The organism is Vreelandella venusta (assembly GCF_007989605.1).
In the GTDB taxonomy this organism is placed as follows: domain Bacteria; phylum Pseudomonadota; class Gammaproteobacteria; order Pseudomonadales; family Halomonadaceae; genus Vreelandella; species Vreelandella venusta.
The window spans coordinates 1-115072 of record NZ_BJUL01000002.1 but is presented as its reverse complement, the minus strand read 5'-3'; the positions used below and the strand labels follow the sequence as shown (position 1 = coordinate 115072).

At 52.1% G+C, this 115072-nt stretch carries 110 protein-coding genes and 1 other RNA gene (1 of these 111 cut by a window edge); 49 read left to right on the top strand and 62 right to left on the bottom strand.

What is annotated here, in order from left to right; all coding sequences use genetic code 11:
* On the bottom strand, nucleotides 1-1804 hold the 5' portion of the coding sequence (gene recG / locus HVE01_RS02725; RefSeq protein ID WP_146942248.1) for an ATP-dependent DNA helicase RecG. Its footprint begins 275 nt before the window's first position; the window shows 1804 of its 2079 coding nt (coding positions 1-1804); the start codon lies at nucleotides 1802-1804; its stop codon lies off the left edge, out of view.
* On the bottom strand, nucleotides 1801-2730 hold the full coding sequence (locus HVE01_RS02720) for a hydrogen peroxide-inducible genes activator (protein ID WP_146942246.1): 930 nt from the start codon (nucleotides 2728-2730) through the stop codon (nucleotides 1801-1803). Before HVE01_RS02720 ends, recG begins: the two co-directional genes overlap by 4 nt.
* A 148-nt stretch (nucleotides 2731-2878) precedes the next feature.
* Between HVE01_RS02720 and HVE01_RS02715 the strand changes: the two genes are divergently transcribed.
* The gene (locus tag HVE01_RS02715) at nucleotides 2879-3760 is read left to right on the top strand and encodes an SDR family oxidoreductase (RefSeq protein ID WP_125753182.1); all 882 of its coding nucleotides are present in this window, start codon (nucleotides 2879-2881) and stop codon (nucleotides 3758-3760) included.
* Between the two features lie 134 nt (nucleotides 3761-3894).
* Here HVE01_RS02715 and HVE01_RS02710 read toward each other — a convergent pair whose 3' ends face one another.
* The 4 genes from HVE01_RS02710 to gmk form a co-directional block, all read right to left on the bottom strand.
* A complete protein-coding gene (locus HVE01_RS02710) occupies nucleotides 3895-4284 on the bottom strand; it encodes a RidA family protein (protein WP_125753185.1) in 390 nt (129 codons plus the stop codon).
* Between the two features lie 137 nt (nucleotides 4285-4421).
* The gene (locus HVE01_RS02705) at nucleotides 4422-6554 is read right to left on the bottom strand and encodes a RelA/SpoT family protein (RefSeq protein ID WP_125753188.1); all 2133 of its coding nucleotides are present in this window, start codon (nucleotides 6552-6554) and stop codon (nucleotides 4422-4424) included.
* 44 nt (nucleotides 6555-6598) lie between these two features.
* Complete coding sequence (gene rpoZ, locus HVE01_RS02700) at nucleotides 6599-6859, bottom strand: DNA-directed RNA polymerase subunit omega (RefSeq protein WP_125753191.1); 261 nt, start codon at nucleotides 6857-6859, stop codon at nucleotides 6599-6601.
* An 89-nt stretch (nucleotides 6860-6948) separates the two neighbouring features.
* Entirely contained in the window at nucleotides 6949-7581 is a 633-nt protein-coding gene (gmk, locus tag HVE01_RS02695) for a guanylate kinase (RefSeq protein WP_125753194.1), read from the bottom strand.
* A 216-nt stretch (nucleotides 7582-7797) separates the two neighbouring features.
* On the opposite strand from gmk, the gene HVE01_RS02690 reads away from it, so the two are divergent.
* Nucleotides 7798-8493: an extensin-like domain-containing protein gene (locus tag HVE01_RS02690; protein WP_146942244.1), complete on the top strand. Its 696-nt coding sequence runs from the start codon at nucleotides 7798-7800 to the stop codon at nucleotides 8491-8493.
* Nucleotides 8494-8500: 7 nt separating this feature from the next.
* Here the strand turns inward: HVE01_RS02690 and HVE01_RS02685 are convergent, their stop codons facing one another.
* Nucleotides 8501-9700, bottom strand: a complete 1200-nt coding sequence (locus HVE01_RS02685; protein ID WP_125753200.1) for an MFS transporter — start codon at nucleotides 9698-9700, stop codon at nucleotides 8501-8503.
* 200 nt (nucleotides 9701-9900) lie between these two features.
* On the opposite strand from HVE01_RS02685, the gene HVE01_RS02680 reads away from it, so the two are divergent.
* A complete protein-coding gene (locus HVE01_RS02680) occupies nucleotides 9901-10512 on the top strand; it encodes a DNA-3-methyladenine glycosylase family protein (RefSeq protein ID WP_146942242.1) in 612 nt (203 codons plus the stop codon).
* Here the strand turns inward: HVE01_RS02680 and aqpZ are convergent.
* Nucleotides 10509-11258, bottom strand: a complete 750-nt coding sequence (gene aqpZ, locus HVE01_RS02675) for an aquaporin Z (protein ID WP_146942240.1) — start codon at nucleotides 11256-11258, stop codon at nucleotides 10509-10511. The genes HVE01_RS02680 and aqpZ overlap by 4 nt on opposite strands.
* Nucleotides 11259-11996: 738 nt before the next feature.
* Nucleotides 11997-13037, bottom strand: coding sequence for a zinc-dependent alcohol dehydrogenase family protein (locus HVE01_RS02670; protein ID WP_146942238.1), 1041 nt, complete (start codon nucleotides 13035-13037; stop codon nucleotides 11997-11999).
* A gap of 147 nt (nucleotides 13038-13184) precedes the next feature.
* Here HVE01_RS02670 and HVE01_RS02665 point away from each other — a divergent pair, with 147 nt between their 5' ends.
* Both HVE01_RS02665 and HVE01_RS19790 read left to right on the top strand, forming a co-directional pair.
* Nucleotides 13185-13664 carry an Lrp/AsnC family transcriptional regulator gene (locus tag HVE01_RS02665; RefSeq protein ID WP_146942236.1) on the top strand — a complete coding sequence of 160 codons (480 nt, stop codon included), beginning with the start codon at nucleotides 13185-13187 and terminating at the stop codon, nucleotides 13662-13664.
* Nucleotides 13665-13753: 89 nt separating this feature from the next.
* Nucleotides 13754-13921, top strand: coding sequence for a hypothetical protein (locus tag HVE01_RS19790; RefSeq protein WP_164517049.1), 168 nt, complete (start codon nucleotides 13754-13756; stop codon nucleotides 13919-13921).
* A 241-nt stretch (nucleotides 13922-14162) separates the two neighbouring features.
* Here the strand turns inward: HVE01_RS19790 and HVE01_RS02660 are convergent, their stop codons facing one another.
* Both HVE01_RS02660 and HVE01_RS02655 read right to left on the bottom strand, forming a co-directional pair.
* Entirely contained in the window at nucleotides 14163-15041 is an 879-nt protein-coding gene (locus tag HVE01_RS02660) for a YicC/YloC family endoribonuclease (protein WP_125753214.1), read from the bottom strand.
* Nucleotides 15042-15135: 94 nt separating this feature from the next.
* Nucleotides 15136-16152 (bottom strand): substrate-binding domain-containing protein, encoded by a 1017-nt coding sequence (locus tag HVE01_RS02655; protein ID WP_146942234.1) that lies wholly within the window; start codon nucleotides 16150-16152, stop codon nucleotides 15136-15138.
* 309 nt (nucleotides 16153-16461) lie between these two features.
* Here HVE01_RS02655 and HVE01_RS02650 point away from each other — a divergent pair, with 309 nt between their 5' ends.
* From HVE01_RS02650 to rph, 6 genes are all read left to right on the top strand, one after another.
* Nucleotides 16462-17445, top strand: a complete 984-nt coding sequence (locus HVE01_RS02650) for a substrate-binding domain-containing protein (RefSeq protein WP_038486436.1) — start codon at nucleotides 16462-16464, stop codon at nucleotides 17443-17445.
* A 76-nt stretch (nucleotides 17446-17521) separates the two neighbouring features.
* Nucleotides 17522-19009 carry a sugar ABC transporter ATP-binding protein gene (locus HVE01_RS02645; protein ID WP_198350371.1) on the top strand — a complete coding sequence of 496 codons (1488 nt, stop codon included), beginning with the start codon at nucleotides 17522-17524 and terminating at the stop codon, nucleotides 19007-19009.
* Nucleotides 19002-20000 carry an ABC transporter permease gene (locus HVE01_RS02640; RefSeq protein WP_125753224.1) on the top strand — a complete coding sequence of 333 codons (999 nt, stop codon included), beginning with the start codon at nucleotides 19002-19004 and terminating at the stop codon, nucleotides 19998-20000. Before HVE01_RS02645 ends, HVE01_RS02640 begins: the two co-directional genes overlap by 8 nt.
* On the top strand, nucleotides 19997-20989 hold the full coding sequence (locus tag HVE01_RS02635) for an ABC transporter permease (protein WP_125753227.1): 993 nt from the start codon (nucleotides 19997-19999) through the stop codon (nucleotides 20987-20989). The genes HVE01_RS02640 and HVE01_RS02635 overlap by 4 nt, the downstream gene beginning before the upstream one ends.
* A gap of 13 nt (nucleotides 20990-21002) precedes the next feature.
* Nucleotides 21003-22559, top strand: a complete 1557-nt coding sequence (locus HVE01_RS02630; RefSeq protein WP_146942232.1) for an FGGY family pentulose kinase — start codon at nucleotides 21003-21005, stop codon at nucleotides 22557-22559.
* 81 nt (nucleotides 22560-22640) lie between these two features.
* Complete coding sequence (rph, locus tag HVE01_RS02625; RefSeq protein WP_038479800.1) at nucleotides 22641-23378, top strand: ribonuclease PH; 738 nt, start codon at nucleotides 22641-22643, stop codon at nucleotides 23376-23378.
* Nucleotides 23379-23477: 99 nt separating this feature from the next.
* On the opposite strand, the gene HVE01_RS02620 is transcribed toward rph, so the two are convergent.
* The gene (locus HVE01_RS02620) at nucleotides 23478-24245 is read right to left on the bottom strand and encodes an exodeoxyribonuclease III (protein ID WP_125753236.1); all 768 of its coding nucleotides are present in this window, start codon (nucleotides 24243-24245) and stop codon (nucleotides 23478-23480) included.
* 152 nt (nucleotides 24246-24397) lie between these two features.
* Between HVE01_RS02620 and pyrE the strand changes: the two genes are divergently transcribed.
* Nucleotides 24398-25063: an orotate phosphoribosyltransferase gene (gene pyrE, locus HVE01_RS02615; RefSeq protein ID WP_083007769.1), complete on the top strand. Its 666-nt coding sequence runs from the start codon at nucleotides 24398-24400 to the stop codon at nucleotides 25061-25063.
* A 9-nt stretch (nucleotides 25064-25072) separates the two neighbouring features.
* Here the strand turns inward: pyrE and HVE01_RS02610 are convergent, their stop codons facing one another.
* Nucleotides 25073-25549 (bottom strand): tRNA (cytidine(34)-2'-O)-methyltransferase, encoded by a 477-nt coding sequence (locus HVE01_RS02610; protein WP_146942230.1) that lies wholly within the window; start codon nucleotides 25547-25549, stop codon nucleotides 25073-25075.
* A 256-nt stretch (nucleotides 25550-25805) separates the two neighbouring features.
* On the opposite strand from HVE01_RS02610, the gene rep reads away from it, so the two are divergent.
* Complete coding sequence (gene rep / locus HVE01_RS02605; RefSeq protein ID WP_146942228.1) at nucleotides 25806-27875, top strand: DNA helicase Rep; 2070 nt, start codon at nucleotides 25806-25808, stop codon at nucleotides 27873-27875.
* Between the two features lie 95 nt (nucleotides 27876-27970).
* On the opposite strand, the gene HVE01_RS02600 is transcribed toward rep, so the two are convergent.
* Both HVE01_RS02600 and HVE01_RS02595 read right to left on the bottom strand, forming a co-directional pair.
* Entirely contained in the window at nucleotides 27971-28834 is an 864-nt protein-coding gene (locus tag HVE01_RS02600; protein WP_125753247.1) for a c-type cytochrome, read from the bottom strand.
* 223 nt (nucleotides 28835-29057) lie between these two features.
* On the bottom strand, nucleotides 29058-29972 hold the full coding sequence (locus HVE01_RS02595) for a GNAT family N-acetyltransferase (RefSeq protein WP_125753249.1): 915 nt from the start codon (nucleotides 29970-29972) through the stop codon (nucleotides 29058-29060).
* Between the two features lie 49 nt (nucleotides 29973-30021).
* Between HVE01_RS02595 and HVE01_RS02590 the strand changes: the two genes are divergently transcribed.
* From HVE01_RS02590 to HVE01_RS02580, 3 genes are all read left to right on the top strand, one after another.
* Nucleotides 30022-30681 carry a response regulator transcription factor gene (locus tag HVE01_RS02590; protein WP_125753252.1) on the top strand — a complete coding sequence of 220 codons (660 nt, stop codon included), beginning with the start codon at nucleotides 30022-30024 and terminating at the stop codon, nucleotides 30679-30681.
* Between the two features lie 25 nt (nucleotides 30682-30706).
* Complete coding sequence (locus tag HVE01_RS02585) at nucleotides 30707-32119, top strand: ATP-binding protein (RefSeq protein WP_146942226.1); 1413 nt, start codon at nucleotides 30707-30709, stop codon at nucleotides 32117-32119.
* 102 nt (nucleotides 32120-32221) lie between these two features.
* The gene (locus tag HVE01_RS02580; RefSeq protein WP_125753258.1) at nucleotides 32222-32839 is read left to right on the top strand and encodes a CBS domain-containing protein; all 618 of its coding nucleotides are present in this window, start codon (nucleotides 32222-32224) and stop codon (nucleotides 32837-32839) included.
* A gap of 102 nt (nucleotides 32840-32941) precedes the next feature.
* Here the strand turns inward: HVE01_RS02580 and nhaD are convergent, their stop codons facing one another.
* The 4 genes from nhaD to HVE01_RS02560 all read right to left on the bottom strand — a co-directional run bounded on the left by nhaD (nucleotide 32942) and on the right by HVE01_RS02560 (nucleotide 37911).
* A complete protein-coding gene (nhaD, locus tag HVE01_RS02575; protein ID WP_125753261.1) occupies nucleotides 32942-34408 on the bottom strand; it encodes a sodium:proton antiporter NhaD in 1467 nt (488 codons plus the stop codon).
* Between the two features lie 155 nt (nucleotides 34409-34563).
* Complete coding sequence (glmU, locus tag HVE01_RS02570; protein WP_146942225.1) at nucleotides 34564-35928, bottom strand: bifunctional UDP-N-acetylglucosamine diphosphorylase/glucosamine-1-phosphate N-acetyltransferase GlmU; 1365 nt, start codon at nucleotides 35926-35928, stop codon at nucleotides 34564-34566.
* A 19-nt stretch (nucleotides 35929-35947) separates the two neighbouring features.
* Nucleotides 35948-37048, bottom strand: coding sequence for an FAD:protein FMN transferase (locus HVE01_RS02565; RefSeq protein ID WP_146942223.1), 1101 nt, complete (start codon nucleotides 37046-37048; stop codon nucleotides 35948-35950).
* 62 nt (nucleotides 37049-37110) lie between these two features.
* Entirely contained in the window at nucleotides 37111-37911 is an 801-nt protein-coding gene (locus HVE01_RS02560) for an undecaprenyl-diphosphate phosphatase (protein WP_125753270.1), read from the bottom strand.
* Between the two features lie 199 nt (nucleotides 37912-38110).
* Here HVE01_RS02560 and HVE01_RS02555 point away from each other — a divergent pair, with 199 nt between their 5' ends.
* Nucleotides 38111-39304 (top strand): cation diffusion facilitator family transporter, encoded by a 1194-nt coding sequence (locus HVE01_RS02555; protein ID WP_146942221.1) that lies wholly within the window; start codon nucleotides 38111-38113, stop codon nucleotides 39302-39304.
* A gap of 10 nt (nucleotides 39305-39314) precedes the next feature.
* Here the strand turns inward: HVE01_RS02555 and mgtE are convergent, their stop codons facing one another.
* From mgtE to argC, 19 genes are all read right to left on the bottom strand, one after another.
* On the bottom strand, nucleotides 39315-40697 hold the full coding sequence (gene mgtE / locus HVE01_RS02550) for a magnesium transporter (protein ID WP_125753276.1): 1383 nt from the start codon (nucleotides 40695-40697) through the stop codon (nucleotides 39315-39317).
* 155 nt (nucleotides 40698-40852) lie between these two features.
* Nucleotides 40853-41281 (bottom strand): F0F1 ATP synthase subunit epsilon, encoded by a 429-nt coding sequence (locus tag HVE01_RS02545; protein ID WP_125753279.1) that lies wholly within the window; start codon nucleotides 41279-41281, stop codon nucleotides 40853-40855.
* 24 nt (nucleotides 41282-41305) lie between these two features.
* Nucleotides 41306-42685, bottom strand: a complete 1380-nt coding sequence (gene atpD, locus HVE01_RS02540; protein ID WP_038479845.1) for a F0F1 ATP synthase subunit beta — start codon at nucleotides 42683-42685, stop codon at nucleotides 41306-41308.
* Between the two features lie 76 nt (nucleotides 42686-42761).
* Nucleotides 42762-43649, bottom strand: a complete 888-nt coding sequence (gene atpG, locus HVE01_RS02535; protein ID WP_125753281.1) for a F0F1 ATP synthase subunit gamma — start codon at nucleotides 43647-43649, stop codon at nucleotides 42762-42764.
* Nucleotides 43650-43714: 65 nt separating this feature from the next.
* The gene (atpA, locus tag HVE01_RS02530; RefSeq protein WP_125753284.1) at nucleotides 43715-45259 is read right to left on the bottom strand and encodes a F0F1 ATP synthase subunit alpha; all 1545 of its coding nucleotides are present in this window, start codon (nucleotides 45257-45259) and stop codon (nucleotides 43715-43717) included.
* A 16-nt stretch (nucleotides 45260-45275) separates the two neighbouring features.
* The gene (locus HVE01_RS02525; RefSeq protein ID WP_125753288.1) at nucleotides 45276-45809 is read right to left on the bottom strand and encodes a F0F1 ATP synthase subunit delta; all 534 of its coding nucleotides are present in this window, start codon (nucleotides 45807-45809) and stop codon (nucleotides 45276-45278) included.
* An 11-nt stretch (nucleotides 45810-45820) separates the two neighbouring features.
* Entirely contained in the window at nucleotides 45821-46291 is a 471-nt protein-coding gene (locus HVE01_RS02520; protein ID WP_038479857.1) for a F0F1 ATP synthase subunit B, read from the bottom strand.
* Between the two features lie 78 nt (nucleotides 46292-46369).
* The gene (atpE, locus tag HVE01_RS02515) at nucleotides 46370-46597 is read right to left on the bottom strand and encodes a F0F1 ATP synthase subunit C (protein ID WP_038479860.1); all 228 of its coding nucleotides are present in this window, start codon (nucleotides 46595-46597) and stop codon (nucleotides 46370-46372) included.
* A gap of 80 nt (nucleotides 46598-46677) precedes the next feature.
* A complete protein-coding gene (gene atpB, locus HVE01_RS02510) occupies nucleotides 46678-47505 on the bottom strand; it encodes a F0F1 ATP synthase subunit A (RefSeq protein WP_038479865.1) in 828 nt (275 codons plus the stop codon).
* A 12-nt stretch (nucleotides 47506-47517) separates the two neighbouring features.
* Nucleotides 47518-47913 carry an ATP synthase subunit I gene (locus HVE01_RS02505; RefSeq protein WP_125753292.1) on the bottom strand — a complete coding sequence of 132 codons (396 nt, stop codon included), beginning with the start codon at nucleotides 47911-47913 and terminating at the stop codon, nucleotides 47518-47520.
* A gap of 217 nt (nucleotides 47914-48130) precedes the next feature.
* On the bottom strand, nucleotides 48131-49060 hold the full coding sequence (locus tag HVE01_RS02500; protein WP_146942219.1) for a ParB/RepB/Spo0J family partition protein: 930 nt from the start codon (nucleotides 49058-49060) through the stop codon (nucleotides 48131-48133).
* A gap of 24 nt (nucleotides 49061-49084) precedes the next feature.
* Entirely contained in the window at nucleotides 49085-49852 is a 768-nt protein-coding gene (locus HVE01_RS02495; RefSeq protein WP_125753298.1) for a ParA family protein, read from the bottom strand.
* Nucleotides 49852-50517, bottom strand: coding sequence for a 16S rRNA (guanine(527)-N(7))-methyltransferase RsmG (gene rsmG / locus HVE01_RS02490; protein WP_125753301.1), 666 nt, complete (start codon nucleotides 50515-50517; stop codon nucleotides 49852-49854). Before rsmG ends, HVE01_RS02495 begins: the two co-directional genes overlap by 1 nt.
* Complete coding sequence (gene mnmG, locus HVE01_RS02485; protein WP_146942217.1) at nucleotides 50514-52418, bottom strand: tRNA uridine-5-carboxymethylaminomethyl(34) synthesis enzyme MnmG; 1905 nt, start codon at nucleotides 52416-52418, stop codon at nucleotides 50514-50516. The genes rsmG and mnmG overlap by 4 nt, the downstream gene beginning before the upstream one ends.
* A gap of 566 nt (nucleotides 52419-52984) precedes the next feature.
* Nucleotides 52985-53743, bottom strand: coding sequence for an amino acid ABC transporter ATP-binding protein (locus HVE01_RS02480; protein WP_125753307.1), 759 nt, complete (start codon nucleotides 53741-53743; stop codon nucleotides 52985-52987).
* A gap of 10 nt (nucleotides 53744-53753) precedes the next feature.
* Nucleotides 53754-54425 (bottom strand): amino acid ABC transporter permease, encoded by a 672-nt coding sequence (locus tag HVE01_RS02475; RefSeq protein WP_120386006.1) that lies wholly within the window; start codon nucleotides 54423-54425, stop codon nucleotides 53754-53756.
* 99 nt (nucleotides 54426-54524) lie between these two features.
* On the bottom strand, nucleotides 54525-55295 hold the full coding sequence (locus HVE01_RS02470; RefSeq protein WP_125753310.1) for a transporter substrate-binding domain-containing protein: 771 nt from the start codon (nucleotides 55293-55295) through the stop codon (nucleotides 54525-54527).
* Nucleotides 55296-55444: 149 nt separating this feature from the next.
* Nucleotides 55445-55798, bottom strand: a complete 354-nt coding sequence (erpA, locus tag HVE01_RS02465) for an iron-sulfur cluster insertion protein ErpA (RefSeq protein ID WP_083007796.1) — start codon at nucleotides 55796-55798, stop codon at nucleotides 55445-55447.
* 215 nt (nucleotides 55799-56013) lie between these two features.
* Nucleotides 56014-57048, bottom strand: coding sequence for an N-acetyl-gamma-glutamyl-phosphate reductase (argC, locus tag HVE01_RS02460; protein WP_125753313.1), 1035 nt, complete (start codon nucleotides 57046-57048; stop codon nucleotides 56014-56016).
* Nucleotides 57049-57246: 198 nt separating this feature from the next.
* Between argC and HVE01_RS02455 the strand changes: the two genes are divergently transcribed.
* The 5 genes from HVE01_RS02455 (at nucleotide 57247) to HVE01_RS02435 (ending at nucleotide 62071) form a co-directional block, all read left to right on the top strand.
* Nucleotides 57247-59034: a chloride channel protein gene (locus HVE01_RS02455; RefSeq protein WP_125753316.1), complete on the top strand. Its 1788-nt coding sequence runs from the start codon at nucleotides 57247-57249 to the stop codon at nucleotides 59032-59034.
* 25 nt (nucleotides 59035-59059) lie between these two features.
* The gene (gene hemJ / locus HVE01_RS02450; RefSeq protein WP_125753319.1) at nucleotides 59060-59491 is read left to right on the top strand and encodes a protoporphyrinogen oxidase HemJ; all 432 of its coding nucleotides are present in this window, start codon (nucleotides 59060-59062) and stop codon (nucleotides 59489-59491) included.
* Nucleotides 59491-60300: a bifunctional hydroxymethylpyrimidine kinase/phosphomethylpyrimidine kinase gene (thiD, locus tag HVE01_RS02445; protein WP_125753322.1), complete on the top strand. Its 810-nt coding sequence runs from the start codon at nucleotides 59491-59493 to the stop codon at nucleotides 60298-60300. Before hemJ ends, thiD begins: the two co-directional genes overlap by 1 nt.
* A gap of 36 nt (nucleotides 60301-60336) precedes the next feature.
* Nucleotides 60337-61617, top strand: a complete 1281-nt coding sequence (gene hemL / locus HVE01_RS02440; protein WP_146942215.1) for a glutamate-1-semialdehyde 2,1-aminomutase — start codon at nucleotides 60337-60339, stop codon at nucleotides 61615-61617.
* 76 nt (nucleotides 61618-61693) lie between these two features.
* Complete coding sequence (locus HVE01_RS02435; RefSeq protein WP_146942213.1) at nucleotides 61694-62071, top strand: hypothetical protein; 378 nt, start codon at nucleotides 61694-61696, stop codon at nucleotides 62069-62071.
* Nucleotides 62072-62154: 83 nt separating this feature from the next.
* On the opposite strand, the gene HVE01_RS02430 is transcribed toward HVE01_RS02435, so the two are convergent.
* The 6 genes from HVE01_RS02430 to HVE01_RS02405 form a co-directional block, all read right to left on the bottom strand.
* Nucleotides 62155-62916, bottom strand: coding sequence for a hypothetical protein (locus HVE01_RS02430; protein WP_125753331.1), 762 nt, complete (start codon nucleotides 62914-62916; stop codon nucleotides 62155-62157).
* Between the two features lie 61 nt (nucleotides 62917-62977).
* The gene (locus HVE01_RS02425) at nucleotides 62978-63526 is read right to left on the bottom strand and encodes a hypothetical protein (protein WP_146942211.1); all 549 of its coding nucleotides are present in this window, start codon (nucleotides 63524-63526) and stop codon (nucleotides 62978-62980) included.
* A 267-nt stretch (nucleotides 63527-63793) separates the two neighbouring features.
* Nucleotides 63794-64624 (bottom strand): CsgG/HfaB family protein, encoded by an 831-nt coding sequence (locus HVE01_RS02420; protein WP_125753337.1) that lies wholly within the window; start codon nucleotides 64622-64624, stop codon nucleotides 63794-63796.
* A 73-nt stretch (nucleotides 64625-64697) separates the two neighbouring features.
* Nucleotides 64698-65114, bottom strand: a complete 417-nt coding sequence (locus tag HVE01_RS02415; protein WP_125753340.1) for a curli assembly protein CsgF — start codon at nucleotides 65112-65114, stop codon at nucleotides 64698-64700.
* Nucleotides 65114-65629, bottom strand: coding sequence for a CsgE family curli-type amyloid fiber assembly protein (locus HVE01_RS02410; RefSeq protein ID WP_146942209.1), 516 nt, complete (start codon nucleotides 65627-65629; stop codon nucleotides 65114-65116). The genes HVE01_RS02415 and HVE01_RS02410 overlap by 1 nt, the downstream gene beginning before the upstream one ends.
* Nucleotides 65630-65651: 22 nt before the next feature.
* Nucleotides 65652-66344, bottom strand: a complete 693-nt coding sequence (locus HVE01_RS02405; RefSeq protein WP_125753346.1) for a response regulator transcription factor — start codon at nucleotides 66342-66344, stop codon at nucleotides 65652-65654.
* A 284-nt stretch (nucleotides 66345-66628) separates the two neighbouring features.
* On the opposite strand from HVE01_RS02405, the gene rdgB reads away from it, so the two are divergent.
* From rdgB to HVE01_RS02385, 4 genes are all read left to right on the top strand, one after another.
* Nucleotides 66629-67237 (top strand): RdgB/HAM1 family non-canonical purine NTP pyrophosphatase, encoded by a 609-nt coding sequence (gene rdgB, locus HVE01_RS02400; RefSeq protein ID WP_146942207.1) that lies wholly within the window; start codon nucleotides 66629-66631, stop codon nucleotides 67235-67237.
* The gene (hemW, locus tag HVE01_RS02395; protein WP_125753352.1) at nucleotides 67230-68399 is read left to right on the top strand and encodes a radical SAM family heme chaperone HemW; all 1170 of its coding nucleotides are present in this window, start codon (nucleotides 67230-67232) and stop codon (nucleotides 68397-68399) included. The genes rdgB and hemW overlap by 8 nt, the downstream gene beginning before the upstream one ends.
* A gap of 48 nt (nucleotides 68400-68447) precedes the next feature.
* Entirely contained in the window at nucleotides 68448-69122 is a 675-nt protein-coding gene (locus HVE01_RS02390) for a YiaD family glycine zipper/OmpA-like lipoprotein (RefSeq protein WP_089040124.1), read from the top strand.
* A gap of 94 nt (nucleotides 69123-69216) precedes the next feature.
* Nucleotides 69217-70062 carry a 23S rRNA (adenine(2030)-N(6))-methyltransferase RlmJ gene (locus HVE01_RS02385; RefSeq protein WP_146942205.1) on the top strand — a complete coding sequence of 282 codons (846 nt, stop codon included), beginning with the start codon at nucleotides 69217-69219 and terminating at the stop codon, nucleotides 70060-70062.
* 15 nt (nucleotides 70063-70077) lie between these two features.
* Here HVE01_RS02385 and mnmE read toward each other — a convergent pair whose 3' ends face one another.
* The 4 genes from mnmE to rpmH all read right to left on the bottom strand — a co-directional run bounded on the left by mnmE (nucleotide 70078) and on the right by rpmH (nucleotide 73900).
* The gene (gene mnmE, locus HVE01_RS02380) at nucleotides 70078-71448 is read right to left on the bottom strand and encodes a tRNA uridine-5-carboxymethylaminomethyl(34) synthesis GTPase MnmE (protein WP_125753358.1); all 1371 of its coding nucleotides are present in this window, start codon (nucleotides 71446-71448) and stop codon (nucleotides 70078-70080) included.
* A 101-nt stretch (nucleotides 71449-71549) separates the two neighbouring features.
* Entirely contained in the window at nucleotides 71550-73235 is a 1686-nt protein-coding gene (gene yidC, locus HVE01_RS02375) for a membrane protein insertase YidC (RefSeq protein WP_125753361.1), read from the bottom strand.
* A 115-nt stretch (nucleotides 73236-73350) separates the two neighbouring features.
* Nucleotides 73351-73752 carry a ribonuclease P protein component gene (gene rnpA, locus HVE01_RS02370; protein WP_125753364.1) on the bottom strand — a complete coding sequence of 134 codons (402 nt, stop codon included), beginning with the start codon at nucleotides 73750-73752 and terminating at the stop codon, nucleotides 73351-73353.
* A gap of 13 nt (nucleotides 73753-73765) precedes the next feature.
* A complete protein-coding gene (rpmH, locus tag HVE01_RS02365) occupies nucleotides 73766-73900 on the bottom strand; it encodes a 50S ribosomal protein L34 (protein WP_009723348.1) in 135 nt (44 codons plus the stop codon).
* A gap of 535 nt (nucleotides 73901-74435) precedes the next feature.
* On the opposite strand from rpmH, the gene dnaA reads away from it, so the two are divergent.
* The 4 genes from dnaA (at nucleotide 74436) to gyrB (ending at nucleotide 80729) form a co-directional block, all read left to right on the top strand.
* Nucleotides 74436-75902, top strand: coding sequence for a chromosomal replication initiator protein DnaA (dnaA, locus tag HVE01_RS02360; RefSeq protein WP_146942203.1), 1467 nt, complete (start codon nucleotides 74436-74438; stop codon nucleotides 75900-75902).
* Between the two features lie 55 nt (nucleotides 75903-75957).
* Nucleotides 75958-77061 (top strand): DNA polymerase III subunit beta, encoded by a 1104-nt coding sequence (dnaN, locus tag HVE01_RS02355; RefSeq protein ID WP_125744654.1) that lies wholly within the window; start codon nucleotides 75958-75960, stop codon nucleotides 77059-77061.
* A gap of 104 nt (nucleotides 77062-77165) precedes the next feature.
* Nucleotides 77166-78269, top strand: coding sequence for a DNA replication/repair protein RecF (gene recF / locus HVE01_RS02350; protein ID WP_146942201.1), 1104 nt, complete (start codon nucleotides 77166-77168; stop codon nucleotides 78267-78269).
* Between the two features lie 39 nt (nucleotides 78270-78308).
* Nucleotides 78309-80729 (top strand): DNA topoisomerase (ATP-hydrolyzing) subunit B, encoded by a 2421-nt coding sequence (gyrB, locus tag HVE01_RS02345; protein WP_125744658.1) that lies wholly within the window; start codon nucleotides 78309-78311, stop codon nucleotides 80727-80729.
* Nucleotides 80730-80909: 180 nt separating this feature from the next.
* Here the strand turns inward: gyrB and gmhB are convergent, their stop codons facing one another.
* The 3 genes from gmhB to glyQ form a co-directional block, all read right to left on the bottom strand.
* Nucleotides 80910-81464 carry a D-glycero-beta-D-manno-heptose 1,7-bisphosphate 7-phosphatase gene (gene gmhB, locus HVE01_RS02340; RefSeq protein ID WP_146942199.1) on the bottom strand — a complete coding sequence of 185 codons (555 nt, stop codon included), beginning with the start codon at nucleotides 81462-81464 and terminating at the stop codon, nucleotides 80910-80912.
* Between the two features lie 206 nt (nucleotides 81465-81670).
* The gene (gene glyS, locus HVE01_RS02335; protein WP_146942197.1) at nucleotides 81671-83737 is read right to left on the bottom strand and encodes a glycine--tRNA ligase subunit beta; all 2067 of its coding nucleotides are present in this window, start codon (nucleotides 83735-83737) and stop codon (nucleotides 81671-81673) included.
* Nucleotides 83737-84708: a glycine--tRNA ligase subunit alpha gene (glyQ, locus tag HVE01_RS02330; RefSeq protein ID WP_125744664.1), complete on the bottom strand. Its 972-nt coding sequence runs from the start codon at nucleotides 84706-84708 to the stop codon at nucleotides 83737-83739. The genes glyS and glyQ overlap by 1 nt, the downstream gene beginning before the upstream one ends.
* Nucleotides 84709-84818: 110 nt before the next feature.
* Between glyQ and rfaD the strand changes: the two genes are divergently transcribed.
* A complete protein-coding gene (gene rfaD / locus HVE01_RS02325) occupies nucleotides 84819-85775 on the top strand; it encodes an ADP-glyceromanno-heptose 6-epimerase (protein WP_146942195.1) in 957 nt (318 codons plus the stop codon).
* Nucleotides 85768-86814, top strand: coding sequence for a lipopolysaccharide heptosyltransferase II (gene waaF, locus HVE01_RS02320; RefSeq protein ID WP_125744668.1), 1047 nt, complete (start codon nucleotides 85768-85770; stop codon nucleotides 86812-86814). Before rfaD ends, waaF begins: the two co-directional genes overlap by 8 nt.
* Here the strand turns inward: waaF and HVE01_RS02315 are convergent.
* Together HVE01_RS02315 and HVE01_RS02310 are read right to left on the bottom strand one after the other, a co-directional pair.
* Nucleotides 86804-88462: a sulfatase-like hydrolase/transferase gene (locus tag HVE01_RS02315; RefSeq protein ID WP_146942193.1), complete on the bottom strand. Its 1659-nt coding sequence runs from the start codon at nucleotides 88460-88462 to the stop codon at nucleotides 86804-86806. The genes waaF and HVE01_RS02315 overlap by 11 nt on opposite strands.
* A gap of 135 nt (nucleotides 88463-88597) precedes the next feature.
* Nucleotides 88598-89350 (bottom strand): glycosyltransferase family 2 protein, encoded by a 753-nt coding sequence (locus HVE01_RS02310; protein WP_146942191.1) that lies wholly within the window; start codon nucleotides 89348-89350, stop codon nucleotides 88598-88600.
* Between the two features lie 23 nt (nucleotides 89351-89373).
* Between HVE01_RS02310 and HVE01_RS02305 the strand changes: the two genes are divergently transcribed.
* Nucleotides 89374-90459 (top strand): glycosyltransferase family 4 protein, encoded by a 1086-nt coding sequence (locus HVE01_RS02305; protein WP_340162391.1) that lies wholly within the window; start codon nucleotides 89374-89376, stop codon nucleotides 90457-90459.
* Nucleotides 90456-91370, top strand: coding sequence for a glycosyltransferase family 9 protein (locus HVE01_RS02300; RefSeq protein WP_146942187.1), 915 nt, complete (start codon nucleotides 90456-90458; stop codon nucleotides 91368-91370). Before HVE01_RS02305 ends, HVE01_RS02300 begins: the two co-directional genes overlap by 4 nt.
* Nucleotides 91371-91373: 3 nt before the next feature.
* Here HVE01_RS02300 and HVE01_RS02295 read toward each other — a convergent pair whose 3' ends face one another.
* Complete coding sequence (locus HVE01_RS02295) at nucleotides 91374-92153, bottom strand: 3-deoxy-D-manno-octulosonic acid kinase (RefSeq protein WP_146942185.1); 780 nt, start codon at nucleotides 92151-92153, stop codon at nucleotides 91374-91376.
* Between HVE01_RS02295 and HVE01_RS02290 the strand changes: the two genes are divergently transcribed.
* Genes HVE01_RS02290 through waaA form a run of 3 tightly spaced genes read left to right on the top strand, consistent with a single transcriptional unit; the run spans nucleotide 92152 to nucleotide 95958 of the window.
* Nucleotides 92152-93249, top strand: coding sequence for a glycosyltransferase family 9 protein (locus tag HVE01_RS02290; protein ID WP_146942183.1), 1098 nt, complete (start codon nucleotides 92152-92154; stop codon nucleotides 93247-93249). The genes HVE01_RS02295 and HVE01_RS02290 overlap by 2 nt on opposite strands.
* A complete protein-coding gene (gene hldE / locus HVE01_RS02285; protein ID WP_146942181.1) occupies nucleotides 93239-94669 on the top strand; it encodes a bifunctional D-glycero-beta-D-manno-heptose-7-phosphate kinase/D-glycero-beta-D-manno-heptose 1-phosphate adenylyltransferase HldE in 1431 nt (476 codons plus the stop codon). Before HVE01_RS02290 ends, hldE begins: the two co-directional genes overlap by 11 nt.
* Nucleotides 94669-95958 carry a lipid IV(A) 3-deoxy-D-manno-octulosonic acid transferase gene (gene waaA, locus HVE01_RS02280; RefSeq protein ID WP_146942179.1) on the top strand — a complete coding sequence of 430 codons (1290 nt, stop codon included), beginning with the start codon at nucleotides 94669-94671 and terminating at the stop codon, nucleotides 95956-95958. Before hldE ends, waaA begins: the two co-directional genes overlap by 1 nt.
* On the opposite strand, the gene rpiA is transcribed toward waaA, so the two are convergent.
* On the bottom strand, nucleotides 95950-96624 hold the full coding sequence (rpiA, locus tag HVE01_RS02275; RefSeq protein WP_146942177.1) for a ribose-5-phosphate isomerase RpiA: 675 nt from the start codon (nucleotides 96622-96624) through the stop codon (nucleotides 95950-95952). The two genes, waaA and rpiA, sit on opposite strands and share 9 nt — an antisense overlap.
* Nucleotides 96625-96784: 160 nt before the next feature.
* On the opposite strand from rpiA, the gene ilvA reads away from it, so the two are divergent.
* Nucleotides 96785-98299: a threonine ammonia-lyase, biosynthetic gene (gene ilvA, locus HVE01_RS02270; protein ID WP_125744689.1), complete on the top strand. Its 1515-nt coding sequence runs from the start codon at nucleotides 96785-96787 to the stop codon at nucleotides 98297-98299.
* Nucleotides 98300-98711: 412 nt separating this feature from the next.
* On the opposite strand, the gene HVE01_RS02265 is transcribed toward ilvA, so the two are convergent.
* The 3 genes from HVE01_RS02265 to HVE01_RS02255 all read right to left on the bottom strand — a co-directional run bounded on the left by HVE01_RS02265 (nucleotide 98712) and on the right by HVE01_RS02255 (nucleotide 99921).
* Entirely contained in the window at nucleotides 98712-99344 is a 633-nt protein-coding gene (locus HVE01_RS02265) for a 5-formyltetrahydrofolate cyclo-ligase (protein WP_125744691.1), read from the bottom strand.
* 34 nt (nucleotides 99345-99378) lie between these two features.
* A non-coding RNA gene (gene ssrS / locus HVE01_RS02260) (6S RNA) lies at nucleotides 99379-99561 on the bottom strand.
* A 51-nt stretch (nucleotides 99562-99612) separates the two neighbouring features.
* Entirely contained in the window at nucleotides 99613-99921 is a 309-nt protein-coding gene (locus HVE01_RS02255) for a cell division protein ZapA (protein ID WP_089040104.1), read from the bottom strand.
* Nucleotides 99922-100125: 204 nt separating this feature from the next.
* On the opposite strand from HVE01_RS02255, the gene HVE01_RS02250 reads away from it, so the two are divergent.
* The 4 genes from HVE01_RS02250 to HVE01_RS02235 all read left to right on the top strand — a co-directional run bounded on the left by HVE01_RS02250 (nucleotide 100126) and on the right by HVE01_RS02235 (nucleotide 104667).
* Entirely contained in the window at nucleotides 100126-100704 is a 579-nt protein-coding gene (locus HVE01_RS02250; protein ID WP_125744693.1) for a UPF0149 family protein, read from the top strand.
* A gap of 14 nt (nucleotides 100705-100718) precedes the next feature.
* Entirely contained in the window at nucleotides 100719-102059 is a 1341-nt protein-coding gene (gene pepP / locus HVE01_RS02245) for a Xaa-Pro aminopeptidase (RefSeq protein ID WP_146942175.1), read from the top strand.
* Nucleotides 102060-102146: 87 nt separating this feature from the next.
* Complete coding sequence (ubiH, locus tag HVE01_RS02240; RefSeq protein WP_125744697.1) at nucleotides 102147-103385, top strand: 2-octaprenyl-6-methoxyphenyl hydroxylase; 1239 nt, start codon at nucleotides 102147-102149, stop codon at nucleotides 103383-103385.
* 25 nt (nucleotides 103386-103410) lie between these two features.
* Nucleotides 103411-104667: a UbiH/UbiF/VisC/COQ6 family ubiquinone biosynthesis hydroxylase gene (locus tag HVE01_RS02235; protein WP_146942173.1), complete on the top strand. Its 1257-nt coding sequence runs from the start codon at nucleotides 103411-103413 to the stop codon at nucleotides 104665-104667.
* Here HVE01_RS02235 and HVE01_RS02230 read toward each other — a convergent pair.
* The 3 genes from HVE01_RS02230 to gpmI all read right to left on the bottom strand — a co-directional run bounded on the left by HVE01_RS02230 (nucleotide 104664) and on the right by gpmI (nucleotide 108757).
* Nucleotides 104664-105965: a S41 family peptidase gene (locus HVE01_RS02230; protein ID WP_125744701.1), complete on the bottom strand. Its 1302-nt coding sequence runs from the start codon at nucleotides 105963-105965 to the stop codon at nucleotides 104664-104666. The two genes, HVE01_RS02235 and HVE01_RS02230, sit on opposite strands and share 4 nt — an antisense overlap.
* Nucleotides 105966-106052: 87 nt before the next feature.
* Nucleotides 106053-107189, bottom strand: coding sequence for a murein hydrolase activator EnvC family protein (locus HVE01_RS02225; RefSeq protein WP_146942170.1), 1137 nt, complete (start codon nucleotides 107187-107189; stop codon nucleotides 106053-106055).
* A gap of 5 nt (nucleotides 107190-107194) precedes the next feature.
* A complete protein-coding gene (gene gpmI, locus HVE01_RS02220) occupies nucleotides 107195-108757 on the bottom strand; it encodes a 2,3-bisphosphoglycerate-independent phosphoglycerate mutase (protein ID WP_146942168.1) in 1563 nt (520 codons plus the stop codon).
* A 251-nt stretch (nucleotides 108758-109008) separates the two neighbouring features.
* Here gpmI and HVE01_RS02215 point away from each other — a divergent pair, with 251 nt between their 5' ends.
* The 7 genes from HVE01_RS02215 to ruvX all read left to right on the top strand — a co-directional run bounded on the left by HVE01_RS02215 (nucleotide 109009) and on the right by ruvX (nucleotide 113876).
* Nucleotides 109009-109431, top strand: a complete 423-nt coding sequence (locus tag HVE01_RS02215; RefSeq protein WP_030071716.1) for a rhodanese-like domain-containing protein — start codon at nucleotides 109009-109011, stop codon at nucleotides 109429-109431.
* 70 nt (nucleotides 109432-109501) lie between these two features.
* Complete coding sequence (secB, locus tag HVE01_RS02210; protein ID WP_083000211.1) at nucleotides 109502-110011, top strand: protein-export chaperone SecB; 510 nt, start codon at nucleotides 109502-109504, stop codon at nucleotides 110009-110011.
* Nucleotides 110012-110013: 2 nt separating this feature from the next.
* Nucleotides 110014-110769: a 16S rRNA (uracil(1498)-N(3))-methyltransferase gene (locus HVE01_RS02205; RefSeq protein ID WP_125744707.1), complete on the top strand. Its 756-nt coding sequence runs from the start codon at nucleotides 110014-110016 to the stop codon at nucleotides 110767-110769.
* A 270-nt stretch (nucleotides 110770-111039) separates the two neighbouring features.
* A complete protein-coding gene (locus HVE01_RS02200; protein ID WP_038480019.1) occupies nucleotides 111040-111744 on the top strand; it encodes a CvfB family protein in 705 nt (234 codons plus the stop codon).
* A 76-nt stretch (nucleotides 111745-111820) separates the two neighbouring features.
* Nucleotides 111821-112777 (top strand): glutathione synthase, encoded by a 957-nt coding sequence (gene gshB / locus HVE01_RS02195; protein ID WP_146942166.1) that lies wholly within the window; start codon nucleotides 111821-111823, stop codon nucleotides 112775-112777.
* Nucleotides 112778-112850: 73 nt separating this feature from the next.
* Nucleotides 112851-113408, top strand: a complete 558-nt coding sequence (locus HVE01_RS02190; RefSeq protein WP_125744713.1) for a YqgE/AlgH family protein — start codon at nucleotides 112851-112853, stop codon at nucleotides 113406-113408.
* A gap of 12 nt (nucleotides 113409-113420) precedes the next feature.
* Nucleotides 113421-113876 (top strand): Holliday junction resolvase RuvX, encoded by a 456-nt coding sequence (gene ruvX, locus HVE01_RS02185; RefSeq protein WP_125744715.1) that lies wholly within the window; start codon nucleotides 113421-113423, stop codon nucleotides 113874-113876.
* 15 nt (nucleotides 113877-113891) lie between these two features.
* Here the strand turns inward: ruvX and pyrB are convergent, their stop codons facing one another.
* Nucleotides 113892-114917, bottom strand: a complete 1026-nt coding sequence (gene pyrB, locus HVE01_RS02180; protein ID WP_146942164.1) for an aspartate carbamoyltransferase — start codon at nucleotides 114915-114917, stop codon at nucleotides 113892-113894.
* Nucleotides 114918-115072 lie beyond the last annotated feature (155 nt).

Here is a 115072-nt window from a genome sequence, read left to right as displayed (position 1 = left end):
AAAGCGGCGGGTGATAAAGCAACACACAGAAGCTTTCCGTGCTGCCACGCCCAACTCGGCCACGCAGTTGATGCAGCTGAGAAAGCCCCAGACGCTCCGGGTTTTCGATAATCATCAGGCTGGCATTGGGGACATCTACGCCCACTTCAATAACAGTGGTGGCCACCAGCAAGTCGAGTTCGCCCGTTTTGAAGGCCTCCATCACCGCGACTTTTTCGCTGGCCTTCATACGCCCGTGAATCAGACCAATAGCGAGCTCAGGCAGCGCCTGGGTTAGTTCATCGCGAGTGACTTCGGCGGCCTGACACTGCAGCACCTCAGACTCTTCAATCAGCGTGCACACCCAGTAGGCCTGGCGCCCATCACTGCAGGCGTTGCGAATGCGTTCGACCACTTCAGGCCGCCGCTCATCAGACACCACTACGGTTTTAACCGGCGTACGCCCTGGCGGCAACTCATCAATTACCGAGACATCCAAATCCGCGTAAGCACTCATGGCCAACGTGCGAGGAATTGGTGTCGCGGTCATGATCAGTTGGTGGGGTGTTAGCCCGCCTGCTTCGCCTTTCTCACGCAGCGCCAAACGTTGATGAACGCCAAAGCGGTGCTGCTCATCAATAATTGCCAACCCCAAACACTGAAAGTGTACGTCGCTCTGAAACAACGCATGGGTGCCCACCACCATACGGGCACGGCCATCGGCAATAGCGGCTTTAGCATCTAACCGCGCTTTACCTTTGAGCTTGCCTGCCAACCAAGCCACTTCGATGCCCAGCGGCTCAAACCAGGCTTTAAATGCCCGGTAGTGCTGTTCAGCAAGAATTTCCGTGGGAGCCATCATCGCTGCCTGGCAATTGCCCGCCAGCGCCGAGAGTGCCGCCATCGCCGCAACGACCGTCTTGCCTGAGCCGACGTCGCCCTGCACGAGCCGTAGCATCGGGGCGGGCCGCGCAAGGTCTAGGCTAATCTCTTCCAGTACACGGCGCTGCGCACCGGTAAGAGCAAACGGTAACTGGGCTAAAAAGCGGGTTTGCAGGCTGCGCCCCGAAGGCAGCGATGGCGCACCATCCGCTTGAATACGTAACCGTACTTCACGCAGGCTGAGTTGGTGGGCCAGTAGCTCTTCCAGCGCCAGTCTACGCGTGGCGGGGTGATGGCCGTGGGCAAGCTGCTCTAAGTCCACATCCGGCGGCGGTTGATGTAGCAGCTGCAAGCTTGCGTGCAATCCCGGCAGGCGGAAGCGCTGACGTAGGGCATCTGGAATGACGTCCGGCAACAACTCAGGAGAGCGCTGCAGTAGCGTAAGCGCTTGCTGGGTAAGTGCGCGCAAACGCGTTTGATGCAGCCCTTCAGTGGTCGGGTAAATCGGCGTGAAATACTCCTCAACTGGTGTATCGTTACCCCCGCTTAACCGATACTCAGGATGGTAAATTTCCAGCCCTGTTGCTCCCGCGCGCGCCTCCCCAAACGCACGCACCGTAACACCAGGGCGCATCTGTTGCTGCTGGGCAGGCGAAAAATGAAAAAAACGCAGGCTTAAAATACCGCTTTCATCACGCACCCGGACTAACAAACTACGCCGACGCCCCTTAACAACATCGCACGCGGTGACTTCGCCTTCTATCACCGCCTCACTCCCTGCACGCAGCAGGCCAATGGGCGTTAGCCGTGTACGGTCCTGGTAGCGCAACGGCAGGTGAAATAGCAGGTCGCTTACGCAGTCTATTCCCAATCGCGCCAACTTTAACGCGAGCGCCTCACCAACCCCTTTCAGCGACGAAACCGGTGCAGAAAGGTCACTCATGAGGACGGACTAGCAGTGTGTACAGGTTGCTGACATTGGCTAATCGCCTTGGCTAATGCATCAATTGCTTTTGGGCGAGGAAAGCTTGCCCGCCACGCAATGGCAACGGTGCGCGAAGGCGCAGGCTCAACGAATGGCCGGCTCACTAACATGGCATTTTCATACTGATCAGTGCCCAGCGCCGACTGTGGCAGTACCGTAATGCCTAATTTAGATGCCACCATATGGCGAATGGTTTCCAATGATCCCCCCTCTGCTATCAACGTATTATTTGGGCTGTTAAGCTTTTGGGTAATCGCCGGACAGGCTTCTAAAATTTGATCACGGAAGCAGTGCCCTTCCCCCAGCAACAACAAGCGCTCTTCTAACAAATCTTCTTTGTGAATCGCGTTACGACTTACCCAGCGATGGCTGGCTGGCATCAATACCTCAAAATGCTCATCGTAAATCGGCTTGGTAACCACGTCGGTCTCTGTGAAAGGCAGCGCCACAATAATCACATCCAGCTCGCCACTGCGTAACTTTGTCCGCAGAGAACCGGTCATACCTTCTTCGATATACAACGGCATTTGCGGCGCAGCGCTAGCCAGTGCTGGCACTAGGTGGGGAAATAAGTAGGGGCCTATCGTATAAATAGCACCAATGCGCAGCGGGTTAGCCAACTGGTCTTTTCCAGCATTCGCCATTTCGTAGATAAGTCGGCTCTGTTCCAGCACGCGCTGGGCTTGAGCAACGATTTTGTCTCCCAGCGGGGTGACCTGCACCGTTGATTTGGAACGTTCAAACAGCGGTGTACCAAGCTCGTCCTCAAGCTTTTTTACCGCCACCGAGAGCGTTGGCTGTGAAACATGACAGCGTTCGGCGGCGCGACCAAAGTGACGTTCTTGGGCAAGGGTTACGATGTAGCGTAGTTCTGTTAAAGTCATAGCGGTGCCAGTGGCATCCTCTCGTTGCAGCTCGTTACAGTCATCGTGATAGCGAGATGGAAAAGGACAAACAAACCCTATTGAAGATGGCACATCTCATAGGGACTTTGTATCTGATAGGGAATATTAATCAAGAGGAGTGACCAAGGTGAAGCAAACGGTACTGATTATTGGCTGCGGAGATATCGGCATAACGCTCGGACGCGAGCTACTCAGTGAGGGTCATCATGTTATCGGCGTACGCCGTCACACCGAGGCATTAAAAGACACCGGCATTGAGCCGTTGGCGCTTGATCTTAACGACCTTGAAGGCGCTGGTGCTGACGCTCTGCCTCACGCTGACTACGTTATTTATACGGTCAGCGCTGACCGTTTTGAGGAGAGTGCCTACCAAAGCGCCTATCCGGATGGCCTCAATCGTGTGCTTGGCGTGCTGGAGCAACATAAAACGCCGCCAAAACGTATCTTTTTTGTGTCGTCGACCAGTGTCTATGGCCAGCAGGAAGGCGAAGTCGTAAATGAAGACAGCCCAACCGGTTCGACCAGTTTTTCTGGCAAGCTGATGTGCAATGCTGAACAAGCGCTGATTAATCATCCGATTCCCGGCACAGTTGTGCGCTTTTCGGGTATTTACGGCCCTGGCCGTGATCGTTTGATTCACCAGGTCGCGGAAGGCCGTATTGCCGCGGTGACCCCCGTCAGCTACTCCAACCGTATTCACCGTGATGACTGCACCGGTATTTTGGCGCACTTAATTCGTTGTCAGGAAAAAGGCGCGCCACTCGCCGACCTTTACCTAGCTAGCGACTGCGAGCCTGTCACCCTACATAACGTGATGGCGTGGTTAGCCAAACAGCTCAAGGTTGAATCTACCGAGACCATGCAGTCACCCCTACGCCGTCGCACCAGTAAACGCTGCGATAATAGCCGCATCCGTGAAACAGGTTATGAATTTCGCTATCCGACCTACAAAGAAGGCTACGCACAGGTGCTAAAAGAGGGCGGTTTCTTAACGCCACAAAAAGCCTAACCGTCGCGCTATTCCTCTGCACGATCCTCAAAAAAAGCGAGCACTTGATGATAGAGTGCTCGCCCGTTATTACTGGAGACTGTTACTGAAAATAGTTACTGGAAACAGTTACTAAAGACAGTCGGCTCAGTGGCTTAGTCGCCAATGACCATCACAGCTTCTGCTTCCACTTGACTACCTTTGGGTAACGCTTTGACGCCGACCGCTGCACGAGCAGGGAAAGGCGACGAGAAGAACTCTTCCATCACCTTGTTCACGATCGCAAAGTTATCCAAATCAACTAGGTATAAGTTGAGTTTGACGATATCGCCCAGCGTACCGGCAGCCTCTTCACACACCGCCTGAAGATTGGTAAATACTTGACGCGCTTGTGCTTCAAAGTCGTCAGAGACAATTTCCATTGTCTCGGGATTCAGCGGGATCTGACCCGACAGATACACTGTGTTGCCAGCCTTAATCGCTTGAGAGTAAGGGCCGATGGCAGCGGGGGCTTTTTCAGTATTAATAACTGCTTTGTTGCTCATGAGATAGCACTCTCCTGTCGTGTTTAATATATTTTTAGAGGTAAGTGATAAATAAGGTGATAGCGTTAACCATTAATTGTAATGGCCCGCCATAGCCGTTGCCGCCAGCCCATTGCCAGCAGCCTACTAACGGGCGATTAATTGGTCATTCTAGTTATTTTGCCGACATTAGGCAGATTGCGAATACGCTTAATAATACGCGCAAGATGCACCCGGCCTTTCACCGATAAGGTTAAATTAACAATTGAAAGCCGCGCATCACGCTCTTCAATGCCGATACGCTCGATATTGGCATCGGCATCGGTCACCACGCCCGCCAGCTCGGCTACCAGCCCACGACGGCTCTCAATTTCGATGCGCAGCGCGACCGGGAAGTCTTCATCTATACTGTCTGACCACTCAAGAGCAAACAGCTTCTCTGGATCGTTTTTACGATCACCTAGGTTTTTGCACTCACTGCGATGCACCACCAGTCCCTTGCCAACCGATAAGTGGCCGACAACAGGGTCGCCCGGCAACGGATGACAGCAGCGGGCAAAATTAATCACCATGCCTTCGCTACCGCTAATCACGACGGCTTTTTCGCTATCCCCACTGAGAACGTAGTCAGCATTGCCGCCATTGGAAACATCAACCAAGCGCCGCGCCACCACATGGGCCATGCGATTGCCTAAGCCCAGAGACTCTAACAAAGCATCTAGCGAAGCGACATCCAGCTCTTTAAATGCTTTAGCAAAAACACTTTCATCCAGTTCTTCCAAGCTGGTTTCAAACGGCGCCAGCGCCTTATTCAACAGCCGCCGCCCTAAGATAACCGCTTCTGCCTGCTGCTGGTGCTTCAATGCATGCCGTATTGCAGAACGCGCTTTTGCTGTCGTGACGAAGTTGAGCCATGCCAAGTTAGGCCGTGCCCCAGGAGCAGTAATAATTTCCAGGGTTTGACCACTTTCAAGACGCGTTGAGAGCGGGGCTAAATGGCGATCAATACGACAAGCAATGCAGTTATTGCCAATATCGGTGTGTACGCTGTAAGCAAAGTCGATCACCGTTGCGCCCTGAGGCAACTCCATGATGTCGCCTTTGGGGGTAAATACGTAGATATCGTCTGGGAAAAGGTCGTTCTTGACGTGCTCAATAAACTCTAGCGAGTCACCCGCATGGCGCTGCATTTCGAGCAGCCCTTTTACCCAAGCGCGGGCACGGGCATGGCTACCTTCGGCAATGGGGTGGGTTGTTTGCCCTGCTTTATAGAGCCAGTGGGCAGCGATGCCATTATTAGCCATCGCTTCCATTTCACGGGTGCGGATCTGCACTTCAATGGGCATCCCACCCTGACCAAACAGCGTAGTATGAAGGCTTTGATAGCCGTTGGCTTTCGGGATGGCGATATAATCTTTAAATCGCCCTGGCACGGGCTTATAGAGATTATGCACCACACCTAAAATGCGATAGCAGCTAGCAACATCTTCGGTAATGATGCGGAAGCCGAAGACATCCATAATTTCCGCGAACGGCTTACGCTGGTCGCGCATCTTTTTATAAATCGACAGCAGATGCTTCTGTCTACCGATCACGGTGCCTTTAAGCCCTTCATCGTCCAGGCTCTGCTGTAGCGATGACTGAATTTCTCGCATCGCGCTACGGCGGTTCCCCCGCGCGCTAGCTACCGCGCGCTTGATGCGCTCTGAACGCATTGGGTGAATAGCCTGGAAAGAGAGGTCTTCAAGTTCAACACGAATCGTATTGATACCTAAGCGTCCCGCAATACGGGCATAAATTTCCAGCGTTTCTCGGGCAATACGACGCTTTTTATCTGGGCGCAATGCTCCCAGCGTGCGCATGTTATGCAGACGGTCAGCTAATTTGACGATGATGACGCGGATATCTCGCGACATCGCTAACACCATCTTCTGGAAATTTTCCGCCTGGGCGACGGCTTTGTCTTCAAAGGTGATCTGAGTCAGCTTGGAAACACCATCCACCAGTTCGGCGACCGGTTTGCCAAACTGCGCAGACAGCGCCTTTTTCGAGACACCCGTATCTTCAATGACATCGTGCAGCATGGCCGCCATCAAACTTTGATGGTCCATGTGCATATTAGCCAATATGTTAGCGACCGCTAATGGGTGGGTCACATAAGGCTCACCAGAGCGACGGCGCTGGCCATCGTGAGCCTGCTCAGCATAATAGAAAGCGCGCTTGACCTGCTGTATTTCGTCTGGAGGTAAATAGCCGCCAAGTCGATCGGCCAGGTCATCAATGGTGAACATTTACCGCGCCCCTAGTCGCTTCTAAGTCCAGTCTTTAGTAAACCTTAGTCGTCGATATGTGTCGTAGGCGTCATTGCTGGGCGCGTACGAACCGGGGCTTCAACCGGCTCATCTAGCACGCTGTGATCGACCAGGCCGGCGGCTATTTCACGCAGAGCCATAACGGTAGGTTTATCGTTCTCCCAGGGCAGCTGCGCTTCACGGGAGCCACGGGCAAGCTGGCGCGCGCGCTGGGTAGAAATCATCACCAGCTTGAAGCGGTTCTCAACATTTTCTAGACAATCTTCAACGGTTACGCGAGCCATGGGGGCCTTCCTGTAATGACAACGCTGGGCCAGCGTTGTGGTGAAACGCCGCTGGCCCAGCAAAAAAAGTGGTAATGGAATCTGCTAGATTACTCGACGCTAGGCGCTTGTGACAAGAGCGCATCGAGTAGTGGCGCATGACGCACCTGCATCGCCTCACGTGTTAGGCGGCGACTGATCACCAGCGACTGCAACTCTTGTAGTGCTGTGGTGAAATCATCGTTGATGACTAAGTAGTCATATTCATCAAAATGGGACATTTCGCTAACGGCATCACGCATACGCCGAGCAATCACTGCGTGCTCATCGGTTCCGCGGCTAGAAAGGCGCCGTTCTAGTTCGCTACGCGAGGGTGGCAAGATAAAAATCGACACTGCCGAGGGCATTTGCGCGCGTACCTGCTGAGCGCCCTGCCAGTCGATCTCTAAAATAACGTCTTGCCCCGCATCCAGAACAGCTTGCGCCGCACAGCGAGACGTACCGTAGTAATTATCAAAGACTTTGGCATACTCAAAGAACTCACCGCGCTCAATCATCGCTTCAAAGTCGGCTACGTGAGTAAAGTGATAGTTCACACCATCCACTTCCCCCTCGCGTTTAGCTCGCGTGGTATGTGATACCGAGACCTGAATGCCATCCAGGCTCTCGATCAGCTCGCGAACCAAGCTGGTTTTACCAGCACCCGACGGGGCAGAAATAATAAAAAGCGTACCCTGGGACATGAAGCGCTTCCCTAATTAGCGAAAGATAGTTAGCAAAAGATAGATAGCGAAATGATAGTCAGCGAAAGATCGTTGATGAAGATAAACAGCATAACGACAATACGTTGTACTGTTTATCAAGCACTGCGAATAAGGTTCTGCAAATAAAGTAGCGCGCAGTATCGCACACCTATGCTATGGACTGTAGCGTTTCGGCGCAGTCCCAAGGAGGTCGTTATGCGCAGCACGATCATTATTTTATGCTTAATTGCCCTGGGCGTAGCCTTGCAAAAAGGCTTGATTGAGATTCCCCGCCATTGGGCCCCCTGGGCGCCACTCTCTATCGATGATCCAATAACGCCCATCACCCAGCTAAAGCTCAAACGTCTAAACGATGACCGGGAGGCCTGTTTAGTCGCACTGGACACCGTGCCAAAAAGCGAACTTAGCTACACACCTTTAGCCGATTATTCCCCAACCGCTAGTTGCCCACTGACGAATATCGTGCGTATGCAATCTACCAGCGTTCGTTTTAGCCAAAGCTTTGTCGCTAGCTGCCCAATGGCGCTTGCCTGGGTAATGTACGAACGCCATGCCCTTCAACCTGCTGCCCTGGAAATCATGGGTAGCCGTGTGGCCCAAGTCGATCACGTAGGCAGCTTTGCCTGCCGTAATATTTATGGCCGCGAAACGGGTAGGCGCAGTGAACATGCCACCGCTGAGGCCCTCGATGTGGTGGGGTTTCAGTTTGAAAATGGCCAACGCGCTACGCTGAGCAACCACTGGGATAACGGAGGCAAAACCGGAGCGTTTTTAACAGCAGCGAGAGATGGCGCCTGCGACACCTTTGGCAACGTATTGGGGCCAGACTACAACGCCGCACATGCTGATCATTTTCACCTAGGCATGCGCGGCTTTCGGATATGTCGTTAGTAAACACTCACTGATAACGTTCAGCCGTAGCGAAAGTACGCTTCTCAAGCCAGCGTCCCCAAGCAAAAATCACTAGCCCACAAAGCGCTAAACCGGTACCGACTAACCCCGTGCTCGACCAACTAAAACCTGCGCTAATCACCAACCCCGCTAACCACGCCCCTAACGCATTGGCTCCATTAAAAGCGGCATGGTTTAGCGAAGCCGCCATCGTTTGGGCATCTTCTGCCACATCCATTAAACGAGTCTGCAGCGCTGGCGCTAGCGCCATGCTGGAACCGACTAATCCTACAAATAACAGCCCCGTCCAAACATTATTGGCAGCAAAATAGAACAATCCTTGAATTACAGCGCACCACACCAGGGTAGCGGGAATCGCGCGCATCAGGTTCTTGTCCGCTGCACGACCACCGATCAAATTCCCAGCGATAGAGCCAAGACCAAAGATGACCAGCACTAGCGGCCCCAGCGCTTCACTCATACCCGCTTGCTGCGTAAGCGTAGGCATCACATAACTAAAAATAGCGAACATACCGCCACAACCAATACAGGCAATAGCCACCGTCACCAGCACACGCTGCTTTATCAATGCCGACAGTTCACGTAGCGGGCTTGCCAAAGCATCGAACGGCTGTACAGGTACCCACAGACGAATCAATAGCGCGGTCAACAGGGCAATAATGCCTACGGCTGCAAAGGCAATTTGCCAGCCAAATAAATTGCCTGTCCACGTGCCTAACGGCGCGCCAATCAGAATCGCCAACGTCAAGCCCATCATTACCCGAGAAATAGCCCGTGCCCGCTGATCAACCGGCACTGCGCCAGCCGCTACCAAAGCGGCTACGCCAAAGTAAGCACCGTGGGGTAACCCGGCAATAAAGCGCAGTCCAACGAATGACCAAAACCCCGGCGCCATGGCACTGGCGATATTACCGATAGCAAATACCAGCATCAGCACAATCAGCAACGCACGCTTTGGTACCCGCGCTGCAAAGGCAGATATCAGCGGCGCGCCCACAACTACGCCCAGGGCATAACTACTGATGGCATAGCCCACCTGCGGCACCGTAACGGCGAGATCTTCCGCGACACGGTTCATTAACCCCATAATGACGAATTCGCTGGTGCCAATACCAAACCCGCCTAACGCCAACACGACTTCTGCCAGCCGCGGGTTACGTGCCAATCCCGATGACGACGCCTGCATACTTTTCTCCCCCAGGCGCATTCAACACCTGCTTAACAAAACGGTCTTGTATAGCTGCAAATGATCGCAGGATTAGACAAAAGTAGAAATACGCAACACCAAAAAAGTTAGCCAGCGAACGAGACAATTCCGACGGATTACAACGCTAATATCCTAATTTTGTTAGTGTGTTTTTAAACTTATAAGCAGGTGAAATGGTCATGACACTAGAGACTATCGAGTACGCCATGGAGGCACTGGCTAAAGCAGACTCCGATATTGCCCGTGCTTATCCACTGGTGGGAGCACCCGCGCCGCGCCAACGCGATCAAGGCTTCGCAACGTTTTTTAATACGATTGTTAGCCAGCAGATTTCGACGGAAGCAGCGCGCGCAATTATGGGCCGTGTCACTTCATTGCTACCGGAATTGCACGCGCAAGCAGTGATGGACGTTGAAGACCAAGCGCTGCGTGATGCAGGGCTTTCCTGGCGCAAAGTAGCCTATGCCAAAGGGCTAGCGGAGGCAGAGCTTGCCGGCACATTCAGCGCCGATGGGCTAGCCACGCTGAGCGATGACGAGGCGATTGCCGCTATTACTCAACTGCGTGGTTTTGGACGTTGGAGCGCCGAAATTTACTTGATGTTTTCGCTCCAACGCGCGGATATATTTCCCGCCGACGATCTTGCCTTACGTGTAGCGCTTGGCCGTCTTAAAAAACTGGAAGACAAACCCACGCCTAAACAGGCTCGCCAGTTAGTCGAACACTGGGCCCCCTGGCGTAGCGTGGGTTCGCTATTTTTATGGCACTACTATCGTGGAGAACCGCTTTAGGGAACGATCTTACCCGTTAGATCATCGTCATGATCAGAAGGCGCTGGCGGCGCTATGAGTGCCTCAGGCTGAGCAATAAAGCGATACGCTAGTGCCCCTAACGCTGCGCCGATCATTGGTGCTATCCAGAACAGCCACAGCTGAGCCGTCGCCCAATCTCCTACATATAGAGCAACGCCCGTACTACGCGCTGGATTCACCGAAGTATTGGTCACCGGAATACTGATCAGGTGAATTAGCGTTAAGCCCAAGCCAATCGCCAACGGTGCAAATCCTGCAGGTGCGCGACCATCGGTTGCCCCCATAATGATGAAGATAAACATCATGGTCATTACGACTTCCGTTAGTAACGCCGCCGTCATGCTATAACCGCCGGGTGAATGCTCTCCGTACCCATTCGATGCAAACCCAGCCGACACATCAAATCCTGCTTGGCCATTCGCAATCAGATACAGCACGCCACCAGCAACAACGGCACCCAGTACTTGCGCACCAATATAGTAAGGCAACTCTTTAGCAGGAAAGCGCCCACCCACCCAAAGCCCAATCGACACCGCAGGATTTAAATGGCACCCCGAAATATGCCCAATCGCATACGCCATCGTAACAACCGTTAAACCAAAGGCCAGCGACACCCCTAATAGGCCAATGCCGACTTCTGGAAAAGCCGCTGCTAACACCGCGCTGCCACAACCGCCCAATACTAGCCAGAACGTACCAATTAACTCCGCTACGTACTTTTTCATATCCCTACTCCTCTAATGACCAAGCATCATTGGGAATACTGCGCCAGCGAGTTAAGCACCCATAAAGACGCTTATTGATGTGTACGCAGTAATGCGTGCACTCAGTGCACGCCATTTTTTTAATTAACTTAAAGGGAGAAACTAGTTCTTAAACACTAGGTCTTAAAAACCAGGCCTTAAACACTAGGCGCATTGTTAATTTCTCTTACAGCAAATTAGCGTAAAAAATCATTCAAACAAGCACCTAAAGAAAAGACAGGCTTTTATATAACAGCCTCTAAAAATGGGCAATCAAATATAACCGCCGATATTAAAATAAACAATAAGAAACAATCATCACATCAGTCATTATGTGCTAAAAAATCATGAACCAATTAAATAGATAAAAAGTGTTTCTTTAATGCTTAACGTTTAACCGGACAGTATTCATCATTCACAGAGCGCCACGCGCGAGTGATTAGCAGAAGTAAGAATACAAAAAAGAGCGTTAAGGTTGCGCTGGAATTGATCCGTTTGGGTAAGCAGTGATAGGCAATATGCCGAGAATACCAGCGAGAGACGTGCAACTGAGAGTTCGCAAGATGCGCATGGGGGTGTCCAACCAAACTGGAAGCAATAGTGAACCTGTCGCCCACCCCACATCGTGAGTAGCGCAAATGCAACGCTTTCGATACTAGAAGCATCAGTGTTACCTAACCCTTCAATTTATAATCGGCAACAACGCTGCAGCCCGCTTTATCAAAATTCCGTCACCACCGTCACGCCTGCCCCTTCGAACTTATCCATGTTCATCAGCGCGCCAATCGATTGCTCAAGAGTAATACGCTTGCCGATCAGCCTTTCAGGCGCCAACTTTCCAGACTGGATCATCGCCAGCATGGCGTCATAACGGTGCGCCTGCATACCATGGCTGCCCAGTATTTCAAGCTCGTGGGCAATAACCTTACTCATGGGAATAGCAGGTGTGCTGTTCTCAGCCAACATCAACCCAACCTGAATATGCTTGCCGCGTTTGCGCAGATTGCTGATGGAGTTAAAACAGGTCGTCGGGTGGCCTAACGCATCCAAAGAGACATGGGCACCTCCCTGGGTTATTTCTGCCACTGCCTCAACCACATCGGCAACCTTGGCAGCATTGACAGTGGCAACGGCGCCCAATTGACGAGCTAGGTGAAGCGCCTCTTCCGAAATATCGATGGCCACCACATTGGCGCCAACGGCGTTGGCAATCATCACAGCGGATAGACCAACCCCACCGCAACCGTGGACGGCCACCCACTGCCCTGCGGAGGTTTGGCCCTGATCGACAACCGCCCGAAAAGAGGTAACGAACCGGCAACCCAAACTCGCCGCCGTTGCAAAATCCAATGTCTCTGGCAGCGCGACCAAATTGACGTCTGCATAGTGAATACTCACATACTCAGCAAAGGAGCCCCAGTGCGTGAAACCCGGTTGAAACTGGCTATCGCACACCTGGTGGTTGCCTGAGTGGCACTCAGGGCAAGTGCCGCATCCGCCAACGAAGGGAACCGTGACGCGGTCGCCAATGCGCCATTTTTTTACATCTTTACCAACGGCCTCGACAACACCGGAAAGCTCATGCCCCGGCACATGGGGAAGTTGAATATCAGTGTCATGTCCTACCCAGCCATGCCAGTCACTACGGCAAACGCCTGTCGCCATCACTTTCACCACAACCCCATGCGGCTCGGGGGTGGGATCAGGCAGTTGTAGGATCTGTGGTGGGGCGGAAAATTGCTCAAAAACAACGGCTTTCATGGGCCACTCCTGAACGTCTAGGTGGATGATTCGCTAAAGTGACTATAACGAGTCTGGCCAGAAATGAGCTTTCCATATCATGGACAACGCTGATCAATATGAAGCACTCTTTCTCTTTATAGTGATGATGAGAAAGAGACTTTCAGCATGAGCGCATTGGATAAAAAGGATGCCAAACTAGCAGAGTTACTCCAGTCCGACGGCAGAATGCCTAACGCGCGACTGGCCGAGCAGCTGCACCTGAGCGAAGCCACCTGCTGGCGACGCCACAAACGTCTGGAAGAACTAGGAGTGATCGAAGGCTACCAGGCCATCCTCAATCGCCGCAAAATCGGCGCCAGCGTGATGGCGTTCGTGCAGATCACCTGCACCCAGCACAGCGAAGCCGCGACGGCAGAGTTCGAGCGTATTATCCAGGCCAGCTCCCAGGTACTGAGCTGCCATAACACCACCGGCGAAGCCGATTTCTTACTGCAAGTGGTGGCCAAAGACCTGGACGACTACAGCCACTTCGTCGAAACGGTGCTGCGTAAACTGCCCGGCGTGTCGAGTATCCGCTCCAACCTCTCGCTGCGCGAAATGAAAGCGACCAGTCACTTGCCAGTTGGAGAATTGCTAGGCCTGTAAGCGAGCCAATGGAGAAGAGAGCTAGAGAAAGGCGTGCTCAGATAGCCATAAAACAGACACAGTAGTATCCACATTAGGGATATGAGCTCGTGCCCCGTTTTCAGTTGTTAGACGTTACCGATGCGCAACAAGCCTTTGCAGCCCACCTAAGCAGGCCACGCTCGCAGGTCATACAGCAGGCACGCCTTCCTCCGATGGCGGACAACGACGATAGCGTTATTGATGACCCACAGAAAGGTTTACTAGGAGATGATTAACCGTGTTAAGGAGCTAAATGGATCAATTGAGTATTCTGCAGCTCTCTTTGCATACCCTGGCGTTTAATCAAGCCCCACCTAGCTGGCACTCTTGATGAAGCCCAAACCCTTAGGCCTCAAGTGCTGACGGAATTACCAATGCATGAGCCTCATAAGCAGGCGTTTAGAGAACATTGGAAGCGCCTACATACTGATTTTCGCCTACCCGCCTATCAGCAGCGATGGTAAATAGCGTGTTCCATCACTCAATATTCTGAATCTGCTCCCGCATCTGCTCAATCAGCACCTTTAACTCCACCGCACAACGCGTCGTCTCAGCCACCACGGATTTTGACGACAGTGTATTGGCTTCGCGGTTAAGTTCCTGCATTAGAAAGTCTAACCGACGGCCTTTGGGGCCTTTTTGGGCGAGCTGGCGGCTGACTTCTTGCACATGCGCTGTTAGGCGGTCCAGTTCTTCATCCACGTCGGCTTTTTGTGCCACCAGTACTAGCTCGGCTTCCAGGCGTTGCGGGTCGAGTTCAGTTTTGGCGACTTCTAAGCGTTCCAATAGTTGGGCGCGCTGGCGCTCTAAAATTTGCGGCAGCAGGCTGCGCACGGTGGCCACTTGCTCGCTCACAGCCGTTAGGCGAGTGGTGATCATCTCAGCGAGTTTTTCGCCTTCCCGGGCGCGGGCGTCGATCAACTCGTTCAGTGCTTGATCAAATAGCGTTTTGGCGGCGGCTTTGATGGCGTCTTGGTCGAGGTGCTGGGTTTCCATAACGCCGGGTTGGTTAAGCAACGCCAGCGTGGTGGGCGGCACGGCACTGGGTACCTGTTGCTGAATAGCGGCCAGGGCATCGGCTATTTCTTTTAAGCGCTGGGCGTTAACCGCAGGGGCTTGGTTGGCTTCGGCGGCTTCAAAACGCAGGCTGCACTCTACCTTGCCCCGCGCTAGGCGCGTGCGTAAGGCATCGCGTAGCACTGGCTCCAGCTCGCGTAGAGCGTCGGGCAGGCGAAAGTGCGGTTCCAGGTAGCGCTGATTCACCGAGCGGATTTCTACCTGCAGAGTGCCAAACGGGGCGGCCTGCTCGGTGCGGGCAAAGGCGGTCATGCTGTGTACGTGGCTGGAAATGGCCATGTTTCATCCTGGTAGTGAATAATGGTGTATAAAGCTTCGCCCTAAATGGCTAGCCTATTCATTTGATTAAGTAAATGCTGTGCGAGGGCGCGCATCAAACACCTATTATTTCTGGCTGAACCTCTATGAGCAGACTGGGGTCCTGCGGCGGGGTATCAATCAGTTCGAAGACGCAGTCAATCATCTCAATTACATTTTGCCGAACCATCATCAAGCGCGGATGAAAGGCAGCGGCAAGCGGATCCCAGTCAAAACATCCAAAAATAATGTCATCTAGATAATAGCCATTTAGCTGCAACCCACGAACGACGCCCTCAAGAGAAATCGTCGAGTTGACGAACATAGCACTGGGCAGAGTAGAACAATTACGCATGTATGTTTCCAGCGCAGCCTGGGACTTATCGGCAGCATAATCGCAGGGGAGGATATTCTTTTCCGCCGTCGCCAGCCCCATTTCCGCTCTGGCTTGCTTGAAGCCGGCAATACGCTCGCGGGTATTGTGATCCTCATCACGACCGCCAATAAATAGCACAGGGTCATCACTGCGCTTCTCTTTGGCAAGGCGGTTGAGGATGGCGTGGGTAAGCTGTCGCGCGCCTTCACGGTTATTGGAAATAACCGATGGTGCTTTACTGCCTGGAAGGTCGAGATTAATGCTTTGCACGCCGCTCTCGGCACACATCTGCGCAATCGTATCTGGATCCGTTGCCCCGGTGCATACCAGGCACTCGACACGGTAAGCAAGCATCATACGGGCGGCTTCACACTCTTGCTTGGGATCTCGATTCGTACACGAAACAATCGCAAACAGCCCCCGCCGACGCGCTTCCGATTCGAAGTGTTGGGCTATCGAACTGAAATAGCGGTTGTCGTACAGCGGCAGGATCATGCCAATGATACCTGAGCGCTCGCGCCGCAAAGCACGGGCCTGCATGTTGGCCGAGTAGCCCTCCGACTGGGCGAGCGAAAGAATTTTGCTGGCAAGCTTCTTACTGATACGTCGGCGCTGCCATGTGCCGTTGAGCACGGCACTGACAGTACTGGGCGATGTTTCTGCCAACCTCGCCAGGTCGTAAATAGTCAGCCGCTTGGATGAAGAATTGCTAACCACGTGGCAGCTCCTTGCAATTAGATAAAAGTAGCATTGACGTGATGATGCATTAGATCAATCCTACGCTATGCACAACCGATTGTGCATTGTTGATTAAATGACAATAGCGATGACGCATCGCTTAGGTACCACTCAACGTATCCAGCACTGTGTAACGTTTTTATGCATTAAATCCCTATGTATTGTGACGCTATGAAGAGCCTGCGCCGTTTCATTTGACCATGGCGCAACGTACAGCAGCATTATTAAAGCGCTTCAATGCACTCTATTCCACTGATTGGGTCAGCCAACAGCAAGCAGGAAATCACAATGAAATACAAAGCACTTCTTACCGCAGCTACGCTAACAGGCATTATCGGCAGCACCGGCGCAATGGCTCAGGAGTCTCCTACAATTGCCGTGGTCGCCAAGGTCGGTGGCATCCCTTGGTTCAATGCTATGGAAATGGGCATTGAACAAATGGGTGAAGAGCTTGGCGTAGAAGCCTATATGGTGGGTCCCACCAGTGCTGACCCCGCCCTGCAGGTACGCGCAATAGAAGATCTAATCAGCCGTGGCGTTGATGTCATCGGTGTTGTCCCGAATGATCGTGAGGTTCTTGAGCCGGTATTGGAACGGGCACGTGATCAGGGAATTATCGTCCTGACTCATGAAAGCCCTGAATCGATCAACATCGACTACGACTTTGAAATGATTTCAGCGCAGCAGTTAGGTGAAGAGCACGCCAAGCTATTGGCTGACACTACCGGCTGCGAAGGCTCTTATGCTGTTTACGTCGGCGGCCTCAGCGTGCCCGCGCACAACGCCTGGGCCGATGCGGCCGTGAACTGGCTTGATGATAACTGCTCGGGCTTGACCCAAGCTGCTGATCGTTTCGGCGTTGCCGAAAGCGTCGACGATAGCCGCAACACCACCCTGGACTTACTGCGTGCCCACGAAGACTTAGCCGGAATCATGTCGTTTGGCAGCCAGGGAACCATCGGCGCGGCGCGGGCCGTGAAAGAGCGTGGTCTGGAAGGGGACGTAGCGGTCATGGGCCTTTTCTCTCCAGGTCAGGGCCGTCGCTTAGTGCATGAAGGCGTGATTACTGGTGGTTTCCAGTGGAGTCCCTTGGAGGCAGGCAAAGCATTCGTTGCCCTGGGCGAGATGCTCTATAACGGCGAAGAGATTACCGATGGTGCCGACTTGCCGGTACTGGGTGAAGTTACCCTGGACGGCAAAACCATCTTTGCCTCACAGCCACTCAAGCTGAGCAAAGATAGCGTAGATGAGTTGGCAGAACTCGGCCTGTAAAACCGCCCTGCTTGATCGTGTAGAGACTGCCGCGCTCCTGAAGAGCGCGGCAGTGATGTTAAGAAAGGAGCCTCCAATGGGCGATATCGCGATTCGAGCACGCCACGTCAGCAAAGTTTTCGGACAAAGCCGCGTCCTCAACGATGTCGAATTCGAACTTCGCCGGGGTGAGGTGCTTTGCCTTGCGGGTGAAAACGGTTGTGGCAAAAGTACGCTCATTAAAATTATCAACGGTGTTTACAAGCCTGAACCCGGCATAGAGTTCACGTTTGGCGATGAAACTCTCTCTGCCATTAGTCCGAAAGAGGCACGCAGCCGGGGTATTCATGTTATCTGGCAAGACCTTGCGCTGTTTCCGCACTTAACCGTCGCTGAAAATATCGTCTTTGATGATTACGTTGCTAAGCCTTGGCGACCTATTTCCTATAAAGCTGCACTGACCCAATCCCGTGAGATCATTCAGCAGTTTGGCCTCGACCTGGATCCCATGGCCCGTGTTGAAGATCTCTCAATTGCCCATCGTCAACTGGTGGCGATTTGTCGCGTGTTGCGTGCTGGGGCCAGTATTATTTTTATGGATGAGCCCACTGCCTCGCTTACCTATAAAGAGGTGCAGACGCTGCTGGGCATTACCCGCTCGCTGGCGGCGAAAGGCATTTCCATTGTATTGGTCAGCCACCGGCTGGTGGAAGTGTTGGAGGTATGCCAACGCGTCACTGTGCTCCGCAACGGGGAGCTGGTCGGCACCTACCCCACCGAAGGGATGACCCAAGCACGGCTTTCAACCTTGATGACCGGGCTTGAACTTGAACAGACCCCTCGTGCTGAAACACACAAAGGCGCCCCGGTACTGGAGCTTAAAAACTTAAGTCGTGAAGGGGAGTTTGAAAACATCTCTTTCACCCTGCATCGCGGTGAAATTCTCGGTCTGACGGGTTTGCTGGGTGCAGGGCGTACCGAAATAGCTCATACAATTTTCGGGATGACACAACCCACTTCAGGGCAGTTGCTAAAAGAGGGGCAGCCGCTGACACTACACTCCAACCGCGATGCCGTGCGCCATCGAATTGCCTATCTCTCTGAAGATCGACTCAATCTTGGCTTGGTGCAAAACCAGTCCATCGCTATGAACACCGCAGTGACCGTACTACCAAGTCTGGAAAAACCGCGCTTTTTTCTTTCCCCTCAACGTATCAAGGCGCTGACCGCTCACTGGATAGAACAGCTTAAAACCAAGGTGAGTGACGCCGAGCTGGCGGTCTCTTCACTTTCCGGTGGCAACCAACAACGCATCGCGCTCGCTAAATGGCTGGCCACTGAACCCGACGTTCTCATTCTTGATTGCCCCACTATCGGCGTCGATGTCGGCGCTAAAGCCGGTATTTTCGACATCATTAGGGATCTTGCCGATCAGGGCATGGCCATCATTCTGATTTCGGATGAGGCGGGGGAAATCTGGATGAACGCTGACCGGGCGCTTGTACTGCGCGAGGGGCGCATCTACTCCGAGGTCATACCTGCGGAGACTACGGAAGAAGCGCTGGAGGCGATCATCAATGCATAAACGACTGCTAAACAGAAGGCTCAGCACAGAGGGGACGCTCTTTTGTATTCTCATGTTGCTGTGCGTGGTGTTGGCACTAGCCACTGACAGCTTTCTCAGCTTTCAAAACCTGTTCGACCTGCTTAACAATCAGTCAGTCAATATCATCTTTGCGGTTGGTCTGGTCGTCGTTCTGATTGCGGGGGGGATAGATATTTCCTTCGCAGTGGCGGCATCCGTGGTGCAGTACGTGGTGTTGTCACTGCTGATGAATTACCTGGGTGGGGGTAACTGGTTACTTGGCATCCTACTTTCGATGTTGGTTGGCATGCTGCTGGGACTCTTCAATGCACTGCTGATCCATCGCTTCCGAATCGTGTCGATCATCGTCACCATCGGCACCTTTAACCTGTTTTTCGGCCTTTTGATGTACTTCACCAGCGGAGTCTCCATCTACGATATTCCCGATTGGCTCTACTACTCCGTTCCGCTGCTTGATCTACCTGCCGAACGCGGATCAGCCACACTCTACTTACCTGCAGCAGTGATGGTGGTGATGGTGATCTTTACTTGGTTCATGTTGGCCCGTACCGGTTTTGGGCGTGCTCTCTACGGTTTCGGTTCAAGCCCTGAGTCAGCTCGCCGCTCTGGGGTTAGCGCCTGGAAAATTCATGCCTTTGCCTACGGCTGGCTGGGGCTATGCGCGGGAATGGCGGGTCTGATGCAAGCGCATATCGTACAAGAGGTTGTGCCCAACGCCTTAATCGGCCAGGAGTTACCGATTTTAGCGGCGGTCGTACTCGGCGGCGCGACCCTGGGTGGCGGGCGCGGCTCAGTGCTCGGTGCCGTGCTCGGGGTACTGCTTCTCGCCGTTGTCCAAAACGGCTTAAACCTGCTGGGTGTTACTCCCTATGCCTTCCGTATGATTGTCGGGCTGATCATCTTGATTGCGATCACCACCAGCAACCTTGGCAACCTGTTGCCCCGCACTACCAAGGCGAGGAACGTATGAATAAGCGCCTGAATAAGCAACACTCCATGGCCGGGCTCCGCCTGGGAGGCGATACCATCGAAGTCATCGCCATGACGGCTCTGCTCATCGGCAGTATTGGGCTCTTCTCGCTACTGGCACCGGGTTTTCTGACCGCCACCAATTTTGGCTCGATGTCGATGCAGTTACCCGAGCTGGGGCTACTTTCACTGGCAATGCTACTGCCGATTATTTCTGGCGGCTTGAATCTCTCAGTGACCTTTACCGCCAATATCGCAGGGTTGATGACTGCCTGGCTGGTACAGGGGTTACTGGCGGGCATGGGCATACTAAGCGTTCCCATGGCGATTATCGCCGGGCTTGCCGTTGGCGCGGCAGCAGGCTTTTTGATTGGCGTTATCGTTGCCTATGTTGGCGCACATCCTATTTTAGTCTCGCTAGGCGCGATGATTTTTCTCCAAGGGGTAGGTGAGTTTTTAACCCGCGGTGGCGGTATTTCAGGCATGCCAGAGGTATTTCAAACCATCGGCAGCGGCAGCTTTTTAGGCATTCCCATCCCCATGCTGATCTTTCTCGCCGCTGCCGCAGGATTGATCTACATCATGCATTTCACCCGCACTGGCTTTTCAATTTATATGCTGGGCTCCAACCCTCGCGCGACGGAGTACTCAGGCATTAACGTCAAGCGTGTGCTGATCACCGTCTACACGATTTCCGGCATTCTGGCAGGGTTAGCAGGCATGGTGATGCTCGCCCGCTTTAACTCTGTACGTGTCGGCCATGGCGAGAGTTATCTCCTGATTACGGTGCTGGCCTGTTTCCTGGCTGGGGCGAACCCCTTTGGTGGTTTTGGCCGCGTACTGCCACTGGTGTTGGGCTTGATGAGCCTGCAGGTAATCGCCTCGGGAATGAACCTGATGGGCGCCAGCCAGCATCTGGCCACCGCAGTATGGGGGGCTTTTCTAATTATTGTAATGGCACTGCGTATGCCATTTATCAAACAGTCTTGAGTAAGGTTTTCCCATGAGTCATCAAGAACACGTTCTAGGCATCGATATTGGTACTGGCAGCGCCCGGGCGGGCATTTTCACCTCGGATGGTGTGATGCTAGCCGAAGCAAAAACATCGATTGCAATGCATCGCCCTGTCGAGCATCACGTGGAGCAGAGTTCAACGGATATCTGGCGCGCGGTATGCAGTGCAACCCAGCGCGCCCGCGAGTCAGCCGGTGTGACGTCCGATTCCATCACCAGTATGTCAGTAAGCGCCACCTGTTCGTTGGTGCTCCTTGATAAGCAGGATAAGCCGCTAGCGCTCTCTCCAGGTGATGAAGCATGGAATATCATTGTATGGATGGATCACCGAGCCACCGCAGAAGCCGCTGAGTGCACGGCTACCCACGCAGCGCCGCTACGTAACCTGGGTGGCGTCATGTCTCCCGAGATGCAGATGCCTAAACTCATGTGGTTGAAGCGGCACCGGCCCGAGCTTTACGCCCAGATTGGCTACGCGGGTGATCTAGGCGACTGGCTTGGCTTTAAGTGCACCGGTTCTGTTGAGCGCTCAGTCTGCATGCTCTCCTGCAAGTGGACGTTTGACCCTCGCCCTGGTCATGGCTGGGACCACGACTTTCTAAAACAGATTGATATGCAGGATGTAATCGAGTGCGCTCGCCTGCCTGAACAAGCCCTTCCGGTGGGCGTAGCACTTGGGCAGTTGACCGAAGAAGCCGCCAATGACTTGGGGCTAACGACTCAATGTACCTTCGCAGTGGGCATGATTGATGCCTATGCCGGTGCGCTTGGCACACTAGGCAGAAGCCTCACGGATGCTCCCGAACGCCGCCTTGCCGTGATTGGCGGCACCTCCACCTGTCATATCGGCGCCCTGCCAGAACGCCGCGAGGTACCCGGTGTGTGGGGTCCCTATCCGGGGGCGCTATGCGATGGTTTTGTCGCCAACGAAGGGGGGCAAAGCATTACCGGTGCTCTTCTGGATCACCTCGCAGCACTATTTTCAGCCAGCAGTGAATTTGGCGACGACCTTCACGGCGCGTTATCGGCAACGCTGCTCGAGCGCTTGGCATCCGGCGACCCAGCTCCTGATACCCATGTTTGCCCTGACTTTATTGGCAACCGCTCGCCCTTGGCGGATCCAGACATTCGCGGCACCATCACGGGGTTGACCCTTGATACGCCTCGCGAGAGCTTCATCAAGGTCTATTGGGCGGCAGCCACCTCACTGGTTTACGGCACCCGCGCCATCATAGAACGTATGAATGCCCATGGTTATGCCATCGATACCCTGCACCTCAGCGGTGGCCATGGACGTTCACCACTGCTGCGCAAGCTCTATGCCGACGGTACCGGTTGTCGGGTTGTACTCGCGGATGCGCCGGAACCCGTACTCCTTGGGGTAGCCGTGGCGGCCCTGGCTGCCCAGGCCAATGGTGAGGTTCTTAGCGTTGCCAATGGCCTCACCCCAGGTGAACACGTATTAGAGCCTGATATAGCAATGCACGAGCTGCACACGTCGCGTTATGCCGCTTTCAAGAAGCTATACGCAGGACGTCTCGACTAACGCTAGATGTTAAGCGAATCAGCGTACTCACAGACGTGTACAATAGTGGGCTTTCCCACTGTTAAATTGATGTGAGGTGCTATGCGTCCTGATGTTGTTCGCCCTAGCGGTCGTGAAGCCGACCAGCTTCGTGAAATTCGCATAACCCGCGATTACACTCGCCATGCAGAAGGTTCGGTACTGGTCGAGTTTGGCGATACCAAGGTGCTGTGTAATGCGAGCGTAGAAGCGGGCGTACCGCGCTGGCTGCGTGGTAAAAATCAGGGTTGGATCACCGCTGAGTACGGCATGCTGCCCCGTGCCACTCATACCCGCAGTGGCCGTGAAGCGACGCGCGGTAAACAGGGTGGCCGGACGCTAGAAATTCAGCGCTTGATCGGCCGTAGCCTGCGCGCGTCAGTGAACTTGAAGAAGTTGGGTGAATTCACCATTACCGTGGATTGCGATGTGATCCAGGCCGACGGTGGCACCCGTACCGCGTCGATTACCGGTGGCTGCGTGGCGCTGGTGGATGCCATTCGCTATCTGCAGCGTGAGAAGAAGATTAAAGGTGACCCCTTTAAACAGCTGGTTAGCGCGATTTCGGTGGGTATTTATAAAGGCGTGCCGGTACTAGATCTGGACTACCCGGAAGATAGCAAAGCCGACACCGATCTGAACGTGGTGATGACTGAAAGCGGCGAGCTGATCGAGGTGCAGGGTACTGCAGAGTCGGGCGCGTTCAACCGTACTGAACTGAATGCGATGCTTGATCTGGCGGAGAAAGCGGGCTCCGAGCTACGCGAAAAACAGCGCGAAGCACTGGGTATTCGTGGCTAAGGCGTTACTTGGCGAATAACTTACGCGCTTACGCAAACAGGCCAGCTTTTAAGCTGGCCTGTTGCTGAGACGGGTAACGCGACGCGGGAAAGTGAGCGCTTACAGCGCTAAGTCATACTCAACGATCAGCGGTGCGAACTCAGAGAAGGTCGCATCGTAATCAATCCACGCGTCGACCACATGGCGACGGAAGTTGGGGCCGACTAGTTGGTAGTCGATCCGCCAGCCTTCTTGGCGCTCACGGGGCACGTCTTGGTCGAGCTTTGGCCACCAGGTGTATTCACCCGCGTCGCGATTAATTTCGCGGAAGGTGTCGATAAAGCCGGTTGGGCCAAGCACCTGATCCATCCAGGCACGCTCTTCAGGGCGGAAACCAGAGGTAAGCTGATTGTCCGACCAGTTGGCCAAATCAATGGTCTTATGGGCAATATGCCAAGTACCACAGATGATGTATTCACGGCGTTTGCGCGACATCTTCGTCAGATACTCTTGATACTGCTCCATAAACGCCTGTTTGGCTTTTTGATCACTTCCATCAGGCATCAAGAAAGTGGCGATACTGAAGCGGTCATAATCCGCCTGCAGAAAGCGCCCTTCGTGATCGCACTGAGGGAACCCAAGGCCGTACATAATCGCCTTGGGAATTTTGCGGCAATAAAGTGCCACACCGGAGAAACCATCTTCTTCTGCATCCAGAAAGTAGCCTTCGTAGCCTTCCGGATAGAGAATATAGTCGTCCAGTTCAAAACTTTTTGCCTTGATGTTCTGCACGCAGATCACGTCGGCATCCTGCTGAGCCAGCCAGTCCAGGAAGCCACGGTCGACGGCATCACGTATACCATTGACATTGATGCTGGCAATTTTCATAAATCGTCCCTTTTGCGTCGCTGCTGTATGATACCCGACGTTTAGACGTTTGGGTAAATAGACAAACCAAATCTTGCTATTTAACCCCGTTTTATTGTTGCGTTTACTTAGATTCCTATTACTTTCATTCCTATCGACAAGAGAAAAACACCGTGGCCACCACTCTACAACCCTATCAGCGCGATTTCATTGCCTTCGCTATTGAGCAGGGCGTGCTCAAGTTTGGCGAGTTCACGCTAAAGTCGGGGCGAGTAAGCCCTTACTTTTTTAATGCCGGCCTGTTTCAAACCGGCCGTGCCTTGGCCAAGTTAGGCCGATTTTACGCCCAGGCGATTGTCGATAGTGGCCTGCAGGCGGATGTGCTGTTTGGCCCAGCCTATAAAGGGATTCCCTTGGCGGCGGTCACCGCCGCGGCCTTAGCCGACCACCACGACCGCGATATGCCCTACGCGTTTAATCGTAAAGAAGCCAAAACCCACGGTGAAGGCGGCAATATTGTCGGCGCGCCACTGGCCGGCGATATTTTGATCATTGATGACGTCATTACGGCCGGTACGGCGATCCGTGAAGTGATGAGCCTGATTGAGCAAAGCGGTGCCCGCGCGGGCGGCGTCATTATCGCGCTAGATCGCCAAGAGCGCGGCCAGGGTGAGCAAAGCGCTATCCAGGAGGTCCAGGCTCAGTACGGCATGCCGGTTGTCAGTATTGTCACCTTAGAGCAAGTGCTTACTTACCTTGAAGAGCATGCTGGCGGCGAAATGCTGGCTTACGCCGAGGCCGTGCGCGCTTATCGCGACCGCTACGGCATCACGGGCTAGTCGCTGAACCTATTGTTCACTGCCTAATGCGCCAGCATAGCCTTGCTGGCGCCACGCTTCATAGCTAACGATGGCCACCGCATTGGAAAGGTTCAAACTACGGTTATTGGGCTGCATGGGGATGCGCAGCTTGTGCTCTTCTGGCAGCGCAGCGTGTACCTGGGGTGAAAGCCCCGCGGTTTCTGAACCGAACAGCAATACGTCGCCCGGAGCGAAGGTCGCGTCACTGTGAGCACGGCTACCTTTGGTAGTAATCGCCCATAGTGTGCGCCCCTGCATCGCCGCTTGAAACGCCGTAAAATCGGCATGGCGGGTAACATTGTTGAGATCGCGGTAATCTAGCCCGGCGCGCCGCAGCTTTTTCTCTTCGAGATCAAAGCCCAGCGGTTCAATTAAATGTAATCGGCAGCCATTGTTAGCCACCAGGCGCATAATGTTACCCGTGTTGGGTGCCATACGCGGTTCAAATAGCGCTACTTCAAACATTACCACCTGCCTATTACTAACTCATTGTGCGTTCGCCCAGCGCCGCTGATTGTAATGGAATTTGCCTAGGAAGCCTTTGATTAATGTGATGAGCGCAGGCCAGACAAGGCAAAAATCAACAAAAAAGCGGAGTTTACGGGTTGTAAATGAGCATTTTGATCGGACTCGCGCACGAGGCGATTTTTAACGCAGTATGGCAAAGCGTAATAGTTAATCAAAGGTTTTCCAGAAACACTTGTAGAGGTCACCCTTAACCATGACGCCCCAACCGCCAAAGAGCATTCTTAGCCGCATTAAAGGGCTAAACCCGCGCCAGCAGGAAGCGGTGCGCTATATCGATGGCCCCTGTTTGGTCTTGGCGGGCGCCGGGTCTGGTAAAACCAGCGTTATTACCACCAAAATTGCCTATCTGGTGCAAGAGTGCGGCATGAGCGCGCGCAAAATAGCGGCGGTTACCTTTACCAATAAGGCCGCCCGGGAGATGAAAGAGCGCGTTGGGCAAATGCTGAAGGGCAAAGAGGGCCACGGGCTAACGGTATCGACGTTTCACAATCTGGGCCTGAATATTATCCGCGGCGAGCTGAAAACGCTGGGCTACAAGCCGGGCTTTTCGTTGTTCGACCCGGAAGATGCCAAAGCACTGCTGCGCGATTTGATGAACAAAGATGCTCAGGTAGACGCTGAGCAGATCAATGCCGTGCAAGCCAAAATATCCACGTGGAAGAACGATTTAGTGCTGCCCAGTGATGCGCTTTCGTTTGCCGCGGATGATGACGAGCACTTTGCCGCACGGGTTTATGAAGCTTACGTTCGCCACTTGAAAGCCTATAACGCGGTGGATTTCGACGACCTAATTCTGCTACCGGTGGTGCTCCTGCAACGCGATCCAGAAGCACTGGCCCGCTGGCGGAACAAAATCCACTACATGCTAGTGGATGAGTACCAGGACACTAACGTTTCCCAGTACCTGTTGGTGAAACTGCTGATGGCGGAGCGGGCTACCTTTACCGTGGTCGGTGACGACGATCAGTCGATCTACGCGTGGCGCGGCGCACGGCCCGAAAACCTAGTGACCCTTGGCGAAGACTTTCCACGCCTGAAAGTGGTTAAGCTGGAGCAGAATTACCGCTCGACCGGCACTATTCTGCGCGCGGCCAACACGTTAATTGCCAATAACCCGCACGTTTACGATAAAACCCTATGGTCGGATATGGGCGATGGCGCACCTATCCGAGTCATCGTCAACCGCCATGAAGAGGCGGAGTCTGAGCGGGTAGCCAGCGAAATTCTGACTCGGCGCATTAAAGAGAAGGCCGAATGGCGAGATTTTGCAGTGCTCTACCGGGGTAATTTTCAGGCACGTTTATTAGAGCTCAAGCTGCAGCACTACCAAATTCCCTACAAGCTTTCCGGTGGTACGTCGTTTTTCTCTCGCAACGAGATCAAGGACACCATGGCCTATCTGCGGCTGTTAATTAACCCCGCCGATGACAATGCCTTTTTACGCATTGTGAACGTGCCCCGCCGTGAAATCGGCCCCGGCACGCTGGAAAAGCTGGCCAACTATGCAACAGAACGCTCTATTTCGCTGTTTGCTGCCTGCCACGAACTGGGGTTAGAGCAAACGCTGCCAACTCGGGCCGTGGAGCGGCTTTCTCGCTTTACCCACTTTATTGATGGCGTGCGTAAGCGTATGGATCAAGACGATGCCATCGCAGCCATTCGCGATATGCTACGCGATATGGATTACGAAGCCTGGCTGTACCAAAACGCCAGTGCCCCGACTGTCGCCGAACGACGCATGGCCAACGTATGGATTTTGATTGATCAGCTAGAAAAGTCGCTAAACCGCGACCCCGAAGATGCTGATGATTCCACTGCGACGGAAACCGATGGCGTTGAAGCTGCTATTTCGCGCCTTGTACTGCGGGATATTCTTGAGCAACAGGCCGAAGAAGACGACTCCGATCGTGTGCAACTACTCACTATGCATGCCTCGAAAGGGCTCGAGTTTCCCCATGTGTATTTGATGGGCTTAGAGGAAGACTTATTGCCCCACCGTAACGCTATTGAAATGGAGACGGTAGAAGAAGAGCGCCGCTTAGCTTATGTCGGTATCACCCGGGCAAGACGCACACTAACACTGACGCTAGCCCGCCAGCGTAAAGCGTATGGTGAACTGATGGATTGCCAGCCCAGCCGCTTTTTAGACGAACTGCCCGCTGATGATTTGGAGTGGGAGGGACGCGCCGATAAAGAAGACCCCGAGAAAAAGCAGGCACGCGGGCAAAACGCGATTGCCGGGCTACGTTCTCTGTTGGGTTAACGGCAAGTAAGAAAAAACAAAACACAAAAAAATATCCACAGGGGGTTTCAAAAACCGCCTGTGGATAAATTTAACAGCCATTATTACAAAATTGCTTATTGCACTGCTGAGACCATGTAATCAACAACGGCCATGATCTCTTCGTCAGAGGCACTACTACCACCGCGTGGCGGCATCACGCCTTTGCCGTTAAATACACTTTGATAGAGCGCATCGGTACCCTGCTCGATACGCGGGCCCCACGCTTCAGCATCACCTAGCTTGGGCGCGCCCGCTACACCGGCAGCATGGCAAGCCACACAGCCAGCACTGGCGTAAAGCGCTTCACCATCTAAACCGCTGCCACCACTAGAAGCTTCTTCTTCACTGGCAACTGCTGTCTCTTCGCTAGCTGCTTCTTCTTCACTAGCTGCAGCGTCAGTTGCCTCTTCACCGGCACCGCTATCCTCTGTCACGGCCGTATCGTCGCTGGCACCCTCTTCAGTCGCCTCAGCAGACGCTTCTTCTTCACCGCCCCCTAGCTCGGGAACTTCCATGACAGGCTCAACCATGTAAGCTACCGCCGCTTCCATCTCTTCGTCAGAAAGGTTGGGGTTGCCGCCTCGAGCAGGCATTGCACCAATACCGTTGATGGCATGCTCTAATAACGTGGCAAAGCCTTGCTCAGTACGTTCAGCCCATGCGGCTTCATCAGCACGCACCGGAGCGCCAGCAGCGCCAGTTTCGTGGCACGCCATACAAATACGGTTATAGATACCAGCGCCATCAATTTCACCACCGCCACTAGCGGCGGCCGGTGCTGCTGCGGTACCACAGTCTTGGCCTTGCAAGCAAAGTTGACCGACCGGCGCTAGGCGCTCAGCGATTGCGTCACGTGCTGCGTCTTGGGCATAAGCACCGGATGTGCCTGCCATGACGCCTAGGGCCGCCAGCCCGCTCATGATCAGCTTAGATTTCACTCTCACCACCTCTTGAGTTTTGTCATAAAACGTTTTGTGCTTAACCCCTGCGCGCGGCAGCGACATCATCAACCTGCGGCAACCGAGACGCCAAGACGTGCATATCGCATTAGTATACCGAGAACGCTAAGCGTAAGAAAATGCTACTAAGCGCGGCAATTCAACCTATGCCGTACTCTGAGCTTTATTCAGCAGTTTAAAAAAGGTGCCAACGATCGCCTAGTTAACACCAGGCCAGTAAACGCTGCTGAGCATAACGCGTAAACCCTGCCTGAGCATATATACGCTTTGCGGGGATATTCTGCGCATCAACGCTCAGCGTAATGTCCCTGGCTCCCGACTGGCTAGCCAACGCCTGCGCTTGTTGAATCATTGCCTTACCCATTCCCCCGCCACGCCACTCAGGCAACAGCCCCATCAACTGCAATGACCAACGCTGGGTCGTATGGTTAGGAGCAAGTAATAGTACGCCAACGGTTTCCCCCTGATGCCGCACTTGATACCAGTGCTCTGGAGCCTGCGGCGCTTGGTCATAAAATCCAGCAAGCAAGGTGTCAATGGTGAGCGCTTCACGAAGCCCTGGGCAGTCTAACGAGCCTTCACTGACGTTCGCTACCAGTGCCCGCTGTTGCGTAGGAGATAATTCAGCAAAGGGGCTTAGGGTTAGCAAGTTAGCGAGTGGCTGAACAGTTTGGCACTGCCATAGAAGGTGTTCCAGAGTGGCAAGTACCCGCATGTTATGGGCGACTAGTGGCGTTTCCCAGTGGGGCGCATCGTCGGCTAACGCCACATGACATAGCGCTATCGGTTGTTCGTTTACCCAGCCCTGCAAAGCTTTCAACAACGCATCAGTTGCCGAATTATGTTGCCTGGGCAACCAAAGCTTTGCCATTTGATTAGCCAGTGGCTGCACCCAAGCGGCGGATTCGATATGGCCCGCTTGGGTAGCTATCCAAAGGCCCTGCCAAACAGCGTCACAGCTAGCTTTTATGGTTGATAAGGCATGTTGTAATGCAGATTGCTGCGCAGGGTCATACACCGCAGCCAAATGCAGTAATGCTTCACGCCGTTGTTCAGGTGGGCACTGCTTTACTACGCAGGCTAAGGAGCGGTGGCCGAAAGAAGAATGACGTGTCATGTTACGTTCCTGAGTAGCCCGCCGTGAATGAAAGGAGTCATCCATCGATATGCGCATTTTACTGGTTGAGGACGACCCGAGTTTGGCGTTGGGGATTCGTATGGCGCTAAAACCTGAGCACTATACGGTAGATCATTTAGCCGATGGCAATAACGCGCTCCACGCGCTTAAAAATGAACCCTTTGATGCGGTTATCCTAGATCTTGGTTTGCCGACGATTGATGGCATGGAAGTGCTGCGCGCTATTCGTCAGCATGGCAGTCAGCTGCCGATTTTGGTTCTGACCGCCCGTGATGCGATGGATAACCGTATCGAAGGGTTGGATGCGGGTGCCGATGACTACCTTACTAAACCTTTCGAAGTAGCAGAATTAAAAGCACGTTTACGTGCTTTGTTGCGCCGTAGCCAAGGACAAACCAGCGGCTTGCTCGCCTGTCGTGGAATTAGCCTGGATCCACAGACCTTACAGGTGAGTTATCAGCATCAAATGATCACGCTTTCGCGCCGTGAGCTGACGCTACTGCAGGAATTTATGAGCCACCCAGGTCGTGTGTTCACCCGCGATACCTTAACGCGATTAGTCTATGGCTGGGAGGAAGATGTCGAAAGTAACGCTATCGAAGTGCATATTCACCATTTACGGCGAAAGCTGTTTCCTGAAGTCATCCGCACCGTAAGAGGGATCGGCTATGTTATGGATAAGTCGTAATGGTTAAATTGCCCAAGGCAAGCCTATGAGCTCTATTCGACAGCGCACCTTGGGGCTTGCGCTGCTTGTGTTTGGCACGAGCATGTTAGTGATTGGCTTTATTAGCTATCGCTATGCTGCCCATGAGATTGAAGAACTTCATGATGCTAGCCTGGCACAAAATGCCCGTTTGCTAGAAGGGCTACTACAGGCACCACTGCCTGATAGCGACCGTACGCTTTTATTAAATAGTGTGGAGGGTGCGCTGCTACGTGCCGAGCGCTCCGATAACCGTTTTGCAGGCCATCGCTATGAAAGCAAGCTGGCGTTTCAGCTTTGGGAAGGCGACCGCCTTTTGCTGCGTTCCGCCAGCGCCCCCGACACACCGCTTACCCAGCAACCTCCAGGTTATTCAACGCTGTCGGTAAACCAGCATGACTGGCGTATCTACGTTCTAGAAATTACTGGCACAGACAAACGTGTGGTGGTGGGCGAGCGAGAAGACGCGCGGAGTGAACTGATCAGTACAGTGGCACTACGCACCTTATTACCTGATCTTATTGGCCTACCGTTACTGACACTATTACTTTGGTGGTCGATCGGCTGGGGACTCGCTCCTTTATCACGAATGGCAGAGCAAATCCGCGCCCGCGATCCCCACCACCTAAAACCGCTGACGCTTCACCCACTTCCCCTTGAGCTAGAAACCATTTCTGGCGCCATAAACCGGCTGTTGGAACGACTCCGCCAACTGCGTATTCGCGAAAAACGCTTTATTGCCGATGCGGCTCACGAGCTACGCACCCCCTTGGCAGTACTTGATTTACATGCGCAAAATGCACTCACTGCTGATAACGCCGATGACCGAGAGGAAGCCCTGCACCACTTACGCAGCGGTGTGGCCCGTTCAACGCGGCTAGTCTCTCAGCTATTAACCCTGGCACGCCTAGACCCCGAAGAAGAACCATTACCCGAGTATCGCTGTTCCGATGTATTACATGAAACGCGCGAAACGTTGGCAAAGCTCTCTCCGCTAGCCGCAGAGCGACATCAACATCTATTACTGGACGCGGATGACTCAGCTAACTGGGCAATAGAAGAAGAACCCGGCGCTATCGAAACCCTGGTGCAAAATCTAGTCGGTAATGCCATTCAACACTCGCCTGCGCAAGGTACTATCACGGTCACACTTGAGGCATCGACAACAGACGTTATCGTCACTGTTGATGATCAAGGGCCCGGTATCCCTGCAGCGCAACGCAGCCGGGTGATGGAGCGTTTCCAACGTGCAGGGACTAGTGCTGGCGCGGGATTGGGGCTATCGATTGTCGAGCGCTTGGTCAAACGCCATCAAGGCAGCCTGCAACTCGATGACGCGCCAAATGGTGGGCTGCGCGTCCGCGCATCCTTTATCCGGGATGCCCTATCACAACGCCAGCCAAAAAATAATCGGCCATAAGAGAGCTGTTAAGATTCCCATAAGAATTCCGTGCAAGTGTGAAAGTACAAGATAGGCAATGCCGTTAACGACCTATCGATTCACATAACGGAGATTCCCTGAATGAATATGCTTGTCCACTCCCCCAAACCCCTTATCCAGTTCGGTGAAACGCCACTGCTTATCACGCCAACAGCAAAGCAGTTAACACCTGAAAGCCCTGCGCTGTCGGTGCTAACAGATTTTACTCAGGTCACGCCTCAGTCAGTATCCGCTGATATGCCCATCGACGATGCCCATTTAAAAATGCGCCATGGTGGTGTTCGCCTGTTGTTTGTGCTCGACAAAGCGAACCACTGCATTGGTGTGCTAACCGCCAAAGAAGTCATCGGAACACGGCGTATTAACTTGGCGATGCAGCAGAGAAACCTTGATCGTACGGAAATTACAGCCGATATGATTATGACGCCCTGGCAAAAACTTAGTGCGATGCCCTTTGAGCAACTTAACTCATTAACGATTGAAGACCTTGTGCTCTCCATGGAGCGTTTTACAGAACAGCACCTGTTGATTACTGAGCATAAACAAAATCAACCATTAAGCGTGCGCGGCATTATTTCTGCCACCGATATACAACACGCCATGGGCAATAAAGCCACGGTGCAGGTCACCTCTTCAACAGTGCCAACTGCTAGTAGCTTTGCCGATATTTGCAAAGTCATTACCGGGCACGATTTATAGTCTCGAAGACTAATTGGCCAAGTCCACCAATAGCCTTTACCAAAACGCCCCTTATCAATTGATAAGGGGCGTTTGTTTTACCTCTCTGAATTAACCGCTCATTTAAAACAGCGCTGCATTAATCCATAGATGAACCACGATGCTGGCGGCATAGCCCAGCAAAATAGCGGGAGCCCAGCGGATGTGCCCCATAAAGGTATAAATGCCCCGAGCTTGGCCCATTAACGCCACTCCCGCTGCAGATCCCATCGAAAGCAGACTACCGCCCACACCGGCGGTTAAGGTAATCAGCAACCAGTTGCCTTCCGACATATCCGGTGCCATGGAAAGTACCGCAAACATCACTGGGATGTTATCAACGACCGCTGAAATCATCCCCAGCACGACGTTAGCCCACACCGGGTTCCAGCTACCGTAAAGGGTTTCTGACAATAGACTTAAATAGCCCATGAAACCCAGGCCGCCAACACACATCACGACCCCATAAAAGAATAACAATGTGTCCCACTCTGAGCGGGCAATACGGCTGAAGATATCAAAAGGCACCACGCTGCCCAGCTGCTCAAGCTTCTTCCAATCGCCGCGACGTGAGTAACGCTCACGTTTGCGCTCCAGGGAACGCGGCAAGCTGCGGCGTAGGTAGTAACCAAAGAACTGCAGCAGGCCAAGGCCAAACATCATGCCCATTGCCGGGGGCAAATAAAGCACCGAGTGACACAGCACTGAGATCGCCACAGTAATCAAAAACAGCGCGATAATGCGCCGCGCCCCACGTTTAAGCCAAACATTCTCTTTGAGCGATGCAGGCTGACGATTAACGATGAAGAAATTCATAATCACCGCTGGCACCATAAAGTTGACGATGGCTGGCATCAATAGCGCAAAGAAACCACCAAATGGTACCTGACCCGCCTGCCACACCATCAACGTGGTGATATCACCAAACGGGCTGAACGCGCCGCCTGCGTTTGATGCTACCACCACGTTGACACAGCACAGACTAATAAACTTTTTATCACCTTCGGCTACCTTCAACACAACCGCGCACATCAACATCGCCGTGGTCATGTTGTTGGCAATGGCAGAAATACCAAAGGCAAGACAGCCGGTAATCCAAAACAGGCTACGATAGCTGAAGCCTCTGCGAACTAGCCATGCCCGCAGGGCATCAAAGATACGACGCTCTTCCATGGCATTGATATAGGTCATCGCTACCAGTAAGAACAGCAAGAGCTCGGTATATTCAAGCAGCGTTTCTTTAAAAGCAGCTTCCGCTTCTTGCGGCATGCCCGCTTGTACATAGACCCACGCCACCAGGGCCCAGATAAGCCCAGCGGCCACCAGGACTGGTTTAGATTTGCGCATATGAATCAATTCTTCGCTCATTACCAAGGCATAGGCAAGAACGAAGATGACAACAGAGGCAATACCTGCAAACGAAGCGGTAAGATCTAAAGAACCAGAAGAGGCATAGGAGAGGGTGGGAAAAGCAAACAAACATAGCGCGATCAACAACCAAGCAAACCGGCAAGTAGACTGCCGCATTGCAAGGACGTTAGGTGGTTTCATAGTAAAGTGATCCTGGCAGGGTTAAGAAAGACCGCCACGATGATAAGCACACTAATTACGTGCTGCAACGCAGCGATCAAGGTAAAGATGCGGCAAATAGCCGCATCTTGTAAAGCACTGTTAGAAGCTCACAATTCAGTTAGAAAATAACCTAGTTAGCTTTTTTTAACGGGGCGCGGCCAACCCGCTTTTTCTAGTTGCTTGCTGCGAGTAACCGCCAACGCATGCTCTGCTACATCTTTGCAAATGGTGGAGCCTGCACCTACAGTCGCTCCTTTACCCACCGTCACTGGTGCCACTAAGGCGCTGTTAGACCCTATAAAAGCGTTATCACCAATCTCGGTGCGATGTTTATTTACACCATCATAATTACACGTAATGGTGCCTGCACCAACATTCACATCACGACCTAAGCGGGCATCACCAACATAGCTTAAGTGATTAATTTTACTTCCTTCACCAACATCAGCATTCTTGGTCTCAACAAAGTTTCCTACCTTGGCTTTGACTGCTAGGCGTGTACCAGGGCGTAGCCGTGCAAAGGGGCCAACTTGGTTCAAACCAGCAGCGACGGTTGTGTCGATCACACTATGGCTGTCGATAACGCTTTCAGCGCCAATCGTGCTGTTTTTAATCACGCAGTAAGGTCCAATCCGCACCCCTTCACCCAGCTCTACGTCACCTTCAAACACACAGCCCACGTCGATAAACACATCATGACCACAGGTGAGCTTACCGCGTATATCAATTCTTTCCGGGTCGGCCAACGCAACGCCTTGGGCCATTAACGTCTCAGCTTGCTGCAGTTGATAAGCGCGCTCTAAACGCGCCATTTGTGAGCGGTTATTCACGCCTTCCACTTCAACGGCACTGGCTGGCTGGGCAGTACACACTTTAATGCCTTCGTTTGCCGCCATCGCAATCACATCCGTTAGATAGTACTCGCCCTGGGCATTTTCGGCAGAAAGCTGTGGTAGCCACCGCTTAAGCTGAGCACTGGTCATCGCCATGATGCCGGTATTGCACTCGGTAATGGCCAACTGGTCGGCACTGGCATCTTTTTGCTCAATAATAGCCACTGCCTCACCGTCATCATTGCGCACAATACGTCCGTAACCAGACGGATCTTCCAACGTAACGGTTAGCAGCCCCATGTGCTGCTCATCAACGTGGCTGAGAAGTGCCATCAGTGATTCACGGCGGATCATAGGCACATCGCCATACAGAACCAACACGTTCCCATTACCTAATTGAGACTGTGCTTGGGCAACCGCATGGCCGGTACCTTTTTGCTCTTCCTGAACCGCAAACGTTACATTGCTCTCTGCCAGCGCTTCGCGTAGTTGGTCAGCACCGTGGCCAATCACGACATGCGTGCGAGTAGGCGTAAGACCATTGGCAGTATCTAACACATGTTGCACCATCGATTTGCCTGCCAGCGTATGCAGCACTTTGGGTATTTGTGAACGCATACGTGTGCCTTTTCCAGCGGCAAGGATAACGACATCAAGGTCTTGCATTTTAGTCACCTGTAACGGTTTAGCGGTTGGCGGTGGGAGCTTCCCAAGCTTCAATACCCAGTTCATCGATAAGCGCTTCATCGAAGTATTCCACGAAGGCGGGGCTGGCCACGCTTCGCCAATGATCGTTCTCTTTAACTAACATCAATACATTGAGATTATTCTCAATTGCCATCTGCATCCCTTCTTCGCTACCTGCGACTGAGATAGCCGTGGACCACGCGTCGGCCCATGCATTAGAGGGGTGAAAAACCGACACGGACGCTAATTGATGCTTAACCGGCCGACCGGTGCGAGGATCGATAGTGTGGGAGAAACGCTCACCATCGACTTCAAAATAGTTGCGATAATCCCCCGATGTTGCAACCGACATATTTTCAAGAGGAATAACATGCTGCGCTTCTGGTACGCCGTTATGGGGTACCTCAATCCCGACACGCCAAGGGCTTTGTTCTTCTAAGTCACGGTATCCACGGGCAATTAATTCGCCACCAATATTGACCAGATAGTTTTCAATCCCCTGCTGATCCAGGTATGCCCCAACGCGGTCAGTGCCATGTCCCTTAGCCACACCCGATAAGTCAGCAAACACATCACGGGAGCGTCGCGCCTGCATAAGCTGAGTATCGACTTCAACTGCATCGTAGCCAATTGTGGCCATGCGTTCGCTAAGCTCCGCGTCTGAAGGCACCTCTTCAGGACGTGCCTCAGGGCCAAAACTCCATAAATTGACCACATCGCCAACGGTAATATCAAACGCGCCGTTGCTTGCTTCTGATACCGAGTGGCTAATCGCAAGTACTTCAATTAACTCGTTAGACAGCGGTTGCCATTCATTAAGGGGAGCATCATTAAACACCACAAGCTCGGCGTCATCACGGTAAGTCGACATCGCTTGATCAACGTCGTTGAGCTCCGCTAGGAAACCTTCTTCCAGTGCATTCGCCTCTCCTTGGGTTAGCGGGTCCGCAATGGTGACTTGATAAAACGTCCCAAAAATACCGCCTTCAAAGCGAACAGGGGTATCTAAAGGCCGATCATTTTCTGAACACCCCATTAATGCCCCAGCAGCAATGAGCAATAATCCCGAACATTTTAACCACCGAGAATTAATCTTCATTTTATTTTTCCTTGAATAAAACGCACTGGGTTAACAATGGAAAACCTCTATCACTGAAACAACTAGAAGTGGAAAAACCATAGCAACCAAGCACCAAACAGCACCCGATATACTACAAATGGCTGCATGCCTAGCTTTTTAATCACAACCAGGAAGTAGTGGATACACACATAGGCGCTAATACCCGAGAGTAAAGTACCCACCAACATGGCCGGTATATCAATTAACTGAGGGTCCTTCAGTAAGTTTATTGCCTCAAGCCCCCCCGCCAGCACAATCACAGGAATTGACAGTAGAAATGAAAACCGTGCTGCGCCCTCTCGGCTCATCCCCACCATTAATGCCGCTGTAATGGTGATGCCTGAGCGCGAGGTGCCTGGAATGAGTGCCAATACTTGAGCGCCGCCAATGATAAGCACATCTTTTAACGTCATTTGGTATTCGCTACGCGTGCCGCGTTTTTTCCAGTCTGCGTAACCGAGTAGCAGACCAAAAACAATCAAACTGGCACCAATGATCAGCGTAGAGCGCATGTAACCTGAGATCACATCGTGAAGCAGAAACCCGATAATACACACTGGCAAGGTGGCAATAACGACCCAAAACGCCAACATCGCATCATCATTAACCACTTGGCCGCGAAGTGCGGCCAAGCTGCTAGCGATCATTCTGCCAATTTCGTGCCGAAAATAGATCACAACGGCACTTAAACTGCCAAGATGCAGCGCCACATCAAAGGCAAGCCCCTGGTCTTCCCAGGCAGTCAAAACAGGTACCAATATCAGATGAGCCGAACTCGATATAGGTAAAAATTCTGTGAGCCCCTGAACTACCGCTAACACAACTACCTGTAACCAATCCATGGGTTATCCCGTGCTTAACTATTAATGATATTTATGTGCTTTGTGACATTCATGCGCTCGCAATGGCGCTAAGGATACACATCCCTTAATTCATTGTCCGCATCCAGCATAGGGGCAAACTCACAAGAAGCTATAGCGCTAAGGCACTGTGCGCTACAATAGTCAGCTATTGGAAGCATGTGCCCCAGCAAGGTCCCTCATGACTCAGACCGTAGAATCTCCAGTGGTTCCCAAGCATGAGCTAGATAGCCGAGAAGCCAAGCGTGTTACCTATATTGGCGCTTGGCTGGATGGCTTGTTGAGCATTGTTAAAGTTGTAGTCGGCTTTTGGGTAGGCTCGGCAGCGTTGATTGCCGATGGTATCCATTCACTTTCAGATCTTGTGACCGACGGCTTTGTGCTAGCCGCTATTCACTACGGCCGCCAGGAACCCGACGATGATCACCATTATGGTCATGGCCGTATCGAAACCCTAACCACGTTACTGTTGGGTAGCGTACTGATCTTTGTGGCGGGTGGTATCGCCTGGTCTAGCCTTGATCGTTTGTTTAGTGGTACTGAGGTTAAGGCTCCAGGCTTGGTGGCTATTGTGATTACCGTCATCGCCTTGTTCAGTAAAGAGTGGATTTTTCGCTATACCATGCGCGTTGCTAAACGCGTTAAATCTAAGCTGCTGGAAGCAAACGCTTGGCATTCGCGCAGCGATGCACTCTCCACCGCAGTGGTGTTGGTTGCATTAATTGGTGCGCAGTTTGGTTTAGGCTGGCTAGATGCCGTCGCCGCCATCATTGTTGGCTTATTAGTTGGCAAAGTAGGTTGGGATTTACTTTGGGAGTCAGCCAGAGAATTAGTTGATACCGCACTACCTGAAAGCGTTCAACGGCAAATGCATGACGTTGCTCAAAGCGTTCCGGGAGTCGACAGTGTCCATGACTTACGCACTCGCCAGTCGGCAGGCTGGGTTATGGTCGATTTACATGTGGTGGTGGGGCCAAAAATCACCGTGTCTGAAGCCCATGAAATCGGCAACGAAGTAAGTCGACGCTTACGGCATGAGTTTCCGTTGCTCACCGATGTTATTTTTCACATTGACCCCGAAGATGATGCCGGAGAAGGCGATCCCAGCCGCCTTCCCGGCCTGCCACTGCGGCCCGAAGTAGAAGCCGCGCTGAATGAGCGCTGGTATATGCACCCTGTCTGGCGCACATTAACCGAGCTGCAACTCCACTACTTGGACGATAAAGTGTCGGTATCGCTGATTATTGGCGATTCCGTACACCAGCCTCCCCAGTGCCTAGCCAGCCAACTAAAGGCGCTCGCCAGCGATATTGAGTGGCTGGGTCACGTAGAAGTTATGTTTATTACCCGCGCAGCCAGCAGTGCCATGCGTTAATAAACACAAGCTATACGTTTGCTAATATGGCGGTGGCAATGGTGAAGTAAATCAATACCCCAGAGGCATCAATTAACGTGGTTACCAACGGGGCTGAAGCAGTGGCAGGATCGACCTTAAAGCGCTCTAGTACAAACGGTAGGCACATGCCGATCATGCTACCAAACAGAACAATGGTCACCATGCTTAACGCCACAATGATGGCTACCGCTTCACCACCACGGAAAATCCCGATAGGTGCGACTGCAATTGCCATGGTAAGGCCCAAAGAGCCAGCGACCAGCAGTTCACGGCCTAGCATCTTACTCCAGTCTTTCACGCCAATATCGCCAGTTGCCATACCGCGTACCATTAGCGTCGCTGCCTGAGCTCCCGCGTTACCACCACTACCAATCAGTAGCGGCAGGAAAAACACCAGCGCAACTTGGGCTGCAATCGTGTCCTCAAAGTAAGCAATGCCAGCGCCTGAAAAAAGATTGGCAAATACCAGCAGGACCAGCCAGGTAACACGCTTGCGGTAAAGACTCCATAGCGGCACACGGCTAACACCATCCTCTAACTGGCCGATAGACATCCCTTTATGGATATCCTCGGTGGCTTCCGACTCGGCAACGTCCATGGCGTCATCGTGGGTGACGATGCCTACCATACGGCCATCAGCATCCAACACAGGCAATGCCAGCAGGTCATAGCGAGCCACAATGCGCGCCACCTCTTCTTGCTCTGCATCGACCGGTGTGCTGATAACGTCTTTAATCATAATGTCATCAACTAACGCCCCGGGGCGTGCCACCATCAGTTGGCGCAGCGACATAGTGCCTATTAACTGGCCACTACTGTCGAGTACATAAAGCTGATACACCGTTTCCGCATCTGGGGCCGTTTGGCGAACCCGCATCATGGCCTGTGACACCGTCATGCCACTGGCTATGGCGACATAGTCAGAGGTCATGATGGCGCCAGCCGTACCTTCTTCGTAACTTGCCAGGCGTTTAAGATCTTCACGCTCTTGATGAGCCATACGGCGTAACAACGCTTCTCGACGGTCCTCATCTAAGAGATTAAATAAGTCGGCCCGTTCATCGGAGCCCATCTCTTCAAGAAGCTTCAGTACCTGGGTATCCGACAGCTTACCGACGACCTCAAGCTGGCTCTCTCCTGGTAAATAACCCAGGACATTGGCAGCACGCTCAGTCGAAAGAATATCAAGTAGGGCAAGCGCTGCCGAAAGCGCTTCATCGTCTTCGATTAGCTCTTCAATTACCTCACCAATATCTGCCGAGCGGGTTTCGGCCAAACGCAAAGATAGTAATGATTTACTGGGCGCTTCCTTGGCCAACTCGTCGAGCAGTTCGGTTTTTAATTCCTGCAAGGCTTCATCGTTCAATGACATCGCTATCTCCCTTTGTGCAGACGCACAGTGTGCAGATGAGGTGTTACAGATGAGCGTCCAGACACTGAATACGCTTTTTCATAGTACCAGACAAAAAAAACGCTCCTTAAACCCTCTCGGGTTCAAGGAGCGCTTTATGCACGCTAGCGCGTGTCTTAGCCTTTACCCGCCTTTTTGCGCAGCTGCTGAATCGTTCGCAGCTGTGCAACGGCTTCGGCAAGTTCAGCGGCAGCACGGGTATAATCCAGCTCCGATGACTTCTCATTAAAGGCTTTCAACGCCTGCTGACGCGCTTCTTCAGCAGCGGCCTCGTCGAGGTCACTAGCACGCGTCGCTGCATCTGCCAGGATCGTAACAATGGTCGGTTGTACTTCCATGAAGCCACCGGAGACAAAGAAGTTCTCTTCCTTGCCACCATCGTGTATCACGCGTACCGGACCGGGCTGAAGCTCGGTCAGCAGCGGGGTGTGCCCCGGCAAAATACCGAGGTCACCCATAATACCTGCAGCTACCACCATCTCAACAGTACCTGTAAAGATGGAATCTTCAGCGCTGACGATATTGCAAGTGAAGCTATTCGCCATAGCGAATCCCCCTAATGGACGGGATTACTTCTTCATCTGGTTGGCTTTTTCGACAGCTTCGTCGATGGAGCCTACCATGTAGAAGGCCTGTTCCGGCAGGTTGTCGTACTCGCCCGCGAGAATGCCCTGGAAGCCACGAATCGTATCTTTCAAAGAAACATACTTACCGGGCGAACCAGTGAATACCTCAGCAACGAAGAACGGCTGCGACAGGAAGCGCTGGATTTTACGCGCACGAGATACAGCCAACTTATCTTCATCAGATAACTCGTCCATACCCAAGATCGCGATGATATCCTTCAGCTCTTTGTAACGCTGCAGAACGTTCTGTACACCACGTGCTACGTTGTAGTGCTCTTCACCAACGACCAGCGGATCTAGCTGACGCGACGTAGAGTCCAGCGGGTCAATCGCAGGATAAATACCAAGTTCTGCAATTGAACGTGCCAATACAACGGTGGCGTCCAAGTGCGAGAAGGTCGTCGCCGGCGATGGGTCGGTCAAGTCATCCGCAGGTACGTATACGGCCTGTACAGACGTGATAGAGCCCGTCTTAGTAGAGGTGATACGCTCTTGCAGAACGCCCATCTCTTCAGCCAGCGTCGGCTGGTAACCTACCGCAGATGGCATACGACCCAACAGAGCAGATACTTCAGTACCGGCCAGGGTGTAACGATAGATGTTATCGACGAACAGCAGAACGTCGCGGCCTTCATCACGGAATTTTTCAGCGATGGTTAGGCCTGTCAGCGCAACACGCAGACGGTTGCCGGGCGGCTCGTTCATCTGACCGTAAACCAGCGATACCTTGTCGATAACGTTGGACTCAGTCATTTCGTGATAGAAGTCGTTACCCTCACGCGTACGCTCACCTACACCGGCGAATACAGAGTAGCCGCTGTGCTCGGTGGCGATGTTGCGGATAAGCTCCATCATGTTAACGGTTTTACCTACACCTGCACCGCCGAATAGACCAACTTTACCGCCCTTAGCGAACGGGCAAACGAGGTCGATAACCTTGATACCGGTTTCCAACAGCTCATTGGAAGCTGCTTGGTCAGCGTAGCTTGGTGCTTTACGGTGGATTGGCATGCGTTCTTGCTCGCCAATCGGGCCAGCTTCATCAATCGGCTCACCGAGCACGTTCATGATGCGGCCCAACGTTTCCTTACCGACGGGTACGGAAATCGCGGTACCTGTGTTGGTCACGTCCAAGCCACGTTTCAAGCCCTCGGTAGAGCCCATGGCAATGGTGCGCACCACGCCGTCGCCCAGCTGCTGCTGGACTTCGAGGATGGTCTCAGCATTAGAGACCTTCAGCGCGTCGTAGACCTTGGGCACAGAGTCCCGCGGAAACTCTACGTCAATCACCGCGCCGATGATTTGTACGATACGTCCGCTCATCTTGGTTCCTCTCAAAAACCTGCAAATGAAACCTGTCTGCCAGGAGCTACCTTTGCGATAGCTAGCTCCTTAGGCGTTATACGGCTGAAGCGCCGCCGACGATCTCGGAAATTTCCTGGGTGATGGCGGCCTGACGGGCCTTGTTGTATACCATCTCCAGATCGTCGATCAGGTTGCCCGCGTTATCAGTGGCACTCTTCATAGCGATCATTCGGGCGGCCTGTTCGCACGCACCGTTTTCGACTACCGCCTGATACACCTGTGATTCGATGAATCGAACCAACAGGCTGTCTAGCAACGCCTTGGCATCCGGTTCATACAGGTAGTCCCAGCTTCCGGGACGGGCGTTTTCTTCGTCATGCTCCGCGTCTTCGCCCATATCGGACGACAACGGAAGAAGCTGACGTACGACGGGCCGTTGCGTCATGGTGTTAACAAATTCGTTATACACCACAAACAAGCGGTCAATACGTCCTGCGTCGTACGCTTCTAACATGACCTTTATACTACCGATCAGTCCTTCGACAGTCGGCGACTCTCCTAATCCGCTCTTGGCAGCAACCAGGTTGCCTCCATAGTTGCGGAAAAAGGCGCCGGCTTTAGAGCCGAGGGCGCAGAAGTCTAGCTCAGCGTCTTGCTGTTTCCAGACAACGGCATCTTTCACCACTGCCTTAAACAGGTTGACGTTTAAGCCACCACACAGACCGCGGTCAGTAGATACCACAATGTAACCAACGCGCTTCACCTCATTACGCTCGACCATGTAGTCGTGCTTGTATTCAGGATTTGCGTCGGCAATGTGGCCTACCACATTACGAATCTGCTTGGCATACGGCTGGCCAGCCTTCATCAGATCTTGTGCTTTACGCATTTTAGATGCAGCTACCATTTCCATGGCGCTGGTAATCTTCTGCGTATTTTTAATGCTCCCGATCTGGGTGCGTATCTCTTTTGCAGCTGCCATAGCGATCTACCCTTCGTTCGTGGCTCTCAGAAAGCATGCAAGCCCGCCCACAGGCGGGCCGGACATTACCAGCTCTGAGTCGCCTTGAACTTCTCGAGACCTGACTTCAAGCCGTCCTGAATCTCGCCGTTGTAGTCGCCGGTCTGGTTGATCTTATCGAGCAGATCGCTGTGCTCAGACTTCATGTAATCGTGCAGAGCACGTTCGAAGTCCAACACTTTATCGACGCTCACATCATCCAAGTGACCTTCGTTAGCGGCGTACAGAGACAGCGCCATTTCCGCCACTGACATCGGCGAGTACTGCTTTTGCTTCATCAGTTCTGTAACGCGTTGACCATGCTCAAGCTGCTTACGGGTCGCTTCATCTAGATCAGAAGCAAACTGCGAGAACGCCGCTAGCTCACGGTACTGAGCCAAGGCCAGACGAACACCGCCACCCAGCTTCTTGATAATTTTGGTCTGCGCAGCACCACCAACACGAGAAACCGATAGACCTGCGTTAATCGCCGGACGAATACCGGAGTTAAACAGGTTGGTTTCCAGGAAGATCTGACCATCGGTGATCGAGATAACGTTGGTCGGAACGAACGCAGAAACGTCTCCACCTTGGGTTTCGATAATCGGCAGTGCGGTCAAAGAACCGGTTTTGCCTTTTACTTCACCGTTAGTAAATTTCTCAACGTAATCAGCATTAACACGCGCAGCGCGCTCTAGCAGACGTGAGTGGAGATAGAAAACGTCACCAGGATAGGCCTCACGACCCGGCGGACGACGCAGCAGTAGTGATACCTGACGGTAAGCCACAGCCTGCTTGGAAAGATCGTCATAAACGATCAGTGCGTCTTCACCACGGTCACGGAAGTACTCACCCATGGTGCAACCAGAATAGGCGGCCAAGAACTGCATCGGTGCAGGATCAGCAGCGCCAGCAGCGACAACGATGGTGTGTTCCAGCGCGCCGTGCTCTTCTAACTTGCGTACCACGTTAGCAATGGTCGACTGCTTCTGACCAATCGCCACGTAAACACAAGTAACGCCTTTGCCTTTTTGGTTGATGATCGCATCGATAGCAATGGCTGACTTACCAATCTGACGGTCACCGATGATCAGCTCACGCTGACCACGACCGATTGGCACCATGGCGTCGATGGATTTCAGACCGGTTTGGATCGGCTCGTCAACGGACTGACGGGTAATAACGCCAGGCGCTACTTTTTCTACCGCATCTGTCATTTTGGCGTTGATATCGCCTTTGCCGTCGATGGCATTACCCAGCGCATCGACCACACGACCTACCAGCTCAGGACCTACCGGCACTTCTAGGATACGACCCGTACACTGAGCGGTCATGCCTTCTTGAAGTTGCAGGTAGTCACCCAAGACAACGGCACCAACGGAGTCACGCTCCAGGTTCAGTACCATGCCAAAAATGCTGTTAGGGAATTCAATCATTTCACCAAACATCGCGTCTTCGAGGCCGTGAATTTTCACGATACCGTCGGAAACGCTGACGATGGTGCCCTGATTACGGGCTTCGGATGCGACGTCAAGCTTCTCAATTCGCTGCTTGATGATGTCGCTGATCTCGGAAGGATTCAGTTGCTGCATGCCATGTCCCTCAGACTCAAGCGGTCAGCGCTTCGGAAAGGCGGTTCAATCGACCACGTACCGAACCGTCAATAACGGTATCGCCGGCACGTAGGATGACACCACCAATAAGCGTCTTGTCCACTTGAGTAGTAATGGAGATTTCGCGATTCAGACGTTTCTTAAGCGCGTTCGCTAGCTTGGTCTGCTGTGCGGCAGTCAGCTTATAAGCTGACGTCACCGTCACATCAACACGCTGTTCATGTTCGGCACGTAAGTACTCGAACTGTTCAGCAATGAAGGGCAGTGCTAACAAGCGACCTTGGTCAGCCAGGGTATCCAAAAAACGCGACAGGTCTTCCTGCTTTTCGGGCAACATATCCGAAAGCAGCGCTACCTTTTTGTCGTTTTCAAGTTTTGGACTACCCAACAGACGACGTAGATCGCTGTCAGCTACCGCAGCGCTTAAAAAACTAAGCGCTTGGGTCCAGCTATCAAGCGCCTTATGATCACGCGCGTATTCAAACGCCGCCTTAGCGTAAGGACGAGCGACGGTAAGTAATTCCGCCATGGGTCACCTCCTTACAGTTCAGCAGCAAGCTCATCAAGTAACTTGCGATGTGCTTTCTCGTCGACCGAAGCTTCTAGCACACGCTCGGCACCAATAATGGCAAGATGAGAAACTTGGGCACGAAGCTCGTCTTTTGCACGATTAACTTCTTGCTCAATTTCAGAACGTGCACTAACCATGAGGCGTTCGCCTTCGGCGCGGGCCTGTTCGCGTGCTTCTTCAACCATTTGAGCAGAGCGCTTGTTGGCTTGCTCGAGGATTTGAGAAGCCTGCTCCTTGCTTTCACGCAGTGTCTGCTCTGCACGCTCTTGAGCAAGCTCAAGATCGCGAGTAGCACGGCTAGCTGCGTCTAAGCCATCAGCAATTTTCTTTTGACGCTCGTGAAGCGCGTTGCTGATCGGAGGCCACACATACTTTATGCAAAACCAGACAAAGATCGCGAAGGCGATCGTCTGCCCGATAAGCGTCATGTTGATATTCACAGGGATGTACCTCTGACAAGTTCGTGGCGACCGGAGTGAAACAAAACCGAGCGGGACTGCCGCCCGGCTAAGCTGTCATTAACCGGCAACAACGAAGATCAGGTACATCGCGATACCAACACCGATCATCGGTACAGCATCCAGCAGACCAGCCATCAGGAAGGTTTTGGTTTGAAGTTGGTCACCAAGCTCCGGCTGACGAGCAGTAGATTCGATCAGTTTGCCACCGAGGATAGCGAAACCGATACCGGTGCCCAAAGCGCCTAAGCCGATCATGATGGAGGCAGCAATGTAGATTAGTTCCATGGTAATGCTCCTAGTTTTTCAAGTTAAAGGTCAAGGTTGAGGGTTGATGTTAAGGGTTAATCTCTAACAAGCAGCACGTCTTAGTGATGCTCGTGCGCAGCGCTTAAATACACTACTGACAATACGGTAAAAATGAATGCCTGAAGAACGACAATCAAGATGTGGAAAATCGCCCACGGCACGTCGAGTACCCAGATCGCCCAGAACGGCAGCATAGCAATCAAGATAAAAATAACTTCACCGGCAAACATGTTGCCGAAAAGACGCATCGCCAAGCTGAACGGTTTAACAAGTAGGGCAACGATTTCAAGCAGCAAATTGAATGGAATCAAGGCCCAATGGTTAAAGGGTGTCAATGAAAGCTCTTTGGCAAAGCCACCAACGCCTTTCACCTTGAAGCTGTAATAAAGAATCAGACCGAACACACCCAGCGCTAGCCCCAATGTGGCATTAACATCGGTAGTTGGCACAATCTTCATGTAGTCGACGCCCAGTTTACTGAACAACACGGGGAAGTAGTCGACCGGGATAATTTTCAGCGTGTTCATGAAGAGAATCCACACGAACAACGTTAATGCAAGCGGCGCAATAATCGGGTTATGCCCTTTAAAGGCCCCTTTGATCATGTCCTCAACAAATTCAAACACCATCTCTACGGCATTTTGCAGTCCGCCAGGTACGCCAGTGGTTGCCATTTTACCAGCTTTACGGAAAAGCCAGATAAACAACAAGCCCATCGCAATCGACCAGCCCATGGTGTCCAGATGGATAGCCCAAAAGCCCATCTCGCTGGCTTCTTCCGCCGAATGTGCCAGCGACCAACCATTTTCTGGATGCTTGCCAAAGGTTAGGTTCTGCAAGTGGTGCTGGATATAGTAAGTCGTTGAGACTTCGTTTCCTGCGGCCATAGACATGTCACCTCAATTAGTTGTGCGATTTCCAAGCATTAGCCATGGTGCTAACCAATGCGTCAGAACAATCGCAACGTAAGCGCAAAAAAAGAAAGCGGGGTTTGAGGGGGGCACTACAACGAACACCAGTGAAAACAGTGCCACCGTCAAACCAAACTTGCCTGCTTCGGCGCGAAATAGGTCCATTGCGCGCGGAGCGCGATGCCTTGTTCGGAAAATTCCCATTCGCTGTATAAAAAAAATGTGCGGCAACAGCGCTACTAATGCTCCTGTAGCTACCGACAATGCGCCTGCCATATGAGCAACAGGGAAAGCCAATAGCATACCGACTAACGTCATTAGCAACTGAATTGCTGTCAGCCTGAAGAAGTAAGCTTTTCGCCGTTGGGCCTCAAGTCGCTGCATAATTCTTCAGATAGATCTTCAGCACATGATTCCCCAGCACAATTAATAAGTCACGCTTACAGCTTGCTGCTCAATAAATCATCAGTTACCTGCACAAATCTTGCGCGATTATAGGGAAGCGCTATCACACCTTCAACCGAAGTTGCGCCGATTTCGCGCGATTCAGTGTCGACTTGCGACCAAAGGGTTAAAATAAGCGTCTATTTTAGTAAGCCTGCTATTTAATATGCGCCAAAATCCCGTCGAGCTCTTCAAGACTGGTATAACGGATTGTCACCTTCCCCTTCCCTTTTTGCCCGTGATCAATGGAAACGGGCGCGCCTAGCAATTCCCCCAGATGTGTTTCAAGTCGTGCAACATCCGGTGTTTTGGCAGTACGCGGCGGTGTCTGGGCAGGTGTCTGGTTAGCTTGAACTTTTTTAACCAACGCTTCTGTGTCACGAACGGTCAAATCATTATTGACCACTTCATGGGCAATTTGGCGCTGCTGGGTACTGTTAAGCGATAGCAAGGCTCGCGCATGGCCCATATCTAAATCGCCGCGTTCCAGCAGCGTTTGCACTTCAGGGTCTAACGCTAACAAGCGCAATAAATTGGCGACTTGAGTGCGCGACTTACCGACTGCATCAGCAATTTGCTGCTGGGTAAGCTCAAACTCATCGCCCAGGCGCTTTAAGGCAAGTGCTTCTTCAATGGCATTAAGATTTTCGCGCTGAATATTTTCAATCAGCGCCAGGGCAAGTGCTACTTCATCACTGACATCGCGAATAACGGCGGGGATAACATCTAATTCGGCCAACTGCGCAGCACGCCAGCGGCGCTCACCCGCGATAATTTCATAGCGCTCTTCACCTACTGGGCGAACCACAATAGGTTGCATCACCCCTTGTGCGCGAATGGAATCGGCAAGCTCTTCCAATGCTTCGGGTTGAATATCGCGACGTGGCTGATATTTCCCACGGCTCAGTTGGCCAAGAGGTAACCGTTCTAGCCGCTCAGCCGCCGCTTCTTCCGTTGATGCTGCAGGCAGCAACGTGTCTTCACCATCCAGCGTCACGCCACCGGTAAGATCTAAACTGTCACGACGACGGGCGCCCGCACCAATCAGGGCATCCAGGCCACGTCCTAGCGCGCGTTTACGCGTCATTCGCTTCCCCTCGTACTTTTTACGTTACAGCGATAGCCGCCGAATCATCTCTTTTGCAAGCACACGATAAGCCTGGCTACCCCGCGAAAAACGTGCGTATTGAGTAACAGGTAAGCCATGGCTTGGTGCTTCAGCAACCTTTACATTGCGTGGAATGGTTGTTTTTAACAGCGCATCGCCAAAAAAATCTCTCAGCTGTTTGTCCACTTCACGCGTCAAACTGGTGCGCTTGTCGTACATAGTACGCAGAATGCCAGAAACGGCTAGATCAGGATTAACACTCTGTTTGATCTGCTCAACGGTATCCAGCAGCGCTGATAATCCTTCCAATGCATAGAATTCACACTGCAATGGAATAAGCACCCCATTGGCGGCTGTCAACGCATTCACGGTAAGCATATTCAGCGACGGTGGGCAGTCGATGAGGACGACATCATAGTCATCTGCCACCGTCTGCAGTGCTAACGACAAGCGACTTTGGCGCTGGTCACTATCGAGCAGCTCTACTTCCGCGGCTGTTAAGTCGCCATTACCGGGAAGGACGTCATATTTTACAGGTAAATCGCTAACGATGGCGTCGCTTGCGGTTGTTTCTCCCAGCAGCACATCAAGTACACTTTTTTCAAGCGCGTACTTGTCGATGCCACTGCCCATGCTGGCATGCCCTTGTGGGTCTAAATCTACCAGCAAGATACGACGGTCAAGTGCTGCCAAACTGGCGGCGAGATTAACGGCTGAAGTGGACTTGCCCACACCGCCTTTTTGGTTGGTCAGGGCAATGATCTGGCTCACTACTCAACTCCTTTTGGGGTCAGAATCAACAGCTGCCGCTCGGCCGTCTCGAAGGGAACACGCAGTAGGTGACGCGCCTGGAGCTCAACGTAGTTAGGCAACTCCCGCAGTTCATCATCAGCGCCAGGGCCTTTCATAGCAAGCCACTGCCCATGAGCTGCCGGTAGCGCTCGGGTTAGCGAGATAAAGTCTACCAAGCTGGCAAAGGCTCGGGAAATCACTTGATCAAACGTCTGGCCATTGAATTGCTCGACACGTGCTTGGGTGGGGGTAACGTTTGTCAGCGCTAACTCCATCACTGCTTGACGTTGGAAGCGAACTTTTTTGCCATTGCTATCGAGTAGCGTTACCTGCAGTTCAGGCTTCAAGATAGCAAGCACAAGGCCGGGCAAACCGGGACCAGCACCTACATCAAGGATCTGTGGTCCATGAACATAAGGGGCAACAGCAGCACTATCTAATACATGCCGTGAAACCATCTCTTCAACATCGCGTACAGCGGTGAGGTTATAAGCCTGATTCCACTTGTGCAACAGCGCGAGCAAACCAAGTAGTTGTTCGCGCTGTTGGGGAGTAACAATGACTCCTAATGTTGCTAATCCTTCTTCCAGTCGGGGAGCAACGGTTTCAGGCAAGCTGTTGATCAACGGCGTTAATCGACTCATCCGTTAACGACCTCGCTAGAACTGACTAAGCGACGTTTTTTCAAATGTATTAGCAATATAGAGACCGCTGCAGGGGTCACGCCGGAAATCCGAGCGGCTTGCGCCAGGGTTTCGGGGCGCGTTTCACTGAGCTTTTGGCGGATCTCATTGGATAGCCCTTCTACCCGTTGATAATCCAGTTCGGCTGGCAGCGGTGTCGCTTCATGGCGTTTGAGCTTATCGATCTCATCCTGTTGACGGTCGATATACCCCTGGTATTTCGCTTGAATTTGTACCTGTTCAGCAACTGCGTCATCGTCAACACCGCCGCTTTCGATACCAGGCAGCGATGTAATATCTGCATAGCTAAGCTCTGGGCGCTTCAACAAGTCACTTAAACAGTACTCTCGAGGAAGCGGCCGACCGGTTTTTTCAGCGATTTTAGCGGCAGCTGGCGTATTGGGCTGTACCCAAACAGTAGCTAAGCGTGTTGTTTCCCGCTCGATGGCTTCGCGTTTCTGGCTAAATGACGACCAACGTTTGTCATCAACTAAGCCAAGCTCGCGCCCTTTTTCCGTTAAGCGCAGATCAGCATTGTCTTCGCGTAGCAGCAGACGGTATTCCGCACGCGAGGTAAACATGCGGTAGGGCTCTTTGGTGCCCATAGTAATCAGGTCATCCACTAATACGCCTAGATAAGCTTCATCACGGCGAGGGTGCCATGCTTCCAACTGTTTGGCGCGGCGAGCAGCATTCAAGCCTGCTAACAGCCCTTGAGCTCCAGCCTCCTCGTAGCCGGTTGTACCGTTTATTTGTCCGGCGAAAAACAGATTGTGGATAAATTTAGTTTCCAAGGAGTGTTTTAAATCTCGGGGGTCAAAAAAGTCGTACTCAATAGCGTAACCAGGCCGCGTGATATGAGCGTTTTCTAAGCCTTTAATTGAGCGAACCACTTGTAGCTGAACATCAAAAGGCAACGACGTCGAGATTCCGTTGGGATAGAGCTCATGGGTATCCAATCCTTCAGGCTCGATAAACACCTGATGGCTTGATTTGTCGGCAAAGCGGTGAACTTTGTCCTCAATCGATGGGCAGTATCGCGGACCAACGCCTTCGATCACACCGGAATACATAGGCGAGCGATCAAGATTCGCCATGATGATTTCATGGGTGCGCTCATTGGTGTGCGCTATGTGGCAACTCACCTGCTGTGGATGCATCTCCCGTGAACCAAGGTACGACATGACCGGCGTGGGGGTGTCACCTGGCTGTTCTTCCAACGCTGTAAAATCAACAGTTTTGGCATCAATTCGTGGAGGCGTTCCGGTTTTTAGTCGATCAACGCGAAACGGCAGTGCGCGTAAGCGTTCAGCTAGCGCGTTGGAAGGCGGGTCACCGGCGCGGCCACCGCGGCTTTGATCTAACCCAATGTGGATAACGCCACCCAAAAATGTACCGGTTGACAGCACAACGGACTCCGCATGGAAGCGGATGCCTGTTTCGGTCACAACGCCTCGAACAGTGTTGTTATCCACAATCAGATCGCCAGCGGCTTGCTGAAAAATGGTTAAGTTCGGCTGGTTTTCCAACATTCCCCGAATAGCAGCTTTATAGCGAACTCGGTCTGCCTGAGCACGTGTTGCTCGAACGGCTGGGCCTTTACGAGCGTTCAATACCCGAAACTGGATGCCGCCTAAGTCCGTGGCTAGCCCCATTGCACCACCGAGTGCATCAATTTCTTTTACCAGGTGGCTTTTGCCAATCCCACCAATCGCTGGATTGCACGACATTTGGCCGAGCGTTTCGATGTTGTGGGTTAGCAATAGGGTTTGACAACCCATACGAGCAGAGGCCAATGCGGCTTCAGTTCCCGCATGGCCACCGCCGATGACAATCACGTCAAAGCGGTCGGGGTAGTTCAAGAGGCACCTCGTCTTGTGCCATTCGGCACGGATGATGTGAGTCAGTATTGGTTCACTGATTGAGTAAGCCCGCCAGTATAAACCTCCTGTGGGTAACCGTCAGGTTTTTCCACACCCTAAACGAAGCATTCATCTATTATTAATAACAAAATAAAAATATATAAGAGAAGTTCTGTTGATGTTGTAACTACTGGTGTGGACAAAATCTGTTGATAACTGAAATAAATCATTATTTTTCAGGTTTTTACATTGTTAGTTTTTACATGATTAAACGGCGGAGTACCTGCGTAGAAACGGTGCTACTCCTGTGGATGAAAGTGCAACTTACACACAAGCATAGCAAACAACGGGTTATCCACCGGCCCATACCGAGTTTGTTACCGCACCTGTGAACAAGTTCGATTGGTATCTTCAAAAGACCTTATTAGCGCTCATGGTAGGCATCGTAGAGCGATATGCCCCAGCGTGTAAAAAATAGTATCCACAGGCAAAAAAAATGGCCTGTCGCGATGACAGGCCATTTAGCGGGACAAAAATGGGCAAAAAAAGTCAGATTAATTGCGACATTAATGCTTCAAAACACGTGCAAGGAAGGATTGTGTTCGCTCATGTTGTGGCGTATCGAACAGTTGCTCGGGGGGACCTTGTTCGGTAATTTCGCCTTTATGGATGAAAATGACACGGTCTGCCACTTCGCGGGCAAAGCCCATTTCATGGGTCACAATCACCATGGTCATGCCTTCTTCGGCAAGTTCACGCATGGCGTCCAGTACTTCGCCGATCATTTCAGGGTCAAGCGCTGATGTAGGCTCGTCAAACAGCATAAGACGAGGTTCCATGGCCAATGCCCGGGCTAACGCCACACGCTGCTGTTGCCCACCTGAAAGTTGGCTTGGGTACTTAGCTGCTTGGTCGGCAATACCAACGCGCTCTAACAGTCGTTCAGCGGTCTCTTCGGCATCCTGACGGTTCCATCCCCGCACTTTCATGGGGGCAAGAGTAACGTTGTCGCGCACGCTCAAGTGGGGAAAAAGGTTGAACTGCTGAAACACCATGCCGACTTCAGTACGGATAGTTTGCAGCGCCTTACTGCTTTTACCGTTGGGCAGTAATTGGTTGCCATCAACATCAAGAGAGCCAGCTTGAAACTCTTCTAAGCCATTGATACAGCGGATGAGCGTTGATTTACCTGAGCCACTGGCACCGATGATAACGACGACTTCACCAGGCACAATTTCGAGATCAATATTTTTGAGTACGTGCAGGCTGCCAAAATGCTTATTGAGCTGCTGCATACGCACAATTGGCGATTGGGTAGAGGTCATTGCACGTTCCTTATTGTCCTGCGAGGCCTCTGCGCTCAATTTGGCGCAGAATCAAAGAGAGGGTCCAGGTGATGGCAAGGTACATCAGCGCCACCATGAAATAGACCTCAAGTGCGGTAAAGGTAGTCGCAATATAAATTTGCCCTTGGCGGACTAATTCACCGACCCCGATGACCGAAAATAGCGAGGTATCTTTGATACTGATGATGCCCTGGTTACCCAGTGGAGGAATCATGCGCCGCAGGGCTTGGGGCCAAATTACGTAGCGAAAAGCTTGAGTACGAGATAAGCCTAGCGAAAGTGACGCTTCTCGCTGGCCACGTTCGATAGACTGCACGCCGCCGCGCACAATTTCAGAGATATAAGCCCCTGAGTTAATGGCGATCGCGGCAATGCCGGCAACGAGTGCGTTGATCGGGCCTCCCAGCAATTGGGGTAAGCCATAAAAGATAAACAAAACCTGCACTAAAATGGGCGTGCCACGAAATACTTCGACGTATAAAACTGCTGGCCAGCGTAGCCAGCGCACTGGGCTAATACGCAATAAGCCAAAGAATATGCCAATAAAGAAGCCAATTGCTAAGCCGCCGAACGATATAAGCAGCGTCCAAGGAATGCCTGGTAACAGATAGGGGATCGACCCAAATGCGGCCGACCAATCAAACTGAAAGTTAACGTCCACGCGTTATCTCCAGAAAAATAAACAACGACACAGGGCCGGGGGGAATAGCCGCCCGGCCCTGAGATGAAAAGTGCTCGTTATCAATAGCGAACAGCGAGATTATTCAGCGCTGGGAGCTTCGCCGAACCACTTGGTATAGATTTCATCATAGGTGCCGTCTTCGCGCATGGAAGCAAGTGCTTCGTTGGTAGGCTCTACCCACTCGCTACCTTTATGGAAAACGATGCCGTACTGCTGGCCTTCATACAGCGGGCCAACCACTTTAGTACGGCCTTCGCCACGGGTCTGTGAGAAGTAGGCAACGTTAGGGGCATCGTACAGTACGGCATCCACGTTGCGCCCTAACAGCGCCATGTACATATCGGCGGTGCCTGGATAGGGAGTAATGTCGGCATCTTCACCGAGTTCCTGTTGCAGGAAATCGTAGCTGGTAGAGCCGATTTTGGTGGCAACGGTGAGCCCCGCTAGGTCCTCAAGCGAAGAGACTTCTTCGTTGTCGGCACGTACGATAATTTGCAGACCTGAGTCGTAGTAGGGATCAGAGAAGTCGACAACTTCGGTGCGCTCTTCGGTAATGGTAATGCCTGCAAGGGCAATTTCCTGGCTACCGGTTTGGACGGCGGGAATGATGCCGGCGAATTCCATCGTGGTGAGGTTAACTTCAAAGCCAGCGCGCTCGGCGATTGCGTTGATGATATCCATGTCAAAACCGATCATTTCGCCGGTTTCCGGATCCATCATTTCAAACGGCACAAAGCTTGGGTCGGTGGCCACATTGACAGAAGGTGTTTGTGCAAACGCGACAGTGGTACTGCCTAACCCCAGTGCAAGGGTGGTAGCAATGACAGATTTTTTTAGTAGGTAATTCATTCGTTTCCCCGTGTTTTATTTGGTTAGCGACGCGATTTATAGAAGATTTACGCTTATAAATTCCGTCTGCAACCGTTATTGACCTTTTAACCTTGGCGAGAAACCACCAAGGCGTCAAGTCACGGGGAGGGGGTTGTTACCAACGTTGGTTAGACCATGAAGGAAGCTCCACAGCCGCAGGTGGTCGTAGCATTGGGGTTTTGAACACGAAAACGGGCCCCTGCTAACCCTTCTTCATAGTCAATGGTTGAACCTACCAGATATTGGTACGAGAGAGGATCGACGACGAGGATCGCATCGCCAAATTCAATTAACGTGTCGTCTTCGGCCACGTTTTCAGCAAAATCAAACCCATACTGGAACCCCGAGCAGCCACCACCGGTGACATAAACGCGGAGTTTCAGCGCAGGGTTAGCCTCTTCTGCCATGAGTGCTTGAATACGTTTCCGGGCACTGTCGGACAATAGTAGAGGCGTTGGAACAAAAGCTTCTGCACCGCTCATGGGTACCTCCCGCGAGCTTTAAGAACAAATAATCGGCATCGGAGTGTGATTATGGGTAATTCCCAGCAAAATGGTCAACTATTGTGTTGGGGTATCAAGCAGAGGGCAGCTCGCCGAGGAGGCGCTTTGAATCCTTCCTTGGACGCTACATTTGCCTTCCCTGGCAAATGACCTCCTCTTTGAGCTGCCCTCTGCATGCTGGTATTTGGTGTGATTCAAGGCATCAACGCTGGGGCGTTGAGACCCATATTTTCGTCAAAGCCAAACATGAGGTTGAGGTTTTGAATCGCTTGGCCTGATGCGCCTTTAACGAGGTTATCAATGACCGAGAGCACGACGACAGTATTGCCATTGCCAGGACGGTGAACAGCGATACGGCAGGTATTATTGCCTTTGACGCTGCGAGTTTCCGGATGGCTGCCTGCTGGCATGACGTCAACAAACGGCTCGTGGGCGTAACGCTGCTCAAAGAGTGCCTGTAAATCGCCTGGCTCTTCAGTTAGCGTACTATAGAGCGTGGCATGAATGCCGCGGATCATCGGCGTTAAGTGCGGCACAAAGGTAAGCCCCACGGCGTTTGGCTGCATATCGCTTAAGCCTTGACGAATTTCAGGCAAATGGCGATGTCCAGACGCACCGTAGGCTTTCATCGATTCGCTGGCCTCGGCCAGTAGCGAGGCAACTTTGGCACCGCGGCCTGCGCCGGTAACGCCTGATTTGCAGTCAGCGATTAACTGGCCTGGGTCAATCAAACCAGCTTCCAAAAGCGGCAGATAGCCCAGCTGAACAGCCGTTGGGTAGCAGCCTGGTACGGCAATTAAGCGAGCCTTTTTGATTTTCTCTCGATGCATTTCTGGCAGGCCATACACGGCTTCTTTTAGCAGTTCCGGGGCGCCATGAGGTTGGTCGTACCACTGGCTCCATTCGGCGGCGTCGCGCAGCCGAAAATCAGCCGATAAGTCGATTACTCGCGTGCCATTGTCGAGCAGTTCGCCCGCTAGTGCATGAGCGACTCCATGGGGGGTCGCAAAGAATACCGCATCCAGTGCACCCAGTGCCTTGGCATCTGGCTCGCTAAACGTGAGGGCGTCATAGTGGCCGCGCAGGTTGGGATACATGTCGCATACCTTCACGCCTGCTTCCGAGCGCGAGGTAATGGCTTCAACGCTTACCTGAGGATGCTGGGCAAGTAACCGTAACAGCTCAACGCCGGTATAGCCGGTACCGCCTACAATGCCAACCTTAATCACAAACCACTCCTTGCGCATTATGCACAGTCAGACCCAACAATAATTAACAGCCTAATGAGATACCTCAGGCTGTTGAACTGTAGCTAGCTATGATACACAAGAGAGCAAGCGCGTAAGAGCGCTATAGGGAAACAGGCATATGTTCACTAATGCGAACATGATGCGTAAAAACGAATAATAGGCGCAAGGACGGACGTTGTGGCACGTTTTTCCCGGTCAGATTTCACCTTAGAAAGTTTTCGTCGCCAACTGGCGAATGTTGATGCCCTGCCTCAGCTGTGTGTGCTGGGGTTAGTGTCAGGGGTGATCACAGGCGCGGTGATGGTGGCTTTTCGCTTATTGCTAGAGGTCGGCGCTGCCCTTTATATGCCTGAAGGCAACCCAGAGGCTTTTGAAGGACTCGCACCATGGCTTCGTGCACTGTTGCCGATGATTGCCGTGACGTTGATTGGCACACTGCTCTATCGCCAAAAGGCTGCCGCCCGTAAGTTAGGTGTTGGCCATGTGATTGAGCGTCTCACCTATCACCAGGGGCGTTTCCCTATGCGCAACTGGCTTAACCAGTGGTGGGTGGGCGTTGTGTCTGTACTGGGTGGTCTCTCCGCAGGACGTGAAGGCCCTGCCATTCATCTGGGCGCAGCGGCATCCAGTGGTCTAGGTCTCAAGCTTCGCTTGCCCAATAACAGTTTACGGGTGCTAGTTGCTTGCGGTACGGCGGCAGGTATATCCGCATCATTTAATACGCCAATCGCAGGGGTGATTTTCGCCATGGAAGTGGTGATGATGGAATACACCCTGATGAGCTTTATGCCGGTGATACTCGCCTCTACCATGGGGGCATTGGTCGCTCAATTGGTGTATGGCAATGAACCGGCGTTTCGCATTCCTGAAGTTGCCCTTGGCTCGTTAATGAACGTGCCTTGGGTGGTTATTATTGGTTTGGTGATCGGCCTACTGGCGGGCTTATTTATTCATATTTCGCGCAGTCAGTACCTACAGCAGTGGCCGCTATGGCTTAGGTTAGGTGCTGTTGGGGTAATAACAGGCGCTGTTGCGTGGTGGTTTCCTGAAGTGCAAGGCATTGGTTACGACAGCGTTGCGGCTATGTTGAATAATCAGCTAGCGATTACCGTACTGTTGGCATTGATGATTGCTAAGTTATTGATTACTGCCCTCACCGTGGCAGGTGGTGTTCCCATCGGCATTATCGGCCCCGTGCTAGTGGTTGGCGCTGCCACCGGTGCTTTAGGGGGGATGCTGGGCGGTTGGGTATGGCCAGATAAAGCGGCAGACCCCGGCATTTATGCCATGTTGGGCATGGCGGCAATGATGGGCGCTGTATTGCAAGCGCCGCTTGCCGCCTTGATGGCGCTGCTTGAGCTAACGCATTCGCCACATGTCATGTTGCCTGGCATGCTCGTTGTGGTGGTTGCTTGCCTAACATCTCGTCAGCTTACCGGTTGCGAGGGCTTTTTTATTAGCACGGTGCGCTACGGCTTACATCCGTTACAGCAACCTTTAATGCAGGCGCTTTCGCGGGTATCGGTGCCGGCGGTAATGGAGCGCCACTTAGTGCGCACAGATCGAATGATTACGCCTGATCAGGCACGGCGCCTATTGGAAACGAATCCTGTATGGCTGGTTATTGAGCGCTCTAGTGCAGAAAAACCCGTGTTGGCGCTGAAGGCCGCTGAACTTGCGCGCTGGTTACTGGAGCATGATGAAGCGCTGCAAGACGAAGCCCCACCAGAAGACGAGTTCATCGATTTGCTTGAGATCCCTGGGCAGCGGCTTGAAATGGCACCTATTGGCTTACAAGCAACGCTATCGGAAGCGTTTCTAAAACTTCAGGACGATGCGCTAGGCGCACTCTATGTCGTGCATGGTTATCGGCCAAAGCAGCAGCGAATTTCAGGTATCATTACGCGTGGCGCTATCGAACGTTATTATCACTACACTGACCCCCGCGGTGCTGATTCCCAGTAATGAGCCCAACGCCTAAGGAGAGACCATGTATTTATGGGTAAAGGCCATTCATTTGATGGCGGTTGTTACCTGGTTTGCCGCGCTATTTTATTTACCGCGCCTGTATGTGTACCACGCCATGGCGCGGGATGCAGGCGATGAGCAAGCGATCACTTACTTTAAAACCATGGAGCGTAAGTTGTACCGTGGGATTATGACGCCATCGATGATCATGGTGCTAATCTTTGGTGGTTGGATGCTTTATCTTGTACCCGATTGGTTGAGCCAAGGGTGGATGCACGCTAAGTTAACGCTTGTTGCACTATTAATCGCCTATCATCATGTTTGCTTAATTTATTTGAAGCAATTTGATCAAGCCCGTTGCACCAAAAGCCATGTGTTTTTCCGCTGGTTTAACGAAGCGCCCGTGATTGCGTTAATCGCAATCGTTATTCTGGCGGTAGTGAAGCCCTTTTGATGCGCCGACCTCTTCCTCCCGTTGTTTTAGTATTAGCTGGCCATGACCCCACCGGGGGGGCTGGGTTAGTGGCCGATAGCGAAGCGATAGCCGCCTGTGGTGGCTGGGCAGTTACCATTCCAACTGCACTGACCGTTCAAAATTGCCATAACGTGATACGCACCCTGCCTGCAGAACCTGCTGTAATGAGGCAAATGGCGGAAGCGTTAGGTGATATGCAAATTGCGGCTATTAAGTTGGGGCTGTTGGCTGATGAGGCGACGCTGCGTGCAGCGGAACAAATTATCCGCCGTTTTCCAGGAATTCCTGTCGTCGCAGACCCAGTATTAAAAGCAGGTGGTGGCGCTAAGTTATCCACACCCGCTTTGCAGCAACTTTATATTGAGCGTTTGCTACCGCTTGTGGATATAGTAACGCCCAATCGGTTTGAACTTGCTGCGCTGACGCCTGAGATAACAGATCCTTTGGATGACACTGCACGTGCGGTTGCGTTGCTGGCGCAGGGTTGCCAAGGCGTTCTTGTGACCGCCACCGACGATCCACTCCCGGGTAATACGCAACAGGTTGTGCACACGCTGCACTCTCCTGACACCACGCGCCAATGGCAGTGGCCACGTTTGCCAGAAGTATTTCACGGGTCAGGCTGTACATTGGCCTCGGCGCTTGCGGCTCGTTTAGCCGTTGGTGAGCGCTTACCAACTGCTTGCGAGCAAGCCCAGCACTTTACCTGGGAGAGTTTGTCTCATGGTTATCAACCCCCTAGCGGACAGTGTTTACCGAAACGCTTGCCACGCCCCGTACGCTTTTGATCTCATTGGCAGTAAGCCATTAATGTTGAGGATGCCATGACCACATCTGCAGAATTATTTGACCTCGCCAGTCGTCACATTCCGGGGGGGGTTAATTCCCCTGTTCGTGCTTTTAAAGGCCTCCATCGCCCGCCTGTTTTTATGGAACGTGCTCAGGGTGCCTACTTATTCGATGTGGAAGGTAACCGCTACGTAGACTATATCGGCTCATGGGGCCCGATGATCACTGGGCATGCCGACCAGGATGTACTGGCCGCCGTGCGAGCACGGTTAGATAACGGCCTCTCCTTCGGTACGCCGACCGCTGTCGAAACCACCATGGCTGACCTGATCTGTGACATGATTCCTTCCATGGAAATGGTGCGTATGACCAGCTCAGGCACCGAAGCGACGATGTCGGCCATTCGCCTTGCGCGCGGAACAACGGGACGCGATAAAATCGTCAAGTTTGAAGGTAACTACCACGGCCATTCTGATTCATTGCTCGTCAAAGCGGGGTCAGGTGCGTTAACCCACGGGGAACCTAGCTCGCCAGGCGTGCCTGCCTCACTGGCTGAGCATACCATCACGCTCTCGTATAACGATCCTGAAGGGGTGGAGGCGTGCTTTGCAGAGATCGGAGAGCAAATTGCCTGCATTATCGTGGAGCCAGTCGCGGGCAATATGAACTGCATTCCTCCCCAGCCAGGTTTCCTAGAAACGCTGCGCCGAGTGTGCAATGAATCCGGTAGTATTTTGATTTTTGATGAAGTCATGACCGGTTTTCGCGTCGCTTTAGGTGGCGCTCAGGCACATTACGCTGTTACGCCTGATCTTACCTGCCTAGGTAAAATCGTTGGCGGCGGCATGCCCGTTGGGGCGTTTGGCGGTAAACAAGAAATTATGCAGAATATCTCGCCGTTGGGGCCGGTTTATCAAGCGGGTACGCTGTCCGGTAACCCGCTGGCCATGGCTGCCGGGGTTGCTCTACTAACCAAGCTAAAGGTGCCTGGTTTCCATGACGCGTTGACTCAACGGGTGCAAACGTTGTGTACCGGTTTGCAAGAGCGTGCCAACGCTGCCCGCGTACCGATGATGACCCAATCCGCAGGTGGCATGTTTGGCGTTTTCTTTACGTCGCAATCCCGTGTGGATAACTTTGCGCAGGCAACCGCTTGCAATCCCGATGCTTTCCGTCGTTTCTTTGGTGCCATGCTTGATCACGGTGTGTACCTCGCGCCTTCGGCCTATGAAGCTGGCTTTATGTCGAGTGCCCACACGCCCGAAGATATTCAGCTGACGTTGGATGCTGCGGAAAAAGCCTTTGCGGTTATGTAACATCAAGTAAAGCACCTGCTACACTTTAAGAGCCGCTCCTACCGAGCGGCTCTGTAGTTAGTGAGGTAAGCACATTATGAAACGACAACCAGCTTGGCACTCTTCACGTTTTAACAACCTATTGTTAACCGCTGTTCTCACCTTTGGCCTACCGCTAACAGGGACGGCCGCACAGGAGCAAGATATGACTCAGATTCATATCACCATGGGCGGCACACCAGGCGCGGAATTCTCAGCCCAGTGGCGCATTACTCATAACGATGAAACCATTGAACACCCCGAAACACGCGGCACAGTGCCCGCTGAATTTACCTTTGAAGGCACTACACTAGAGGGGACGGTAAAACTACTCAGCGAAGATGATCGTCTAGAAGTCGATATTCTTAAAGGCGGTAACCGCTCGCGTTCTGCTACCCAAGGAAAAGGCAGCACGTTAACGGTAATGGTGCGTTAAATAAAAAACCGCCCCAAAGAGGGGCGGTTTCCTGAGCTAAGTAAGTACTTAAAAAGTATTTATAAAAGTACCCACAAAGATGTTTACCACTGAGTAGAGATAGCAGAGTTATTGTTACCCGCCTGGAAGTGAGTTGCTGAAGCTGCGCTACCACCAACGGTGTTCTGGCGAATGGTTGACACGTTGCTATTGCCTGTCTGGAAGACATTCGCGATATGACCGTCGCCACCTTGGAAAATATAGGAGGCGCTCAGATCTGCTTCAACCTGAAGGACATTGGCTTCATTGTCGTTGCCATCTTGATGGATAAAGCTCCAGGTTTCGTCAGTATTTAATGCTTGATAAACTTCAGCATCGTTTCCGTTACCGAACTGCTCAATAATTGAGTCGCTTTGCGCAGTGTTCAAGAATTGAGCAACATTAGAGCTGTTGTTGTCGCCTTGTTGACGTACATAAGAGTCGTTAAGGCTGCCACCATCTTGCACGACGTTTGAATCATTATGATTGCCTATCTGATAAACAATCGACTCATGCTGATCGCCGCTTTGATACACATAAGAGTTGTTGTTATTACCTTCCTGGCCAACACGGGAGTATTGCTCATCATCATACTGATCAGTTTCAGCCATGTTGTTGTTACCAGTCTGGAAAATAAGCGAAGTCCGCATTGCATCACGATCAAAGCCGTTCATGCCCTCACGGATATCTTGCTGATTTTCAAACGCGGGGTTTGAGCCTGCGTTAGCAGCAGGGTTTGTTGTAGAGTTATCAAAGTCACGCGCTTGGCTAGAGAAACTAACAGCCATTGCAACAGCAGCAGCGATAACGGTCATTTGAGTTTTCATTGTGTTTCCCCTTTTTTTCGATCGACTTGCTTTGGTTGTTTACTGAGAAGCAGCTGGCGACTCAGTAGGTATCGATAGTGACTGGTCGTGCATTGCCCGAAAGATTCTGTTGCTGGACACTTACAGCACGTAAGCCACTGCCCGATTGTGAAATCGAAACGTCACCTTTAAATCCGTTTTGATAAATATCGGCTTTAAACGAGACGTTATTACCTTGCTGATTAATAGAGGCGGTATTGTCATCGCCTACTTGCCAAATAATTCCGGTATTATTTCCGTTACTTTGCATTATGCTTGCTTGATTACCATTGCCGACTTGATCGATGTAGGCAAAATTAGAGAGCTGATAACTCACTGAACGTGACTGAGCAACACTTGCTTTATTATTGTTACCTTGTTGACGAATGATGCTTAGATTGCTGTGTAGTGCGGCATTATCAATAGCCGCAAACTGAGTAACTCTTGCACTTCTATCGAATAAGTCGCTTTCATTCTCATTGGCTTGTAACGCAGAAGATAAAGTCAGCAGAGCAAAAGCTATCGTGATCGCAGCACGACAACGAGTTTTTTTCGTTGTAGTTGTTCTGAGCCGATAGCTGAAATGTTTCATTTTTAATTCCTTTTGAAACTTAGTGTGACTTTTTGTTTCATGGATTGAGTTTGGACCATTCTAAGAATGGCGCCATAGGAAGTTTTTTTAATGCTGTGGTTATATGCTTAACGTAAGTTATATTGTGTATTTGCTATTTTTTTGATTCTTATAGTACTAGTATTTTAATTATGTTGAATTTTCTGTTTTAATAAAAAAAGCCACTCGATCGAGTGGCCATTGTTTTTTATAGTTTTATTTTAGTAGTGTTCCCTTGATTAATTTTTACTAAAGCATAGGTATCGGTGCATTAAGATAGTCATCTAAAATGGTGTTTTGAATATTGGTTCCGGGAGCAAGATTCCATAATCGATTCTCGATACCTCTCGCTACAAGGTGAATGACAGCAGATTCTATTGCCGACATTACCGCGAGCTGAACCGGTTCATTTGTGGTTATACCTGCTTCGGCCTCTAATAACCGCCTGAAATCAATAAAGCGATAAACCCCTGCGCGTAGCTCTTTGGAATAGATAGTCTTGGTGGTGGTGACGTTAGCTAATATTTCGCCTGTTGAGATTTCCACCGCACGTAAGTTCACTGTCACCTGATCGACCTGGTACTGGCCTGATGCCCCAATGCCAAAATATTCGGCACCGGCTCCTCCGGTTCGTACGTTCGATTCATAAGCAATAATGCCACCCTCTAACATCACCGACGCTGCTCTTAACGATGGCAGCGTATCGGGCTGCCCAAAGCGTTCGAACTCCGCGCGAATAATACGGCGTTCTGTTAACAAGTTTTGTAATCCAACACGTTCAAGCGGGATAAACCAGCCAGAGTCAGATAGGGCCCCGGTAAGCATAGCTGCAGCCCCTTGGGTTACCGCCGTTGAAAACGTGCTGGCGGGGGCTGGCCGATATTGCCCTGTTTGATCACGAAAATCATACACAGAGACAAATATCTTTCCTGACGGTGGCGGGAGCGATACAAGATCCTGGTAGGTAGCTCCTCTAGGTGTGAGTGTTGCTTCAGCACCTTCTAAATTTTCAGACGTTGCCACCATTCCTGCACAGCCACTCAGCAGGCTCGCGATGACAATTGAGGCGATAATTTTCATAATGATCCCCTGACAAAGCAGATAGCGTTAGTCGTTATTACTGGTTTTTTAGCGATTGGTATCGATGTTGTTGTTAAGGGTTAAATAGGCCGCCAACGCTAATCTCTGTTACATCTCCAGTAACTTTATCCACAACACGCACAATTAGTTGTCCGCTATTGTCACTTACGACAACGCCGAACTCATCGCTATCGAAGCTACCTTCACTGACTTCACCGCGGCTAACATCGGAAATGAGCTGTGATATCAACCGACTTTCTAAACTTTGTAATAAGCGCTCAGTGGATGATAATGTTTGCCCCCTACGTGCATTTGGATCTGTATTGGTATCTTGCGACTGGGCTTTACCTAACAGGTAACTACCTGTAAAAGGGTCACCGCCAAAAGAAGGATTAATAGGTTTATAAATTAAATCTCCTGATTGCGCGTGAACACTTATTCCCATTAACACTATGAACGTAGCGCAAGCTGTTTTTCTATAGTTTTTCATTAGAATAACTCCTCTTTTCCCAAGTCTTTATCTGAGGTAAGAGCAGATGCCAGCTGCTGCTGGAGAAGTGCCTCCTCAACGATATTGACAGCTTCTCCTGCTACGCGGTCAGCTTCGCTAATCCTGGGAGAGAGCTGTGTTCTGAAGTACATCCGATTGCCTTCCACGATGGCAATTTGGCTGCCCCAGCGGGCATCGGGACGTTCTTGAATGGTAATCGTGGCATTACCGATAATGAGGTTATCCATTGCCCGCTGGCTGAAAGCGCGATAAAAGGTCTTACCTGCCATGGTGACGGTACGGTCGACCATGATGCCGGTAAGTTCACTACCTCTATTTCGTTGTCCTTGAATTTCTGGGCCATCGGGGCTTGATAGTTGGTTAATAGCGTTAACTTCTTCCTGTTCGCTGGCGGCTAATGCGCGGGAAGTATTGTTTTTTTCATTGGCAAATGTATCAGTCGTTAATACAAGAAAGCTGATAAAAATGACCAGTAAATAGCGAAGTAAATTCATAGCTATATACCCTTTTAAAAAGCTACCGATGACGTTGTAAACTACGTGCGGTTTCTATATTAGGAAGAATTGGTCCAAGGTTCTGATGTATCCAGTTAAGTGCTTGAATACGATTGTGGACGTTTATTTTTCGGAAAATGTTATAAAGATGAGACTTGACGGTGTGCTCACTTACAAACAACTTGTCGGCAATCTGCTGGTTAGAAGAACCCGCGCTTAATAAAGAGATGATTTCCATTTCTCGATTGGTTAATCCACAGGCTGGACGGAACGCGTTGCTTTGATACTTGCGATAAAAAAGAATCAGGCGCGCCATTAAATCTCGAGACATCCACAGCTCATCATCAAGTAACGCGTGGATACCTTTGCAAAATACCTCTAAGCTCTCATTGCGATAAAATACCCCTTTCAATTGAGCGCACGAGAGCGCTTCTAGCGCATGGTCCATATCGCGGATATTGAAAGCGGCTAGGGGGACTTTTGTAAGCGCTTCTGGCAGTTTCTCTTGCCACTCTGGCAATGCCTCTACACTAATATGGTCACTATCAATTAGGATGAGCAGCTTTTCGACAGGTGAAGAGGGTATGGTGACGTCAGGCGAGTAAATGCTAATTGAGCAATTGGTGTGATCATGTAAATAGTCTGCAAATAGCTGTGATTGCGGACTTTTTTCGGTAATGAGATACACCAAACCTATGGTCTTTTCCTGTGACATTGGGAAGCCCTCGTGGAAAGAAAGAGTGAGCAGGTGCTCTCAGAAGTGTTGCCTATAAGATACATTTCGTAAAGTTTTGTTATTAGTTGTTTGGTAAAAATAATTTGAACATATATATGCTTTTTGGAAATATAAATGTTAACTATATGATTTAAATTTATTTATTTTTTAACATAAGGAATATTTAAATTAGATCTGCATGTTTACATTGAGTAACAAAAGGCTTGCTTTAGAAGAAATTTGAGACAAGTAAACTCATTACCTTCCTTTTCGGAGATATCGTTATGGCATCGTCAAATACCTTAGTTTTAGCCAGCGGAAATGTAGGAAAATTAAAAGAATTCAATCAATTATTAGCACCTCTTGGGTTAGATGTTCGTGCGCAATCCGAATTTGGGGTAGGCGATGTGGAGGAAACAGGGCTTACTTTTGTTGAAAACGCACTTCTGAAAGCTCGTGAGGCAAGTAGAATCAGTGGGTTGCCTGCATTGGCAGACGACTCAGGCCTTGAGGTGGATGCACTTCATGGTGCGCCAGGTATCTATTCAGCGCGTTATGCCGGTGAGCCTAAAAGTGACGAGCGCAATAATGAGAAATTATTAACGTCGCTCAGCAGCTATGCTGAGGGTCAACGTAGTGGGCGTTATTGGTGCGTATTGGTCTACTTGCGTCATGCAGAAGATCCCGTACCTGTTATCGTGCAACGCAGTTGGGAAGGTGAAATTCTGGCGCATCCACGAGGTAATGGCGGTTTTGGCTATGACCCTCTTTTCTGGCTACCGGATCAAGGAATGAGTGTTGCCGAGCTATCCAGTGAAACCAAGAACCGACTTAGTCATCGTGGGCGAGCATTACAGGGCTTGGTTGAGCTGTTGAAGGTGGCGCATGGCTGAATTACTGCCTCCCTTATCGCTATATATTCATACGCCATGGTGCGTACGTAAGTGCCCGTACTGTGACTTTAATTCCCATGAGCCTAGTAATGACGAGTTGCCCGAAGCGGCTTATTTAAATGCCCTGCTCAATGATTTGGAGGGTGATTTATCGTTAGCAAGTGAAAGAGAAATTCAAACTATCTTTATTGGTGGTGGCACGCCAAGCCTGTTATCACCTGCTTTTTACGATCAATTGTTCAAAGAGATACGCCTTCGGTTACCGTTCTCCTCTACTATCGAAATTACCCTTGAAGCGAATCCTGGCACGACCGAGCAGCAGCGTTTTATTGGTTATCGAGAAGCCGGGATCAATCGCTTGTCTTTAGGAGTTCAGAGCTTTCGCCCTGAGCAGCTTAGCGCGTTGGGGCGTATTCATAGCGGCCAAGAAGCGGTCAATGCTGTTCGCCAGGCGCGTGAAGCTGGGTTTGATAATCTCAATATTGATTTAATGCATGGGTTACCTAAACAAACCCCGACTCAAGCGATGGAGGATATTGAACAGGCATTGGCTCTAGAGCCTGAGCATCTCTCCTGGTATCAGTTAACGCTTGAACCGAATACGGCGTTTTTCTCTCATCCGCCTGTGTTACCAGAAGAAGAGGCTCTCTGGGACATTCAAGAAGCTGGCCACCAACGCCTTGAGCAAGCTGGTTTGCGGCGCTATGAAATTTCCGCCTACGCGCGAGCGGGTCAACAAAGCCGCCACAACATCAATTATTGGCAGTTTGGCGATTATTTGGGAATTGGGGCGGGAGCGCATGGAAAACTGACGACGGTTGATAGCCAGGGTCAGCGGCATATTGAAAGGCGCTGGAAGACGCGTCAGCCAGAGGCGTATTTACGCCGTGCAAATGATCCGCGTGGCTTTGTGGCTGGCAAGCAGCCGATAGCAACGCAGGAACTACCCCTTGAGTTTGCGATGAATGCGTTACGTTTAACCGATGGCGTCACAATGGATGTCTGGACGGCTTACACAGGGCAGCCACAAGACGTGTTACTTTCACGGTTACAAAGTGCGTATGAAAAAGGACTTTTAATGGAAATGCCCGAAAAGCTGCGTGCATCGCCTCAAGGTCTATTATTCTTGAACGAATTGCTGACATTAATAAGCGATGAGTGATCAGCGATATATAAAGCTATTACCCTGAAGATTATCAAGGAGTGAGTGATGCGTATTTCTCGACTACTGACCCCGCTGGCAGCAGCCATTTTGTTAGCTGGTTGTGCTACCTCGGACCCTTATGGCGGTCAGACGCAGCGCTCTAGCACTGCGATGGGATCTGGCATTGGCGCGGCTATTGGCGCTGCCGCTGGTGCGCTGTCTGGCGATGGCAGCACTAGCCGTCGTGATCGTGCATTGATTGGTGCGGCGGTAGGTGCTGCAGCGGGTGCCGGCATAGGCGTTTATATGGATCGTCAGGAGCAACAGCTGCGCCAAAATCTCCAGGGCTCGCGTATTGAGATTGATCGTCGCGGTGACGATATTGTGCTTAATATGCCCAGCGGCGTTACGTTTGGTTTCGACTCTGCTGAGCTTACCAGCGAGGCGCGTAACTCTCTTAACCAGGTAGCGAATGTACTGACCCAGTACCAGGATACCCGCGTCAATATTGCTGGCCACACTGATAGCACCGGAGATGCAAACTATAACCAGCGCCTGTCTGAGCGCCGTGCCCAGTCTGTGGGTAATTACCTTAGCCAAAATGGCGTATCCTCGGCTCGATTAAACACCATGGGATACGGGGCCAACCAGCCGGTTGCTAGCAATAATTCTGAACAAGGCCGTGCGCAAAACCGCCGTGTTGAAATCACCTTGACTCCCACTGGGAATGGCCAGGGTTAACGCTAACGATTGATAAGCTAACCTCGGCATTGCCGATAAACGCCCGCTATGCTCACATAGCGGGCTTTTTTCGATTCTCTGTTAGCGAGCGACTATGCTGTCTTACCAACACGCTTACCATGCCGGTAACTTTGCCGATGTGCAGAAACATTTAACGCTTTACGCGGTGGTTGATTATCTATTACGTAAAAAAACGGCCATTACATATATAGATACTCATGCGGGACGAGGCCTCTATCCACTTAACACCAAAGAGACTCAGCGGCTTCAAGAATACCGTGAGGGCATTTGGCCGCTGTGGAAAGCGAGTGAACAGCTAACTGACCCTTTATTGAGAGGTTGGCTAACCACGTTGCTAACTGCCCAGCCCCATACATCTGAGCTGACCCATTACCCTGGCTCACCTTGGTGGCTTTCTCAGGCGCTTCGCGAGCAGGATCGCCTAACGTTATTTGAGCTTCACCCTGGTGAGCATGAGCACTTAAGCAGCCAATTGCTTTCCCCGCAGGCGCAGCGAATTTATGGTGATGGCCTGACAGGCTTGAGTACGCTGATACCGGTTGCAACCCCTCGTTTATGCGTACTGATTGACCCTAGCTACGAACGTAAAGCGGAATATTTAGAGGTAGTTGATGCAGTGACCTATAGCCTAGCCAAAGCGCGGCATGCGGTGCTACTGGTGTGGTATCCACTGTTACCAGCAGGCCACCATCACTCGCTGCTAGACGGTTTGAAGGAGAGCGGCATTCGTAAAATTTGGCGTAGCGAGCTTCAACGCCATGCACCAAGCGAGCAAAGCCATGGCATGTACGGTAGTGGAATGCTAGTGATTAACCCGCCTTGGGGATTGGATGAGCGTCTAGCGGCGGCGATGGCCCACATTACGCCGCTGCTAGGCTCAGATAGTGACTATCGATCAGAGTGGCTGGTAGGCGAATAGCCGGTTGGCCGTGTGTTATTTACCAATACAAAAACTGCCAAAAATTTCGCCGAGCAGGTCGTCAGCGCTGAATTCACCGGTAATTTCGCCTAACGCCTGCTGAGCATCGCGCAAGTCTTCGGCCAGCAATTCCCCGGCTCCGTAGCCATCTAGCTGGGCTCGACCGGTGTCTAGTGCCGCCATGGCGCGATCTAAGGCGTCTAAATGGCGACGGCGGGCTGAAAATCGTCCCTCGGTTGTCGCAGAAAAGCCCATAATATCTTTTAGATGGGTTTTTAAGTTATCCACACCCATGCCGGTTTTGGCGGATAGCCTGATCGTTGGCGGGGTTGTGGATAAATCAATGCCTGCTGGTTCGGCGCTGGTATCGATTTTATTTCGCACCAGTGTCAGGCGTGTTTGATCGGGGAGTCTGGCGACAAATTCTGGCCAAATAGTCATAGGATCGGTCGCATCGGTAGTGGAGGCATCTACCAATAGCAGCACGCGGTCGGCTTTTTCGATCTCTTCCCAAGCACGGGCAACGCCGATTTTCTCTACGGCATCGGGAGTGTCGCGCAGCCCGGCGGTGTCGATTATATGCAACGGCATGCCATCAATATGGATATATTCCCTCAGCACGTCACGGGTGGTGCCAGCAATATCCGTGACGATAGCGGTATCTTGTTCGGTCAATGCATTGAGCAAGCTAGACTTACCGGCATTGGGCCGTCCAGCAATCACCACGCTCATTCCTTCACGTAACAGTGCCCCTTGACCTGCGGCTTTGCGAACCGCCATTAGCGCTTGCTGAACGCTGTCTAAACGATTGGCAACGTGGCCATCGGCTAAAAAGTCGATTTCCTCCTCAGGGAAATCAATCGCCGCTTCGACGTATACCCGTAACTCAATCAGTCGCTCCACTAATGTCGATATACGCTGGGAAAACTCACCTTGTAGCGAGCGTACGGCATTTTCGGCAGCGGAGCGGGAAGTGGCATCTATCAGATCGGCAATGGCTTCGGCTTGGGCTAGATCCAACTTGTCGTTTAGAAAAGCACGCTCTGAAAACTCACCTGGGCGTGCGAGGCGTGCGCCAAGCTGTAGGCAGCGTTCAAGCAGCATATCCATAATGATTGGCCCGCCATGCCCTTGCAGTTCAAGCACGTCCTCACCCGTAAATGAGTGGGGCCCGTTGAACAGTAGCGCAATGCCTTCATCAATCACGCTTTCAGCGGCATAAAAAGGGCCATAGTGAGCGTAACGAGGGGAGGGGCAGTGGCCAAGTACAGCGGCTGCGATATCGCGGCAGGCAGGGCCTGAGACGCGAATAATGCCAACACCGCCGCGGCCAGGAGGAGTTGCCAGAGCGGTAATGGTGTCTTGGGTGTAAAGTCGATCGGCCATGGCGCTTCTCGTTGGTGTATGGCGAAGATTGTCGCGTTGTTCATCCTAAAACGCCAGACCCCCGCAAAGGCGGGGGTCTGGAGGTAGCATAAGGGAGCGTGTTACTTGGTTCGCAACCCTTTGCCGACGTTGGGATCATTCTCAATGCTACGCGTAATGAAGTACTGCTGCGCCACCGAGATGATGTTGTTGACGACCCAGTAGATAACCAGACCGGCTGGGAACCACAGGAAGAAGAAGGTGAAGATAATCGGCAACATCTTCATGATCTTCGCCTGCATGGGATCTGGCGGTGTCGGATTCAGCATTTGCTGAACAAACATCGAGATACCCATCAAAATCGGCAAGATGAAGTAGGGGTCTTTCACCGAGAGATCCTGAATCCAGAACATAAACGGCGCATGGCGCAGCTCAACGGACTCAAGCAACATCCAGTACAGGGCGATAAATACCGGCATTTGCACCAGAATCGGCAAACAACCACCCAGAGGATTGATCTTCTCTTTCTGGTAGAACTTCATCATCTCTTGAGACATTTTCTGGCGATCATCGCCATACATCTCTTTGAGACGCTGCATTTCCGGGCCAAGTTTACGCATACGCGCCATTGACTTGTAGGCTTTGGCGGATAGCGGGAACAGCACCAGTTTCACGAGTACGGTCAGCAGTACAATTGACCAGCCCCAGTTGCCAACGATGTCGTGGATCTTATCCAGTAACCAGAACAGCGGGTTAGCGATAAACCACAGCCAACCGTAATCGACGGTTAAGCGTAGATTGGGAGCGACTTGTTCAAGATAGTCTTGAACCTTGGGTCCCATGTACAGCGTTGCACTTAGCGTTGCCTCGCCGTCAGCGGCCACACTGCTCGTGGGGCCAGCAAACGCTACGACATTACGATCCCGTGAATCGGTAGTGACATAGTAGAGGTTTTGCTGGTTTTGCGCCGGCGCCCAGGCAGATACGAAGTAGTGTTGGATCATCGCAATCCAGCCACCCTGCGCCTCACGATTTTCAAAGTTATGGCTTTGAATATCGTCGAAGTCGATTTTTTCGTAGCGCGCATCAGGGGTAGAGTAGGCTGCACCTAGATACGATTTCATACCCATAGAGACGCCACTTGAGGGGTCTGGGCTATTATCGCGCGCCAGTTGACCGATAAAGCGTGCGCTAATCGGTGACTCGGTGTTGTTGGCTAAATAGTAACTAACGTTAACCGCGTAGTCGCCGCGCTTAAACGTCAATCGCTTAATAACCTCAACGCCGTTAACTTCCGCTGTTAAATCAACACTTAGCTGCTCTTCATCGTTTCCTAAGCGGTACTCTGTACGCTCGGGCGTGAAAGCAATGCGGCTAGCCTGGCCGTCCAGTTGAAGACCCGAACGAGCGACGTAGCTACGCGTTGAGTTGTCAGAAAGCAACACGTAGTTACGATCTGAATCCTGCGTTAGCTTATGCTGGGGTAGGGCGGCGTACACGATATCGCCACCATGTGGGTCAATACGTACGTCGAGAACGTCGGTAGTGACAGCAATAAAGTCTCGGCTAGACGAGTTACTTTCTGCTTCTCCCGGCATGCCTTCACTAATGGCATTTTGGGGAGCCGACGAACTGGGAACCGATAAATCATCACTGCCAACATTGTTGGCGGATGAGTCGTTGCTGTTTTGGGTAATTTCAGGCGTCGAATCGACGCTTATTTGCCCATAATCCTGATTCCACTGTACAACCAATAGGTAGGCAAGTACTGCCAGTGGAATCAGTAATAAAAGTCGTTTTACGTCCATGAGGGTTCTGCCCGATGGGTGGTGAACATGCTAATGGCGCAGTGTCATTTACTCGACCCATGACACACGAAAGCCTGCCAGACGGCAGGCCGAGGTCGAGCGGCGAGGTGTGTCGTCAAGCGTCACGTGTTACGCCATTAGGCGGGAGTGATACAGACACCGCCTGTGCGTCGCGCTGAAGCCGTTTCCACATGCCATTTAGCTGGCGATTCAGCGTCTCGTTATCAATATCTTGAACACCGCGCTTTGCCAGTATCACGATATCCACAGAGGGTAAGTGATCTTGGCGGAGGCGAACAGATTCTCTCACGAGTCGCTTAAAGCGGTTGCGATCAACAGCGAGCTTCACATTCTTTTTGCTGACCACCAGTCCAATGCGGGGATGCCCCCGGGTACTCAAACGCGCTAACGCCATCATACCTTTGCCATGAACCTTCAGGTCTGCTTGTTCGAACACGTGACTAAAATCCCCAGCGTTTAGCAAACGTAAGCACCGGGGAAAGCCTTGATGCGGCACACGCAATCCGAGATCAGGCGCTCAGACGCTTGCGGCCTTTGGCGCGGCGGCGTGCGATAACGGCACGGCCGTTTTTGGTTGCCATACGAGCACGGAAGCCATGCGCGCGCTTGCGCTTGAGAACGCTGGGTTGAAAAGTGCGTTTCATAACTCGTTATTCCCACGTGGTTTAGGACGGAAAGTGAATTCCAAAAGACCCGGTCCAGTGAGGAAACTAGCCGGGGAGTTTCAATTCAAGACCGGAAATTGTAGAGACTTCCCGCGTCCGGTGCAATTTTTCCTTGCACAAAAAGCGTTAAAAAGGCAATGGAGGCCCTGTGCACATCGCCATCGTGGCTTCTTGTCATGACACTATTATTACTAATGAGGTTATTTAAAACCTACTGTTATTAATAGTGGGGATACTTATTGTGGATAAGTTGTTTTAGATGATTTTTATCAACAGCTTAAAAAAATAAAAAATCTGTGCATAACCTTCGGATAAGCCTTAAATAAACTGTTAATTAGGTGTGTTCAACAGGTTATAGAATACATCAAAACAGCTTTGTCCCTGATCGATTCCCAGCTTTTCCCTATGCCTTATGAATAGTTGTCCACAAGGCAAAAAGAGGCATTAGTGCGTGTGGATAACCGGTCCGTTGGGCGCTACAATGGTCGGCCGTTTTCAACCGATGGTGAGATGAGTGTCACTCGCGCTTTGGCAACAGTGCCTGGACTACCTGCAGGACGAACTGAATTCACAGCAGTTCAATACCTGGATACGTCCGCTGCAGGCAGAAGAAGGAGAGACCAATGAGCTACGCTTGTTGGCGCCGAATCGCTTTGTGCGCGACTGGGTGAGTGATAAGTATTCAAAGCGTATCAGCGAACTGATGCGCGAGCTTGCGCCATCCAAGCCTCCTAAAGTCAGTTTGACAGTAGGTAGCCGCCGTGTGGCAGCACCTGCCCCGCAGCCAAGAGACTTGGGTAATCCCGTCTCAGCATCTCCCTCAAGGCAAGCATCGCCTGCGGTTCATACGCCGCCAAGAGGGGATCTTGCCGATGAGCGAGAAATTGATCAGCTACGGGAGGAGTCACCAAGTCGGCGAGGTAATGAGCGCCAGGTACAGGTTGAAGGCAGCCTAAAACATGGCAGCGGGCTAAACCCTAATTTTACCTTCGATACTTTTGTTGAAGGTAAATCGAACCAGCTCGCTCGTGCGGCATCTCGTCAGGTATCTGAAAATCCTGGCGGAGCCTATAACCCACTGTTTTTATACGGTGGCGTTGGTTTAGGTAAAACACACTTGATGCACGCTGTCGGTAATGCCCTGGCTGGCCGGCGTGAAAATGCCCGAGTGGTGTATCTACACTCTGAGCGCTTTGTCGCGGATATGGTGAAAGCACTGCAGTTAAATGCGATTAACGATTTCAAGCGTTTCTATCGCAGCGTTGATGCACTACTTATTGATGATATTCAGTTTTTTGCTGGAAAAGAGCGTTCCCAGGAAGAGTTCTTCCACACCTTTAATGCATTATTAGAGGGTGGACAGCAAATGATACTTACCTCTGACCGCTACCCAAAAGAGATTAGTGGTGTAGAGGAGCGTCTGAAATCTCGCTTTGGCTGGGGGCTGACTGTGGCTATTGAGCCGCCAGAGCTTGAAACCCGTGTAGCGATTTTAATGAAAAAAGCCGATCAGGCGAAAGTTGATCTCCCGCACGACTCTGCCTTCTTTATTGCTCAAAAGATTCGCTCAAACGTCCGCGAGCTTGAAGGTGCGTTGAAAAAGGTGATTGCAGATTCGCATTTCATGGGGAAAACCATTACCCAGGAATTTATTCGCGAATCGCTTAAAGACCTGTTAGCGCTTCAAGATAAACAGGTAGGTGTTGATAATATTCAACGAACGGTTGCCGAATATTACAAAATTAAAGTTGCCGATCTGCTTTCTAAGCGTCGCTCTCGTTCCGTCGCACGGCCAAGGCAAGTTGCTATGGCGCTAGCGAAAGAGCTAACAAATCACAGCTTGCCGGAAATAGGTGATGCCTTTGGTGGCCGTGATCACACGACCGTGTTGCACGCTTGCCGGAAGGTAAAAGCGCTGCAAGAGGAAAATGCGGATATTCGTGAAGATTACAAGAATCTTCTTCGCCTGCTAACTAGTTAACCGTTATCGTTTGGGCCTGCGCTGTGGGCCTTTCAGGATAGAAACCGGAGTACCGATGAAATTTACTATTTCCCGAGAGGCGCTGCTTCGCCCGCTGACTCTGGTGGCGGGCGTAGTCGAACGGCGCCAAACGCTACCAGTACTTTCTAATGTACTGATCCAGGTAGAAGGGGATCAGGTAGCATTAACCGGTACCGATCTAGAAGTAGAGCTAGTAGGCCGTACTGTGGCGAGCCAAGTTGATCAACAGGGCGCAGCCACGGTTCCTGCTCGTAAGCTAATGGATATCTGTAAATCGTTGCCAGATCAGTCTGAGATTCAGCTGGCGGTAGAAGAGGGGCGTGCCGTACTGCGTAGTGGTCGTTCGCGCTTTACGCTGTCAACGCTGCCCGTTGCAGAATTTCCAAATATTGAAGATGCTGATGGTAGTCAGGAACTTAGTGTGCCCAGAGGGACATTGAAGCACCTGATTGAGTCAACGTCTTTTGCAATGGCTCAGCAGGATGTACGTTATTATCTGAACGGCATGCTAATCGAAATTCAAAGTAATTTGCTGCGCACCGTTGCCACTGATGGGCACCGCTTAGCTATGTGCTCACGGCCTATCGATTGTGTTGTTGACCAAGCGCAAAAGCTAATCGTACCGCGTAAGGGTATCCTAGAGCTTTCTCGCTTGTTGGACGATAGTGATGAGCCGGTAAGCCTTACTCTGGGCTCGACCCATGTCCGTGCTCATACCGGTGACTTTACGTTTACTTCTAAGTTGATTGACGGAAAATTTCCTGACTACGAGCGCGTAGTGCCGCGCAATGGCGATAAAGTATTAATCGCTGAGCGTGCTGAATTGCGCCAGGTGCTTTCACGTACTGCTATTCTCTCGAATGAGAAATATCGTGGTGTGCGGCTGTACCTTGAGGAAAACAACCTTAAAGTGATGGCCAATAACCCTGAACAGGAAGAAGCCGAAGAGAATGTGGCCGTTGAGTATAATGGCGGTGCTATGGAGGTTGGCTTTAACGTAGGTTACTTGGTAGACGTGCTTTCGGTACTGAATGAAGAACGGGTACAGATGACGCTGGCAGATCCCAATAGCAGTGCGCTGTTAGAGGAGCCAGGCGGTGGTGATGCGCTTTATGTTGTTATGCCGATGCGGCTATAACTGCGATAAGTGGTTAAAGAGGGCGGCGCTTCTGATGGCAGAAGCGCCGTTTTCGCGTTTTAAAGGATGGCAGGTTTTATGCTCTTATTCGCTGGCAGTTGTTAATGAGTGTGTCTCGATTAAATCTTCAGGGACTGCGTAATTTAGCGCCAGTTGAGATGTGCCCTGCCTCCCGTATTAATGTGATATACGGCGTTAATGGCAGTGGTAAAACTAGCCTGCTGGAAGGTATTCATATTTTAGGAATGGGGCGCTCTTTTCGGACTCGGCAGCTTAAACATGCTATACAGTCTGAGGCGCCCTATATGACGCTCTACGGGCGTTTAGCGGGAGATCCAGAGGTTACGCTTGGTGTGAGGAGGATGCGCGCTCAGCGCGAGCTAGAGCTACGTTTGCGTGGAGAGAAAGGCGTCCGCTTGGCCGAGCTGGTCGAAGCTATGCCGTTGCAACTCATAAATCCAGATGCCTTTCGCCTTCTCGAAGGATCGCCTGCGGGCCGCAGAGAGTTTTTGGATTGGGGAGTGTTTCACGTGAAACACTCCTTCCTCGACGCATGGAGACGAACGCGTCGCGCGGTGAAACATCGGAATGCACTCCTTAGGCGTGGTAGAATAGTCCCAAGCGAAATAGCGGTATGGGAGTATGAGTTAGCTACCTGGGGGGAGCAGATGGACGCACTCCGGCAGGCATGGTTCAGCGAGTTCTTACCGGTATTCGACGAGACCTTAAAAGAACTGATCTCTCTACCCGGTTTAACGCTTCGTTATGCAAGAGGCTGGGATAAGCAGCGCGATCTCGCGGATGTTTTGCAGGATAGCCGCCAAGCGGATCAGCAGATGGGTTTTACCCAACAGGGGCCACAGCGAGCAGACTTGCGAATCAGGTTAAACAAGCAGCCTGCTGTTGAAGTCCTTTCCAGAGGCCAGCAAAAGCTGGTGGTTAGTGCATTAAAGCTTGCCCAGGGGCGGCTTCTGGAAAGTACCACACAACGACACTGCATTTACTTAATCGACGATTTACCCGCGGAGCTAGATAGCACGCACCAAGGTCGGTTCTGTAGTTTGCTCGAAAAAATGCAGTGTCAGGCATTTATTACAAGCGTCGAACCCTCCGCGCTTCGTGGTATATGGAAACCCTCAACAGATGTTGGGATGTTTCACGTGAAACAGTCCAATTTAGGGTTAAGCCAATTACTGCCGGGCGGGTAGACGACACGGAACGAGACAGACTTCACGACGGAGTGGTCAATGAGCGAGCAGGCTTACGATTCATCAAGCATTAAGGTGCTCAAAGGGCTAGACGCAGTACGCAAGCGCCCAGGCATGTATATCGGCGATACCGACGACGGCACCGGGTTGCACCACATGGTTTTCGAGCTGGTGGATAACTCCATCGATGAAGCTCTGGCAGGTCACTGTAGTGAAATTCGTGTGGTTATCCACCCGGATGAATCAGTAACGGTGAGTGATAATGGCCGTGGTATTCCCACTGAGTTACATGAAGGCGAAGGCGTCTCAGCAGCAGAAGTTATCATGACGGTGCTGCACGCTGGCGGAAAATTCGATGATAACTCATATAAAGTATCTGGCGGCCTACACGGTGTAGGGGTGTCGGTTGTTAACGCGCTTTCAGAAGAGCTGCGGCTAACCATCTGGCGTCAAGGGGAAGTATTTGAGCAAGTCTACCAACACGGTGTACCTCAAGCGCCATTAGGTATTGTCGGTAAAACGGAAAAAAGTGGCACTCGTGTACATTTTCGTCCGTCACCGAATACGTTTGCGAATATCGAGTTTCACTACGATATTCTCGCTAAACGCCTGCGTGAACTTTCATTTTTGAACTCAGGCGTTGCTATCCGTTTAATGGATGAGCGTAGCGGCAAAGAGGAGCTGTTTCATTATGAAGGTGGTTTGAAAGCATTTGTTGACCATCTGAATAAAAATAAAACAGTTCTGAATCCTGTTTTTCACTTTAATGCTGTGCGAGAAGATGGTGTTGAAGTAGAAGTGGCGATGCAGTGGAGCGAGGCCTTCACGGAAAATATTTTCTGCTACACCAATAATATTCCTCAGCGAGATGGTGGAACCCACTTGGCGGGCTTTCGTGCCGCGCTTACGCGCACGCTTAACCACTACATCGAAGCTCAGGGGTTACTGAAAAAATCGAAGGTCAATACCTCGGGCGACGATGCTCGCGAAGGCTTGACCGCTATCATCTCTGTTAAAGTCCCCGACCCTAAGTTCTCGTCACAAACTAAAGATAAGCTGGTTTCCAGCGAAGTTAAAACGGCGGTTGAGCAAGAAATGGGGCGGCTATTTGCTGACTATCTGATCGAGAAGCCTAACGAGGCTAAATCGATCGTTAACAAGATGCTAGATGCTGCACGGGCGCGAGAAGCCGCTCGTAAAGCACGGGATATGACTCGCCGTAAGGGCGCGCTCGATATTGCCGGACTACCTGGAAAACTTGCCGACTGCCAAGAGAAAGACCCCAGCCAATCAGAACTTTATCTGGTGGAGGGTGACTCGGCTGGTGGCAGTGCTAAACAGGGGCGTGACCGTCGTACTCAGGCAATTTTGCCGCTGAAAGGTAAGATACTAAACGTTGAAAAAGCGCGCTTCGATAAGATGCTGTCATCAGCAGAAGTCGGCACGCTGATTACAGCGCTAGGCTGTGGTATCGGTCGCGAAGAGTTTAACCCAGATAAGCTACGTTACCATTCGGTCATTATTATGACGGATGCTGACGTTGACGGTTCGCATATCCGCACGTTATTGCTAACGTTCTTTTTCCGTCAGATGCCGGAGTTGATTGAGCGTGGTCACATCTTTATTGCTCAACCCCCACTTTATAAAATTAAGCGGGGTAAGCAAGAGCTCTACCTGAAAGATGAGCAAGCAATGACCGACTACCTGACCACCACCGCATTGGATGGGGCAGGGCTACATGTTAATGCTGATGCACCTGGCATCACCGGTTCGCAACTAGAGGCGCTGGTTACTCAGTACCGAAATGTGATGAAGCGAATTGACCGCCTTGCACGTGTCTATCCCATTGCCGTGCTTAAGCAGGCTGTGTATGCAACGGCGCTTCAGGGTGAAGTCAGTCTCAAAGACCGTGTCACCATGGAAAATTGGATTGCTGAGTTACAGAAAGCAATGGATGACATGGTGGCCTATGAAGGCGGACCGCGTTACCAGTTCTATCTGCATGAAGATAGCGAGCGCGGTTTGCACTTGCCAGCGGTGTCTTTGATTGCCCACGGAGTTACAACGGAGTATGTGTGGGGGCTGGACTTCTTTGAGAGCACGGATTATCGAGCCATTACGGGCCTTGGTGAGACGTTAAACGGGTTACTTGAAGAAGGTGCTTATATTGCTCGTGGCGAGCGTCAGAAGCCGGTAACGCACTTCTCGGAAGTGCTGGCTTGGTTGATGCAAGAGGGGCAGCGCGGGCTCTCTTTCCAGCGTTATAAAGGCCTGGGGGAAATGAACCCTGATCAGCTGTGGGAAACCACCATGGACCCTGATAGCCGTCGTATGCTGCGAGTAACCATTGAGGATGCGGTTGCAGCTGATATGATGTTCAACACCTTAATGGGGGATGAAGTTGAGCCTCGCCGTGATTTTATCGAGACGAATGCGCTCGTTGCTAATCTCGATGTGTGATGTGTTTATCAGTGTGTTTCACGTGAAACAGTGCGGGCACTACGCACCGAACTAGGCACTAATGAACTCAGTTAGATGAAAAATATAACGCCGCGCCTGAATTAAATGGGCGCGGCGTTTTTTTACGTGGCTAGATAGATAGGGAGGAAAGAGCGGAAAGAGCGGAAGGAAGAAACCCTATTACTGCTGTTGGCATAGCCAATCCGTAAATGCTGCTAGATCTGGAAAAATAAGCGTGCTTTCAAGATTAGTATGATTAGCTAGCGTTTGCTCTCCTTTGCCTGTTCGAACCAGTACTGAGTGACATCCTACTGATTCACCCGCTTCAAGATCTCGTAGGCTGTCGCCGACCATCCAGCTGCCAGCGAGGCTCTCCATTGCTAATTGCTGCTGAATTTGCAAAAGCAATCCTGGTAAGGGTTTTCGGCAAGCGCATTGATCATCGGGGCCGTGAGGGCAGTAAGCGATGTGGGCAATACGTCCACCTTTCGCCTCAACCAGTTCCGTTAAGCGCTCATGCATTGAATGGAGTGTTTCCTCATCGTAATAGCCCCGTGCAATACCCGACTGATTGGTCGCTATTGCCACGCTATACCCCGCCTTGTTGAGTTGAACAATGGCATCGATTGCGGAAGGGTAGGGGATCCATTCTTCTAGTGATTTAATATAAGCATCGGAATCGTGATTAATGACCCCATCACGATCTAGTATCACCAGTTGGTTGGCCGAGATCATAAAGTTCCTTATTCGCACATCTCTGTATTCTTATCGAGTAATGAGTACATAGTCATGGCCAGTGTTTCACGTGAAACACATAGTCGGCGTAACACCGAGTTTAGTCTGATCGGGAGAGGCTAGACAAATAGGGTGGGCGAAAAAAGCCCGGCTTACGAGAGCCGGGCTGTGTTATTACCTGGGCGAACCGATAGCGGTGCCGGTACTTATTGCGGTAGCTGAGAAATATCCGCCACCTCGAGGAATAGTGCTTGCAGGCTGGCAAGCAGTGCTAAGCGGTTATGGCGAACAGCATTGTCATCGGCCATGACCATTACCTGATCGAAAAAGGCATCGACAGGTTCACGTAGCGTTGCCAGCGCGTCTAGTGCCTGCTGGTAGTCGCCAGCTGAAAATAGCGGAGCCACTTGTTGCTGACTGGCCGCTACTGCATTGAACAACGTCTTCTCCGCGTCCTCCTGAAGCAGACTCTGATCAACCTGGGTACTACCATTGTGTTCTTGCTTGCTGAGGATATTAGAAACCCGCTTGTTCGCGGCAGCCAAAGCAGCGGCTTCTTCCCGTTGAGCAAAGGCTTTCACGGCACGTAAGCGGCGAGCAAAATCCAGCGGTTTAGTTACTGGACGAGCGCGTACTGCCAAGTACATTTCAGCACTAATGCCTTCTTCTTGGCCCCAGGCGCGGAAGCGGTCTAGCATGTAGGTCAAGACGTCTTCTACCAAGCCTTCTGCCTTGGGCAGGCCTTGGTGCTGTTCAGCGGCTACGCTGAGCAACTCACGAAGGTCTAAATTAAGCTGACCTTTAACCAGAATGTTTAACACACCAATAGAAGCACGGCGCAGAGCAAACGGATCCTTTGCGCCGGTTGGGCGTTGGCCAATGCCAAAGATACCCACCAGGGTATCTAGACGGTCAGCCAATGCGAGCGCTTGGCCTACAAGGCTTTGTGGAATGTCGTCATTGGCAAAGCGGGGCAGGTACTGCTCTTCTAATGCCTGGGCAACGTCAGCTGGCTCACCATCCTGGTCGGCATAATAGCGGCCCATGATGCCCTGAAGCTCTGGGAATTCGAGTACCATCTCGGTGACCAGATCACACTTGGCAAGTGCCACTGCGCGCTGGGCATGGCTCACATCTGCATTAATGTGCTCGGCAATATAGGTCGCTACGGCGGTGCTGCGACGCGCCTTGTCAGCCAACGTACCTAACTGTTGTTGGAATACCACGCTTTCCAACTGAGGAATACGTGAGGCAAGAGTACGTTTCCGGTCAGTTTCGTAGAAGAAGGCCGCGTCGGCCAGGCGTGGGCGAATGACCTTTTCATTGCCGGAAATCACCTGTTGCGGATCAGTGCTGTCGATGTTCGAAATAGTAATGAACAGCGGTTTCAGCTTGCCTTGGTCATCCAATAGGTGAAAGTACTTTTGGTTAGCCTTCATGGACGAGATCAAGCACTCGGCGGGCACTTCCAAAAAGCGTTCATCGAAGCTGCCGGTTAATGCGACTGGCCACTCGACCAACCCGCTGACTTCTACTAACAGCTCTTCGTCGATGACAGCACTGGCTTCTTGAACCTCAGCTTCCGCTAATACCTGTTCACGGATGCGTTCGCGGCGCCGCTGGCGATCGGCTAGGACGTAGGCATTTTCCAGTACGGCTAGGTAGTCATCGGCATGTTGAAGCTGTATGGCATCTGGCGCATGGAAGCGGTGGCCAAAGGTCGTACGGCTAGCCTGAAGGCCAAGCGCTTCTGCGGCAATGACGTCGCTACCATACAGGGCAACCAGCCAGTGAACAGGTCGGGAAAACTCAACGCGTGACGATCCCCAGCGCATATTTTTAGGCACTGGTAGTGACTGTAGCGTTTTGCCAATCATCTCTGGCAGCAGCGCTTGTACAGTCTCGCCTTGCTGCTGTTCGCGGAAACCAAGCCAAGTACCTTTATCGGTTTCTAAATGAATCAGCTCATCAACGCTGACGCCGCAAGAGCGCGCGAAACCTTCGGCTGCTTTGGTGGGCACACCGTCTTTGAATGCAGCGGCTAGAGCAGGACCACGACGCTCAACCTCACGGTCAGGCTGCTTGTCTGCAAGCCCGGTAACCTGTACTGCTAAACGGCGAGGCGTTGCGTAAGCGGCGATGCTTTGGAAAGAGAACTCGGCTTCTTGCAGGCCTTTTTCGATGCCGGCAGCAAATGCATCGGAAAGAGTATCTAGCGCAGCGGGAGGAAGCTCTTCGGCACCTAGTTCTAATAGAAGTGTATCAACAGCCATTATGCGTCTCCCTGGTCAGCGAGTGGTTCTTGTAACAGTTCGCGGCGTAGGGCTTCGGGCGCCATTGGGAATCCTTCTGCTTTGCGAGACTCAAAATAGGCGGTAGCAACATTTCGTGCCATGGTGCGAACGCGCAGAATGAAACGTTGACGTTCGGTCACGGAAATCGCATGACGAGCATCTAACAGATTAAACGTATGGGACGCTTTCAGAACTTGCTCGTAGGCAGGCAGCGGCAGATTGGCTACCAGGAGCTTGCTGCACTCTTTTTCCTGGTGGTCAAAGGCGGCAAATAGCTGCTCAACATCAGCATGCTCAAAATTATACGCCGACTGTTCACGCTCATTCTGAAGATAAACATCTCCATAGCTGACCTTGCTGCCGTCGGGGGCGATGGCCCATACCAGGTCATATACGCTATCGACGTTTTGCAGGTACATGGCGAGACGCTCAAGCCCGTAGGTGAGCTCGCCAGTAACGGGGTAACATTCAATGCCGCCTGCCTGCTGGAAATAAGTAAACTGCGTGACTTCCATGCCGTTGAGCCATACTTCCCAACCAAGGCCCCAGGCACCCAGGGTAGGGGATTCCCAGTTATCTTCCACGAAGCGCACGTCATGGACGAGAGGATCGAGCCCCAGGCGCTTTAATGAGCCTAAATAGAGATCCTGCAGATTGCTGGGCGATGGTTTCATAACCACCTGAAACTGGTAATAGTGCTGTAGGCGGTTGGGGTTTTCACCGTAGCGGCCGTCTGTCGGACGACGGGAAGGCTGCACATAGGCCGCGTTCCAGGTTTCTGGACCAATTGCTCGTAGGAAGGTGGCAGGGTGGAAGGTGCCCGCGCCGACTTCCATATCGAGAGGTTGGAGAATGACACAGCCCTGTTCTGCCCAGTATTGTTGCAGAGCAAGGATCAAGCCTTGAAAGGTCGACACATCGGGTGTCGATTGGTTTGTCGAGACACTCATCGCGGAAAGCACCGTTGGCCATGAATTCATAGGCCGTCAAGTATACAATCACAGAGAGATAGGTTATAGGCACGTTAGCCAACAGAGCCGCTTTTGGTAAGGAGAACGAGATGATCGTTGTAACAGGCGGGGCCGGTTTTATCGGCGCCAATATTGTCAAAGCGCTGAACGCTCGTGGCCGCGATGATGTGATGGTGGTTGATGACCTACGTGACGGCACTAAGTTCGTCAATTTAGCTGACTGCACGCTGGCAGATTATCTGGATAAAGATGATTTTCTAGCGCGAATTAAAGCTGCATTGCGAGGTGAGTCAGTCGATTTGCCGACCATTGATGCTATTTTCCATGAGGGTGCGTGCTCCGATACGACGGAGTGGGATGGGCACTACATGATGGAGAATAACTTCGAGTACTCAAAAGTGCTGCTTAACTACTGTGAAGCGTTAGGCATTCCATTTTTATACGCATCATCAGCAGCTACTTATGGCGGTAGTGAGGTGTTTAAAGAGGCGCCTGAGCACGAAAAGCCGCTCAACGTCTATGGCTACTCTAAACTGCTGTTTGATCAGCACGTGCGCTCTCGCTGGGATGAGTTGACGACACAAGTAGTTGGCTTTCGCTACTTCAATGTTTATGGCCCCCGTGAACAACATAAGGGCAAGATGGCGAGTGTGGCCTACCATAACCATTTACAAATTCGCAATGGTGAAACGTTAAAGCTGTTTGGGGCGTACGGCGGTTATGAGGCGGGCATGCAGAGTCGCGACTTCGTTTTCGTTGGCGATGTGGTCGATGTCAATCTGTGGTTCTTAGATAATCCTCATGCGTCCGGTATTTTTAATCTGGGCACCGGTCGGGCAGAGCCATTCAAAGCTATTGGTGAGGCTGTCATTGGCTTTTATGGGCAGGGTGAAATTGACTACATACCTTTTCCTGAAGAACTAAAAGGACGCTATCAGAGTTACACTCGTGCAGATATCAGCAATCTGCGTGCTTCTGGTTGCGATGTTGAGTTCAAAACCGTTGCCCAGGGTGTGAAAGCCTACTTGGAGTGGCTAAATGGCTAACTCTGCCAAGCGCATATTGGTGGTCGGCCCTTCGTGGGTCGGCGATATGGTGATGGCGCAAAGCCTGTTTATGACCTTGAAAAACCGTCACCCAGGGGCAACCCTTGGGGTGGTCGCTCCTGAATGGTCACAACCTATTCTAGAGCGTATGCCTGAGGTAGACGAGGTGCTTCCATTGGCAGTGGGGCATGGTGAATTTGGTCTTGCCAGCCGTCGTGAGCTGGCTGTCCGCTTACGAGGACGCTTTGATCGTGCCATTGTTCTGCCACGCTCTTGGAAAGCGGCGCTAGTTCCCTTTATGGCGCGTATTCCCGAGCGTATCGGCTTTTTAGGTGAGCACCGTTACGGCTTATTGAAAGAGCGCCGCAAGCTGGATAAGCAGGTATTGGATCAAACGGTTAAGCGATTTGTTTCGCTGGGCCTTCCACTGGAAGAAGCTATCCAAGGCGAGTTTGAGATCCCTACACCACGTTTAACAATTGATCGAAATAATTTGGTCAATTTACGCCTTGCTCACGCGCTATCGTCACGTCCCGCTATCGGTATGATGCCCGGAGCGGAGTACGGGCCCGCTAAACAGTGGCCGTTAGACTATTTCCATGCGTTAGCAGTGCAACTGGTTAAGGATGGGTTTGAGGTGCGTGTGCTTGGCGGGCCGAAAGATCATGCCGCTGGAGAAAGCATTGTGAAAGGGTTGCCCCACGCGCATAACTTATGCGGCAAAACCCAATTGGCGGATGCGGTAGACCTGTTGGCAGACTGCCGTCAGGTGGTTACCAACGATTCGGGCTTAATGCACGTTGCCGCCGCGGTAGGCGTGCGTATTCACGCTTTATACGGCTCTTCATCGCCTAGATATACCCCACCCTTAACCGACAATGCTGCCATTCACTATTTGGCGCTTTCCTGCTCACCTTGCTTTAAGCGTACCTGCCCGCTGGGGCATACCAACTGTCTGAATGATTTAGATGTAGAGCAAGTGTATCGAGCGATGAGAGCCGATAGTCAACGTGCTAACGGCGCTAACGTTAGCGCATAATCTCGACTTCATCAGCCTGATCAGCAGGCGTTTCTATGACCTGTTGGTCGGCGCTTGTTTGGGGGGCGCGCCGTTGAGGGGTTAGTCCTTCCCAAAGACGGTGCTGTAATGCGGTCTCTTCCCGGAGCCGCTCGTTAAGCACCTCAAGCCCATGCGTTTCAACCAGCGTTGGTTGACTGCTAAGTAGAGATGCTCCAAGCCCTGCACGGTTACCGCTCAGGGGGAGATCCATAGCATCCAAAATAGTCGGGAATACGTCTAACATTGTCGCTCCCCGACGCACCGTCAACGGCGTGATGTCTGCGCCCAGCATGATCAGCGTATTGTCTCGATCTAGTGTTGTCAGCTGATCCCAAACGGATACTCGCATCGTAAGGTGGTCGCTGAGCACGACAACCAATGTATTTTCGAGCAGGCCTTCTTGTTCAAGACGCTCAATAAGGTCACGTGCCTGGCTTGCTGAACATTTCACCGAATATAAGATATCTTGACCATCGAATTCGCCCTGACGATCTATACATGTCTGGGAGGGAAAGCCATTAGGGGCGTGACCAGCAATGCTGAGATTCACCACTGCCCATGGGCCGTCATCTTGCTCACTTAAGCGACGAATCTCATCCACAGTAAAATCGTAAAGCGTATCATCGTATAGACCCCAGCTATTTAGGTACTCTGGGTCCTCGAGTTCCGCTGACAGCTCTTCCTTGCCCTTTACCGTATCAAACTGATGGCCGCGATAGAAAAGCCCTTTACCAGCAAATTGAGCACTCGCTCCACCCAAATAGCTAAGTCGATAGCCTTGAGCCGCTAGCACATCACCCAGGCAATCGACGCCGGGAACTACTTTGGAAAGCGGCTCGAACTGGCTGTCGTGCAAAAGTCCCGCAGGCATCAGCGGCACGCCACACTGGCTAGCAATCATGCCCGCCATGGTCCAGCCGGTGTTTTCCATTTGTTGAATACCTTCAAAGACCAGCCCGCGTTCGCCTAACGCGGTTAAGTCAGCATAAGCATCACCAAATAGTTCATTGCTATACGTACGCTCAATGCTTTCCAGGTACATGACCAGCAGGTTTGGCGCATTAGCATTAGCTTGAGTGACCGTAGGCGGCGGCACGTAACGGCGATCTAGCCAAGCACCATCATCCGTTACGATGGCTGCGCTGCGCTGCCCTAAGCCGTAAAGCATTGGATTTGCGGCCAATAAGAGGAGGGCAACGAAGCGATCAGTGAGCCGCCATCGCTGATCATGCCGAGTGATCCAGGTAACGGATGCCAGCACTGCGATGACGCTCACTGTGTAAATAACGGCAGTGATCATTTTTTCAGCACCGCCATGTTCGGCCATGCCCGCCTGAAGGTGGAAAAACACCGCACCTAAATCAACGTTGCCAAAGCTATCGGCTAAGTAGACATAAATGCCTAGTAAGCTGAGCGGTGCCAGCGACCAAGGCCACATCGGGCGGTAGCGGGCGTTTTGCGGTGCTCCCCAGCGCAACTTGATACCACAACCTAGCCACACGGCGGCTGTGAAAAATAGTGTCCACCAAGGTAGCCGAGTAAGCACGGTGAGGGCATAGCCAAGACAGATGCCGATCACGAGCAGTGGCAGCCATGGAGTAAGTTTGAGTGACCTTAGTGCTGGCATGCGTCTCCCGAAACGAGTGTTGATAGAGTAAAGAAATACGGACGCATATTGATCACAAGATCAGGTGAGAGACTGCCCGGTAGTAGAGATATCTTTAGTGATATCAACACGTCGTAATAGAAAATTTACAGCGTATTATAGGCGGTTATTAGCATTATTTTTGGCATATTTCCAAAAAACGCCATTTGCATTAGCCACAGATATAGTCAGCCCACGCCAGCCATCCAGTATGCCGAGGCGGAAAAAATAAGTGCGTATAAATGCGTAAAGTGCTTTGAGAAATATCAGCGCAAAAGGATAGTGCTTGAGTTTTTTGGATGATGCGCGAAGGTCTGAATAGCGATTTATCTTATCAAGGAACTGAGCGAGGTCGTTAACGGCAAGGTGTTCAATTTTTCCATTAAGCCGAGAAACTTCTGTATTTTTTGCTAAGCTCACTGACTCATGAACAGCGGCATCATTAAAGTTACCTGTGTTACGGTTAAACAGTCGAATTAACCAGTCATTTCCCCAGCCAGAGTGGCGAACGGGTTTACCCAGCATCCAGTTTTCGCGCAATATTTTGCCAGCTTGCTGAGGTGTTGCAGTGGCTACCCAGTCATTAATCGCAGCGTTAAGCTCTTTTGTTGGCGCTTCGTCAGCATCTATTGAGAAGATCCAGTCATATTTTGCTAACGATACGGCAGCACGCTTGGTAGGGCCAAAGCCTAAAAATTCACCATGGTGTAATGTTGTATTGGAGTAGGCTTGTACAATGCTACATGTGTCGTCTGTGGAGCCGTTGTCATATACCACGACATCGTCATAGCACGTCAAGGCGTCTAGTGTTCGGCTAAGTGTCGCGGCCGCATTGCGAGTAATGATAACGACGCTCACATCCATAGACATTTATTCACACCCTGCTCTGGTGATTGGTAGATACAGTACTATACCAGGGTGATGGCAACGATTTGTATGAGGGCAATTTGCATATTATTCACGTTAACCTTGCCAAAGGTTTTCGCGGTGGAGAACGCCAGACAGCGCTGCTAATTCAAGCCTTGCAACGGCATGTAGGCCAGCAAACGCTGGTATGCAGACAAGATTCTCCATTGCGTAATGAGCTTCAATGCATTGAGAACTTAAGGTTCGTGGATGCTAACCAGCAGATTGCTGGGCATAGGCAAGCTGGCCGCGCATCAATAGTGCATGCTCATGAAGCTAAAGCGGTGCACTGGGCTTGGTTGCATAAGCGTATATACGGTACACCCTATGTGGTGACTCGCCGAGTGGATACACCCATTAAAGATAAATGGGTGAATCGACTGTTCTATCGTGATGCAGATCGCTGTGTCGCTATTTCATCGATTATTCGACAACAGCTATCACACTGGAGTAAGAGTGAAGTATTGACGATTCCTAGTGCGATGACGGGATTTACCGCGGACGCCCAAGTCGCTGCTGGTTTTCGTGCTAGCTATCCAGGTCGCTTTATTGTCGGCCATATTGGTGCGCTAGTTGATCGTCACAAAGGTCAGCGGATATTGCTTGAGGCCGCAGCGCGATTACAGCATAGCTATCCTGAAGTGCTGTGCGTTTTTTTTGGCCGAGGTGAAGATGAGGATGAGCTTCGCTTGGAAAGCAGTCACTTAAAAAATGTCGTATGGGCTGGCTTTAAGCCTAATATTGGTGATTTTATTCCAGCGCTGGATCTGTTTGTTTTTCCATCTCGCAATGAGGGGCTAGGGTCAGTCCTTCTAGATGTTATGGATGCAAACGTGCCTATTGTTGCTAGTAATGTTGGCGGCATTCCTGATTTAATTAAGCATGGTGAGACAGGTTTTTTAGTAACTCCAGGAAGTAGTGAGGAAGTCGAGGACTGGATAATTAAACTAGCAAAAAACAAACCGATGAGAGAGTCTGCTGTTGAGGATGCACGCCTTCTTTTAGAGATTTATAGTAAAGAAAGAATGGCTGAAAGTTATCTCGATGTCTATAAAGGAATTGTTTTTAAATGAACGACTTTTCGAAAGTTAAATGCATCGCTATATTTTTACATAATAGGCCTTTTTTTGGTGCATATGTAGTTCATATTCCTTTTTTAGTCGCTGTTAAGGAAAGGTATCCAAATGCTAAATTGGTGGGTATCTCTAAAAATTCAGGGGCAGACTTCCTAGTTGAAGCAGGTTTTTTAAACGAGCTTGAAGTGATTGACGGCTTTAGCACCACCAGCTTAAGTAGGAAATATAATTTCGATATTGGTTTTAACTTGCGTCCCTCTAGTATAGGGACCTCACTTCAAATGTTGAAGCTGCGAATTCCTCATAGAATAGGATTTAAAAAATTTGGAGCGTTTTATACACACTCGCTACCTCTTGATGTAACTACCTACAGAGCAGACCTTTTCTTGTCCCTTCTAGGAGTATCATCAACATTAGATATTACTCCCTGTTTGAAAAAACAGATTGAATCTGATGAAGTGTTAAACAATAAAATTGTACTTGCTCCCGGTGCTGGGGGAGAAGAAAAAAAATGGTCACTTGCTAATTATATTCAGCTAGCAAGAAAAATTTCTGAGTTAAGATCAGAAAAAATTGTTTTCCTCACAGGGCCTAAAGAAGAAGAGGAAAAGAGCATCCTTGAGAAAGAAGGATTTTCTGTTATGCATAGTCCTGATGTAACTACTCTTTTTAGATTGATAAATAGTTGCAAAATATTTATCAGTAACGATTGTGGCCCCTCGCACGTTGCTCATATAGCGGGTGTTAATCAAGTTGTTGTTTTTAAAGAATATTTACCCGAGTGGTTTCTTGAGAGAGATAATAGTAGTTATGTTTCATCACAAACAGACCTTTCATCAATTACTCCGAACGAACTAATAGAGTGTGTATCGAAAATCCTCGCGTGTGATGCTAGCGCTGAAAAATAAAGGTTAACGGCTATAACCTTTTAATATGGCGGGCAGCGCATAATGGCAATGGAATTTTTTTAGCGACCTTGCTAGGCGGTTTACATTGTGTTCCTGCCACTTGCCTGGTAGTCGTAGACGGCAGCGGTCCAGATCAATCAGCCAGGGCTCGCCATGGGGGTCGACCAAAATATTGCGCGCATTTAGATCAACATGATCAAGGCCTGCTTGATGGAAGCGTTTGATCATTGCGCCAACGCGCTGAAGTAACGCCTCATCTGCTTCCCCTGCCGCTAATAAGCTAGCCAGCGCCTGAGCGCCTGGAATCCTAACGGTGATAAGCGCTGCTTCATACGTAGGGCCGTAACGCATAACACAGCAGGCAACGGGGCGCGGCACTGGCAGTCCCAGGTCATACAGCTCAGCGTTTAAGCGCAGCTCGTGAAACGCGCGGGTGCGCTCTTCACCTAGCCACAGGTAGCGTTTCTCGCTTAGCTTGGCGATCAATCCGCCGCGGCGATAAGGGCGCAATACCCACTGCTCTGAATCACTGGCCTTTAAGAAGAAACTGCTACCTCTTCCTGGTGCTTCCCCGACGATTAAATTACGCTCACGCCAATATGCCTGATAAAAAAGCTCAGGATGAAGTGGGTGTGACTGCCCTTGAGACTGTTGTTGTGATTGATGTTGAGATCCATGTTGCGATCGTTGTTGCGACAGTTGGTGTGACGTGGCAGCGTCACTTAAACTGTCTACATCATGTAAAATCAGCCAATTTCTTTGCCGGAGTGCCGCTAAGCGCATGAAGCCCTCTCTGCCTGCTCAACCTAACCATATTGCCATTTTGCGCCTCTCCGCGTTGGGAGATGTGTGCAATCTTGTGCCCACGGTGCGTGCGTTACAGCGCCAATGGCCGCACGCTCGCATTACCTGGATAATCGGCAAGGGGGAGCACAGTTTACTGGCGGGGCTTTCTGGGGTCGAGTTTGTTGTCTATGACAAGTCCACCGGTCTTGCGGGCATGCGCGCCCTGTGGAAAGAACTTTCCGACACTCGCTTTGATGTACTGCTGCACATGCAGCAAGCGATACGCGCCAGCGTGCTTTCGCTTGGCTTCAAGGCCAATGTACGAGTGGGCTATGATAAGTCGCGTGCCAAAGACGCTCAGCACTGGTTTACACAGCATCAGCTTGCGCCGCATCCAAACGCCCATGTGTTGGAGTCGTTTATGGACTTTGCTCGCTTGCTCGGCGTAGAAGACGATCGATTGGAATGGAATCTGGCCGTACCACCGCTGGCCTATGAAGAAGCCCGAGGGGTTAGTGGCGATACGCCATATCTGGTCATTAATCCTTGCAGCAACGCACGGCTGCGCAATTTCCGCAATTGGTCGGTGGAAGGCTATGCCAGCGTGATTGAACATGCTTGGGTACACCATGGTCTGAAGAGCGTGTTGACCGGTGGGGGGAGTTCATTAGAGCGAGAAATCGGCGATCAAATTGAGGCGCTATGCCAACCGGATAGCGTTATTAATGCTATCGGCGGTACGTCGCTCAAAGGCGTACTGGCGTTGATTGACAATGCTCGTGCGGTCATTGCCCCCGACACGGGGCCGGCGCATATGGGGAATGCTATGGGTACGCCCACGCTTGGCCTCTATGCGACCACCAACCCCCAGCGTGCCGCGCCCTATTGTTGGCGGGACTTTGCGGTCAATGCTTATCCCGAAGCGGTTCGCACGTATTTGAATAAATCCGTCGACGAAGTTAGCTGGGGACAGCGAGTACGCCACGCGGATGCCATGGATTTGATCAAAGCTGACGACGTGATTGCTAAGTTAGACACGCTGCTGGCGTATACCGCAGTGCAGCCAACAACAGGACCTTCGGATGAGAGTTGATTTAACCGCCCTGGAACATGCCCGCGTATTGGTGGTGGGGGATGTGATGCTCGACCGCTATTGGCATGGTGGCACGTCGCGCATTTCACCCGAAGCACCGGTGCCGGTGGTGCGTGTCGAAGAGGCTGATGATCGTCCCGGTGGCGCAGCGAACGTGGCACTCAATGTGGCCTCTCTGGGGGGCCATATTGCCCTGGCAGGTGTCGTAGGAGAGGATGAGAATGCCGAGCTGCTGACGTCGCGTTTGGCTTCGTCGAATGTGAGTACTTACTTTCAGCAAAGCCCAGAGGTACCAACGATTACCAAGCTGCGTGTGATGAGTCGTAATCAACAGCTACTGCGATTGGATTTTGAGCAGCGTCTTGATGGAGTCGATACCACCGCTCTGCTGGAGCAGGTCGAAAAAGCGCTGCCTGATTGCGATGTGGTGATTCTTTCCGACTACGGTAAAGGAACGCTTAACCAGGTCGAGATGCTGATTCAGATGGCGCGCGCTTTCGGCAAGCGAGTGCTGGTCGATCCGAAAGGCCAAGATTTTAGTAAGTATCGTGGGGCGAGTTTGATTACGCCTAACTTAACCGAGTTTGAAGCGGTGGTTGGTCACTGTGCCAACGACGATGTTCTTGCCCAGCGCGGAGAAGCGTTGCGCGCTGAGCTTGAGTTAGAAGCGCTGCTGATCACTCGTAGCGAAAAAGGTATGACGCTTATTCGCGAAGGCCACGCACCGCTCCATTTACCCACCCGAGCCCAGGAAGTGTTCGACGTGACTGGCGCAGGCGACACCGTGATTGGCCTGATGGGGCTCGCGCTGGCATCAGGCCATGCATTGCCAGAAGCGATGATGTTGGCCAACTTGGGGGCGGGCTTAGTGGTGGCTAAACCAGGCACGGCGACGCTCTCGATAGCCGAGCTCTACACCGCGCTACACGGCGACAAGCTGGCTGAGTTTGGGGTGATTGACCAAGCCCCGCTGGTCGACGCCGTGCGTGCTGCCCAGCTGCGTGGCGAGCGCGTGGTAATGACCAATGGCTGCTTTGATATTCTTCATGCAGGACACGTGGCTTACTTGGAACAAGCCAAACGCCTGGGGGATCGCCTCATTGTTGCGGTGAATGATGATGCCTCTATTGGTCGTTTGAAAGGTCCGAAACGGCCAATCAATCCGCTTAACCGCCGCATGCAAGTACTGGCTGGGTTAGGCGCTGTCGATTGGGTTGTGCCATTTAGTGACGATACTCCCCAAGCGCTAATTGAAGCCGTTTTGCCGGATATTTTGGTGAAAGGTGGCGATTACCGCCCTGAAGATATTGCAGGAGGGGAGGCCGTTATCGCCAACGGTGGCGAGGTAAAAGTACTTGGCTTTGAAGATGGCGTATCGACCACCGCAATGATTAGTTCCATCCTGGATCGCGAGGGCTAATGGCGTCGCCGATTTGGCCTCGGCTTGTTTATTCAGCGGTGCTCTATATGTTGTCACCGCTGATTGGCTGGCGCATCTGGCGTGAGCAAGTACTTACTTACTCGCGCTTGCAGCGGCTGGGCATGCGCTTGGGGACGCTTCCCCCTGGGCCGCGCATTTGGCTGCACTGCGCCTCGGTGGGGGAAGTGCGTGCTGCCCGTCCGCTAATAGAGGGATTGCTGGCGCGTTATCCTCAGCACAGCCTGTTGCTGACCACAATGACCGCGACGGGGGCTGACCAGGCTCAGGCGCTAATCGGTGAGCAAATCGAGCCGGATCAAGTAAGGCTTGCTCACTGCTTTCTTCCTCTGGATTTTCCGGGAGCGGCCAAGCGCTTTATTACCAACGTGCAGCCAGCTCTTGCCATTCTGTTTGAAACGGAACTGTGGCCCAACCTGTTGCACGCTTGTCACCAACAAGCAGTACCTGTCGCGGTCGTCAATGGGCGGTTATCGCCTCGAGCCTTTGCACGCTATCAGCGCTTGCGTTCGTTAATGGCGAGTGCACTAGCTAATGTCACATGGCTGGCTGCTAAATCTGCCCAAGATGCCGAGCGCTTTCAGGCACTGGGTTGCCGCGCAGAAGCAATTCAGGTCGTTGGATCGTTAAAATTTGAGGTGCCTTCTCAGGAAAAGGCTTTGGAAGAGGGTAAGTACTTACTTCAAGTCTGGGGCGCGCGCCCAGTGTGGGTGGCAGGTTCCACCCGCGACGGGGAAGAAGCACTGCTGTTGGAGGCCCACCGCCAGCTATTGAAGCGCTTTCCAACGGCGTTATTGGTATTAGTGCCGCGACATCCGCAGCGTTTTGACGAAGTGGCCCAGCTGTGTTCCCAAGGCGGCTGGGTACTCAGCCGTCGCAGCCAGCAGCAGGCCGTGACGCCACAAACGCAGGTTTACCTGGGGGATACGCTAGGTGAGCTGGCAACGCTGTATGCAGCAGGGCATGTGGCCTATGTTGGCGGTAGTTTGGTACCGTTGGGCGGTCATAACGTAGTGGAGCCTGCGGCGCTGGGCAAACCAGTGCTCTGCGGCCCTTCGCTTGAGAACTTTAGCGATGTGGCTGAGCCGCTGTTAGCGGCAGGGGCGTTAAGCGTGGTGGAAACACCTAGTGCCTTGGCCGATGCGCTGGCCGAGTGGCTGACAACGCCATCATTTGCTCTGCAAGTTGGGCAGGCTGGGCGAGAGGTCGTTGAAGCCCATCGAGGCGCATTGAAGCGCACGCTCGATGGGCTTAGCCAGTGGTTAACGTAATGCGGTTCGTTCCACGCCGTCTGCTTTGCCTAATAGCAGTACATCAGCGCCGCGCTGGGCGAATAAACCGTTGGTAACGACGCCGACAATGGCATTTATACGCGCTTCCATGGAGGCTGGGTCGTCGATCATAAAGTCAAAGCAGTCGATAATTTGATTGCCATTATCGGTGACCACGCCTTGTCGATAGACGGGGTCTGCCCCCAGTTTGACCAACTCCCGAGCGACGTAAGAGCGTGCCATCGGAATCACTTCTACCGGTAGCGGGAAGTTGCCCAGTTGGCTAACGTATTTCGAACCGTCGGCAATGCAAATAAATTGCTTGGCGCAGGCGGCAACGATTTTTTCCCGGGTTAGCGCTGCGCCACCGCCTTTAATCATTTGTAAGTTAGCGTTTACTTCGTCTGCACCGTCGATATAAAAGGGAACGTCGCCAACATTGTTCAGCTCGAATACCTCAATACCTAGCGCCTGTAGGCGCTTAGCACTGGCTTCTGAACTGGCAACGGCACCTTTAAAACGGTCTCTAAGCGGGCCCAAACGATCAATAAACAGGTTCGCTGTTGAGCCTGTGCCAATACCTAGCACGGTCTCTTTTTCGAGATGAGGCTCAATTTCTTTAACCGCAGCATCCGCTACGGCCGCTTTCAATTCATCTTGGGTCATCATATTTTCCTGCGTCAGGGTTAGGCAGTGTTCCCTAGTATAACGGCCTTAGCGCCCACTGCCGATGGAAACGCCGCTAGACGACGCTAGGCGTAATCTGCTACCAATAAAGGCTTTGCTCTCTCCCGTTAGGGTCACGTTATTTTTTTGGGATTCCCGCATGCTCGAAGCAACCGTCAAAAAGATCCTCCAAGCCCGCGTTTATGAAGCCGCTTGTGAGACCCCCATTTCACCCGCTCCCTTTTTGTCGCGTCGTTTCAATAACCAAATTTTGATTAAGCGCGAAGATCTTCAGCCAGTGTTTTCTTTCAAGATTCGTGGTGCTTACAACAAAATGGCCCAGCTAACTGAAGAGCAGAAGGCCAAGGGCGTGATTGCTGCGTCGGCGGGGAATCATGCCCAGGGGTTGGCCATGGCAGCCAAACTGATGGGCGTGAAAGCGGTTATTGTGATGCCACGTATTACGCCCGATATTAAGGTTCAGGCAGTACGCGCCCGCGGTGCTAAGGTTATTTTGAAAGGTGATGCATTTGCTGCTGCTGCTGAGCATGCTCAAGAATTGATTAAAGAGCATGGCTATACCTATATTCCGCCGTTTGATGATATCGATGTGGTCGCTGGCCAGGGCACTATTGGGGTTGAAATTCTGCGTCAGCACAGCGGCCGTCTAGATGCTATTTTTGTTCCTGTCGGTGGCGGCGGCTTAATTGCAGGCGTTGCGGCGTATGTGAAATACCTGCGCCCAGATATCAAAATCATTGGCGTAGAAGCCGAAGATAGTGCCTGTTTAAAAGCCGCGCTAGAAGCCGGGGAGCGGGTCGTACTGGATCAAGTTGGTGTGTTCGCGGAAGGTGTCGCCGTCGCGCAAATCGGTGAGGTGCCCTTTTCTTTAGTGCGTGACTTAATCGACGACGTTATCACGGTGAATACCGATGAGATGTGCGCTGCGGTGAAGGATATCTTTGATGATACCCGTGCCGTGGCAGAAACGTCTGGGGCGCTTTCGCTAGCTGGCCTGAAGAAGTATGTGCAGCAAACAGGAGCTGAAGGCGAGACGTTGCTATGTATTAACTCTGGCGCCAATACCAATTTTGATCGCTTGCAACATATTGCGGAACGCACCGAGCTAGGGGAGCAGCGTGAAGCGATCTTGGCGGTGACCATTGCGGAAAACCCAGGTAGTTTTAAAAAGTTTTGCCGCACGCTGGGTAAGCGTATGGTCACTGAATTCAGCTATCGCTATGCAGATAATAGCGAGGCTCATATCTTTGTAGGGATACAAGTTAAACCGGGTGGTGAAGACCGTCAGGCGGTGATTGATAAGCTGCGTGAAGCTGGCTATCAGGTTGAAGATTTGACCGACAATGAGCTGGCGAAGCTGCATATTCGCCACCTGAGTGGTGGTCGGCCCAGCGAGCGCTTTGAAGAAGAGCTCTACCGCTTTGAATTTCCTGAGCGCCCTGGTGCATTAATGAACTTTTTAACTCAGCTACCCCATGATTGGAATATTTCACTGTTCCACTACCGAAATCATGGTGCTGCCTACGGTCGTGTATTGGTCGGTATGCAAGTGCCAAGCAGTGATCAAACCCATGTTGCAGAGTACTTAGATGCGATTGGTTACCGCTATTGGTTGGAGAGTGATAACCCTGCTTATAAGCTCTTCATGGCGTAAAGAATTGTAAGTGCTTACTAACCCACGGAAGTAGAGCTGTTAAGAACAGTGAGTTTTTGAAAGCGTTTAAATGTGCGTTAAAAATAGCACTGAAAGCGGTTGTCAGCTCTCCTCCATAGCCCTATAGTCGTGGGCGAAATTAATGCGGTGTGTCATCTATTAAGAAACATTGTGTAGATGACGCATTACGGACATTTGGCAACCGAGAAAGACGTTGGAGACGAGGCATGCGGCGTAAAAAGCCTGATATGGTGATGGCGCTAACAGTGGTGTTTTTACTTGGGGTACTCGCGACTGGATACGCGCAAGCGCTATCGGGGAGTTAACTTACTAAGTTGATCACAGCGCTTTCAGCGTAAATGCTGCGCCAAACTAGTCGAGGTTGATATTTAAAACGGGCTGATCTTGATGATCAGCCCGTTTTCGTTGGTCGAATAACCTTTGTGTCACTAGCGATCACGTTCAACGGAATATCCCAAGGTTCGATGGGCAGAGCATCCACCTGCTGGCAGGCGTGAGCCACGCCTATGAGTGTCGGCGCTGGCCCTTGGTGGCGCATAAAAGCGAGGCTGCGATCGTAGAAACCACCTCCCATGCCCATGCGGTTGGCTTGCTTATCAAATCCTACCAGCGGAACAATAAGCGTATCTAGCGCCCAAGCCGGCAGGCGATTGCGCCTATCGGCGGCAAACCGTGAGCAGGGCTCTGCGATGCCAAAACGGTTTTTAACCATGGGGGTGGACTCGCGATAGGCAACAAACCAAAGGCGATTAGTCGAAAACGGGCGCAATACCGGTAAGTAAATACTTACTTTTCGCTGGCGAAGCCAAGGTATCAATGGTGTCGGGTCTATCTCGCCGTTAACCGGTAAGTAAAGGCTAATGCGTTTCGCGCGACGAATTTCAGGCAGCCTTTTAAGGCGCTGGCAAAGTGCGGCAGCGGCTTGTTTTTGCTGATTCAAGGAGAGGGTGCGGCGTCTGCGTCTAAGCTCACGGCGAAGCGCAATTTTATCGCCGAATGTACTGCGATCCGCAGTATCGTTCATAACGAGCTACTCGTGACGAGCTAACCAAGACGAAGTGTTCCCCAGAATGCCGCTGTCGTTCTGGCCCTGAACCTATTGGTTCAGGTGGGTGGCCGCAGCCAACCCGTCAGGCTTTCCGACGCACGGACATGCACACGGGGTTGGCTAGCATTTGGCCCCCTGGGTACATCGCATAGGCTCGAGGGACTATAACGACTGGCGTACACTCCAGAGAACATCTCTATCCTAACAGAGCCAGTGGTAATGCCAAAGAGCCGACAGCAGGTTCTTACGGTTCTTTTTGCTGACGTGTATCTGCTAGTGCCCGTTCAAGGCGGTCGTTTAGGCGGTTCAGGTTTGCTTCGCTTGCGCGGTGCTCATCCATAATTTCAAGCAGCTCATGGGTGATATTCAGCGCTGCCATCACTGCAACCCGCTCGCTGCCAAGGGCATTGCTTTGGGCGTGAATGCCATTCATCGCGCGATCTAAATAGCGAGCAGCACGTTCGAGCTTAGCTTCTTCGCCAGTGTCGCAAGCAATCATGTAGCTGCGACCCAGTAGGGTGATTTCTTTGGTTGGCCGCTTCGCGTTACTCATCAAAAACTCCGGCACAGGTCATTTTATTGACCAATGCGTTAACATCGCTGCATAGGAAGGATAGTTGGCGTTCACTATAAGAGAGCCGCTTATGTGGGGTCAACGCACAGGCGCCCGCGCCGTAAGATTCCTTCTGCGGTTTAACACCCTTAGCGATGTTGTTACGACGACTTCATTCCCCATTTTGTATAGCGAGCAATGCCCATGTCCCTAATCAATGAACGCCAGGATTTTTCTGACGTCGCGGATGTTTTTCTACTGCATGGAAGTATGCAGTCGCCCGCGTTTTTGGATGGCCGCCTAAGTGGCCTGTTAGCGCTACGTGATGTGACGGCTGAAGCATGGTTAGAAGAGGTATGCCTAAGCTTAGGTGTCGAACAGCCACGAGATCCTGCTAGCGCTGAACGCCTGCTAGGTTGGCGGCGTCAAACGCTGGAGGCATTGAGCGCCAGCGATTTGAATTACACACCGCTGCTCCCCGATGAGCTTTTTTCCCTCGCCGAGCAAGCTCAGGGTCTAAAAGAGTGGACGCTGGGTTTTATGGAAGTCGTTGATGACGTGGCTGATGAAGCGCTACGCGAACGCTGGTCTAAGACGCTTCAAGAGGCCATCGAGGATCTCGCCGGACTCGTACAGATCGAAACCGATATCGATGACAGCCCCGAAAACGAAAATGACCTATTTGCATTGACGGAACACGCACGTATGGCGGCAATGTTGCTCTACACCGAGCAGCACCCTGGAATGCCCCAGGTTGAGCAGACCGACGCCCCCGTTCATTAATACAGGAGTTATCTATGTTACCGGAGTTACTGCCTCGGCCCGCCGCTATTACACCTGCAGAATACCGCCAGCGCCGAGCAACACTCATCGCCCAGCTGCCTGCCAATGCTGCACTAGTGGTGCCAAGCGCTGCCTTGGTAACGCGCTCTCACGATAGCGAATACTCGTTCCGGCAGCAGAGTGATTTTTACTACTTAACCGGCATTCAAGAGCCGGATGCGTTGCTTGTATTGCTGCCTGGGCGTGAGGCAGGTCAAAGCGTGGTGTTTTGCCAAGATCGCGACGCCACGATGGAAGCCTGGACAGGTAGGCGATTAGGCGCCCAGGGCGTTGAAACTCAGCATGGAATTGACCAAGCGTTTGAAAATGCTCAGCGAGAAGAGCTGTTACCAGGTCTACTAGCAGGCCGCGAGCTGCTCTATTTGCCGCTCGATAATCCCGAGGCACTGAGCATTGCAGAAGAGGCGTTGGCCTACGCTCAAGCGGGCCAACGCCGAGGTAAACCTGCATTGAAAGGATGGCTGGATAGCCGCCCGCTTATTCATGAGATGCGCCTTATTAAAAGCCCTGCTGAAATTACCTTACTGCGCCATGCGGCGGCTATCTCAGCAAGGGCGCATACGCGTGCGATGCGTGTCTGCCGTCCAGGATTAAGCGAGTACCAGTTGCAGGCAGAGTTAGAACACGAATTCGTTTGGCAGGGTGCTAGCGGGCCTGCGTATAGCACCATTGTTGGTGGTGGCGTTAACGCTTGCGTACTGCACTATATTGAGAACAGCGATACGTTGCAGGCCGATACACTTGTGCTGATTGACGCAGGGGCTGAGTTCGATCTTTACGCCGGAGATATTACCCGGACTTTCCCGGTGAATGGTCGGTTCAATGACGCTCAGCGGGCGCTTTATCAAGTAGTGCTAGATGCGCAAGAGCGTGCAGTGCACGCCGTTAAGCCGGGAGCCACGCTGGCAGATATTCACCAGGGGGTCGTAAGGGATTTAACTGCTGGGCTGGTCGATCTCGGGTTGTTAGAGGGCGATGTGCAGGCATGCATGGACGATGAGAGCTATCGACGCTTCTACCTGCACTCTACGTCTCACTGGTTGGGGTTAGATGTGCATGATGTAGGAACTTATCGGCTGGATGAAGAGACGCCGCGCCTGCTAATTGCGGGAATGGTCGTCACTATTGAGCCAGGTTTATACGTTCCCTGCGATGACGATATTCCTGCTGCCTACCGCGGCATTGGTATTCGTATTGAAGATGACGTTGTGGTGACCCGCGATGGACAAGAGGTGCTCACGTCAGCTGTGCCAAAACAGATTGCTGATATAGAGCAATTAATGGCTAATAAATAAGCAGTAAAATCTCATTGATATTTCTTTATGTAATTTACATTACGAAATTACATTTTGCTGGGTTTGGTTTATCCATAGGAGATGACAATGCATGGGGCTCAGCAGGTAAGACTGCAGCAAGCAGCTACGCTCACCCACGATATTGTTATTGTGGGCGGTGGGCTGGTCGGTGCCAGCTTGGGCTGCGCGTTAGCACCGCTGATTGAACGCTATGGCTGGCGTGTAGCAATTGTTGAAGCGGCAGCCTTACCCAAAAACGCTGAGGAGCCAGCGTGGCAGCCAAGCTTTGATGCCAGGGCCAGTGCTATCGCTGAAGGTTCTGCGCAACGCTTTCGCCAACTGGGTGTTTGGGAGGCGATGCGCAGCGAAGCTACCCCGATCAAGCGTATTCATATCAGCGAGCGCGGTCGTTTAGGTGCCACGAGGCTTAGTGCTCAGGAGTTGGGGGTGCCAGCATTGGGGCATGTCATTCCGAATGCTTGGATGGGGCGCGTGCTGCATCATCATCTTCAGCAACTACCGATTGAGTGGCACTGCCCCGCAACGGTGGCGCAACTAACGCCACAAGCTAATGGCCACCGCCTTGTACTTTCCGATGGCAGCGAACTAACGGCGGCGCTGACTATTCTCGCTGATGGTGGACGATCTGGGCTGAAAGAGCAGTTGGGAATCGGTAGTCGCCACCGCTCTTACGAACAAACAGCCGTCATTGCCCATGTTGGTATTAGCCAGCCCCACGAGGGGATTGCCTATGAGCGCTTTACAGCAGAGGGGCCGATCGCGCTGCTGCCATTGCCTGGTCAAGCGATGGAGCTGGTCTGGACGCATGCCAGCGGTACAGAGCAGGCGCGACTAGCGCTCTCCGATGCGGCGTTTTTACGCCAGCTACAAGCTGCCTTTGGTGATCGAGTGGGGCGTTTTACTCGGGTGGGGCAGCGTTTCAGTTACCCACTTTCGCTGATTACCGCTGAAGAGCCCGTTCGCCCTGGGTTGGCGGTGTTGGGAAATGCAGCTCATGCACTTCACCCGGTAGCGGGTCAGGGGTTCAACTTGGCACTACGCTCAGTGATGGATCTGGTTGAAGCACTAGCGCAGGGCGCTCAGAACCAACGTGCTCTTGGTGATATGGACATGCTACTCGCCTTTGAGCAGCGACGTGCGCAAGACCGTGCCAATGTCATTCGGTTTAGCGATGGGTTAGTGCGTCTATTCGGCTATTCGCTGCCCCTACTGCCGCATGCCCGAGCCGCTGGTCTGGTAGGGCTCAATTTAGTGGGCCCGCTTCGCCGCAGCTTGGCACGCAGAGCAATGGGGCTGGAGCGCTGATGCAACAAGTAGCTAAAGGAACGTTATGAAGACGCAAACAGCGGCAACAGATGTGCCGGTTGAACGTTTTGACGCGGTGATCGTAGGCGCCGGAATGGTCGGCACGGCACTAGCAGGGCTACTGGCTAATGCTGGGATGCAAGTGGCGTTGGTTGAAACCAAAGCAGCACCACTGCGCTTAGATGCCTTTGGTGACCATCCGCCTGCCCCCAGGGTAAGTGCACTGACACCCGTTTCTCAGCGGCTGCTCTCACACTTGAAAGCGTGGCCCGCGATGGCTGCTACTAGGATAACGCCTTACCGTTATATGCAGGTGTGGGATGCAGAAGGCAGCGGTAGCATCCATTTTTCCGCCGATGAAGCAGGTGCGCCCGTACTTGGACATATTGTTGAAAACGATGTGACATTGGCCGCGTTAAATGAGCAGGTGCTAGCGCTGCCTTCCGTTAGCACTCTCTTTGGAGTGGGCGTGGAGGCTTTGCAAACCTCTGATAGCGGGCGCTGGCTAGTGCTGGATGATGGCCGACAATTGCATACGCCATTATTAATTGCTGCCGACGGTGCACGCTCCACTATGCGTGAATTGGCAGGGATATCAGTGGCCGAAGAGTCTATGCAGCAAGAGGCCGTCGTTACCACCGTAAGGTGTGAAAAGTCCCATGGCGACACGGCTCGTCAGGCTTTTATCGCTGGCCACCCACTGGCTTTTTTGCCGTTAACGGTGAGTGGTGATGACCGCTACTGTTCGATTGTCTGGTCGACCACACCTGAGCATGCACATCAACTTACATCGCTCTCTAGTGAGGCGTTGGGGCAGGCGCTAAGTGAAGCCTTTGACTACCGTTTAGGTCAGGTGAGTGCCGTCGATACTGCCTATCGGTTTCCACTGATTCAGCGCCACGCCGCTCACTACGTGCAGCCTAATTTTGCATTGGTGGGCGATGCCGCCCATAGCATTCACCCGCTAGCGGGGCAGGGCGTTAACCTAGGATTTATGGATGCGGCAGTGCTGGCTGAGGAAGTGGTTAATGCATGGCAGCGAGGAGCCCCCTGGGGGGCGCTGACCATGCTGAGTCGCTACGAGCGGCGTAGGCGCTTCGATAACAGCGCCATGCTGGGGCTGATGAAAGGGTTTAAAGTGCTTTTCGGTAGCCAAGTGCCAGCATTGACGCTGGCGCGCAATATGGGGATGAGTGGTATGAATCAGTTGGTGCCGATAAAACGACTGGTGATGCGGCAGGCAATCGGAGAGCGAGGGCGCCTGCCGCAATCATGTCGTTAGCGGCGCCGACGATCCACCACGTTCAATGCTTTGAGTAAATTCAGTGCTTCACTGAGCTGATAGTCCTCGCGTAGGCGCTGAGACATTTCAGTCCGCTCCCGGGGCATTTCGTCTTGACCGCTTAGATGACCATCAAGATCAGCTTCGCGAATTTGACGTTGCCCCTCCGCCACTTCTAGCCGGCCGCGTACCACTTCCACGTCTGGCTCGATACCTTGTGCTTGGATCGAGCGCCCATTGGGGGTGTAGTAAAGGGCAGTTGTCAGCTTAAGGCCTTCGCCATTGCCAAGCGGCATGATCTGTTGCACGGAGCCTTTGCCAAAGCTTTCGGTGCCCATTATCACCCCGCGGCGCTGGTCTTGAAGCGCCCCGGCGACAATTTCAGCAGCCGAGGCGCTACCGCTGTTGATCAGTACCACGAGTGGCACATCGTCCGCGGGTGTCTCTGGCGATGCCGAAAACGACATTTCGGTATCGGAAAGCCGTCCTTCGGTGTAGACAATTAGTCCCTCATCCAGGAACAGGTCGGCAACACCAACGGCGGCTTGCAAAACGCCACCTGGGTTATTGCGTAAATCGAGAATGAGTCCCTCAAGTGGCTGCTCTCGGGCCATGCGCTCTAACGATCTACGTGCCTGGTCAGGAGTGCGCGACTGAAACTGGCTAATTCGCAAGTAGCCATAGCCTGGCTCCAGCACTTCATGCTTAACGCTTTCATTGCGAATCACTTCGCGCGTCAGGGTGAACTCACGGGGCGATTCTTCACCCGCCCGCAAGACGGAAATACGCAGTTGGCTACCCGGTTCGCCACGCATCAGATTAACCGCTTCTTGGAGCGATAAGCTGTCGGTTGGCGTTCCATCAATGGCCACAATCACATCACGGGATAACAGTCCTGCTCGTGAAGCCGGTGTGTCATCGATGGGGGTGATGACCATGAGCTGCCCGCTTTCTGTGCCTACTTCAATACCAATACCGCCAAACTCACCCTGGGTGGATTCGCGCAGGCTTCGGTACTCTTCTTCATCTAAATAGGCTGAATGGGGGTCCAGTTCGCTGAGCATACCTCGCATGGCATTACGCAATAACGTGCGGTCGTCAACCTCTTCGACATAGCCGCGTTTAATGCGCTCAAACACCTCAGCAAAGGTCTGGATCTCTTCAAGCGGTAAGTCATCAGCAACGCTATTTGCAGACTGAGCCATTAAGGGGAGAGGAGCAGCCAGCAGTACAAGCGGGAGCAGGGTAGCCAAAAAGCGCTTGGCAGGGGCCGATACCTTGGTAACAGATAGCGTCATGCGGACTCCGCTAGGCGAAAGGCAGCGCCAGAAGGCGCTGCACAAGTTGAGACATGATTGTTAGTTCATAGGAGTCAGCTTATCCCGTCAGCGGCGTGCAATCCAACGTTGTGGATTAATTGGTTCACCGCTGCGCCGCACTTCGAAGTAAAGCGCGGGAGTGCTTTGCCCGCCGCTGTTGCCGACACGTCCGATTTCAGTGCCGCGACTTACTTGTTGGCCGGGCCGCGCACTAAATTGTTGTAAGTGAGCATAGAGCGTCATGATCTGATCACCGTGATCAATAATCAGCAGGTTACCAAAGCCGCGCATCCAGTCGGCAAATACCACGCGACCCGTATGCACGGCTGTTACTGCACTACCTGAATCTGCTCGGATCACAATACCGTTATAGTGCACGCCGTCTCTACGCTGGAAGGTTGCCGTAATGGCCCCCTGAACGGGCCAGGGTAAATCGCCCCGCGTGCGGGTAATGTGTGTGGTCGGTGTTGGCTCGGCTAAGCGAGCCAGCTCCGCTTGTATCGCCCTTAGCTGCTGCTCGGCCTGCTCACGGCTTTGGTTAAGGTCGGCTAAGCGGTCCTCTTCGCTGCCATAGCGATCATCCAGGGTTGCCACGACGCCACGCCGTTCCTCGGTACGCTTGGCCAGTATAGCGCTTTGCTCTTCTAGCTCGTCGGCTAATGCAGCAAGGCGCGTTTGGCGCTCACTGAGCGCTTGTTCGGTATCTGCCAGTGCGTTGTCGAGGCGGCTTATATCCGTCAGGCGTTGCTGACGCGCCTGAGTCAGACGATTTAGGTAGGCCTGCATTCGATCTAGCTCGGCAGGATCGCTCTGATTAAGGAGCAGCTTCAGCTGGGGCGTTGGCCCTAGTCGATAAAGGGCCGCCAGCTGTTGGCTCAGCGCCGCATACTGTGCTTCACGCTCATTTTCCAAGCGCCCACGGTGCTGGCGAAGTTGGGTCGTTTCGTCGGCCAGTTGACGGCGCTCAGCCTGAAGTTGATCTAGGCGCTGGTGAGTCTCGGCAAGCTCCGTTTCCACATGGCGCAGCTCGCGCTCGGCGCTATCCCGCGCTTGCCCGGTCGCACTGAGACGCTGGGCAGCTGCTTCGATCTCCTGGCCAATCGCATCTAACTGTTGGCGCGCCGCATTTTCATTTGGCTGGGCCAAACTTGCTGGCGCATAACCTAACGCCAGCATGAGCGCGACAGCTAACGTCCGTCGCATTAGCATCAATCAAAATGAATCAGTGGGTTGCCGGTCATTGCTTCGGGCTGAGGTTGGTTCATCATGGTTAACAGCGTCGGCGCTAAATCGCACAGTCGCCCATCTTCCAGCCGTCCATTCTGTTCTCCCACGTAAATCAACGGCACCGTAAAGGTGGTGTGGGCAGTTTGCGGCGCCCCTGTTTCTGGATGCACCATCTGTTCGGCATTGCCATGGTCAGCTGTGATCAGGCAAGCACCACCGGCACGCTGAATGGCCTCTACGACCCGGCCAACACAAGTGTCAACGGTTTCAATCGCTTTTACGGCTGCGTTGAAGTCACCGGTATGGCCAACCATATCGCCATTGGCATAGTTGCACACTATTAAGTCGAAGCGACCGCTGTCGATAGCGTCCACCAGTTTATCGGTGATCTCAAAGGCGCTCATCTCGGGCTTTTCGTCGTAGGTCTTAACGTCGCGGGGGGAGGGCACTAAAATGCGCTCTTCGCCTGCGTACTCGGCTTCATTACCGCCGGAGAAGAAAAAGGTGACGTGGGGATACTTTTCTGTTTCTGCAATACGCAGCTGAGTTAGGCCTCGTTTAGCAGCTACTTCACCCAGGGTATCGGTGAGGTCAGAAGGGGGAAAAGCCGCAGGCGCTGTAATGTTGGCGGCGTACTGGGTCATCGTGACTAAGCCGTCGCCAGCCAGTGTTGGGCGTACACGCCGCTCAAAGCCATTAAAGTCAGATTCAGTGATCGCGCGGGTTAATTCGCGGGCGCGGTCAGAGCGGAAATTGAGGAAAATAGCCGCATCGCCGTCTTGAAGGGTAATGGCGCTACCCTTCAGTGGAATACTGCTAGAAGCGACAAATTCATCGGTTTCGCCGCGCTGATATGCATCACGCAGGGCTGTTTCAGCGCTGGAAGCAATAAAGTCAGCGTGGCCCTCGGTCAGTAAGCAGTAGGCTTGCTCAACTCGCTCCCAGCGGTTATCACGATCCATTGCATAAAAGCGGCCAATGATTGAGGCAACAAAGCCGTTGTCCGCCCCCACCAGTTCCGCTAAACGTGCATTAGCGCGCTCGATTGAGCGGAGTGCACTTTGCGGCGGCATATCGCGTCCGTCTAAAAACGCATGGATAAAAATACGCTGCGCGCCGCGTCGGGCAGCAAGCTCGGCCATGGCAATAAAGTGATCTTCGTGGCTATGCACGCCTCCGGGAGAGAGCAGCCCAAGCAAGTGGACAGCGCGGCCATTGGCAACGGCCTCGTCGATGGGCTTCGTCAGCACCTCGTTGGTGTCTAGGTCGCCGTCTTCAATTGCTTTGGTAATGCGGGTGAAGTCCTGGTAGACAATGCGCCCGGCACCAATATTCATATGGCCTACTTCGGAATTACCCATCTGCCCGTCAGGCAGGCCTACATGGCGACCATCGGTGTGCACATAGGCGTGCGGGCGGTCGGCCCACAGTTTGTCCATGTTAGGCGTATTAGCAGCGGCCACTGCGTTGTGAGCGCTATCGGGATTGTGGCCGTAGCCATCTAAGATGATTAGCGCCACAGGGCGCGGTGCATTTGTAGCCATGAAAACCTCTTAATGTTGGTCAGCCAAGCGACATGAGGTGCTGTTTGCAACGCTGGTGAAGGTGGTTCAAACAGTTTTCAGACAACACCCTATAATCGGGGTCGCGACAGGCGCGTGCTTGGGGCATCATAACGCAGGCAGCCGTTGGGCGTCATGGCCTGCGCGGTATGCCGTGTGACGTGTATACTTGTTGCGTTTCTGGAGGCGGCTAGGCCGCTTTTTTCTGCATAGACCAAGAGATTGTGTTCACGATGATCGATCAGCTGTTCGAATTCGTAATGAACCACCCCCTACTTGTCGGGGCGTTTTTGCTGGTATTAATAGCATGGGTGGCGTACGAAGCGCGCAGCGCCGCCACGCATGCTGTGACCTCTACCCAGGCGACTCAGCTTATTAACCGTGAAGACGCGGTGGTGCTGGATATCCGTGAAAGCAAAGACTTTAAAGCGGGGCATATTGCAGGTGCACGCAATATTCCTCAAAGCAGCCTCGACAGCCGCATGAATGAACTGGAGAAAGTGAAAAGCCAGCCGATCATCGTGGTATGTAAGCATGGCCAAAGCTCTGGTGCTGCCCAGGCAAAACTTGCTAAGGCAGGTTTTGAACGTGTCAATAAGTTAAGAGGTGGCATGGTGCAGTGGCAGGCCGATGGTCTTCCGGTGGTAAAAAAGTAATTAAGTAGCAAGTATTTAACCGTGCGCTGTCGCGCAATTTTTTAGCAGATGAACAATTAGGAGTATCCCAATGGCGGAAGATAACAACACCCCGCAGGCAGGCGCCGCAGAAGGCGAAAAGCCTCAGCTGAAGTTCTCTTTACAGCGTATCTATGTGAAAGATATTTCCTTTGAAGCGCCGAACTCACCTTCCGTATTCAAGCAGGCATTTAAGCCTAAGGTGAATCTGGATCTGAACACCACTAGCCAGAAAATAGCCGACGACCAGTACGAAGTGGTTGTAAAGGTGACTGCCCAGGTTAACGATAGCGAAACCGGCACTACGTCGTTCCTTGCAGAAGTAGAGCAAGCCGGCCTGTTCCGTATTGCTGGAATTGAAGGGGCTCAGCTGGAACAAACTCTGGGTGCGTTCTGCCCCAACTTGCTGTTCCCTTATGCCCGTGAGTGCGTTGACAACCTGGTCAATCGTGGTGGTTTCCCGCCGCTAATGCTGGCGCCGGTGAATTTCGAAGCTATGTACGCTCAGCGCAAACAGCGTGAAGCGCAGCAGGCTCAGCAAGCAGCCGAGAATACTCACTAAGTATGCATGCTGCTGACTGGGTTGCCTTGCACGGCAAAATGCCCCGCCTTTATGTGCCCGCTGAGTTTGCAGTGGGCGCAACTATCACGTTGCCTGACGGCCCGGCGCGGCATGTGACGCGGGTGCTACGGTTGGGCGAAAGTGCTCCGCTGATGCTGTTTGATGGCAACGGTCAAGAGGCTGGTGTGCGTTTAGCCGATGTTGGCCGCAAGCAAACGACAGTGATCATCGAGGCTGTTTGGCCGGGTAGTGGCGAATCGCCGTTAGCAGTGCACCTTGGCCAAGCGATCTCGAAAGGCGACCGGATGGATTATGCCATTCAAAAAGCCGTTGAGCTGGGCGTTGCAGCTATTACCCCGCTCTATACAGAGCGGGGTGATGTACGTCTCAAAGGCGACCGTGAAGAGAAAAAACTGGCTCACTGGCAGGCGGTTGCGGCTAGCGCTTGCGAGCAGAGTGGGCGAGCGGTTGTCCCCCCTGTCTATCCACCAAAAGCACTGGGTGATTGGCTGGCCGAGCGGCAAGAGCCATTACGCTTGATGCTTCACCTCGCGACGGGCAATGTATTTTCGCAACAGCCATGTCCCGCTTCAGTAGCACTCTTAATCGGCCCTGAGGGTGGCCTAAGTGATGCGGATATTAATGCGGCCACTGCCGGTGGTTTTACACCACTGACGCTCGGCCCAAGAGTATTACGTACTGAAACAGCACCTGTTGTTGCACTAACGTTGCTACAGCACCACTTCGGTGATGTGTAAGTACTCACTTCTCAGCGCTCACTTCGCTGTACCTACTTATAAGAGCTCATTTTTAAAATATTTCTTCTTAAGAGCCTATTCTTAAGAAATATCTTAGGGGCTTATTTTTTTAGTAGTGTGCATAAGTAAGTGCTTACTAGCTGGTGACTGCCACGTTGAGTAGTGTCGGTCGCTATTTATGCGCTGTCGAATTTACATATACCGGCTGCGCTTTGCCTTGCGTGCGCAAGGCACCATAATGAAGGTCTACTTTCTGTAAGGACGGTTCCCATGGTCCGTGAGTCTCACTCTTCTCCCCGTTCCGCAAGCGACGCCGCTGCTCAACTGGGTGATGTCGCCTATTTGACCGTGACGGCGGTCAATAGCACAGGGGCGTTTCTGCAATGGGGGCAGCCCAAAGATGTACTGCTGCCTTATAGCGAGCAGCGCTTTCGCCCCGATCCCGGCAAGCGGGTACTGGTAATGCTGTATAGCGATGACCAAGGGCGACCTGTGGCTACCATGCGCTTGGATCGTTTTTTGACAGACGATGCTTGGGCGCTGGAAAAAGGTGATGAAGTGGCGGTGGTGGTGGCCGATCGCACCGATCTTGGGATGAAGGTAGTGGTTAATCACCGCTACTGGGGGTTGATCTATCAAGATGATATTACCCAGCCGCTGCGCCGCGGGCAGTCGCTGAAAGGCTATGTAAAGCAGCGCCGCGAAGATGGTCGTGTCGATATTTGCCTGCTCCCTCCGGGCGTGGCTCGCTTAGATGTAGTGGGTGATAAAGTATTGCAGGCGCTACGTGAAAGTGGTGGTTATCTCGCGTTGGGTGATAAAAGCTCCGCGCATGATATTAAGACGCGATTAGGTGTTAGCAAGAGTGCTTACAAGCAGGCCATCGGGCGACTTTATAAGCAGCAGTTAATTACCCTAGAGCCTGGTGCTATCCGGCTTGTACCGGGTGCGTTAACGGACGGGCAAGACGAGTAGTCCCTAGCGACGGTTGGAGCTGTGCTGGCAGTGCGGCATACTGCTTACCTTTTGTTCATGTATGGATGTTACCCCGATGAGCCAATCAACGTTGCATCTCGGTGTGGTGATGGATCCCATCAGCGACATCGCTTACAAGAAAGATACCACCATGGCTATGCTGTGGGCGGCGCAAGAGCGCGGCTACACACTGCACTATATGGAGCAAGAAGATCTTTTCTTGAACGCAGGGCAGGCTTATGCACGTATGCGCCCATTAACAGTGCATCGCGATCCTAACCATTGGTACGACCTCGGTGAAGCGGCTCAGCGCCCACTGGTGGAATTGGATGTTGTGCTAATGCGCAAAGATCCGCCTGTCGATGCCGACTTTACCAATGCGGTTCATTTGCTGGGGTTTGCTGAGCGGGAAGGCGTTCTGGTGGTTAATCCAACGGCGGCGCTGTTGCAGTGTAATGAAAAGCTATTTGCCCAGCAGTTTCCCCAGTGCTGTGCGCCCACCATTGTCGCCAGTCGTGATGACGTCCTGCGTGCTTTCCACGCGGAGCATGGTGATGTGATTTTCAAACCCCTTGATGGCATGGGCGGTACAGGGATTTTTCATATCGGCCCTGATGGCCGCAATATCGGCGCGGTTATTGAGCAATTAACCCTGCGCGGCCAGCGGCAAATTATGGCGCAACGCTACCTAGCCGAAATCAAAGATGGCGACACGCGCATTTTATTGGTTGATGGTGAGCCCGTGCCCTATGGGCTGGCGCGTATTCCCTCGGCGGGTGAAACGCGCGGTAACCTCGCCGCTGGAGGGCGTGGTGTTAGCCGTGAGCTGACTGAGCGTGACCGCTGGTTGATTCAGCAGGTGCAGCCCATGATTCGCGAAAAAGGGCTGATGTTTGTTGGTTTAGATGTGATTGGTGACTACATCACAGAAATTAACGTCACCAGTCCTACCTGTGTACGTGAAATTGATGATCAGCGCGGCACGGACATTGCCGGAATGCTGCTGGATGCTATTGAACGTCGCCTTAACTAACCGGTGCTGTTGAACGTTCTATTCGACCAATAACACGAGGCTCGCTGAGTATTTAGCGAGCCGTAGGAGACGCATGCAAAGCTTTAAGCATCATTTTTTGATGGCTATGCCTCACTTGGATGACCCTAATTTTGCCGGTAGCCTGATCTACCTTTGCGACCATGATCACAATGGTTGCATGGGGGTCATCGCCAACCGTCCACTTGAAATTACCCTCGATGCCCTCTTTGAGCAGCTGTCGCTGGGGGGCGATGATAGCCCGCACCGTAATGCACCGGTCTATTATGGCGGCCCTATGCATAAGGATCGTGGCTTTATTCTGCATATCGGTGATAGCCAGGAGTGGGACTCTAGCGTTCAGGTGGAGGACGGTATCGCGCTGACCACCTCGATGGATATTCTTCAGGCGCTTGCCGATGACACTGGCCCCGAGGACTTTTTGGTGTGCCTAGGGTGTGCTGGCTGGGACGTTGGGCAGTTAGAAGACGAACTAAAAGACAATGCGTGGTTGACGGTCGAAGGGCAAAGCAGCGTACTGTTTAACACCCCTCCCGCCGAGCGCCTAACCGCTGCCGCTGGCATACTGGGCGTTGATCTAAACCTGATGACCCGCGACGCGGGGCATGCATGATGGTTGAGTTTTATGGCTGATCGTGGGCAACGGCTAATACTCGCATTTGATTTTGGTACTCGGCGTATAGGCGTCGCGGTAGGCAATGAGTTGCTTAATAGCGCACGCGAGCTAACGCCGCTAACCGCGCGAGACGGCATTCCTGACTGGAACGTTGTGACACGCTTAGTAGAGGAGTGGCAGCCTGACCTGTTTGTGGTTGGCTTGCCGCTGAATATGGATGGTAGTGAGTCCGCAATGAGCACGCGGTCACGCAAATTCGGTAATCGCCTGCACGGGCGCTATGGCAAACCTTGTGAAATGGTGGACGAGCGCGGCTCTACTCGCGAAGCGAAGCAGATCGCACATGCGGCAGGTCATCGTGGTAACTATCGAGAAGAGAGTGTCGATGGCATTGCGGCTGTGCTTATTCTAGAAGGCTGGTTTGCCCACCAAGAAGGACTTCCTGGTGGGCGAATCGCTCATTGAATCTGATGGAATGGCTTAACGGTCTAGAGTGCCGGTTTGAGACGGCACAAACCAACGCACGGGTCTCAGGTCTTTCTCAATTAACTCATCTACCTTGAGTAGCGTGGCGAAAATGGCCATCCGCATGGGGATGCCGTTGTCAGTTTGGCGGAAAATCGCCAAACGCGGGTCACCGTTAAGATTTACGTTTAGGTCATTGGCACCCGGACGACTATCCCGGGGGAGTGGGTGCATGACAATCGTACGTTGGCTGCAGCGCTGATCCAGAAAGTCGCGATTAACCATAAAGTCGTCGGAAAGCCCCTGAAAGCTCTCGTTCATTTCATCGGTAAAACGCTCTTTCTGGATGCGTGTGGTGTAAACCACGTCTAGATCTGAGAAGTCGCTGGCCAGTGAGTCACGTTGTTCGACGCGGTGCCCGCGCGACGTCACAAGGTCAATCAGCGCAGTCGGCATTTCCAGGCCTGGTGGCGATACCAGGGTAAGGCGCAGCGGATCATAGAGAGACAGTAGCTTGATCAGCGAATGCACGGTCCGGCCATATTTCAAATCGCCGGTCAGCAGAATATGTGCGCCGCTGAGCGATTTACCTAAGCGCTGAAACTCTTTATCAATCGTATAAAGATCAAGCAGTGCTTGGCTTGGGTGTTCGCCCGGGCCATCCCCGCCGTTAATTACCGGCACATTGGTGGCGGCGGCGAATTCTGCTACCGATCCTTGATCAGGGTGGCGCATAACAATTGCATCGCAATAGCCACTCATTACTCGACTAGTATCGTAAAGCGATTCACCCTTGGCCATAGAAGAGAAAGTAAAGCCGGTGGTATCACACACACTTCCCCCTAGACGGCAAAATGCGGCATTAAAGCTCACGCGTGTGCGTGTACTTGCTTCAAAGAACAAATTGCCAAGCACAGCACCTTCCAACACCCGAGTAACTTGGCGGCGGTTGGCAATAGGTTCCATACGCGCTGCAACGCGTAGTAGGTGGTCAACGCTTTCGCGCTGTAATGAATCGACAGTTAGTAGATGCTGGCTCATCACGGACCTCAGAATGGGGGTGGGCGTTGGGGGCTATCAAGCTGGTATAAGTGTAACCGCCAATGGAGTGCCGTCGAAGTGCTTTCCAACACCAAACGGTTTGGCTTAAAACTTTTTCGCACTTATCTATAAATAGTCCTTGCCAAGACGGCAGT

Coding starts and splice junctions, on each gene's coding strand:
- HVE01_RS02435 (WP_146942213.1), top strand. CDS start 61,694: ATGAAACGACAACCAGCTTGGCACTCTTCACGTTTTAACAACCTATTG.
- HVE01_RS02680 (WP_146942242.1), top strand. CDS start 9,901: ATGACACTAGAGACTATCGAGTACGCCATGGAGGCACTGGCTAAAGCA.
- thiD (WP_125753322.1), top strand. CDS start 59,491: ATGCGCCGACCTCTTCCTCCCGTTGTTTTAGTATTAGCTGGCCATGAC.
- HVE01_RS02230 (WP_125744701.1), bottom strand. CDS start 105,965: ATGACGCTATCTGTTACCAAGGTATCGGCCCCTGCCAAGCGCTTTTTG.
- HVE01_RS02425 (WP_146942211.1), bottom strand. CDS start 63,526: ATGAAACATTTCAGCTATCGGCTCAGAACAACTACAACGAAAAAAACT.
- HVE01_RS02650 (WP_038486436.1), top strand. CDS start 16,462: ATGAAATACAAAGCACTTCTTACCGCAGCTACGCTAACAGGCATTATC.
- erpA (WP_083007796.1), bottom strand. CDS start 55,798: ATGAGCGGTGCAGAAGCTTTTGTTCCAACGCCTCTACTATTGTCCGAC.
- HVE01_RS02310 (WP_146942191.1), bottom strand. CDS start 89,350: ATGTCTATGGATGTGAGCGTCGTTATCATTACTCGCAATGCGGCCGCG.
- HVE01_RS02295 (WP_146942185.1), bottom strand. CDS start 92,153: ATGCGCTTAGCGGCACTCCGGCAAAGAAATTGGCTGATTTTACATGAT.
- rep (WP_146942228.1), top strand. CDS start 25,806: ATGACGCCCCAACCGCCAAAGAGCATTCTTAGCCGCATTAAAGGGCTA.
- HVE01_RS02205 (WP_125744707.1), top strand. CDS start 110,014: ATGCATGCTGCTGACTGGGTTGCCTTGCACGGCAAAATGCCCCGCCTT.
- glyQ (WP_125744664.1), bottom strand. CDS start 84,708: ATGAGTGTCTCGACAAACCAATCGACACCCGATGTGTCGACCTTTCAA.
- HVE01_RS02235 (WP_146942173.1), top strand. CDS start 103,411: ATGAAGACGCAAACAGCGGCAACAGATGTGCCGGTTGAACGTTTTGAC.
- rpiA (WP_146942177.1), bottom strand. CDS start 96,624: ATGACCCAAGATGAATTGAAAGCGGCCGTAGCGGATGCTGCGGTTAAA.
- rpoZ (WP_125753191.1), bottom strand. CDS start 6,859: ATGGCTCGCGTAACCGTTGAAGATTGTCTAGAAAATGTTGAGAACCGC.
- waaA (WP_146942179.1), top strand. CDS start 94,669: ATGGCGTCGCCGATTTGGCCTCGGCTTGTTTATTCAGCGGTGCTCTAT.
- atpA (WP_125753284.1), bottom strand. CDS start 45,259: ATGCAGCAACTGAATCCTTCCGAGATCAGCGACATCATCAAGCAGCGA.
- rdgB (WP_146942207.1), top strand. CDS start 66,629: ATGGCATCGTCAAATACCTTAGTTTTAGCCAGCGGAAATGTAGGAAAA.
- HVE01_RS02300 (WP_146942187.1), top strand. CDS start 90,456: ATGAACGACTTTTCGAAAGTTAAATGCATCGCTATATTTTTACATAAT.
- hemW (WP_125753352.1), top strand. CDS start 67,230: ATGGCTGAATTACTGCCTCCCTTATCGCTATATATTCATACGCCATGG.
- waaF (WP_125744668.1), top strand. CDS start 85,768: ATGGCTAACTCTGCCAAGCGCATATTGGTGGTCGGCCCTTCGTGGGTC.
- ilvA (WP_125744689.1), top strand. CDS start 96,785: ATGCTCGAAGCAACCGTCAAAAAGATCCTCCAAGCCCGCGTTTATGAA.
- HVE01_RS02430 (WP_125753331.1), bottom strand. CDS start 62,916: ATGAAAACTCAAATGACCGTTATCGCTGCTGCTGTTGCAATGGCTGTT.
- atpE (WP_038479860.1), bottom strand. CDS start 46,597: ATGGAACTAATCTACATTGCTGCCTCCATCATGATCGGCTTAGGCGCT.
- mnmE (WP_125753358.1), bottom strand. CDS start 71,448: ATGGCCGATCGACTTTACACCCAAGACACCATTACCGCTCTGGCAACT.
- gmhB (WP_146942199.1), bottom strand. CDS start 81,464: ATGATCTCGGCCAACCAACTGGTGATACTAGATCGTGATGGGGTCATT.
- atpD (WP_038479845.1), bottom strand. CDS start 42,685: ATGAGCGGACGTATCGTACAAATCATCGGCGCGGTGATTGACGTAGAG.
- HVE01_RS02670 (WP_146942238.1), bottom strand. CDS start 13,037: ATGAAAGCCGTTGTTTTTGAGCAATTTTCCGCCCCACCACAGATCCTA.
- HVE01_RS02710 (WP_125753185.1), bottom strand. CDS start 4,284: ATGAGCAACAAAGCAGTTATTAATACTGAAAAAGCCCCCGCTGCCATC.
- HVE01_RS02500 (WP_146942219.1), bottom strand. CDS start 49,060: ATGACGCGTAAACGCGCGCTAGGACGTGGCCTGGATGCCCTGATTGGT.
- glmU (WP_146942225.1), bottom strand. CDS start 35,928: ATGCAAGACCTTGATGTCGTTATCCTTGCCGCTGGAAAAGGCACACGT.
- HVE01_RS02720 (WP_146942246.1), bottom strand. CDS start 2,730: ATGACTTTAACAGAACTACGCTACATCGTAACCCTTGCCCAAGAACGT.
- HVE01_RS02480 (WP_125753307.1), bottom strand. CDS start 53,743: ATGACCTCTACCCAATCGCCAATTGTGCGTATGCAGCAGCTCAATAAG.
- HVE01_RS02410 (WP_146942209.1), bottom strand. CDS start 65,629: ATGAATTTACTTCGCTATTTACTGGTCATTTTTATCAGCTTTCTTGTA.
- rpmH (WP_009723348.1), bottom strand. CDS start 73,900: ATGAAACGCACTTTTCAACCCAGCGTTCTCAAGCGCAAGCGCGCGCAT.
- HVE01_RS02225 (WP_146942170.1), bottom strand. CDS start 107,189: ATGCGACGGACGTTAGCTGTCGCGCTCATGCTGGCGTTAGGTTATGCG.
- glyS (WP_146942197.1), bottom strand. CDS start 83,737: ATGGCTGTTGATACACTTCTATTAGAACTAGGTGCCGAAGAGCTTCCT.
- gshB (WP_146942166.1), top strand. CDS start 111,821: ATGAGCCAATCAACGTTGCATCTCGGTGTGGTGATGGATCCCATCAGC.
- atpB (WP_038479865.1), bottom strand. CDS start 47,505: ATGGCCGCAGGAAACGAAGTCTCAACGACTTACTATATCCAGCACCAC.
- HVE01_RS02555 (WP_146942221.1), top strand. CDS start 38,111: ATGACTCAGACCGTAGAATCTCCAGTGGTTCCCAAGCATGAGCTAGAT.
- HVE01_RS02565 (WP_146942223.1), bottom strand. CDS start 37,048: ATGAAGATTAATTCTCGGTGGTTAAAATGTTCGGGATTATTGCTCATT.
- rph (WP_038479800.1), top strand. CDS start 22,641: ATGCGTCCTGATGTTGTTCGCCCTAGCGGTCGTGAAGCCGACCAGCTT.
- HVE01_RS02255 (WP_089040104.1), bottom strand. CDS start 99,921: ATGAGTAACGCGAAGCGGCCAACCAAAGAAATCACCCTACTGGGTCGC.
- recF (WP_146942201.1), top strand. CDS start 77,166: ATGAGTGTGTCTCGATTAAATCTTCAGGGACTGCGTAATTTAGCGCCA.
- rsmG (WP_125753301.1), bottom strand. CDS start 50,517: ATGAGTCGATTAACGCCGTTGATCAACAGCTTGCCTGAAACCGTTGCT.
- HVE01_RS02585 (WP_146942226.1), top strand. CDS start 30,707: ATGAGCTCTATTCGACAGCGCACCTTGGGGCTTGCGCTGCTTGTGTTT.
- HVE01_RS02415 (WP_125753340.1), bottom strand. CDS start 65,114: ATGAAAAACTATAGAAAAACAGCTTGCGCTACGTTCATAGTGTTAATG.
- HVE01_RS02685 (WP_125753200.1), bottom strand. CDS start 9,700: ATGCAGGCGTCGTCATCGGGATTGGCACGTAACCCGCGGCTGGCAGAA.
- HVE01_RS02630 (WP_146942232.1), top strand. CDS start 21,003: ATGAGTCATCAAGAACACGTTCTAGGCATCGATATTGGTACTGGCAGC.
- hldE (WP_146942181.1), top strand. CDS start 93,239: ATGAGAGTTGATTTAACCGCCCTGGAACATGCCCGCGTATTGGTGGTG.
- pyrB (WP_146942164.1), bottom strand. CDS start 114,917: ATGAGCCAGCATCTACTAACTGTCGATTCATTACAGCGCGAAAGCGTT.
- HVE01_RS02420 (WP_125753337.1), bottom strand. CDS start 64,624: ATGAAAATTATCGCCTCAATTGTCATCGCGAGCCTGCTGAGTGGCTGT.
- HVE01_RS02595 (WP_125753249.1), bottom strand. CDS start 29,972: ATGACACGTCATTCTTCTTTCGGCCACCGCTCCTTAGCCTGCGTAGTA.
- HVE01_RS02315 (WP_146942193.1), bottom strand. CDS start 88,462: ATGCCAGCACTAAGGTCACTCAAACTTACTCCATGGCTGCCACTGCTC.
- HVE01_RS02610 (WP_146942230.1), bottom strand. CDS start 25,549: ATGTTTGAAGTAGCGCTATTTGAACCGCGTATGGCACCCAACACGGGT.
- HVE01_RS02640 (WP_125753224.1), top strand. CDS start 19,002: ATGCATAAACGACTGCTAAACAGAAGGCTCAGCACAGAGGGGACGCTC.
- rfaD (WP_146942195.1), top strand. CDS start 84,819: ATGATCGTTGTAACAGGCGGGGCCGGTTTTATCGGCGCCAATATTGTC.
- HVE01_RS02660 (WP_125753214.1), bottom strand. CDS start 15,041: ATGGCCATTTCCAGCCACGTACACAGCATGACCGCCTTTGCCCGCACC.
- HVE01_RS02635 (WP_125753227.1), top strand. CDS start 19,997: ATGAATAAGCGCCTGAATAAGCAACACTCCATGGCCGGGCTCCGCCTG.
- atpG (WP_125753281.1), bottom strand. CDS start 43,649: ATGGCAGCTGCAAAAGAGATACGCACCCAGATCGGGAGCATTAAAAAT.
- HVE01_RS02690 (WP_146942244.1), top strand. CDS start 7,798: ATGCGCAGCACGATCATTATTTTATGCTTAATTGCCCTGGGCGTAGCC.
- HVE01_RS02705 (WP_125753188.1), bottom strand. CDS start 6,554: ATGTTCACCATTGATGACCTGGCCGATCGACTTGGCGGCTATTTACCT.
- HVE01_RS02390 (WP_089040124.1), top strand. CDS start 68,448: ATGCGTATTTCTCGACTACTGACCCCGCTGGCAGCAGCCATTTTGTTA.
- secB (WP_083000211.1), top strand. CDS start 109,502: ATGGCGGAAGATAACAACACCCCGCAGGCAGGCGCCGCAGAAGGCGAA.
- HVE01_RS02215 (WP_030071716.1), top strand. CDS start 109,009: ATGATCGATCAGCTGTTCGAATTCGTAATGAACCACCCCCTACTTGTC.
- gmk (WP_125753194.1), bottom strand. CDS start 7,581: ATGTCCCAGGGTACGCTTTTTATTATTTCTGCCCCGTCGGGTGCTGGT.
- hemL (WP_146942215.1), top strand. CDS start 60,337: ATGACCACATCTGCAGAATTATTTGACCTCGCCAGTCGTCACATTCCG.
- HVE01_RS02590 (WP_125753252.1), top strand. CDS start 30,022: ATGCGCATTTTACTGGTTGAGGACGACCCGAGTTTGGCGTTGGGGATT.
- HVE01_RS02250 (WP_125744693.1), top strand. CDS start 100,126: ATGTCCCTAATCAATGAACGCCAGGATTTTTCTGACGTCGCGGATGTT.
- HVE01_RS02470 (WP_125753310.1), bottom strand. CDS start 55,295: ATGAATTACCTACTAAAAAAATCTGTCATTGCTACCACCCTTGCACTG.
- gyrB (WP_125744658.1), top strand. CDS start 78,309: ATGAGCGAGCAGGCTTACGATTCATCAAGCATTAAGGTGCTCAAAGGG.
- ruvX (WP_125744715.1), top strand. CDS start 113,421: ATGGCTGATCGTGGGCAACGGCTAATACTCGCATTTGATTTTGGTACT.
- HVE01_RS02620 (WP_125753236.1), bottom strand. CDS start 24,245: ATGAAAATTGCCAGCATCAATGTCAATGGTATACGTGATGCCGTCGAC.
- yidC (WP_125753361.1), bottom strand. CDS start 73,235: ATGGACGTAAAACGACTTTTATTACTGATTCCACTGGCAGTACTTGCC.
- HVE01_RS02525 (WP_125753288.1), bottom strand. CDS start 45,809: ATGGCGGAATTACTTACCGTCGCTCGTCCTTACGCTAAGGCGGCGTTT.
- HVE01_RS02545 (WP_125753279.1), bottom strand. CDS start 41,281: ATGGCGAATAGCTTCACTTGCAATATCGTCAGCGCTGAAGATTCCATC.
- HVE01_RS02385 (WP_146942205.1), top strand. CDS start 69,217: ATGCTGTCTTACCAACACGCTTACCATGCCGGTAACTTTGCCGATGTG.
- HVE01_RS02665 (WP_146942236.1), top strand. CDS start 13,185: ATGAGCGCATTGGATAAAAAGGATGCCAAACTAGCAGAGTTACTCCAG.
- HVE01_RS02190 (WP_125744713.1), top strand. CDS start 112,851: ATGCAAAGCTTTAAGCATCATTTTTTGATGGCTATGCCTCACTTGGAT.
- nhaD (WP_125753261.1), bottom strand. CDS start 34,408: ATGAAACCACCTAACGTCCTTGCAATGCGGCAGTCTACTTGCCGGTTT.
- HVE01_RS02560 (WP_125753270.1), bottom strand. CDS start 37,911: ATGGATTGGTTACAGGTAGTTGTGTTAGCGGTAGTTCAGGGGCTCACA.
- gpmI (WP_146942168.1), bottom strand. CDS start 108,757: ATGGCTACAAATGCACCGCGCCCTGTGGCGCTAATCATCTTAGATGGC.
- pepP (WP_146942175.1), top strand. CDS start 100,719: ATGTTACCGGAGTTACTGCCTCGGCCCGCCGCTATTACACCTGCAGAA.
- ubiH (WP_125744697.1), top strand. CDS start 102,147: ATGCATGGGGCTCAGCAGGTAAGACTGCAGCAAGCAGCTACGCTCACC.
- mgtE (WP_125753276.1), bottom strand. CDS start 40,697: ATGTCATTGAACGATGAAGCCTTGCAGGAATTAAAAACCGAACTGCTC.
- HVE01_RS02580 (WP_125753258.1), top strand. CDS start 32,222: ATGAATATGCTTGTCCACTCCCCCAAACCCCTTATCCAGTTCGGTGAA.
- hemJ (WP_125753319.1), top strand. CDS start 59,060: ATGTATTTATGGGTAAAGGCCATTCATTTGATGGCGGTTGTTACCTGG.
- HVE01_RS02200 (WP_038480019.1), top strand. CDS start 111,040: ATGGTCCGTGAGTCTCACTCTTCTCCCCGTTCCGCAAGCGACGCCGCT.
- dnaN (WP_125744654.1), top strand. CDS start 75,958: ATGAAATTTACTATTTCCCGAGAGGCGCTGCTTCGCCCGCTGACTCTG.
- HVE01_RS02265 (WP_125744691.1), bottom strand. CDS start 99,344: ATGAACGATACTGCGGATCGCAGTACATTCGGCGATAAAATTGCGCTT.
- HVE01_RS02505 (WP_125753292.1), bottom strand. CDS start 47,913: ATGCAGCGACTTGAGGCCCAACGGCGAAAAGCTTACTTCTTCAGGCTG.
- HVE01_RS02405 (WP_125753346.1), bottom strand. CDS start 66,344: ATGTCACAGGAAAAGACCATAGGTTTGGTGTATCTCATTACCGAAAAA.
- HVE01_RS02645 (WP_198350371.1), top strand. CDS start 17,522: ATGGGCGATATCGCGATTCGAGCACGCCACGTCAGCAAAGTTTTCGGA.
- HVE01_RS02290 (WP_146942183.1), top strand. CDS start 92,152: ATGAAGCCCTCTCTGCCTGCTCAACCTAACCATATTGCCATTTTGCGC.
- aqpZ (WP_146942240.1), bottom strand. CDS start 11,258: ATGAAAAAGTACGTAGCGGAGTTAATTGGTACGTTCTGGCTAGTATTG.